Source organism: Ruminococcus sp. 5_1_39BFAA (assembly GCF_964240875.1).
Taxonomy (GTDB): Bacteria; Bacillota; Clostridia; order Lachnospirales; family Lachnospiraceae; genus Blautia_A.
The window spans coordinates 1-115,343 of record NZ_CAXSVO010000009.1; the positions used below are offsets into that span (position 1 = coordinate 1).

The 115,343-nt window shown below is 42.5% G+C and carries 109 protein-coding genes and 2 pseudogenes (1 of these 111 running past the window's edge); 79 read left to right on the forward strand and 32 right to left on the reverse strand.

The features are described 5' to 3' along the window. Positions 1-101 precede the first annotated feature (101 nt). From ACESZH_RS11175 to ACESZH_RS11220, 10 genes are all read left to right on the forward strand, one after another. Positions 102-1,193 (forward strand): DUF5688 family protein, encoded by a 1,092-nt coding sequence (locus ACESZH_RS11175; RefSeq protein WP_287715577.1) that lies wholly within the window; start codon positions 102-104, stop codon positions 1,191-1,193. Positions 1,194-1,375: 182 nt separating this feature from the next. Continuing rightward, positions 1,376-2,017: a JAB domain-containing protein gene (locus tag ACESZH_RS11180; protein WP_373215593.1), complete on the forward strand. Its 642-nt coding sequence runs from the start codon at positions 1,376-1,378 to the stop codon at positions 2,015-2,017. An 897-nt stretch (positions 2,018-2,914) separates the two neighbouring features. Beyond that, positions 2,915-3,259 (forward strand): TnpV protein, encoded by a 345-nt coding sequence (locus ACESZH_RS11185; RefSeq protein WP_373215594.1) that lies wholly within the window; start codon positions 2,915-2,917, stop codon positions 3,257-3,259. Between the two features lie 608 nt (positions 3,260-3,867). Continuing rightward, positions 3,868-9,726: a DEAD/DEAH box helicase family protein gene (locus ACESZH_RS11190; RefSeq protein ID WP_373215705.1), complete on the forward strand. Its 5,859-nt coding sequence runs from the start codon at positions 3,868-3,870 to the stop codon at positions 9,724-9,726. A 262-nt stretch (positions 9,727-9,988) separates the two neighbouring features. Then, positions 9,989-10,717 (forward strand): MerR family transcriptional regulator, encoded by a 729-nt coding sequence (locus tag ACESZH_RS11195; RefSeq protein WP_165852778.1) that lies wholly within the window; start codon positions 9,989-9,991, stop codon positions 10,715-10,717. After that, complete coding sequence (locus ACESZH_RS11200; RefSeq protein WP_118500665.1) at positions 10,717-11,604, forward strand: CPBP family intramembrane glutamic endopeptidase; 888 nt, start codon at positions 10,717-10,719, stop codon at positions 11,602-11,604. The genes ACESZH_RS11195 and ACESZH_RS11200 overlap by 1 nt, the downstream gene beginning before the upstream one ends. A 100-nt stretch (positions 11,605-11,704) precedes the next feature. Further along, on the forward strand, positions 11,705-12,028 hold the full coding sequence (locus ACESZH_RS11205) for a cupin domain-containing protein (RefSeq protein ID WP_009247294.1): 324 nt from the start codon (positions 11,705-11,707) through the stop codon (positions 12,026-12,028). A 125-nt stretch (positions 12,029-12,153) separates the two neighbouring features. Continuing rightward, positions 12,154-12,909, forward strand: coding sequence for an alpha/beta fold hydrolase (locus ACESZH_RS11210; RefSeq protein ID WP_373215595.1), 756 nt, complete (start codon positions 12,154-12,156; stop codon positions 12,907-12,909). A gap of 144 nt (positions 12,910-13,053) precedes the next feature. Continuing rightward, positions 13,054-13,818, forward strand: a complete 765-nt coding sequence (gene srtB / locus ACESZH_RS11215; protein WP_373215596.1) for a class B sortase — start codon at positions 13,054-13,056, stop codon at positions 13,816-13,818. A 13-nt stretch (positions 13,819-13,831) separates the two neighbouring features. Beyond that, positions 13,832-16,921 (forward strand): YodL domain-containing protein, encoded by a 3,090-nt coding sequence (locus ACESZH_RS11220; RefSeq protein WP_373215597.1) that lies wholly within the window; start codon positions 13,832-13,834, stop codon positions 16,919-16,921. A 112-nt stretch (positions 16,922-17,033) separates the two neighbouring features. On the opposite strand, the gene ACESZH_RS11225 is transcribed toward ACESZH_RS11220, so the two are convergent. Beyond that, positions 17,034-17,447 (reverse strand): carboxymuconolactone decarboxylase family protein, encoded by a 414-nt coding sequence (locus ACESZH_RS11225; RefSeq protein WP_373215598.1) that lies wholly within the window; start codon positions 17,445-17,447, stop codon positions 17,034-17,036. 86 nt (positions 17,448-17,533) lie between these two features. Between ACESZH_RS11225 and ACESZH_RS11230 the strand changes: the two genes are divergently transcribed. From ACESZH_RS11230 to ACESZH_RS11250, 5 genes and pseudogenes are all read left to right on the forward strand, one after another. Then, the gene (locus ACESZH_RS11230) at positions 17,534-17,905 is read left to right on the forward strand and encodes a MerR family transcriptional regulator (protein WP_373215599.1); all 372 of its coding nucleotides are present in this window, start codon (positions 17,534-17,536) and stop codon (positions 17,903-17,905) included. Positions 17,906-18,022: 117 nt separating this feature from the next. Then, positions 18,023-18,865 (forward strand): ACT domain-containing protein, encoded by an 843-nt coding sequence (locus tag ACESZH_RS11235; RefSeq protein WP_373215600.1) that lies wholly within the window; start codon positions 18,023-18,025, stop codon positions 18,863-18,865. A gap of 17 nt (positions 18,866-18,882) precedes the next feature. After that, a pseudogene (locus ACESZH_RS11240) lies at positions 18,883-19,197 on the forward strand (flavodoxin). A gap of 110 nt (positions 19,198-19,307) precedes the next feature. Further along, positions 19,308-19,787 (forward strand): flavodoxin, encoded by a 480-nt coding sequence (locus ACESZH_RS11245; protein ID WP_373215601.1) that lies wholly within the window; start codon positions 19,308-19,310, stop codon positions 19,785-19,787. 126 nt (positions 19,788-19,913) lie between these two features. Beyond that, on the forward strand, positions 19,914-20,333 hold the full coding sequence (locus ACESZH_RS11250) for a hypothetical protein (RefSeq protein WP_373215602.1): 420 nt from the start codon (positions 19,914-19,916) through the stop codon (positions 20,331-20,333). A 48-nt stretch (positions 20,334-20,381) separates the two neighbouring features. Here ACESZH_RS11250 and ACESZH_RS11255 read toward each other — a convergent pair whose 3' ends face one another. The 15 genes from ACESZH_RS11255 to ACESZH_RS11325 form a co-directional block, all read right to left on the reverse strand. Then, positions 20,382-20,804, reverse strand: a complete 423-nt coding sequence (locus ACESZH_RS11255; protein WP_158371557.1) for a DUF2000 domain-containing protein — start codon at positions 20,802-20,804, stop codon at positions 20,382-20,384. Position 20,805: 1 nt separating this feature from the next. Beyond that, the gene (locus ACESZH_RS11260; RefSeq protein WP_158371555.1) at positions 20,806-21,690 is read right to left on the reverse strand and encodes a MerR family transcriptional regulator; all 885 of its coding nucleotides are present in this window, start codon (positions 21,688-21,690) and stop codon (positions 20,806-20,808) included. A gap of 499 nt (positions 21,691-22,189) precedes the next feature. Next, on the reverse strand, positions 22,190-23,866 hold the full coding sequence (locus tag ACESZH_RS11265) for a recombinase family protein (RefSeq protein WP_373215603.1): 1,677 nt from the start codon (positions 23,864-23,866) through the stop codon (positions 22,190-22,192). Between the two features lie 104 nt (positions 23,867-23,970). Continuing rightward, on the reverse strand, positions 23,971-24,234 hold the full coding sequence (locus ACESZH_RS11270; RefSeq protein ID WP_373215604.1) for a transposon-encoded TnpW family protein: 264 nt from the start codon (positions 24,232-24,234) through the stop codon (positions 23,971-23,973). Beyond that, the gene (locus ACESZH_RS11275; protein ID WP_373215605.1) at positions 24,231-25,595 is read right to left on the reverse strand and encodes a relaxase/mobilization nuclease domain-containing protein; all 1,365 of its coding nucleotides are present in this window, start codon (positions 25,593-25,595) and stop codon (positions 24,231-24,233) included. Before ACESZH_RS11275 ends, ACESZH_RS11270 begins: the two co-directional genes overlap by 4 nt. Position 25,596: 1 nt before the next feature. Next, the gene (locus ACESZH_RS11280) at positions 25,597-25,953 is read right to left on the reverse strand and encodes a hypothetical protein (protein ID WP_373215606.1); all 357 of its coding nucleotides are present in this window, start codon (positions 25,951-25,953) and stop codon (positions 25,597-25,599) included. Positions 25,954-26,594: 641 nt separating this feature from the next. Beyond that, complete coding sequence (locus tag ACESZH_RS11285; protein ID WP_373215607.1) at positions 26,595-27,020, reverse strand: RNA polymerase sigma factor; 426 nt, start codon at positions 27,018-27,020, stop codon at positions 26,595-26,597. Between the two features lie 482 nt (positions 27,021-27,502). Then, positions 27,503-27,700 (reverse strand): cysteine-rich KTR domain-containing protein, encoded by a 198-nt coding sequence (locus ACESZH_RS11290; RefSeq protein WP_373215608.1) that lies wholly within the window; start codon positions 27,698-27,700, stop codon positions 27,503-27,505. Continuing rightward, the gene (locus ACESZH_RS11295) at positions 27,697-28,587 is read right to left on the reverse strand and encodes a radical SAM protein (RefSeq protein ID WP_373215609.1); all 891 of its coding nucleotides are present in this window, start codon (positions 28,585-28,587) and stop codon (positions 27,697-27,699) included. The genes ACESZH_RS11290 and ACESZH_RS11295 overlap by 4 nt, the downstream gene beginning before the upstream one ends. Before the next feature lie 18 nt (positions 28,588-28,605). After that, entirely contained in the window at positions 28,606-29,142 is a 537-nt protein-coding gene (locus ACESZH_RS11300; RefSeq protein WP_373215610.1) for a ClbS/DfsB family four-helix bundle protein, read from the reverse strand. A gap of 134 nt (positions 29,143-29,276) precedes the next feature. Further along, positions 29,277-29,801: a GyrI-like domain-containing protein gene (locus ACESZH_RS11305; RefSeq protein WP_373215611.1), complete on the reverse strand. Its 525-nt coding sequence runs from the start codon at positions 29,799-29,801 to the stop codon at positions 29,277-29,279. Between the two features lie 68 nt (positions 29,802-29,869). After that, a complete protein-coding gene (locus ACESZH_RS11310) occupies positions 29,870-30,766 on the reverse strand; it encodes a helix-turn-helix transcriptional regulator (protein ID WP_373215612.1) in 897 nt (298 codons plus the stop codon). A 244-nt stretch (positions 30,767-31,010) separates the two neighbouring features. Next, entirely contained in the window at positions 31,011-31,385 is a 375-nt protein-coding gene (locus ACESZH_RS11315) for a TnpV protein (protein WP_373215613.1), read from the reverse strand. A gap of 259 nt (positions 31,386-31,644) precedes the next feature. Continuing rightward, entirely contained in the window at positions 31,645-33,012 is a 1,368-nt protein-coding gene (locus tag ACESZH_RS11320; RefSeq protein WP_373215614.1) for a relaxase/mobilization nuclease domain-containing protein, read from the reverse strand. After that, the gene (locus ACESZH_RS11325) at positions 32,979-33,302 is read right to left on the reverse strand and encodes a MobC family plasmid mobilization relaxosome protein (RefSeq protein ID WP_132093031.1); all 324 of its coding nucleotides are present in this window, start codon (positions 33,300-33,302) and stop codon (positions 32,979-32,981) included. Before ACESZH_RS11325 ends, ACESZH_RS11320 begins: the two co-directional genes overlap by 34 nt. 257 nt (positions 33,303-33,559) lie before the next feature. Here ACESZH_RS11325 and ACESZH_RS11330 point away from each other — a divergent pair, with 257 nt between their 5' ends. Further along, complete coding sequence (locus tag ACESZH_RS11330; RefSeq protein WP_373215615.1) at positions 33,560-33,937, forward strand: MmcQ/YjbR family DNA-binding protein; 378 nt, start codon at positions 33,560-33,562, stop codon at positions 33,935-33,937. Between the two features lie 14 nt (positions 33,938-33,951). Further along, complete coding sequence (locus ACESZH_RS11335; protein ID WP_373215616.1) at positions 33,952-36,771, forward strand: DNA methyltransferase; 2,820 nt, start codon at positions 33,952-33,954, stop codon at positions 36,769-36,771. Between the two features lie 29 nt (positions 36,772-36,800). Here the strand turns inward: ACESZH_RS11335 and ACESZH_RS11340 are convergent, their stop codons facing one another. Together ACESZH_RS11340 and ACESZH_RS11345 are read right to left on the reverse strand one after the other, a co-directional pair. Further along, on the reverse strand, positions 36,801-37,031 hold the full coding sequence (locus ACESZH_RS11340) for a helix-turn-helix transcriptional regulator (protein ID WP_373215617.1): 231 nt from the start codon (positions 37,029-37,031) through the stop codon (positions 36,801-36,803). 67 nt (positions 37,032-37,098) lie between these two features. Next, positions 37,099-37,839, reverse strand: a complete 741-nt coding sequence (locus ACESZH_RS11345; RefSeq protein ID WP_373215618.1) for a S24 family peptidase — start codon at positions 37,837-37,839, stop codon at positions 37,099-37,101. 192 nt (positions 37,840-38,031) lie between these two features. On the opposite strand from ACESZH_RS11345, the gene dinB reads away from it, so the two are divergent. The 8 genes from dinB (at position 38,032) to ACESZH_RS11385 (ending at position 42,202) form a co-directional block, all read left to right on the forward strand. Further along, complete coding sequence (gene dinB / locus ACESZH_RS11350; protein ID WP_231303702.1) at positions 38,032-39,279, forward strand: DNA polymerase IV; 1,248 nt, start codon at positions 38,032-38,034, stop codon at positions 39,277-39,279. A gap of 14 nt (positions 39,280-39,293) precedes the next feature. Beyond that, positions 39,294-39,506: a LexA family transcriptional regulator gene (locus ACESZH_RS11355; RefSeq protein WP_132094161.1), complete on the forward strand. Its 213-nt coding sequence runs from the start codon at positions 39,294-39,296 to the stop codon at positions 39,504-39,506. A gap of 13 nt (positions 39,507-39,519) precedes the next feature. Further along, on the forward strand, positions 39,520-39,759 hold the full coding sequence (locus tag ACESZH_RS11360) for a hypothetical protein (RefSeq protein ID WP_002584942.1): 240 nt from the start codon (positions 39,520-39,522) through the stop codon (positions 39,757-39,759). 230 nt (positions 39,760-39,989) lie between these two features. Next, the gene (locus ACESZH_RS11365) at positions 39,990-40,562 is read left to right on the forward strand and encodes a hypothetical protein (protein WP_373215619.1); all 573 of its coding nucleotides are present in this window, start codon (positions 39,990-39,992) and stop codon (positions 40,560-40,562) included. Between the two features lie 9 nt (positions 40,563-40,571). Continuing rightward, complete coding sequence (locus ACESZH_RS11370) at positions 40,572-40,937, forward strand: hypothetical protein (RefSeq protein ID WP_373215620.1); 366 nt, start codon at positions 40,572-40,574, stop codon at positions 40,935-40,937. A gap of 161 nt (positions 40,938-41,098) precedes the next feature. After that, positions 41,099-41,413 (forward strand): helix-turn-helix domain-containing protein, encoded by a 315-nt coding sequence (locus tag ACESZH_RS11375; protein WP_002584939.1) that lies wholly within the window; start codon positions 41,099-41,101, stop codon positions 41,411-41,413. Positions 41,414-41,555: 142 nt separating this feature from the next. Further along, positions 41,556-41,774, forward strand: a complete 219-nt coding sequence (locus ACESZH_RS11380; RefSeq protein WP_227976556.1) for a sporulation initiation factor Spo0A C-terminal domain-containing protein — start codon at positions 41,556-41,558, stop codon at positions 41,772-41,774. Positions 41,775-41,782: 8 nt separating this feature from the next. Beyond that, positions 41,783-42,202 carry a hypothetical protein gene (locus ACESZH_RS11385; RefSeq protein ID WP_373215621.1) on the forward strand — a complete coding sequence of 140 codons (420 nt, stop codon included), beginning with the start codon at positions 41,783-41,785 and terminating at the stop codon, positions 42,200-42,202. Positions 42,203-42,474: 272 nt separating this feature from the next. On the opposite strand, the gene ACESZH_RS11390 is transcribed toward ACESZH_RS11385, so the two are convergent. The 8 genes from ACESZH_RS11390 to ACESZH_RS11425 all read right to left on the reverse strand — a co-directional run bounded on the left by ACESZH_RS11390 (position 42,475) and on the right by ACESZH_RS11425 (position 51,613). Next, positions 42,475-43,362 (reverse strand): IS3 family transposase, encoded by an 888-nt coding sequence (locus tag ACESZH_RS11390; protein WP_373215622.1) that lies wholly within the window; start codon positions 43,360-43,362, stop codon positions 42,475-42,477. Between the two features lie 32 nt (positions 43,363-43,394). Further along, positions 43,395-43,688 carry a transposase gene (locus ACESZH_RS11395; RefSeq protein WP_109215129.1) on the reverse strand — a complete coding sequence of 98 codons (294 nt, stop codon included), beginning with the start codon at positions 43,686-43,688 and terminating at the stop codon, positions 43,395-43,397. 68 nt (positions 43,689-43,756) lie between these two features. Further along, a complete protein-coding gene (mobT, locus tag ACESZH_RS11400; RefSeq protein WP_373215623.1) occupies positions 43,757-45,058 on the reverse strand; it encodes a MobT family relaxase in 1,302 nt (433 codons plus the stop codon). Between the two features lie 183 nt (positions 45,059-45,241). Continuing rightward, positions 45,242-46,636 (reverse strand): FtsK/SpoIIIE domain-containing protein, encoded by a 1,395-nt coding sequence (locus tag ACESZH_RS11405; RefSeq protein WP_003062524.1) that lies wholly within the window; start codon positions 46,634-46,636, stop codon positions 45,242-45,244. 208 nt (positions 46,637-46,844) lie between these two features. Further along, complete coding sequence (locus ACESZH_RS11410; protein WP_003061262.1) at positions 46,845-47,432, reverse strand: helix-turn-helix domain-containing protein; 588 nt, start codon at positions 47,430-47,432, stop codon at positions 46,845-46,847. 168 nt (positions 47,433-47,600) lie between these two features. Then, entirely contained in the window at positions 47,601-47,984 is a 384-nt protein-coding gene (locus ACESZH_RS11415) for a YdcP family protein (protein ID WP_373215624.1), read from the reverse strand. A gap of 15 nt (positions 47,985-47,999) precedes the next feature. Next, positions 48,000-48,326: a YdcP family protein gene (locus ACESZH_RS11420; protein WP_042741781.1), complete on the reverse strand. Its 327-nt coding sequence runs from the start codon at positions 48,324-48,326 to the stop codon at positions 48,000-48,002. 236 nt (positions 48,327-48,562) lie between these two features. Next, positions 48,563-51,613 carry an SrtB-anchored collagen-binding adhesin gene (locus tag ACESZH_RS11425; RefSeq protein WP_373215625.1) on the reverse strand — a complete coding sequence of 1,017 codons (3,051 nt, stop codon included), beginning with the start codon at positions 51,611-51,613 and terminating at the stop codon, positions 48,563-48,565. A gap of 644 nt (positions 51,614-52,257) precedes the next feature. Here ACESZH_RS11425 and ACESZH_RS11430 point away from each other — a divergent pair. The 9 genes from ACESZH_RS11430 to ACESZH_RS11470 all read left to right on the forward strand — a co-directional run bounded on the left by ACESZH_RS11430 (position 52,258) and on the right by ACESZH_RS11470 (position 61,342). Then, the gene (locus ACESZH_RS11430) at positions 52,258-52,731 is read left to right on the forward strand and encodes a sigma-70 family RNA polymerase sigma factor (RefSeq protein WP_373215626.1); all 474 of its coding nucleotides are present in this window, start codon (positions 52,258-52,260) and stop codon (positions 52,729-52,731) included. A 548-nt stretch (positions 52,732-53,279) separates the two neighbouring features. Further along, complete coding sequence (locus ACESZH_RS11435; RefSeq protein WP_115625158.1) at positions 53,280-53,663, forward strand: type II toxin-antitoxin system PemK/MazF family toxin; 384 nt, start codon at positions 53,280-53,282, stop codon at positions 53,661-53,663. Next, on the forward strand, positions 53,644-53,892 hold the full coding sequence (locus tag ACESZH_RS11440) for a DUF6870 family protein (RefSeq protein ID WP_004452776.1): 249 nt from the start codon (positions 53,644-53,646) through the stop codon (positions 53,890-53,892). Before ACESZH_RS11435 ends, ACESZH_RS11440 begins: the two co-directional genes overlap by 20 nt. A gap of 108 nt (positions 53,893-54,000) precedes the next feature. Further along, positions 54,001-55,692: a recombinase family protein gene (locus ACESZH_RS11445; RefSeq protein WP_373215627.1), complete on the forward strand. Its 1,692-nt coding sequence runs from the start codon at positions 54,001-54,003 to the stop codon at positions 55,690-55,692. Position 55,693: 1 nt separating this feature from the next. Beyond that, positions 55,694-57,385, forward strand: coding sequence for a recombinase family protein (locus ACESZH_RS11450; RefSeq protein WP_373215628.1), 1,692 nt, complete (start codon positions 55,694-55,696; stop codon positions 57,383-57,385). Continuing rightward, the gene (locus ACESZH_RS11455; RefSeq protein ID WP_373215629.1) at positions 57,382-58,959 is read left to right on the forward strand and encodes a recombinase family protein; all 1,578 of its coding nucleotides are present in this window, start codon (positions 57,382-57,384) and stop codon (positions 58,957-58,959) included. The genes ACESZH_RS11450 and ACESZH_RS11455 overlap by 4 nt, the downstream gene beginning before the upstream one ends. 169 nt (positions 58,960-59,128) lie before the next feature. After that, positions 59,129-59,323 (forward strand): integrase, encoded by a 195-nt coding sequence (locus ACESZH_RS11460; protein ID WP_373215630.1) that lies wholly within the window; start codon positions 59,129-59,131, stop codon positions 59,321-59,323. Positions 59,324-59,674: 351 nt separating this feature from the next. Further along, on the forward strand, positions 59,675-60,151 hold the full coding sequence (locus ACESZH_RS11465; protein ID WP_373215631.1) for a low molecular weight protein-tyrosine-phosphatase: 477 nt from the start codon (positions 59,675-59,677) through the stop codon (positions 60,149-60,151). Positions 60,152-60,415: 264 nt separating this feature from the next. Then, a complete protein-coding gene (locus ACESZH_RS11470) occupies positions 60,416-61,342 on the forward strand; it encodes a DUF5688 family protein (protein ID WP_373215632.1) in 927 nt (308 codons plus the stop codon). 76 nt (positions 61,343-61,418) lie between these two features. On the opposite strand, the gene ACESZH_RS11475 is transcribed toward ACESZH_RS11470, so the two are convergent. The 3 genes from ACESZH_RS11475 to ACESZH_RS11485 form a co-directional block, all read right to left on the reverse strand. Continuing rightward, complete coding sequence (locus ACESZH_RS11475; RefSeq protein ID WP_373215633.1) at positions 61,419-62,213, reverse strand: ABC transporter ATP-binding protein; 795 nt, start codon at positions 62,211-62,213, stop codon at positions 61,419-61,421. Beyond that, complete coding sequence (locus tag ACESZH_RS11480; protein WP_373215634.1) at positions 62,206-63,132, reverse strand: ABC transporter permease; 927 nt, start codon at positions 63,130-63,132, stop codon at positions 62,206-62,208. The genes ACESZH_RS11475 and ACESZH_RS11480 overlap by 8 nt, the downstream gene beginning before the upstream one ends. A 143-nt stretch (positions 63,133-63,275) precedes the next feature. Continuing rightward, on the reverse strand, positions 63,276-64,319 hold the full coding sequence (locus ACESZH_RS11485) for an ABC transporter substrate-binding protein (protein WP_373215635.1): 1,044 nt from the start codon (positions 64,317-64,319) through the stop codon (positions 63,276-63,278). A 481-nt stretch (positions 64,320-64,800) separates the two neighbouring features. Between ACESZH_RS11485 and ACESZH_RS11490 the strand changes: the two genes are divergently transcribed. The 20 genes from ACESZH_RS11490 to ACESZH_RS11585 all read left to right on the forward strand — a co-directional run bounded on the left by ACESZH_RS11490 (position 64,801) and on the right by ACESZH_RS11585 (position 85,332). Further along, complete coding sequence (locus ACESZH_RS11490; RefSeq protein ID WP_118444076.1) at positions 64,801-65,889, forward strand: hypothetical protein; 1,089 nt, start codon at positions 64,801-64,803, stop codon at positions 65,887-65,889. A gap of 302 nt (positions 65,890-66,191) precedes the next feature. After that, entirely contained in the window at positions 66,192-66,902 is a 711-nt protein-coding gene (locus ACESZH_RS11495) for a hypothetical protein (protein ID WP_244052969.1), read from the forward strand. A gap of 82 nt (positions 66,903-66,984) precedes the next feature. Then, positions 66,985-70,410 (forward strand): VaFE repeat-containing surface-anchored protein, encoded by a 3,426-nt coding sequence (locus ACESZH_RS11500; protein ID WP_118444078.1) that lies wholly within the window; start codon positions 66,985-66,987, stop codon positions 70,408-70,410. After that, the gene (locus tag ACESZH_RS11505) at positions 70,407-71,474 is read left to right on the forward strand and encodes a DNA cytosine methyltransferase (protein ID WP_118444079.1); all 1,068 of its coding nucleotides are present in this window, start codon (positions 70,407-70,409) and stop codon (positions 71,472-71,474) included. The genes ACESZH_RS11500 and ACESZH_RS11505 overlap by 4 nt, the downstream gene beginning before the upstream one ends. A 247-nt stretch (positions 71,475-71,721) precedes the next feature. Further along, the gene (locus ACESZH_RS11510; protein ID WP_118444080.1) at positions 71,722-72,036 is read left to right on the forward strand and encodes a YdcP family protein; all 315 of its coding nucleotides are present in this window, start codon (positions 71,722-71,724) and stop codon (positions 72,034-72,036) included. Between the two features lie 15 nt (positions 72,037-72,051). Next, positions 72,052-72,417, forward strand: coding sequence for a YdcP family protein (locus ACESZH_RS11515; protein ID WP_118444081.1), 366 nt, complete (start codon positions 72,052-72,054; stop codon positions 72,415-72,417). A 73-nt stretch (positions 72,418-72,490) separates the two neighbouring features. Then, positions 72,491-73,282 carry a TIR domain-containing protein gene (locus ACESZH_RS11520; protein WP_182440433.1) on the forward strand — a complete coding sequence of 264 codons (792 nt, stop codon included), beginning with the start codon at positions 72,491-72,493 and terminating at the stop codon, positions 73,280-73,282. A gap of 76 nt (positions 73,283-73,358) precedes the next feature. Continuing rightward, on the forward strand, positions 73,359-74,762 hold the full coding sequence (locus ACESZH_RS11525) for an ATP-binding protein (RefSeq protein WP_118444082.1): 1,404 nt from the start codon (positions 73,359-73,361) through the stop codon (positions 74,760-74,762). 171 nt (positions 74,763-74,933) lie between these two features. Continuing rightward, a complete protein-coding gene (mobT, locus tag ACESZH_RS11530; RefSeq protein WP_373215707.1) occupies positions 74,934-76,148 on the forward strand; it encodes a MobT family relaxase in 1,215 nt (404 codons plus the stop codon). Positions 76,149-76,152: 4 nt separating this feature from the next. Then, positions 76,153-76,284 carry a DUF3789 domain-containing protein gene (locus ACESZH_RS11535; protein ID WP_118444084.1) on the forward strand — a complete coding sequence of 44 codons (132 nt, stop codon included), beginning with the start codon at positions 76,153-76,155 and terminating at the stop codon, positions 76,282-76,284. Next, a complete protein-coding gene (locus tag ACESZH_RS11540) occupies positions 76,284-76,505 on the forward strand; it encodes a hypothetical protein (RefSeq protein WP_005363222.1) in 222 nt (73 codons plus the stop codon). Before ACESZH_RS11535 ends, ACESZH_RS11540 begins: the two co-directional genes overlap by 1 nt. Positions 76,506-76,575: 70 nt before the next feature. After that, a complete protein-coding gene (locus ACESZH_RS11545; RefSeq protein ID WP_118444085.1) occupies positions 76,576-77,034 on the forward strand; it encodes a hypothetical protein in 459 nt (152 codons plus the stop codon). A 65-nt stretch (positions 77,035-77,099) separates the two neighbouring features. After that, entirely contained in the window at positions 77,100-77,345 is a 246-nt protein-coding gene (locus ACESZH_RS11550) for a hypothetical protein (protein ID WP_373215636.1), read from the forward strand. Further along, entirely contained in the window at positions 77,327-77,821 is a 495-nt protein-coding gene (locus ACESZH_RS11555) for an antirestriction protein ArdA (RefSeq protein ID WP_373215708.1), read from the forward strand. Before ACESZH_RS11550 ends, ACESZH_RS11555 begins: the two co-directional genes overlap by 19 nt. Positions 77,822-77,835: 14 nt before the next feature. Beyond that, the gene (locus ACESZH_RS11560; protein WP_373215709.1) at positions 77,836-78,333 is read left to right on the forward strand and encodes an antirestriction protein ArdA; all 498 of its coding nucleotides are present in this window, start codon (positions 77,836-77,838) and stop codon (positions 78,331-78,333) included. A gap of 109 nt (positions 78,334-78,442) precedes the next feature. Continuing rightward, positions 78,443-78,832, forward strand: a complete 390-nt coding sequence (locus ACESZH_RS11565) for a conjugal transfer protein (RefSeq protein ID WP_373215637.1) — start codon at positions 78,443-78,445, stop codon at positions 78,830-78,832. Beyond that, positions 78,819-81,269: an ATP-binding protein gene (locus ACESZH_RS11570; RefSeq protein ID WP_373215638.1), complete on the forward strand. Its 2,451-nt coding sequence runs from the start codon at positions 78,819-78,821 to the stop codon at positions 81,267-81,269. Before ACESZH_RS11565 ends, ACESZH_RS11570 begins: the two co-directional genes overlap by 14 nt. A 41-nt stretch (positions 81,270-81,310) precedes the next feature. After that, positions 81,311-83,410 carry a CD3337/EF1877 family mobilome membrane protein gene (locus tag ACESZH_RS11575; protein ID WP_373215710.1) on the forward strand — a complete coding sequence of 700 codons (2,100 nt, stop codon included), beginning with the start codon at positions 81,311-81,313 and terminating at the stop codon, positions 83,408-83,410. Continuing rightward, positions 83,407-84,411: a lysozyme family protein gene (locus ACESZH_RS11580; RefSeq protein ID WP_373215639.1), complete on the forward strand. Its 1,005-nt coding sequence runs from the start codon at positions 83,407-83,409 to the stop codon at positions 84,409-84,411. Before ACESZH_RS11575 ends, ACESZH_RS11580 begins: the two co-directional genes overlap by 4 nt. 15 nt (positions 84,412-84,426) lie before the next feature. After that, positions 84,427-85,332, forward strand: coding sequence for a conjugal transfer protein (locus ACESZH_RS11585; RefSeq protein WP_373215640.1), 906 nt, complete (start codon positions 84,427-84,429; stop codon positions 85,330-85,332). A gap of 59 nt (positions 85,333-85,391) precedes the next feature. On the opposite strand, the gene ACESZH_RS11590 is transcribed toward ACESZH_RS11585, so the two are convergent. Beyond that, positions 85,392-85,745 (reverse strand): helix-turn-helix domain-containing protein, encoded by a 354-nt coding sequence (locus ACESZH_RS11590; protein WP_373215641.1) that lies wholly within the window; start codon positions 85,743-85,745, stop codon positions 85,392-85,394. 159 nt (positions 85,746-85,904) lie between these two features. On the opposite strand from ACESZH_RS11590, the gene ACESZH_RS11595 reads away from it, so the two are divergent. The 12 genes and pseudogenes from ACESZH_RS11595 to ACESZH_RS11650 all read left to right on the forward strand — a co-directional run bounded on the left by ACESZH_RS11595 (position 85,905) and on the right by ACESZH_RS11650 (position 96,211). Next, on the forward strand, positions 85,905-86,093 hold the full coding sequence (locus ACESZH_RS11595; protein WP_373215642.1) for a helix-turn-helix domain-containing protein: 189 nt from the start codon (positions 85,905-85,907) through the stop codon (positions 86,091-86,093). After that, positions 86,086-86,784, forward strand: coding sequence for a response regulator transcription factor (locus ACESZH_RS11600; RefSeq protein WP_373215643.1), 699 nt, complete (start codon positions 86,086-86,088; stop codon positions 86,782-86,784). The genes ACESZH_RS11595 and ACESZH_RS11600 overlap by 8 nt, the downstream gene beginning before the upstream one ends. Continuing rightward, positions 86,781-88,010 (forward strand): sensor histidine kinase, encoded by a 1,230-nt coding sequence (locus tag ACESZH_RS11605; RefSeq protein WP_373215644.1) that lies wholly within the window; start codon positions 86,781-86,783, stop codon positions 88,008-88,010. Before ACESZH_RS11600 ends, ACESZH_RS11605 begins: the two co-directional genes overlap by 4 nt. Before the next feature lie 63 nt (positions 88,011-88,073). Next, a complete protein-coding gene (locus ACESZH_RS11610) occupies positions 88,074-88,769 on the forward strand; it encodes an ABC transporter ATP-binding protein (protein WP_018596005.1) in 696 nt (231 codons plus the stop codon). Next, complete coding sequence (locus tag ACESZH_RS11615) at positions 88,753-91,095, forward strand: ABC transporter permease (RefSeq protein WP_373215645.1); 2,343 nt, start codon at positions 88,753-88,755, stop codon at positions 91,093-91,095. The genes ACESZH_RS11610 and ACESZH_RS11615 overlap by 17 nt, the downstream gene beginning before the upstream one ends. Before the next feature lie 607 nt (positions 91,096-91,702). After that, entirely contained in the window at positions 91,703-92,119 is a 417-nt protein-coding gene (locus tag ACESZH_RS11620; protein WP_373215646.1) for an RNA polymerase sigma factor, read from the forward strand. A gap of 1 nt (position 92,120) precedes the next feature. Beyond that, complete coding sequence (locus ACESZH_RS11625) at positions 92,121-92,357, forward strand: helix-turn-helix domain-containing protein (protein ID WP_373215647.1); 237 nt, start codon at positions 92,121-92,123, stop codon at positions 92,355-92,357. A gap of 444 nt (positions 92,358-92,801) precedes the next feature. Continuing rightward, entirely contained in the window at positions 92,802-92,924 is a 123-nt protein-coding gene (locus ACESZH_RS11630) for a hypothetical protein (protein ID WP_279222293.1), read from the forward strand. 95 nt (positions 92,925-93,019) lie between these two features. Beyond that, positions 93,020-94,648, forward strand: a complete 1,629-nt coding sequence (locus tag ACESZH_RS11635) for a recombinase family protein (protein WP_373215648.1) — start codon at positions 93,020-93,022, stop codon at positions 94,646-94,648. Positions 94,649-94,727: 79 nt separating this feature from the next. Next, positions 94,728-95,192, forward strand: a pseudogene (locus ACESZH_RS11640) (N-acetylmuramoyl-L-alanine amidase); the annotation flags it as partial. Positions 95,193-95,252: 60 nt separating this feature from the next. Further along, positions 95,253-95,456 (forward strand): SPOR domain-containing protein, encoded by a 204-nt coding sequence (locus tag ACESZH_RS11645; RefSeq protein WP_373215711.1) that lies wholly within the window; start codon positions 95,253-95,255, stop codon positions 95,454-95,456. 152 nt (positions 95,457-95,608) lie between these two features. Then, positions 95,609-96,211: a YdcF family protein gene (locus tag ACESZH_RS11650; protein WP_373215649.1), complete on the forward strand. Its 603-nt coding sequence runs from the start codon at positions 95,609-95,611 to the stop codon at positions 96,209-96,211. Positions 96,212-96,343: 132 nt separating this feature from the next. Here the strand turns inward: ACESZH_RS11650 and ACESZH_RS11655 are convergent, their stop codons facing one another. Then, the gene (locus tag ACESZH_RS11655; RefSeq protein ID WP_373215651.1) at positions 96,344-97,630 is read right to left on the reverse strand and encodes an HlyC/CorC family transporter; all 1,287 of its coding nucleotides are present in this window, start codon (positions 97,628-97,630) and stop codon (positions 96,344-96,346) included. Between the two features lie 362 nt (positions 97,631-97,992). Between ACESZH_RS11655 and ACESZH_RS11660 the strand changes: the two genes are divergently transcribed. The 13 genes from ACESZH_RS11660 to aspS all read left to right on the forward strand — a co-directional run bounded on the left by ACESZH_RS11660 (position 97,993) and on the right by aspS (position 115,150). Beyond that, complete coding sequence (locus ACESZH_RS11660; RefSeq protein WP_373215652.1) at positions 97,993-99,774, forward strand: hypothetical protein; 1,782 nt, start codon at positions 97,993-97,995, stop codon at positions 99,772-99,774. A gap of 77 nt (positions 99,775-99,851) precedes the next feature. After that, the gene (locus ACESZH_RS11665) at positions 99,852-100,202 is read left to right on the forward strand and encodes a TIGR04086 family membrane protein (protein WP_373215653.1); all 351 of its coding nucleotides are present in this window, start codon (positions 99,852-99,854) and stop codon (positions 100,200-100,202) included. Positions 100,203-100,278: 76 nt separating this feature from the next. Further along, positions 100,279-100,419, forward strand: coding sequence for a six-cysteine ranthipeptide SCIFF (gene scfA, locus ACESZH_RS11670; protein ID WP_015524633.1), 141 nt, complete (start codon positions 100,279-100,281; stop codon positions 100,417-100,419). A gap of 132 nt (positions 100,420-100,551) precedes the next feature. After that, positions 100,552-101,913 (forward strand): thioether cross-link-forming SCIFF peptide maturase, encoded by a 1,362-nt coding sequence (gene scfB / locus ACESZH_RS11675; RefSeq protein ID WP_373215713.1) that lies wholly within the window; start codon positions 100,552-100,554, stop codon positions 101,911-101,913. A gap of 45 nt (positions 101,914-101,958) precedes the next feature. Continuing rightward, the gene (secD, locus tag ACESZH_RS11680) at positions 101,959-104,376 is read left to right on the forward strand and encodes a protein translocase subunit SecD (protein WP_373215654.1); all 2,418 of its coding nucleotides are present in this window, start codon (positions 101,959-101,961) and stop codon (positions 104,374-104,376) included. Positions 104,377-104,505: 129 nt separating this feature from the next. Continuing rightward, positions 104,506-106,221, forward strand: coding sequence for a single-stranded-DNA-specific exonuclease RecJ (recJ, locus tag ACESZH_RS11685; protein ID WP_373215655.1), 1,716 nt, complete (start codon positions 104,506-104,508; stop codon positions 106,219-106,221). Between the two features lie 155 nt (positions 106,222-106,376). After that, complete coding sequence (locus ACESZH_RS11690; protein ID WP_373215656.1) at positions 106,377-106,901, forward strand: adenine phosphoribosyltransferase; 525 nt, start codon at positions 106,377-106,379, stop codon at positions 106,899-106,901. A gap of 95 nt (positions 106,902-106,996) precedes the next feature. Then, positions 106,997-109,285 (forward strand): bifunctional (p)ppGpp synthetase/guanosine-3',5'-bis(diphosphate) 3'-pyrophosphohydrolase, encoded by a 2,289-nt coding sequence (locus ACESZH_RS11695; RefSeq protein WP_373215714.1) that lies wholly within the window; start codon positions 106,997-106,999, stop codon positions 109,283-109,285. Between the two features lie 22 nt (positions 109,286-109,307). After that, complete coding sequence (locus ACESZH_RS11700) at positions 109,308-109,937, forward strand: MBL fold metallo-hydrolase (RefSeq protein WP_373215657.1); 630 nt, start codon at positions 109,308-109,310, stop codon at positions 109,935-109,937. After that, on the forward strand, positions 109,930-111,483 hold the full coding sequence (gene hemZ, locus ACESZH_RS11705; protein ID WP_373215658.1) for a coproporphyrinogen dehydrogenase HemZ: 1,554 nt from the start codon (positions 109,930-109,932) through the stop codon (positions 111,481-111,483). The genes ACESZH_RS11700 and hemZ overlap by 8 nt, the downstream gene beginning before the upstream one ends. A 16-nt stretch (positions 111,484-111,499) precedes the next feature. Continuing rightward, positions 111,500-112,066 carry an HD-GYP domain-containing protein gene (locus tag ACESZH_RS11710; protein ID WP_373215659.1) on the forward strand — a complete coding sequence of 189 codons (567 nt, stop codon included), beginning with the start codon at positions 111,500-111,502 and terminating at the stop codon, positions 112,064-112,066. 13 nt (positions 112,067-112,079) lie between these two features. After that, positions 112,080-113,336: a histidine--tRNA ligase gene (gene hisS, locus ACESZH_RS11715; RefSeq protein WP_373215660.1), complete on the forward strand. Its 1,257-nt coding sequence runs from the start codon at positions 112,080-112,082 to the stop codon at positions 113,334-113,336. Between the two features lie 17 nt (positions 113,337-113,353). Further along, positions 113,354-115,150: an aspartate--tRNA ligase gene (aspS, locus tag ACESZH_RS11720; protein ID WP_373215661.1), complete on the forward strand. Its 1,797-nt coding sequence runs from the start codon at positions 113,354-113,356 to the stop codon at positions 115,148-115,150. A gap of 157 nt (positions 115,151-115,307) precedes the next feature. On the opposite strand, the gene ACESZH_RS11725 is transcribed toward aspS, so the two are convergent. Further along, a protein-coding gene (locus ACESZH_RS11725) for a hypothetical protein (RefSeq protein WP_373215663.1) crosses the window boundary here: on the reverse strand, positions 115,308-115,343 show its final stretch. It continues 1,080 nt past the right edge of the window; the window shows 36 of its 1,116 coding nt (coding positions 1,081-1,116); its start codon lies off the right edge, out of view; its stop codon occupies positions 115,308-115,310.

The following is a 115,343-nucleotide window of genomic DNA, read 5'->3' on the forward strand; positions in this document are numbered from 1 at the left end:
GAAAAAAATGGGGGGATTTTTGAAATGAGCAAAGAAAAAAGCCCTGAAAATCAAGGTTTAAAACTCCGAGAAAATATATGATCAGAAGGGGGTAATTGTGTATGATGAACAGAAAAGATTTTTTTGAATATGTAAAAGACAATCTGAAGGAGTATCTTCCGGAAAAATATGCGGATGCCAATATCCATCTGCAGGAAGTAGTAAAGAAGAACGGGCTGACACTGACGGCGGTGATCATTCCTGAAAAAGACAGCAATATTACACCGAATGTATATCTGGATTCCTTTTACCAGGAATACCGGAATGGGAAAAATCCGGATGCCTGTGTGGGGGATGTGGCAGACCTCTGGATTGAGCAAATGGATACGGATCTGAACGTTGATGTGAATGGCATGATGGATTACGGGAGTGTCAGGGATAAGCTGCAGATCAGGATGTGTGACCCGGAAAAGAACAGGGAATGGCTGGAAGATAAAGCTGTGACTATGCATGGGGATTTTGCAGCTTATTATACAGTCAACCTGTCGGAAAATGAAGATGGCATTGCTTCTGTTTCCGTGACCAAAGCACTTTTAGAGGCGTGGAAGATTGATGTCCAGACTCTCCATCAGGATGCAATGGCAGCGGATAAAAATCGAGGACCGGTGTTGTATTCCATGGAAGAGATGATTGAGAGCATGATTTATGGAGGAGAACCGCCGGAGAACCTATTTGAATGGGAAAAGGATGTGGATTCCTTCGCACAGCCGATGTTTTGTATGACAAATGAAGGGAAAATGAATGGAGCATCCCTGATCCTGCATGAGGATATCCGCAAACAGATTGGGGAGTTTATGAAGGGTGATTTTTATATCTTGCCTTCCTCCATCCATGAAATACTTCTTTTACCGGATAATGGGGACTTTGATGTGAAAGCCCTGAATGCCATGGTAAAAGAAGTCAATGCAACACAGGTGTCACTGGAGGAGCAGCTTTCGGATAAAGTGCAGTTTTGTGATGGCAGAACAGCCGTCATGGAAAATGCGGAGAAACGGGAGGCACGTCTGGAAAAAGAAAAAGCGGCTGCGGCAGAAAAGCCGGCAGAGAAAACAGGGATTCATGGAAAGCTGGAAAAGGCGAAGGAAGAAATGAAATCGGAAGATATCCTGGGAAAACCCAAGGGTAAAACGAGAGATACGGCTATGGTAATGTAGGTAAATATTTTAGGGCGGGAACTGCAGCTGTGGTTCCCGCTTTTGGAAGAAGGAGAATATGAGAAACAAAACGACTGAGGGAAAAAGAAAAGAGTTATCCGGACATATCCGGAAATGGCTGGAGTCACAAAAGGGCCAGGAGTTTATTCTTCAAATCCCCTTAAAGAGAGGTGCATCAGAAAGTGAAAAGAAAATACGGAATTGATCAGGTAACGGTTCGACTTGTGAAAGAAGCACCGATCCTGAGTGAGGAAGAGATCTCTACACCGGAAGATGCGATCCGGGTATTGGGAGATGCCTTTAAAGACTATGACCGGGAGGTGGTAGGAGTGGTCCATCTGCGGAGTGATAATGTTCCCATCAACATGTCCATCATCAGTATGGGGACACTGAACCAGTCACTGGTGCATCCGAGGGAAGTATTAAAGGCGGCGTTCTTGTCGAATGCAGCTTCTATCCTTCTGTTTCATAACCATCCAAGTGGCAGCCTGAAACCATCGAAGGATGACATTGCACTCACGGGAAGAATGCAGCAGCTTTGTATGCTGGCTGGTATCCCTGTGATTGACCATGTGATTCTTGGAAATGACCAGTCCTATTTTTCTTTCCGGGGAAAAAAGATTCTTCCTATGGAGCAGATTCAAAACTCTGTGGATTTGAATGATATCAATCTGAAAGTGGCAGAAAAGGAAGCAGAGAATTACGGATATGAGAAACCACATAAAAAATCAATCAAGGAATCCTTAGAGGAAAACCGGAAAAAGATCACATCCGGTCAGAAAACATCCGGTGTGAAGAAAAAACGGGAAACGACGATAGAATGAGAGGAGGATGAATGGGTATGGCAAATAAATTATATGCCATGGAACAGCTTACGGAAGAAGTCGCAAAGGACATCGCAGCAAAGCCGGAAGAGTGGATGCGTTTTCTGGATACCGCATCCCGGTTATATAAATACACCTTTGATGAACAGCTCCTGATCTTTGCCCAGAGACCGGAAGCAACGGCCGTGGCATCCATGGAGGTATGGAATAAGCGGATGTATCGATGGATCAAAAAAGGCTCGAAAGGGATTGCCCTGATTGATTATACATCCGGCCCGAAAAACCGCCTGCGGTATGTGTTTGACATTTCGGATACTTATAAGGTGCGGAATCTGGGGAAAGACCCGGCTTTGTGGGTGCTGCCACAGGAAGACTGTTCCTTTGCGGCAGATTATCTGCAGAGAGCGTATGGATTGGACGAAGGAGATGGCGGGCTTGCCGGAACACTTCATCAGGCAGCACAGGAAAGTGTGCGGGAGTGGCTTCCGGATGCGTTTGATGAACTGAAACAGGACGTGCAGGGGACATTTCTGGAAGAACTGGATGAGCAGAACCAGGAAGTGGAGTTCCGGGACCTTATGACGGACAGTGTATGGTATGTACTTTTAAAGCGGTGCGGGATGGATACGGAAGCGTACCTGTCTGCGGACAGCCTGCGGCACATCACGGATTTTAATGACCTCCGTGTGCTTGGACACCTTGGCACAGCGGTTAATGAGATCTGCCGACCGATTCTGATGCAGCTTGGACGGTATGTCCTTATGGATCTGGAAAATGACAGGAAAACGGTTGCAAAAGAATCGGAAGTGGTCTATAATGAATTTAACACGTTAATTCGTGAAAGTGAAGAAATTACACCAGAACCAGAGATAGAAGAAAACAAGGAGGAAACAGAGCATGAGAGAGATCACTTACAGCAGGAACGGGGATTATCTGATCCCGGATATCAAACTGGAGGAGACCAGGGGGAACATCGGGAAATACGGGATGATGCGGAAGGAATATCTGAGAAACCACAAGAAAGCCAGATTCAGCATACTGGCTCTGCAGAACAGGCTGGACAGCCATCTGATGGAAGTGGACAGCGAAGCCAGACAGAGAGTGGAAGACCTGACCATGCAGCTTCTGGAGAAAGACCCGGCACCGGAGAAATCAGCCGACTGCATGGCATGGACCCGTCACATGAACCGGATCCGGGCGCAGGCAGAGGAACTGGTGGTTCAGGAGATTATATACAATTAAGCCTGTTTCCCACAGAGGAAGAACAGTTTGGAGAGATCAGGAAAGCGGCAGCTGCACTCACACAGCCAGCCGCTTTTTTTGTTTCGGATGAGATCGTGGATGATGTGCTTCGTACCGGAAGCGGTCGGAAGAATACGTTATTCCACATCACTGCAAAGCTTGTGGAAGGAATTGACCATGAGGAACTGCGGAGCTTTTTGATCCAGGAATATGGTACCGGCGGGAAAGGATTTGAGTTTTCCGGACAGAAATTCAGTATCTGGTATGACGGGGACGGGATGCGATTCCGACGTGGGGAATCCGCAAGACGAGGTTATGACCGTATGCTTACGTGGGAAGAAGCGGCAAACCGCATTCAGGATATGTATGATGCGGGGACTTATGTCTCCAACGTGATTATGCTAAATTCCATTAAAGTGGAATGTGACGAACTTTCCAGCCAGCTGGCACTCCATTTCCGGGATACCGGGGCTATCAGGGGAATATACAGCCATACAGAAACGACCGAAAGGTTCCGTGCAGGCCTGGATGACCGGGAGCAGACAAGGGAGTATTACCAGATGCTTGTGGAACTGGAACGGGATATGGAACGTCATCTGGAAAACTATATGAGGTACCAGATCCGGAATAATCCGATATATAAGCAGAGGGTCTATGACCTTGGAAGGACGCTCGATTGGAGTCGGCAGGAAGAAACCGTAACACCGCCGGAAATGGCTTTTATTACGCAGGATGAGATTGACTCTGTTTTACGGAGGGGTGGAAATGTAGCTGGCGGAAGGAACCGTATCTATGAATTTTTCATGGAACACCACGATGAAAAAGAAGCAGCTGACTTTTTAAAACATGAGTACGGAGACGGAGGATGTACGCCGGGCATCCAGGGAAGCGATCTTTCCGATGAGTGGCATGACGCAAAAGGAATCCGTTTGAGCAAAGGGCAGATATCCAACCCGAGCCTGAGAACACTTATCAAGTGGAAACAGGCAGCTTCCAGGACAAGACAGCTGATCCGGATGGATGATTTTCTGTCACCGGAAGAACTGGAAAAGTATGAAGAACGGCAGGAAGCTCAGCGTCTTGCTGATATGGAAGAAGTAAAGCAGTCACTGGAAACGGAGGAGGTTCCTGAAGAGATTGAGGAAGTTCATGAAGAAGTTCATACGGAAGAAAATGTGGAAGATAAGCCGGAGGAAAGCGGGCAGCCATTAAGGGCAGAAGATGTGCAGAACCTGGTTTTAGTAAACCGCCAGTATTCCTCTGTGAGCAGGACAACGGAGTATGACTTTACCTGTGAAATACGTGGGGAGCAGGATATCCTGCATTATACGGTGGAATACCACGATGACGGGGAAGGGTTTACTATCCATACGGAAAAAGATGATATCTGGGAGCGGATGTCCGAACCGGAACTGGAGCGGCTGGAGATGGTACTGGAACGGGAAGCCCTTTATTTTCAGTACCATGAGGATATTGAAAATGCATCGAACCTGGAAGAACTCCAGGAAGTCAGCTACAGTATCATGGAAAATGAATCCATCTATTTCCGGCAAATATCGGAACGTGTCTGGAATGAGTATGGGGAAAGGGAACGTGCATTATCTGCGGAGATACGGGCAGTCAATTTTCATATCACGGATAACCAGCTGGGCTATGGAACGGCAAAAGAAAAATTCAGAGCCAATGTGATGGCAATCCGGGTTCTGAAAAAATGTGAAAGCGAGAACCGTTATGCATCACCAGAGGAGCAGGAAATCCTGTCAAACTATGTTGGCTGGGGAGGCTTGCCGGATGCCTTTGATGAAAGCAAAGCTTCCTGGAGTGATGAATATCAGGAGCTGAAAGATCTGCTTACCAGGGAAGAATATGCGGCGGCAAGGGAATCCACGTTGAATGCCCATTATACACAACCTGTTATCATCGAGAGTATGTACCGGGTGATTCAGAATCTGGGATTTGAAAAGGGAAACATCCTGGAACCATCCATGGGTGTAGGAAACTTTTTTGGAATGCTTCCGGACAAGTTACAGCAGTCCCGGCTTTATGGAGTGGAACTGGACAGCATCAGCGGAAGGATCGCAAAACTGCTTTATCCGAACGCTGATATCCAGATCAAAGGATTTGAAAAGACCGATTATCCCAATGACTTCTTTGATGTGGCAATCGGAAATGTCCCTTTTGGTTCCTATAAAGTGAATGACCGGCAGTATGACAAGTATAATTTTATGATCCACGACTATTTCCTTGCAAAGACCATTGACCAGTTACGACCGGGTGGCGTGGCTGCCCTTATTACAACCAAGGGAACCATGGATAAAGCATCGCCGGAGGTAAGGAAGTATCTTGCAGAGAGGGCAGAACTTCTCGGTGCGATCCGTCTTCCGAACAATGCCTTTAAGGCGAATGCGGGAACCGAAGTCAGTGCAGACATTCTATTTTTCCAGAAGAGGGAGAGCATTTCTATGGAAGAGCCGGAATGGGTTGCTCTTGGAGAGGATGGGAATGGGATTACCATAAACCAGTATTTTATTACCCACCCGGAAATGGTGCTTGGAACGATGGCAGAGGTATCCGGACCATATGGCATGGAGACTGCCTGCCTTCCTCTGGAAGGTGCAGACCTGGCGGAACAGCTGGAAGATGCCGCAGCGAAAATCCATGGAACTATGGTTCCGGCAGTAACGGCAGAAACAGAACTGGATGAGATCATGGAGAGCATTCCTGCGGATCCGGCTGTCCGGAACTACAGCTTTACTGTGGTGGATGACCAGATCTACTACCGGGTAAATTCCCTGATGAATCCGGTGAAGCTGCCGGCAGCCACGGCGGAACGTGTGAAAGGTATGGTTGAGATCCGTGAGGTAGTCCGGGACTTGATCGCCCTGCAGATGGAGGAAAATGCAACAAATGAGGCGATACAGGAGCTTCAGGTCAAACTGAATCAGGTCTATGATGCCTATACGGAAAAATACGGGGTCATCGGAAGCAATGCAAACAAACGGGCATTCTCCGATGATTCTTCTTATTGTCTGCTCTGTTCGTTGGAGGATCTTAATGAAGACGGTACGTTGAAACGGAAAGCGGATATGTTCACCAAGCGGACGATTAAGAAAGCAGTGGCTGTGACCAGTGTGGAAACTGCGGCGGAAGCCCTGACGATTTCCCTGAATGAAAAAGCAAGGGTTGACCTTCCTTATATGGCAGGACTGACAGGTAAGCCGGAAGAGAAAGTTGCAGAAGAACTGACAGGAGTAATCTTTCGGGATCCGATCAATGGACAGTGGGAGACTGCGGATGAATACCTCTCCGGTAATGTCCGGGAGAAGCTGAAAACGGCAAAGATCTTTTCAGAAAACCATCCGGAATTTACCAGCAATGTACATGCTTTGGAACAGGTACAGCCGGTAGACCTGGATGCGTCAGAGATTGAAGTCCGTATTGGAGCCACATGGATCGCCCCGGAAATATACCGGGATTTTATGGAAGAACTATTTGATACTCCGGGTTATCTGGTTGGAAGGGTAATTGATATCCGGTATTCGGAAGCTAGCGGTGCATGGAATATCAGCGGTAAAAATGCGGACAGTGACCGAAATGTGCTGACCACGGCAACGTATGGCACCAGCCGGATCAATGCCTATAAGATTTTGGAAGAAACTCTGAATTTAAAAGATGTACGGATCTATGACACAAAGATTGATGCAGAGGGAAATGAAATCCGTGTGTTGAATAAAAAAGAAACGATGCTGGCAACCCAGAAGCAGGATGCAATCAAGGAAGCGTTTAAGGACTGGATTTTCAGAGATCAGGAACGGAGGGAAAAGCTGTGCCGGATTTATAATGACCGTTTTAATTCCATCCGTCCCAGGGAATACGATGGAAGCCATCTGACCTTTCCGGGAATGAATCCGGAAATAGAGCTTCGTCCGCACCAGAAAAATGCCGTTGCCCATCAGCTTTATGGGGATAATGTCCTGCTTGCCCATGTCGTGGGAAGCGGAAAGACCTATGAGATGGTAGCTACAGCTATGGAGAGCAAACGTCTTGGTATTGCCCAGAAAAGCCTTTTTGTAGTTCCCAACCACCTGACGGAGCAGTGGGGCGCAGAGTTTCTACAGCTTTATCCGGGAGCCAATATCCTTGTGGCAACGAAAAAAGATTTTGAACCGGCAAACCGTAAAAAGTTCTGTGCCAGAATCGCAATGGGCAGCTATGACGCAGTGATCATCGGGCATTCCCAGTTTGAGAGGATCCCCTTATCGGAAGAACGCCAGAAAAAGATCATAGAAGAGCAGATCGAAGAACTGGAAGCAGGAATTCAGCAGGCAAAGCTGGAAAGTGATGGCAGCCGTTTTACGGTAAAACAGTTGGAAAAGACCAAAAAGAGTCTCAGGAGGCGTCTGGAAAAGCTGGAGAACAAAGAGAAAAAGGATGATGTGGTAACGTTTGAAGAACTGGGGGTAGACCGTCTGTATGTGGATGAAGCTCATTATTACAAAAATGCATTCCTTTACACAAAAATGAGGAATGTGGCAGGCATTGCCCAGAATGAAGCACAGAAATCGGCAGATATGTTCAACAAATGCCAGTATCTGGATGAGATCACCGGTGGGAAAGGCATTACATTTGCAACGGGCACACCGGTCAGCAACAGCATGACGGAACTTTATACCATGCAGCGTTACCTGCAGTATGGAAAACTGAACCGGATGGGGCTGGGACATTTTGATTCCTGGGCATCCACCTTTGGTGAAGTTGTGACAAGTATCGAACTGGCTCCTGAGGGTACCGGATACCGGGCAAAATCCAGATTTGCCAGATTTTACAATATCCCGGAACTGATGAGCATGTTCAAAGAGATTGCTGACATTAAGACGGCAGACCAGCTGGAACTTCCTGTGCCGGAAGCGGAATATGAAACGGTGGTGTTAAAACCAACTGAACATCAGAAAGAGATCGTGGAGAGCCTTGGAGAACGTGCAGAAGTAATCCGGGACGGCGGTGTGGATTCCTCTGTTGACAATATGCTGAAAGTGACAAATGATGGAAGGAAGCTGGCACTGGATCAGCGTCTTGTGAATCCGTTGCTCCCGGATGATGGGGACAGTAAAATCTGTGCCTGTGTGGAGAAGAGCTTTGCTATCTGGAAAGAGACGGCATCAAAACGGTCAGCCCAGCTCATTTTTTGCGACCTCAGCACACCGAAAGGGGATGGAACCTTTAATGTTTATGACGATTTGAAAAAGAAACTCATGGCAAAAGGAGTGCCGGAAGCGGAGATTGCTTTTATTCATGATGCCAATACGGAAGTGAAGAAAACGGAGCTGTTCAGTAAAGTAAAATCCGGACAGGTTCGTTTTTTATTGGGTTCTACCGCTAAAATGGGCGCCGGGACCAACGTGCAGGACCGTCTGATTGCACTGCATCATCTGGACGTGGGATGGAAGCCTTCTGATCTGGAACAAAGGGAAGGACGTATTATCCGTCAGGGCAATAGGAACAAGAAAGTGCATATCTATCGGTATGTGACGGAAGGAACCTTCGACAGTTTCATGTGGCAGCTGATCGAAAGCAAGCAGAAATTCATTTCCCAGATCATGACCAGCAAATCACCGGTACGAAGCTGCGAGGATGTGGACGATACGGCATTGTCTTATGCGGAAGTAAAAGCCCTGGCAACAGGGAATCCGGCAATCAAGGAAAAAATGGCACTGGATGTGGAAGTATCAAAGCTGAAGCTGCTGAAAGCGAATTTTGTGAGCAACCATTATCGGCTGGAAGATGATATTGCAAAGAATTTCCCACAGCAGATAGCAGTACTTAAGGAAAGCATCGAAAGATACAAAGCGGATCTGGTGCAGTATCAGGCAAATAAGATCACGGATCCGGAGAAATTTGCGATGGAAGTCGGCGGCACAGTCTTTTATGAGAAAAAGGAAGCGGGAGCAGCCCTTCTTGCTGTCTGCCAGTCCATGAAACAGGCGGATGCCATGATTAGTGTCGGACAGTATCAGGGATTTTCCATCCGCTTAAAGTTTGATTCCTGGAATAAGGAATTTATCCTTTCTTTGAAAAATGAAAATGTATATCGTGTCAGCCTTGGTTCCGATGAAAACGGGAATATCATCAGGATCAATAACGCATTAGAGGCAATCCCGCAAAAGCTGGCAGAAGCAGAGCGTAAGCTGGAGACGGTGCAGGGACAGCTGAAAAATGCGATGGAAGAGGTGAAAAAACCGTTCCCGAAAGAGGAAGAACTGAACCAGAAACTGGAGAGTCTGTCAGAACTGAATGCATTGCTGAACATGGATGAAAAGGAAACTGTGATGGAAGAGGAAGAAGAGCAGGATGAGGAGAAAGAGGAACATCAGTCTCTTCATGACAGAATTACTGCCATCAAGCAGAACAGCCAGAGACAGGAGGGAAAAGAGCCTGCAATGAGAACATCAGAAGCGTGTATCGGATAGTCTTTCGGATATACAACAGGAGAAAAATGTTGTAGAATAGGGGCATAGGGTTATGCCCCTTTAAATGAACAAATCGTTGTTTGGCGATTTGGTAAATCCCGATAAATTAATTTTATAGAGAACAGAAACTTTGAATTTCTCTCACTGTCTGGTTGATATGAGAAATTAATTATTTGCGTAAAAAATAAAAAAAAACGTAGCGTGATATATTGCTTGTTACGCTGCGTTATATACTAATATGGGCCTTGAAAGGAGGCAGGATATGTCATTATATACAACAGGAGAACTTGCAAAGAAGTGTAATGTTTCAGTAAGAACCATTCAATACTATGATGAAAGAGGTATTCTTGTGCCAACGGATTTGACAGAGGGAGGACGAAGACTGTTCTCTGAAAAGGATGTTGCTACATTGGAAACAATATGCTTTTTGAGAGACTTAGATATCTCTATTAAAGATATTGCTGAAATATTGGAATCTGATGAGTCTAAAAAAGTAATTGAACTTTTGCTTGATGAACTGAATAAAAACCTTCAGGCAGATATTAAGAAAAAAACAGAGCAATTAGAAAAAATAAAAAATATAAGAAATTTTTTGACTTCTTTCAAGGATGGCTCACAAAAAACAATTCATGACATATCGTCAATTATGGAGGAAAAAGAAAAGCGAAAGAAAATGTACAAAAAAATGCTGATCGTAGGAATTCCTGTAGAAATCACAGGAATTGTAACTTTTGTTATTGGTATATTACAAGGAATTTGGATACCATTTTTTGTAACTACGGCAGTGTATACTATTTGTGCTGTCTTTTTAGCAAACTATTGGTACAAACGGATAGAGTATATTTGTCCGGAATGCCATACCAGATTTCAACCAAGGAAAATGGAAACTCTGTTGGCAAATCATAATCCAAAGATGAGAAAGTTAACTTGTCCTAGTTGTAGGAGGAAAATTTGGAGTTTGGAAGTATATAGAAAAGAGGTGGATGCATAATGGAAACAATTAATTTGAGTAAGAAACAATTTGTGATATACATGGCAGTCGCATTTGGACTAGCTTGGATTTTAGAAATGATAGCAAGTGTTTTTAGTAATAATGGAAATCAGATAGTGTTTACTGTTATAGTGATGATTACCATGTTTATGCCGTTCCTTGGTGTACTGGTAGCCAGAATCCCGCTAAAAGGTATGGGATGGGTACCACATTTAAAAGGGAAACTTCGTTATGTATTCTTTGCCCTTTGGATGCCGGCGTTATTAAGTATCCTTGGAGGGGTCTTGTTTTTTGTGATTTTCCCGGATACATTTGACTCTGAATTTATGACGTTAAGAGGTCTTTTAGAGGAAGCGGGAGCGTTGGAACAGTTCGAGGCACAGGGTATCACGATACCAATGTATCTGCTGATTACGTCTGTTCAAGCTGTGACAATTGCACCATTTCTGAATATGTTTGTCGCATTAGGCGAAGAGGTTGGTTGGCGAGGTGCACTGTATCCGTATTTGAAGAAAAAGTTTGGTGACACCAAAGGCCGTATTGTGGGTGGTGCAATCTGGGGTGCTTGGCACTGGCCGATCATGATTTTTGCCGGTTATGAGTATGGAAAAGAATATATCGGCGCACCGGTACTTGGGCCAATCGTATTCTGTATCTCTACTATTATGATGGGTATTTTACTTGATTATGTATATGAAAAGACAGAAACCATTTGGTTGCCATCCCTTATGCATGGTGCTATCAATGCATTTACCATCTTTGCATATCTGGTAAAACCTGAATATTCCAATATGGCAATTCTAGGTCCAGCATATATTGGTATTATCAGTATGATTCCAATGATTATTGTAGCAGTCATCATTTGCGTAAAGACGAAAAGGAATTGAGTATTAAAGAGATATTCAATCTCACCCACAAATTTCAGTCTTGTGGAGAGATTGAAAGTAACAGAAGATTTGAATTTTTAGGATTAAGGAGAGAGAAAAGATGTATAAGAATGTTGAAAAGCAAACAAAAATAGAATTGAAAGACTTAGTATCATATCAGGAAGGACAAGTTGTAAGTAAAACGCTTGTTCAAAATGATTATGTTAGCATGACGATTTTTTCATTTGATAAGGGCGAAGAAATATCTACACACGCTGCCGGTGGAGATGCAATGGTAACTGTTTTGGAAGGTAAAGGAAGATTTACTGTGGCAGATGAAGTGTTCTATCTTGAGAAAGGTGAAACCTTAATTATGCCAAAGGATATTCCACATGCTGTATACGGCGAGGAAAAGTTTAAAATGCAATTAGTAGTATCATATTAGGTATGAGTTCATGGTGCTAGACACTCTAAAGGGAAATTTGTTAAAGTAAACTATGTATTAGCAGATAAGGTAAAAGATGATTGATAAGAATACTAGAAATTTGAAGTTGATGGAGGAATTTCAATATGAAAATACTTGAATTTGGTGATACAAGCAAAAGAAAGATTATTCTTATTCACGGATTTCAGTGCCCTTGGCAGGTGTGGAATAAGTATATAGATTATTATAAAAATAAGTTTCACATTATTGTGCCTATTATGTCAGGACATAACCCTGAGTTTAAGGAAGATTTTATTTCGTTTTCATCAGATGCAAAGGAAATCGAGGATTATATGCTTTCACGCTACGGAAAAGAGATATATGCTGTGTATGGAATGTCAATGGGTGGAGTGTTGACTGCAACGCTATGGCAGAATAATAGATTATCGATTGATAAAGTGATTTTTGATGGGTCGCCTTTAGTATCTTATAATAGATTCATGAAAGGGTTTATGAAGAAATTCTACATTGATATTACTCATAAATCACAGCGGCGAGATAAGAAAACAGTAGAACAGGCTACGAAAGTAATTATTTCAGAAGATAATCTTGAATGTTTTTTGGAGGTACTTGATAATATATCAGATGTAACTATTGAAAACAGTATAGATGGCATTGCTGATTTTAAATTGAGTCAGAATATAAATACTCCTAATACGGTGGTATATTTCTTTCATGGAACAGCTCTCAATGAGATGCTTGCAAAGAAATCCGCTAAATATGTTAGGAAGTATTATCCGACTACGGTAGTAAAATGTTTCAAAGGTAAGTTTCATTGCGAGAATGCTTTATTTAATCCAGAGATTATGATTGCTGAATTGGATAAGGTCTTTAATGAATAGAGTGAAAAATTTCAGTTTTTAGAGCTGAATCAACATTTAATGACGATGGAACTAAAAGTAAATAAATTCAATTATGTTTTATAACCGATATTCGCCGGCAGTGAAATACCTGCCGGTTTTTTTATGCCCGGAAGGATGTGCTATGTGAAGAGAAAAGAGAAAGTAATGTTGATTGTGTTTCTGGTTGTTTCGGTGATATGCGGGAAATTCCTCTTGGATTACTGGCAGGATTCTTATGACAACAGACAGAATTACCGGCAGGTGGAGGAGATAGCGTTTCCGGAAAAGGATACAGAGGATGATGGGACAGAAGCAAATGCAGATAATCCGTTGACAGAGATAGATGACTTTGATTATCAGGCTTTGCTGGATGAAAATGCAGACTGTATCGGGTGGCTGAAGATTGATGCTACCGATATCAGTTATCCGGTCGTGCAGGGAAAAGATAATGAGTTTTATCTCCACCACGATTTTCAAAAGAACTATGCTATCTGTGGAACACTGATGTTGGATTGCCGGAATGATGTTGATGCCAGGCAGGAACATTTGATTATTTATGGTCATCAAATGAAAGATGGCAGTATGTTCAAGCAATTAAATGGGTATAAAAAAGAAGAGTTTTACCGTGAGTATAAGGAAATCACGCTATATCTGGAAAACCAGAAATACCAGTATGAAGTGGCTGCTGTGTATGTGACGAATGTGGCACAAAGCGGCGGTTATTATGATTATTTACACAAAGAAACACGAAAACAGCAGATGGATTATTTACAGAAAATGGCAGCTTATCAGCTTTATCCGACGGGAGTTACCGTCAGGGAAGAAGATGAGCTGCTTTCTTTATCTACCTGTGAATATTCCAGCACCAACGGCAGGCTGATTGTCCTTGCAAGAAGAATTGGACAGTAGGAGGAGAATGAATATGGCAATGAACAGGAATATGACAATGGCAGAAAAAGAAGTCCGGGATTATGCCCAGAGACAGATGGAACGGGCAGAACAGCGGGAAAACATTTTATTTACAGAGGAACAGAAAGAACAGGTCCTGGAATATGCGGCTATGACTGGAGATGATTATGATATCAGAAAAATGGTCAGAGATCTTGCAACCGCTTTACGTTCCTCGAATGAAAAGAAGGTGGATGAAATCTTGTGGAATGCCAGAGAGGAAATTGACGGATTCCCAGACCGTTCCGTGGGTATGGCAGAGCTAAAAGGATATGGCTATACCGCAAATGATATGTTTCCGATTCGTCAGGATATGGCACTTGAACTGCATCGTATCGGGGAAAAGGTGTACTGCCTGCAGTCCGATGGCACTCATGGGGACTATGCCAGCAGGGAGATGATATTGGAACATGAAGGTCTCTATGGAATTGAAAAAGATGCGTGGCAGCGTATGCAGGAGCAGGAGGACGAAATAGATTTTGAGGAAGCTGGATTGTATCAGCCCCCAATGACAGATATTGAAAGAGATGAAGCATTAAGGATGTTCGATGCGGGGGAGGCAGTATTTCTGGTTACCACTTACCCAAGACCGATTGCGGTGCGGGAACGGATGGAGATTGAGAGAGGACCGGAGTATTACCAGATGGAGATAGAGGATGTGGAACGGATCAGATCATTGGAGAAACGGATGCAGGAGTATCCACAGATAACGTCACTGAAAGAGGCAAACCTTCTTCTGGGGACAGAAAACAGATATGGAATATACCAGATCATAGACGGCAGTCCCGGCAGAGAATATGAATTCATGGATCTGAATTTCATTGAAAGACATGGATATCAGGTGAAAAAAGAGGATTATGAGTTAATCTATTCAGATAAAATGCTTTATGGCGATACATTGGATTCCCTGTATGAGAAGTTCAATATTGCTCATCCGGAAGATTATACCGGGCATTCTTTATCGGTCAGTGATATTGTAGTCCTCAATGAAAATGGGAATGTAAAATCCTATTTTGTAGACAGTATCAGTTTCCGTGAATTGCCGGATTTCCTGCAATTAGAGCCGGAACTGAACCAGGAAGAATTGGCTTACCGAATCGGGGATCAATTCTTTGCTATTCAGGTAGCAACGGAAGGGTATGATTATTCTTTTTATGATAAGGAATATAAACTCGTGGACGGAGGCATTTTGGATAATCCGGATATTTCTATGAGAGAGGCTGTCCAGGATATTTTAGAGGATGAAGGACTGGATCAGTTAGAACGGATACCGGTAGATTATGATGAACTGCATGAAAAAGCGAAAGAAGTAGAGGCAGAGATCCTTCAGGAAGCAAGAAGCCAGAGAAAGCGGGTTCCGGTTATTTCGGATCATAGGGATTCGGAAGCTGGATTAAATGGAATGAGCCGATCAGAAATCGAAGAAACTGTATGGGCGATTGCACAGGCAGAGATTATGGAAAATGATCTGGATGCCAGGATACAGGCTGTGCGTGTGTACGGAAGCCGTACAAGGGATGGGTTATATAATGAGGAATCCGATGTGGATGTGGTAATTGCTTATGAGGGGACTGCCCGTGAGGACGATTTGTTTTCCGTATTGAATGAAGCAGGGTATAAGGTCGGAAATATGAGAGTAGATATGAACCCAATCAGACCGGATAAGACTGGAACGTTAGAAGATTTTCTTGAAAAATCCGAACGGTATCTGGATGAAAAAACGGAGCAGATAAAAGCCCTAGGGGAGTACAAGCCATTGGCAAAAGTAGAAGAGTTGGAGGAGGCAAACTACAATATGATCGATAACATCCTGAACAATATGCCTCCGAAGAAAGAGCCGTATCTGGAATACTATGCTGCAGAATGTGATGAATACCATAGTCTTGGCAAAATATATAAGAGTACCAATCTGGATGAGATACTTGCAAAATACCGGGATATCATTGATGACCCTACGTTGAGCTATTATGGAAACGGCATGGGCATTATTTACCGTGACCCGAATGATACTTTTTATGATGAAGCTGAGGTATCTTTGGTCAGCCGGAAATCTATCCGGGGAGACAGTCTGGATGATGTGGCATTTCTGGCAGCACTTCCAATGGTACATGAAGCACTGGAAAAGATTGTAGAGGCATTTCCGGATTTTCGATATTATCCTCCAAAAGAATTGAATGTCCATTATTATCCGGAGAAGATGACTGCGGATGAACTGGCTGCAGCACTGGATCGATTAGCGGAAGACTTTGACCATTATGATTATCATGACAACTTTAGCCCGGAGGAAGATATGGTGGAAACTGTCGCATTGGAATTAAGATGCGGCTATGCCCATAAGTACATTCCGTTTTTGAAAGATATTATAGATGAGGAATGCGAAGAGTCTCCACGGGCAGAAGAACTTCTGGAGAAACTGAAAGCCTATCAGCCTGAGATACCGGAGACAGCAGTACCGGTTGTTCGTATCAATTTCTGTGAGGATAAGGAAATGGACATTTCCGGGTATCAGAAGCTGGGAAGCCTGGATGAAATAACAGCCAAAATGGATGCAGATATGGCTTCAAAAGTTGATCCAAGTACAGGAATGCCGGAGAAAACAGTTCAGATGTATTTTACGATTTACTATCCGGATCATAACCAGATGCAGGAATTAAAAGGGAAAATCAATATCGGAGATGGAAACGGTGGCATTGTTAGTCAGTTGAAGAGCCAGAATGAGATGAAGCTGCATGATGAAAGCTGGATGAATTACCAGAAGGCAAAGGGAGAAGAATCCTTTCAGGCATATATGGCAGATCTTACAGATATGCAGGAGCATGTTCTGCCATATTTGCAGAGTTTCTGCAGCTTGGAAGAAAGAGCACCAGAGAGATCGGTAGAACCGACTGCGGTATCACAATCAGAAATGGAAGCAGGGAAGACAATAACATCTCTTGGGAATGAAAAGTCGAAAACTGTGGAATCGGCGAGAAAGTCTATTCATGAACGATTGAAAATCAATAAGGAGATCATTGCCAAACAGCAGGGAAAAGATAGCAAAGAGAAAGGGGTTGAGCTTGCGTAGATAATTACATCCAAATGGAAAACAGTAGCAAAATGAATAACACAAAAATCCTGAAGCTAGCCGTAAGACATATGGTTTGCTTCAGGATTTTACACTACCCTGTAATGTGCCATTACCTCAAGTATTGTTGAGAATACAATTTGTCTAATAGATATGCCCTTTCTGCAAATATTTTCTTTGCGGTATAAATGGCATTTAAAACTTTGGGAAAACCGGTGTAAGGAATACACTGGATAAATGTCTCGATGATTTTTTCGGGAGAAAGTCCAACATTAAGGGAGCCATTGATATGTACTTCTAGCTGTGGTTCACAACCTCCTGTAGTCAGTAAACTTGTAATTGTTATCATTTCACGTTCCTGCATATTAAGTTCAGGCCGTGTATAGACATCTCCGAAAGCAAATTCTATAATGTATTTTCCTACATCAGGGGCAATATCTTGTAACGATTGTATGACATTTTCACCTCCGATACCATCAATTTCTTTAAGCTTCTCAGCCCCCAGTTCAAAACGTGTGTTGCTCATTGCATTTACCTCCTGTAAGTTTTATAATTTGAGCATATGACTTAAACCATAGTTTAAGTCAAGAACAATTTGAGGTGATTTTAAAAATGTTAATTGGCGAGATTTCTGAAAAAACGAACCTGCCTGAAAGCACGTTACGGTATTATGAGAAAAAAGGATTAATCAAAGTAGCAAGAGACAGTGGTGGCAGGCGTGAATATGAGGAGAATGATATTGAATGGATAAAGTTTATCCGACGACTAAAAGAGACAGGTATGCATCTCAGAGATATTCAGAAATATTCTGAACTGCGGTACTGTGGAAAAAGTACAATACCGGAGCGGATGAAAATATTGGAAGTACATAGAAAGTATGTGTTAGAACAGCAACAGAAATGGAATGAGTATTTACAGAATCTGGACGATAAAATTGAGTTTTACAGACAAGCCATAAATGATCAGCCAGAAGGCAACGATTGATTTTTATATTTCTGACACGAAAACAGCAGTGTATGCAATATTGTCCGGAGTTTGATATAATTTTTCTGGATATGTATGAAATGAGTGAAAAGCAGAATATTGATTGGAGAATATCAGATGGCAAATAAAAGGAAATTGAATAAAGAAGAACGAAAACGCCGCCGCCTTCAAAAAGGTAAACAGTGGCTGCTTACCTATCAGGGCACACCGAAGCACATGGTAAAACATTACAGGGAAAGGTTTCATGTGGATTCTATGACAGCAGTAAAGGATTTACAGGAACTGGGCGTTAATTATACGCAGGAACAATTGGATAATATAAAACGTGCAGAAGAAGAACGATTAAAACAAAAGCGATTACAGAAAGAAAAAAAGAAACGTGAAAAGTATGAAACTATATATGAGGATTGTGATGATCGTTTTGCATTTATTGCCGGGTATACGTCTGGAGGAGCACCTTATGGTACTACCTGGGAAGAAATGGGAATTGATCCGGAACTCCCGTTTGAAGAAAAGGTTGAGCGTCTGGCTGAGGGCAATTATTCTTTAACAGAAGAGGATGAAACTAACTGGGATGATGAGATGCCGGAAATGCTGGTCCTTCCGGGTTTATTTAGTGTCTGCCAGGTGGAGGATTATTCTCAGGTTAATCTGGATGCGGAATATTGTTTTATAGGGAAAACCGATGAGGAAAAATCTCTGGTATGTCATACAGGGGATGTACCGGATAATACGATACAGCAGAGTGACGGCTGGAGAGCGTTTCGCATACAGGGAGTATTGGATTTTTCTCTGATTGGTATTTTAGCAGAAATATCAGGAGCATTGGCCAGACATGAGGTTGGACTATTTGCAATTTCTACATTTAATACGGATTATATTTTGGTAAAAGATAAAGATTACAAACGTGCTATAAAGGCATTAACTTCAGAAGCATATCGGATTATTGAAGCAGAGTGAAAAGGAAAGTAGTACAAATGAGTAAAAAACTGGCAGCATATTTTTCAGCAACAGGTATAACTGCAAGAGTGGCAGAAAATTTGGCAGATTCCGTCGGAGCGGATTTTTTTGCTATTATACCTGCAACAGGTTACACAAAAGAAGACTTGGATTGGATGGACAAAAGTTCCAGAAGCAGCGTGGAAATAAGGAATGAAAGCTGCTGACCGGAGATTGCTTATAAAAGAGATAATATGTCGGAGTATGATATGATTTTTGTAGGATTCCCAATTTGGCTTGCGTACCATAAATTGATACAATGCACCCTTGGCTGTCAGAGGGTGCATTTTTAACGATTACCCATACTCAAAAAACGATAGGGTGCATTTGCCTCGGATTTATGGTATTCTATGGTAAAACACAGCGATAAAATATGATTTTCAGGAAAGGCGAGGTATTGATTATGAGCAAGGTATTAGTAACGTATTTCAGTGCCAGCGGCGTAACAGCGAAACTGGCAGAACGGCTTGCAAAGGCTATCGGGGCAGATTTATATGAGATTCAGCCAGAGGTTCCATACACTGATGCTGATCTGGACTGGATGAATAAAAAGAGCCGCAGCAGTGTGGAAATGAATGATAAGTCATTCCGACCGGCTGTTGCAAACAAAGTAGAGAACATGGAGCAGTATTCCGTGATTTTCACAGCCTTCCCTATCTGGTGGTACGTTGCCCCGACTATTGTGAACACGTTTCTGGAGCAGTATGATTTGTCCGGAAAGACGATTATTCCTTTGGCAACTTCGGGCAGCAGTGGTATGGGGAACACAAACAAGGAGCTGGCGGTTTCCTGTCCGGGAGCAGAATTAAAGGAAGGAAAGAGATTCCCTGCGAATGCAAGTGCGGAAGAACTGAAAGCATGGGCAGAAGGGTTTGGGATTTAAAGAAAAGACCGATAAACTTATCAATATAGACCCATAAAGTTATCTTTCAGGACAACGAATAATAAGAAATCTATGGTAACATCCTACCCATAGTGGTAAATTATTCTACAGGAAAGGGTGCGAAGCATGGAAAATGAAGTATATGAAAAAGATTATAGAGAGGAATTCCGGGAGCGAAGCGATAGGTCAGAAGGGAAGGATTTTCTGGATACATTAATGGAGGTTGGATTCTTTCAGAAGTATCAGGAAGAAATGAATAAAATCCCAAAGCGTGTGGTTCCCAAAGAAAAAGCGGATTATGAATACCTGCTTGGCGAGTGTGATGCTTACGTCCGGCAGTTTGGTGGAAGAATCCGTGGCGAGGTGGATTACCAGAAATGGCAGGCAACCATTGATCTGTACTTGGAACATTTTGAGTTCTGTGACAGGGAGGCATTGACACTGCTGAAGGGGATTGCAGAGCGGGCGGAGAATGTGACGTTCTCGATGAAAGATGGATTGCTTCGGATGTCGGTGTTTATTGGATATTTTGATGAAGTGTATTAAAAAAAGCTGCTGATACATGAGAAAAGTTTCATGTATCAGCAGCTTTTTTTATCGCAGTAAAGGTATACTGCCTGTGAGCTCATTGACCTTTTTCTTAGGACCGCAGATATCAAGACCAGAGTATTGCAGGGTGCTTTCTGGTACGTTCCCCATCTTAGAAATAAATTCATCATAGGTTTTACAGCCCTGTGCCAGATCGGAAAAATCAACTACGGTCAAATCCTGAAAGTCGGGTTGATAGAGCTTCTCACGGATTGCTTTGATGATTTCCGGTGAACCTTTCAAAATTGGCACGGGGAACTCAATGATGCCGAGATGCTCGTTTCCACTCTGGTCTGTGACATTTGCACCGACCACCTCCGGCATCTCTTTTCCCAGGGTGATTCCCATGATAGCCGCTGTATTTGCGATAATACCAAGCGGCAGATTCTCGTCAATGATCATGACGCATTTTTCATTCTGTAAATCCATTTCAGATTTCCTCTTTGTTTTCACTTTTATGCAAATAATAGCGAAAAGATTTTACAATATAATCACAACTGCCTGTCCCGTATTTGGTGTCGGTTACTGTTTTTAGATAATCATTGGAATAGAGTTCGATAATCATTTTGCAATAGCTGTCCTCTGTACCAATTAATTGAGCTGTTGAGGAATTTCCATAAGCATGAGCAATAATATCTTTCACTAGATTCTGTACGTTGTCCGTAGCAACATTTTCCCCTTTATGGCGGGCTAATTCAAGGAATCTGTCCTCTGCTCTCATTTCTTCTGGTATTTGTGCATACCAGTTTTCCATGATATCAGAGAAATGTTCTAAGTTATGCTTCATGGCTTCCGTATATTTTTCTATACTTCCAAATTGTTTAATAGCAAGTTTCGCTACCTCGGATTCATCATCTTTGATTTTCTGAATGAACATATCAAAATTTTCAACACTTCCCCAGTGCTTGATAACTTCCTCTGTCTGATTGGACTTAAAATCCTCCAAAGTATGGATATAATCGGATAAATCAAATTCTTTAAAACTCATACATTGCTCTCCTTTCTCTAAGCGGCTAAGAAGCTGTATGAGCCTGTCTGTCCGATTGCGCTTTAGGAGAAGCAACTCTTTTTGCTTTTTGAAAGCGGCAATCCTGTCGAAGTCGGGTTTTTCAATAATTTCCCGAATATCCTTTAGTTTAAAGTCTAATTCCCTGAAAAACAGGATTTGCTGCAGCTTTTGCAATGCTTCATCATCATATAAGCGATAGCCGGACTGTGTTAGTTCACTTGGTTTTAACAGTCCGATTTCATCATAGTATTGCAGCGTGCGTATACTAATACCTGTTAATTCTGCGACTTGGCTTATGGTTCTCATACTTACCAGCTCCTTTGATTTGTGGAGAAGCAAGATAGAGATTGCCGGCATGTATCTATTCTGCTTCCATGAGAATAGAATACAGTATCACGTTACGTTGGAGTCAATAGTTTTTTGCTATTTTTGTTCTTGCTATTTTTCTGTATATATTTTTACTGCTTTATTTGTGTAATAAAACGGAAAATGCGGTTGTACCTTTTCGCAAAAGAGTTACGCAAGATTATGATTTCATACAGCAGGTAAAGCAAAATACCATTAAAGAACTTTGTTGCTCATATTTGAGCAAGATGTTTGCCTTGGGATTTAGCAAATCCGAAGCTATTGAACAGTTACAAAATTACTGCGATAAGCTAAGTTGTCATCAATAAAGAACTATTAATAGAAAGGCATAAGCCCACCAAATAAAAAAAACGGTGCTTGGGTGGTATTCCGTAAGGATGTTTTCTCTTCAAAGACTAAAATATAATGATGTGATTATGTAGACAGTGTAGCCTTGGGGCTACGCTGTTTTGACTTTCTGATTGGTTGTCCTGTCCTGCATATGCTCTTGGAACAGTTCTTCCATTTCTTCTGGCGACGGCTCTCTGACAATGCCAACTCCGCTGTAGTAAATTTCTAAATTCTGGTGGCGTTTGCCGTCAATATATTCTGGCTTGGACACAACAATCTTTTCGATAAATTCGTGTACGGTTTCTGGCGTTAATTCCGTAAGCTGCGTGATGCATTTTACCCTGTCAATAAACCGCTGAAGGCTGTCGCTTTTGTCTGTTTCTGTTTCAAGGTACTGCTCCATGTTGGGGATGGCGGATTTTATCTGCCGCTGTTCTTCCTCAAACGCCATTGACATGGTGGCGAACCGTTCATCAGAAATCTTCCCATTGACATTATCCTCATAGATTTTCTGGATAAAGCGGTCAATCTCAACTGCACGTTTTTTTGCTTTTGAAAGCTCCTTCAACTTTTGGGCAAGTTCCTTTTTCTTCTCATCTCCGAAAGCTGCCATCTGTTTTCTGACAAAGTCTTTTTCAAAACTCTGCACATACCAGAATACCCGCTGCATACTTTCCAATACAACCTCCGCCACGACTTTTTCACGGATATAGTGGGCAGAACACACATCTGAGTTCCTGCGGTAACTGGAACAGAAGAAGTAGGCGTGTTCCAGTTTGTAGTTGTTTTTTGCGCTGTAATACAGTTTTTCCCCGCAGTCTGCACAGTAAAGCAGACCAGAAAACATACTGACAATCCCGCTCCTTGTCGGTCTGCGGCGGTGTTCCCGAAGCTCCTGCACAAGCAGGAAGGTTTCTTCGTCAATGATGGCAGGGTGGGTGTCCTTAAATATCTGCCATTCCTCCTGCGGGCGTTCCAGACGTTTCTTATGCTTGAAGGATTTTCTGGCTGTTCGGAAATTGACGGTGTCCCCGATATATTCCTGCCGTGAGAGGATGTTCCCCACGCTGTCGGCTGACCAGTGGTACGGTATGGCGGGCGGTCTGCGGTATGCTTTCCCAATGCTGTTCCAATATTCCGTAGGGGTCATCACTTTGTCTGCCCTCAGTTTTTTTGCTATCTGCGCTGGCCCAAGCCCCTCTACGCACATATCAAAAATCCGCCGCACAATCTCAGCCGCAGGCTCGTCAATAAGCCATTCTGTGGGATTGTCTGGATTTTTTCTGTATCCGAAAGGCAGGTTGAATGTTAAAGGCTTGCCTGACATTCCCCTGTTTCGGAACACATTCCGCACTTTCTGGCTTGTGTTCTTGGCGTGCCATTCATTGAATAAGTCCTGCATCGGGACGAGGTCGCTGATGCCTTTTGCTGTGTCGATATTGTCCATGATGGCAATATACCGCACGTCCAGACGCTCAAAATCTTCTTCCAGTAACTGCCCGACAACAAGGCGGTTGCGCCCAAGCCTTGAGTGGTCTTTGACGATAATCGTCCCGATTTTCCCCTGCTCGGCTAAGTCCATCATCTCCATAAAAGAGGGTCTTGTGAACGTAACTCCCGAAAATCCGTCGTCTACAAAGAAGCGGGGATTGCGGAAACCGTTCTCTTTTGCATATTTTTCCAGTATGGACTGCTGGTTTTTGATGCTGCCCGAAAGCCCGTCCTGCTCATCGTCACGGCTTAAACGGCAGTATAAAGCTGTTATTTTTTCTGGCTGATTGCTCATATTTCTCCTTTCCACAGCCAGACATGATATGAATTGTAGGTGTCATTATCATACCATATCTGGCAGAATACTTCAACGCTTTAAAGCCTTAATTCAAATGCCGTTTATAGTTTTAGGAGAATGCGCTCGGCTTTTTCCTGAATGCTCTCAGAAGCGGCGGCGTTAAAATGGGCATTGACTGTATAAACTGTGCTGTCTATCTCTTTCTGGAAATTGAGTGGATAGGGATATTGTGACCTGCGAAACCATGCCAACCGTTCTTCTTTTGTCATGGATGCAAGGCAGTCCGTAATCCCATCAATCATCTGGCGGATGGCAGTTTCTTCTGAAAATTCTTCTTTTTCCGTGCCGCTAAAAGGCTCATTCATCGAAATGATTCCTCCCTCCTGCGGTCTGCCCTGCCTGCTCTGGCGTTTGTATTTAACCGCTGGTTTTCAATCGTGTCGTGGATTTGGTCTAAGCAGTTGTCGATATGGGCAGAGCGTTTCTCAATCCCGTCTGCATATTTCAGCCGCTTCCTAAGCTCCGTTATCTGCTCCGTCACGCCCTGCTTTTCGGCTCGGAGTGATTCTTTTTCGGCTGGTGTGGCACGGCGTACCTTGTTCCGCAAATGCTGTCGGTAGTCAATCAGTTTATTCATTTCGGTCTGGTTTTTCTCCCTGTCGGCGTGCAAGTCGGAGAGGGTGGAAATGTTATGCTTCGACATATACCGTACCTGTGCGGTAATCTCGTCCAGTTTCCGAAGCTCCTCTTTCATCAGCGGGCTTGTCGGCTTGTAGTCCGTGCCTTTGGGGAATATCCCCAACTGATAGCACCAATAGTAATATAACGCTAAAATTCCCGTGGTTTTCTGATGCGGTTTCCATGCGTTTTTATACTGCTCCGGCATATGCGAGGAGTAGGAAATCCTTGCTTTGTAGTTCCCATATCGGGAAGCCCCTCCTAAACATGACCGTATGAAATCGGGTGTCAGCCGCTCGTCAAGGGTGTCTAGCCTTGTGAAATGCTTATACTGCGCCAGTTTCATCTTCCAATGGCTGCCCGAAAAATCAATTTCATATCCCTTGTCGGCAAGGTATTTTATCATGTGCTGTAAATCCCTGCTCCCGTTGATTGCCTCCCTTAAATCCTCACGATAGACGTTGTAGCGTGTCGGCTTTCCGCTTTTTTCGTCCAGATACAGCGGTCTTGACGGGGCTTTCTTCGGGTTTTCAATTACCGACAAACCGCACTCTCGGCATAAGCGGTCAGACACTTCCCTCAACCTTTTCTGTTCTGATTTTGAGTAATTATATTTCTGTCCGTCTATGAAAGAAACAGAGTTGAAACAGAAATGGTTGTGTAAATGCCCTTTGTCAAGATGTGTGGCAACGATTATCTGGTACTTGCCGCCCCACATTTCCTTTGCCAATTTCAGTCCGATTTCGTGGCATTGTTCGGGCGTTACCTCGTCTGGCTTGAAACTCTGGTAGCCGTGCCATGCGATATACCCGCCTGTCTTTTGGTACTGTTTCTTTGTCAAAATCATCTGTTGTAAGGCGGTTTCTTTCAGACAGTTGACAGCGGAAACATACCCGCCCTCATTTGTTTTTGACGGATTTTTCACATAGGAGAACACGTCGAAAAAGTCCTGCATTTCTTGATTCTGCACGGTCTTTTCTGGGTTTTCTATATAGTCAATCACGTCTTTTATGCTCCCTTTGACATGCCATAGGCTTGTTACCGCCATATCAGACAGCCCCCTGTTCCGCTAATTCTTCTATGCTGAGCCGTTGTGGGAGAATTGTTTTCTGCTGCAATTCTAAGATAAAATCTTCAATATCCTTACAGATTTCGGCGGCGGTTGGATAGTATGGAACACACTTTTTGAAAGCATCATGCACTTCATAGAGCTTGTTTAACAGTTCCCAAAACTCGGTTTTAGGCTTGGGTTGCGGGGCATTTCCCTTGCATAACTGGCGCATAAATTCGGCGGCAGACAGACCGCAAGCAGCAGCGCACTGCTTTAATTTTTCATGTTCTTCCTTATTCAATCGGACAGTAATCAGAACATTCCGCTTGTTTTTTTCTGATTTTTCTCTGCTCATCTTTCTTAATCCTCCAGTCTTAAATTTCTTTCTTCGGGGTATTCAGGGGCTGTCCCCTGGGTAAGTTACGCCCACTTATTTTGTGTGGGCGGGATTGTGGCTGACACAATCCGATGCTCGCTATCTCTGTGGACAATGCCGCAGGAGCATTTTTCTGTGCAGCCGACTTTCTTCCATACCTGTCTTACTCGCCGAAAAAAAAATCCTATGTCCTTTCCACCTCCGTTCTGGATTCGTTTTCTCTTGACTTTTGGATAAATGAAAAAGCCGCTACACTGCACCACGAATGACAGGAGTATTTTCTCCTGCTCGGATTCGCAATGCTATGTAACGGCTTTGGGATTCAAAACCATGCTGCCATACACCAACCGAAAAGGGACAGCATACATTCGGCGGCGGTCAGCCTTGTCCATTAACTGACAGTTTATTCTTCCATCTATGTGATATTTAATTTTCAATCTTTCAATTAATTCCCTTACGAGTATTTCAGAATACCATAGCGGCTGTACCCATGTCAAGATTTTGGGCAAATTTTTTAGTATTCCCTGTGGACAGGGGTTTTATTCATTAAATTTTAAATTGGATGGGAGAACTTTATCCCCCATCCAATAGCCCGCCGAAAAACCGTCTATCTTAGATGATTATAAAATCTTCCGCAGCTTTTTCCGCAGATGGTCTAGCCTTGCATAGATAGCACCCGTTGTCAATCCCACGAGCGGGGCGATTTCCTTTGTGGAATAACCCTGCAATTTCAGCAGGATGATTTGCAGGGTACGCCTGTCCACCGTAAGCAATGCCCGATATAGAGTTTCGTCCTCAATCTCATCCAGTAAATCAGAAACAGTCTTTAGCTCGGTATTCTGTTCCCTGTCTGCCATCCCCTCAAGGTATTCGCCGAAGTCGCTTGTCCAATGGTAAAACCGTCTGTTAGAATTAAAGTCCGCCCTGTCGTCTGTGCGAATTTGCTCAATGGTGGTTTCATCAACTCCATGCTCCCGCAATATTTTTTCCTCGGCTTCTTTCCAGATAAGCCATTTCCTGTTCTCCCGTCCGTTGTTGTATGCCATTCTTTTTTCCTCCAATCTGAATTTTTGAAACGTATTAATCCAGATTGAAAAGGTGGCGAACGGCAGCCAACAGCGGAAACAGCCCTGCGGCATAATCTGATAAAAAACGACAAAAGAAAAACCGCAAAGGTACTGTGACCTCTACGGTTATAAGAAATATATATTCTGTTAAGCGGAGATTCTACTTCTGGCTTCATGGTGAGAAGCAGCGTTGCATAGGCAGGGGCTTTTTTAACTGGCTTCCTGCCAATCTCCGATATGCTATGTATGGATAAATTCTGCGTTCTATGAGCAGATAGATAACTGCCCGAAAAAAGGACATAAAAAAATCCCTCCAAACTTCAAAACGAAGCCCAGAGGGAAATGAGGGCATGGGAACGCAGCCTGCCGAACTTCGTTTTTTTATTCGGCGGGCTTGCCCTCTCTGTTCTGTATAAAAGAATAGAGCTGACAAACTGTGAGGATTATATCAACTCACTTGTTCATCGGCTCTGCGTCTGTGCGTCTGGCTCTTTGATGAGTGTTACTTCAAATCTGCTTACTTCAACCAATGTTTCCTGCTTGCATTTCGGACAATATAGTGGATAGTTGATTAAAATCGTATCTTCCCTAATTCTGCTACAGGTCTTGTTACCACAAACAGGACATCGTATCCATTCTGTTCCATAAATAGCACTCATATTTTATCCACTTCCCAATCCCAAATACTTAATTGCCTACTGTCGTTCTTTTCTTCAAAGAAATGCAAATAGTTAAATATTTGCTCGTTGTCATGCACAATTCCATTTTTTTCGCATTTTCGATGAAAAAGCCGCATTAAATTTTTGCTATTACCGCTTTCTATCATATACTGATTTCCGTATGTACGGATATATTTTTCTTTCAATTCTGGAAACAATCGGTCTAACTGTTCATAGAAATACTCTCGATTTCCATCTCGGAGAGTTAGCCCCATTCCAAAGCAAATAACGCCATAAACCTTTGCCTCGATACACATATCCAAAATACCTGAAATATTATCTTCAGTATCGTTAATAAAAGGCAAAATTGGTGTCAGCCATACAACTGTCGGTATTCCCACATTCCTTAACTTTTTCAATACTTCAAAACGTTCCCTTGTCGTACTTACATTCGGCTCAATTTTTTGGCACAAATCTTCGTTGTAAGTAGTTAAAGTCATTTGTACAACGCACTTGGTTTTTTCATTTATTTTCTGTAAAAGATCTATATCTCTCAAAATGCGGTTTGATTTTGTAATGACCGTAAATCCAAAACCGTACTCACATATTAAGTGTAGAGCCTTTCTGACATTCCCTATTTCCATTTCAAGCGGAATATAGGGGTCTGTCATGGAGCCTGTACCTATCATGCACTTTTTACGCTTATGAATAAGAGCATATTCCAACAAGGCAATCGCATTTTCCTTGACTTCAATATCCTCAAAAGCGTGTTCCATGTGATAGCATTTGCTTCTGGAGTCACAATAAATGCACCCGTGCGAGCAGCCTCGATATAAATTCATTCCATTTTTAGCAGATAATATCCCTTTTGCTTTCACGAAGTGCATCGTATATCCTCCCTCCATTTAAGCACAATTTTTCCTATGTGCTTTCAGTTTTTTCATTGCCCAATCGTAATGACTTGCTGTGACGCTGACAAAATAAGAACCCAAAGTACTTCCGCCTACCCATTTATAAACGCCTTTAGAAAACAATTCCTCGTTTGAAAAAGTTTTCGCCAGTTCAATTACTTCGTTGTGAGATTTCTGAAACATACTCTTTGCGTCCTCTAATGATGTAGACTGATGTTTTTTCCAAAATTCCACATTCATATTTCCATAGGTTTTCCAATTATACGGCTCTGGAAGAAACGTTTTATTATTCCCGTTCTGATTGGAATGTACCCAGTTTAACAAAAGCTGATGCCATTCATAGAGATGGATGAAAATATCACGAAGATTTTTATCTCTTTTCCAGTGAGCTTCTTTCTTTTTTTCATCCTCCGAAAAATCAAAAGACGTTGATAATTCTTTTTCCGTTAATCCAGAAACAAGAATGTTTAACTTTTCATAATTAGCTGCTGCGGCTGTTAGTAAATCTGTTTTTGTTGTTGGTCTGCCCATATTTATTTTCCTTTCGTTTTTACAATACTATGTTGCTATTTCTCCGTATCTGTAACTTTATATCTCAAGATAGTTTTTAAATTGGTTTTATCTGTACGGTTAGCATTATTCAAATATATTTCACGGTGTTCTTTTCACATACGCTTATATCCGTGTTCCATACAATATCCGTCCATAATCTCAAATGACGCAGGCTCATCATCAAACGCTCCTTTATGCAATATTTGAATGCACCTGCCATCGCAGATTGTTTCAAAAGAAATATCGGTTAGATACGGAATATTTTTTCTCACCTTTACTGTCTCTAACGCATTATCAAACATTTTTCTGGAAATAAAATCTGGTTGTCGTATCATGATGCGGTACTGCAATTCTTCTTTTACCAAATATTCTTTTTCAGAAGCCATACTCCATATTCCCTCTAAAGGATATACGGTATAATCTGTTATTTCGTTGCTTTTTGGAGCAAACGCTTTATATGCCATCTTAATTTTATAAGCTACCGAAAACAGGGCGGCAACCTTATCTGAAAAGATTTCATCATTAGGATTTCCTCTGCCAGAAAGAATGATATATTTTTGAGTGGGAATATCAAGCACACAAGGTTTTGCTTTTACACCATATATTTCTTTCTCATGCTTTTTCCATTCATGTTTCATTTTCAGCCCTCACTTTCTCAAATAGAATTTACAGGCAAATTATATCACGCTTATACTGACACCCTATGTCAAGTTTTATATTTTTCATAGATTTTCTGTGCCTGTTCTGCCACGATGTCTTTCAGATATGCAGGCTCTATAATATCTACCTGCGTTCCAAATGACAATAAATACCCTATGAGCCATTCATCTTCTGGCATTTGGGCGGATACGATTAAATCCCCATTTTCTTTTTTGTTTACCATCGTTTTGTCAAACTCATCGTAAACACGGTATGACATATTTTTCGGGAAACGCAGTACAATTGTGTTGTAGGATTGCTCCAATGTATTATCTAATTCTGGAAAGGGGCTTTTGCAAAAAATTTCCGTGAGAACTTCAAAATCTATGATACGGGTCAGCTTAAAAATACGATAATCCTGTTTTTCCGTACAAAATGCTTTTAAGTACCATGACATAGACTTATATGACATTTTTAGCGGTCTAACAATTCTTTCGCTAATTGTTCCGTAGGAATTTGCATAAGTTATTTTTACACACTTTTGATAAATTATCGCTGATTTTAGCAATTCAAATTTCTCATTGTCAGTTCCCTTGTTGCCCCATCTGGAAAAATCTACTTCAAGCCAGTTTTCCGAACTAATACGAAAGATTGCAGAAAGCTTTTGCAATGTTTGATTGATGCCAATATTGTTAGTAAGATTGACACTTTGCAGGGCTGTTAGAATTTCCTGCTTTTCTTCTTCAGACAGCACTGTTTTATCTAAAACAAAATCACTCATTAAATGAATGCCGCCGTTTCGCCCGGCTTCTGCATAAACAGGAATACCTGCACCACTCAAAGCATCAATATCTCTGTAAATTGTCCTTACAGATACTTCAAATTTTTCTGCTAATTCTGGAGCAGTAGCCTGTCCTTTATCAAGTAAATGATACACAATCTTAAATAATCTGCTTTCCTGCATTGCCAACTCCTCCTTTGATAATAGAATACCACCAAAATCCTGACACTGTATGTCATCATTTATTATAATCATTTCTTTACTCGTTATCAACTGACTAAACATAAATGAATTTTATTCTGCTTAAAGCAGGGATAATAAGTAACGCTTTTCTTTACTGTATTCCTATATTTCTGATACTTTTCAAAAAATAGAGAGCAGGGTGTTAAATCCCTGCCCTCCAATTTTAACGCTTTATGCGTTACACCTATGCGTATATGATTTCCCTATCCACAATCTCCCTTGCACAAGCCTTTATGTTGCCTAGCCGTCCTGTCCATTCTAAGGCGTTTTCTTCCTTTAGGCGTTCCGTTATGCCCTGTGCCTGTTTCATGCCCTCTATGAGCCTTTCAAAGCGTTCCTGTGTTTGCCTGTCGATGTCAGCAAGGTAGGCGTTAAGCCTGCCGCTTGTGAGAAGATTGATGTATGTAACCTTGCGGTACTGCTTCAGATAGTCCAAATGCCGCTGTCCCCATATGCCCATCGCCTGTTCTTCCTCGGCGAGTACAGTTACGCACGGTATTAGATAATCTCTTTGCTGTTCATATTCGCCGCCTAATCTCTCAAAGATTGATTTTGCCATTTTGCAATTCCTCCGTATGATTTGAATTTACCTACAATTCAATCATTCTGGCTGATTACAAAGTCTTTGAATTTAACATCCTTATGGAATGCCACCTTTTGGTGGGCGGCTTTGTCACGCCCATATAAAATTCCAACTGCCCTCTAAACCCGTTTTGAGTTTGGAGGGATTTTTGCTTGAAATTGATGAAGAGTAAAAAATGAGCTAGGGTCAGTGATGCATAGTGTAATTGACCTTAGCTCATTACATATGGAGATTATTATAAATCATGTTCCTTTTGTCGGCGTTCAGTGATATCTTTGAAATGTGCGTCATTGGATAACAAGGTGTTGAAATTGGCAGTTATGGTATTTATCGTTGAGCGCCTTTTTTCTAAATCTTGCTTTTCCTTGACAGCAGAGGAATGTTCATTTCTTAGATTATCAATTTTTTTCTGTAGCCTCTCCGGGGAAGGTAATTTTGTAATGCCCAGCTCCTGTAATTGTTGTTTTAAGGTATCATGCAGTTTGTATTCTGCCTGGTGTATGGATTTATATTTCTGAGGATCCGGTGCTGTTTTTGCATCTTCTACTATTTTCCTGCAGGTACGGTAGGACGAACAGTGTTTCTGAATAAGTTCCTGATGGGATATTTCGGAGCTGATTTCAGAAATTCGTTGTTCCGTAGCAATAATAGAATTATTAATATCTGCAATATGCTGTTGGAAGTCCTCGTAATTCAGCAAATTGTTTTCGGATAAATAGTTGAAGGTTCGGGCTGCTTCTTTGAGATTATTGAGTTGTGCCCACCGTTCAAATCCGGCACGATTGCCTGTACTTACATAAGATGAGATATTGATAAAAAGCTGTACTTCTCTGGGGACGTTACGTGGAGATTTTGTTTTATGCCGGTTTTTCTCAAGGCGGAGTAATACACTTTCTTCTGTGTAATAGCTACCCAGAGATTTCATATTTGTAAAGTTTTTTTGCTCCGGTGCCCGGAAAGCCAGGTTCTTTCCCTGACGGATCTCATATCCGGCAAGCTTCATTTTTTGAAGAAACTCATCATAGTTGATGGATGACCAGATTGCTTTATCTACAGCGACTTTTAATTTTGCTTTCCAGCTGTTTCCACGATGATATTCCATATTTTCTTTATAAGATTTCCCTTTTTCGCCGGTTGGCATACTGGTGACAAGACCGTTTTCCTGACAAATACGGTTGCTGATCCGGCAGATTTTATGATAGCTGCGTTTGTTGGAGACATATTTATGATGGTCAACAAAGCTGGTAGCATTAAAAATGATATGGTTATGAATATGGTCCTGGTCAACGTGGGTGCTGATGACATATTCATATTTCCCTTTTAGTACTTCGTCAGCAAATTCTTTGCCGAGCTTATGTGCAGTTTCAGCGTCAACCTCTCCAGGCTTGAAAGATTGAATTAAATGAAATGCCAGATTGCTGCCTTTGTCCATCACATTCTTTTTACCTTCTTCTCTGGTGAAAGCAAATTCCAGATCAGCAGATTCTGGGGAACAGGCGAAACTGGAAATCAGTAATTTCTCTTCGGTTTTGTCCGGATTCATAATATAGTCCAGTGCTTTTTTGTCAGTTACTTTAATGGGGAAGATTTTAATATACGCCATATCTCGCTTACCATCCTTTTCAATTCTTCCATTTCTTCCGGGTACAAATCACCAGTGGTGTTTACCTTTTTTGCAATCTGATTGATGTTTACACCGATTTTGTGCATCTCTTCGTACACCTGCTTGATCGGGGCTGTGTCGGTGTTGATGATATAGCCGTCGATAGCCATTTTCCTAAGATAGGCTCCCATATTTCTGGTCTTTGAGAGAATCATCTTTTGGCGGATCAGCTTCTTTTCCTCTGGAGTAACACAAAATAAGATTTGGATGTTTCTTTTTCTGTTTGACATGTCTAGTTTCTCCTTCTGTACGTAATTCGGTTTTGGGGTGCTTCGGGGGTTTCAATTTAGGGCAGGGTTCCCTAAATTGCCATTTTTGCGGAAGTGTATATACACTTCCTGTCCTTGCTGTTCTACCCTCTAATAGATAAATTCAGGTGAAATAGAGAATTGCAAAAGAATTTGAGAAACTGAACAGGTAGTGCAGCTCATGAAAATGTGGTATGATTATTGTCAAGATACGAGAACATCCAGAGGTGAAAAAAAGAGTGGATAGAGAAGAAATCTTTGAATATGTGAAGAAACAGTATGGAACAATACCTGAATACTTGTGGAGCAGTTCTCCGGATAGTGCAGTGCTTCGCCATCATAATGGAAAATGGTATGCGGTGATCATGAATGTTGAGAGATCCAAACTTGGATTGGATGGAGATGATACCGTGGAAATTATAGATGTTAAATGTGATCCGGAAATGACAGGAATGATTATCCAGACCTATGGTTTTCTGCCGGGCTATCACATGAATAAGCAGCATTGGATTACGATTTTGCTGGATGGAACAGTAGGAGAATCGAAAATATTGGATTTTCTGGATATGAGTTACGATTTGATAGATGGTAGTATTGGGAAATTGGAAAAAAAATAACGGAGGTTGCTGTAATGACAGATACACAACAAAGAGAAGCTGCCCGTCAGTTTGTAAATAGATGGATAGGAAAAGGAAAAGAAGACGAGGATGGTCGCTCCTATTGGATTGACCTTTTGACAAATGTTTTGGGAATGGACAACATTACAGAACGTTTGAATTTTGAAAAAAAGGTAGTGATTGATGGAAATACAAAACGTATTGATGTGTATATTCCGGAAACCAGAGTAATCATCGAACAAAAAAGCCTTGGTAAGGCGTTGGATCAGAAAATCCGTAATTCGGGAGAAATCGACCTTACTCCATTTGAACAGGCAGACAGATATAACAGTAAGCTGACTTTTGATGAAAGAGCCAGATGGATTGTTACATCCAATTTTGCGGAAATCTGGATTTATGATATGAACCAGAAACAACCAGAACCGACCAAGATTGCGCTGGATGAATTGCAGAGCAAATATCCGCTTTTGGATTTTCTTGTAAAAAAAGAGGTCAAGACAATCTCTCATGAAATGGAGGTTTCTATTAAAGCCGGAGACATTGTAGGTCTGATTTATGATGCGTTTTTGAAGCAGTACCGGATTCCGGATATCAGAGAGAAGGATGAAACAGCAGAGCAGAGTGAAAAAAGAGAGCATAAGTTGAAAAGTTTGAATGCTCTTTGTGTACGGATTGTTTTCTGCCTTTATGCCGAGGATGCGGGTATTTTTGGAAAGAGAAATATGTTCCATGATTATCTGGAAGCATATGAAGTAAAAGATTGCCGACGAGCATTGATAGAATTATTTAAGACTCTGGATACTCCGGTAGCGGAACGAGATGAGTATCTTGAGGAAGATCTTGCTCAGTTCCCGTATGTAAACGGAGGACTGTTTGCAGATGAGACGATTGAGATACCACCTTTCACAGAAGAGATTAAGCAGCTTCTCCTTACAAAAGCTTCGGAAGATTTTAACTGGAGAGACATTTCACCTACCATTTTTGGGGCAGTGTTTGAATCTACATTGAATCCGGAAACCCGACGTTCTGGAGGAATGCACTATACGTCTATTGAAAATATTCATAAAGTAATTGATCCGCTTTTCCTGGATGACTTGCAAAATGAATTCCAGGAGATTCAGCAGATACAAGTGAAACGTACGAAAGATAAAAAACTGGAAGAGTTTCAGAATAAATTAGCGTCTCTCACATTTCTTGATCCTGCTTGTGGTTCAGGAAATTTCCTTACAGAAACTTATCTTTCTCTTCGTAGGTTGGAGAATGAAGTAATAAAGGAGAAAGTCAACGGACAGATGACATTGGGAGAAGTGAATAATCCCATTAAGGTTTCAATCCAACAATTTTATGGGATAGAGATCAATGATTTTGCGGTTACAGTTGCAAAGACTGCATTATGGATAGCAGAATCTCAGATGTTAGAGGAAACAAAAAGCATTGTGTATGGCTTTTATGATGATTTTCTCCCACTGAAAACGTATGTAAATATTACAGAAGGCGATGCATTAATAATTGACTGGAATGAGGTAATTGCATCAGAGAAGTTGTCTTATATTATGGGAAATCCGCCGTTTGTTGGAGCAAGATGGATGAACAAGGCGCAAAAGAAAGATATGGAAATTGTTTTTCATGGTATCAAAGATTTTGGTAATCTGGATTTTGTAACTGCGTGGTATAAAAAAGCAAGTGATTATATTTTAAATACAAAGATATTGGTATCTTTTGTATCGACAAATACAATTACACAAGGAGAACAGCCAGCTATTTTTTGGAAACCATTGTTTGATATGGGAATATGTATAAACTATGCGTATAGAACTTTTCGCTGGGATAGCGAAGCTAGCTTAAAGGCCCATGTTCATTGTGTGATCGTCGGTTTTAGCCATGCAAAATGTAATAAAGATAAAATTATTTTTGATACAAACGGGGAGGCAAGAATTGTAGAAAATATCAATGCATATTTAATTGACGCAGATGATATTTTCGTGGCGAGCAGAAAACATCCGATATGCAAAGTACCAGAAATAGGAATTGGAAACAAACCTATAGATGGTGGATATTACTTGTTTGATAAAGATGAAATGGAAGAATTTATTAGAAAGGAACCAAAGTCAAAACAGTATTTCCGCCCATGGTACGGGGCTAGAGAGTTTATTAACCAACAGCCGAGGTATTGTCTGTATTTGGGAGATTGTGCTCCAAATGAATTAAGAAGTATGCCAGAATGCATGAAACGTGTTAATGCTGTAAGGGAGTATAGATTTCAAAGTTCGAGTGCAGGAACGCGAAAAATTGCTGACACACCAACTAAATTTCATGTTTCAAATTTTCCTAAAGGGAATTATATAGTTATTCCACAAGTTTCTTCAGAAAGAAGAAGATATATACCAATGGGATACATGGATGAAAGTGTTTTGTGTAGTGATAAAGTTAGAATTATGTTGGACGGTACGTTATATCATTTTGGTGTACTTGAATCAAATGTGCATATGGCGTGGATGAGGGCGATTTGTGGAAGATTGAAAAGTGATTATAGTTACACAGTTAATCATGTATATAATAATTTTCCTTGGCCTGCACCAACAGAGCAACAGATACAAAAGATTGAACAGACAGCCCAAGAAATTTTGAATGTAAGAGCATTATTTCCAGAAAGCAATCTGGCAGATTTATATGATCCATTGACAATGCCTCCAGAACTTCGCAGAGCTCATACCGCAAATGATAGGGCGGTTATGGCTGCATATGGATTCAGTATAAAAATGACAGAAGCAGATTGTGTGGCAGAATTGATGAAATTGTATCAGAAGTTGGTTGAGAAAAATGATAGAAAATAATTAGCCAGATAAAAAATAAAAACCGGGGATTACTCCTCGGTTTTTTGCTGGACGGAAGATCCGTCGTCTAATTTAAATATTTCTTCCACGCTCATATTCAGATAATGGGCAAGTCGGATTGCCATTTCCAATGAGGGGTTTCGTTCCCCACGTTCAATTCTGCCGATGGTGCGGCTGCAGGAGCCGGTTGCTTCTGCCAGGTCTTCTTGAATAAGATTTCGCTCTATACGAATATCTTTCAGAATGTTGCTGATTGCCATCCAATCACTTCCTTTAACTTTATTATTGTTTCAACAGCCGGTTTGAATGGCACGGACTGTATTACGATTATTGAAAACCGGGGATGTCGGAAGCATCACACTTGCCGACAACTTTGCCAAATATTTTAAAAGAGTCCGATTCCTGAATTGCGATAGGTTTATATTTTTTATTCAGGGAGATCAGGAATAATCCGTCCGGTTCATCATGGAGCTTTTTAATATAAGCATCTCCATTGAGATAGAAGATACCAATTTCTCCATTGCAAATACTGTCTTTTTGCTGGATCCATGCAATTTCTCCGTTGTGGTATTCCGGTTCCATACTGTCTCCGGATATCCGGACTCCGAAGTCTGCATTGTCCGGGGCAAGATCGCCAACTTCATAAGATTCTTTTGGCGCATCTGTCAGGAAATTACCGGTACCTGCAGAAACAGCATCTCCGAAGATGTCCATAAATATTTCTTTTTTGCGGAAAGGAATAATGTTTGCAACTACTGGTTCAAACAAGCCGGATGCTTTTAGTATTTTTGCGTAGTCTTTTATCTTATCTTTTCCTTCCTGATTCAGACCGTCCATTACACTGTATGGATTTTTTCCGAAATAAGCATCATAAATATCTTCAATATCCAATAATTTACAGAGAGTCAGAAAAACATGCAGTCCTGGTTCTCGTGCATCCGTCTCCCATTTGGAGATTGCCTTCGCTGTAACGTCAATGCCCTGCTGCGAAAGTAATTCTGCAAGTTCTGGCTGCGAAAGCCCTTTCTTTTTTCTGTTTTCTGCAATAATCCTGCCAATAGAACGCATATATTCGCCTCATTTCTATGAAATTCCGTTAGATTCTTATAGATGCATTATACAGCACAAATACAATAAAATCAAGAGAAATCTCCAAAGTGTAGATAATACAACCAAAATGTCAGTTGACTATCTCCACAATGTCGGCTTATACTAACCATGCAAGGAATGATAAGAAAGCCGGACGGAGGTGAGAACAGGATGGGTGACAGGACAATTTTACATAGTGATATGAATTGTTTTTATGCCAGCGTAGAAATGCTGCATCATCCGGAACTAGAGGGAAAGCCACTTGCTGTAGGCGGCGATCCGGAAGCAAGACATGGTATTGTGTTGACGGCAAATTATATTGCGAAGAAATGCGGGGTAAAAACAGGAATGGCACTTTGGCAGGCAAAACAGGCTTGTCCGGAAATCATTTTTGTGCCGCCGAGGATGGATCTGTATTTGAGATTCTCCAGTATGGCGAGAGAAATCTATTCAGAGTATACGGACAAAATTGAGCCGTATGGAATAGATGAAGGATGGCTGGATGTGACAGAAAGCAGCATCATCAAAGGTGATGGAATGAAGATCGCCCAGGAAATCAGTGACCGGATTAAGTACGAACTTGGTATTACCGTGAGTATTGGTATTTCCTGGAACAAGATATTCGCAAAACTTGGCTCTGATTATAAAAAGCCGGATGCCATCACACAGTTTCATCGTGGCAATTACAAAGAAATCGTCTGGGGGCTTCCAGTGTCAGATTTACTGTATGTTGGCAGGCAGACAAACAAGAAATTGCAAAAACTGGGGATCCATACCATTGGTCAGCTGGCACAGACAGATGAAAAGCTGCTGGACAGTCATTTTGGAAAAATTGGTCTGGTGTTATGGGCATTTGCAAATGGATATGACTCGGATCCGGTTTGTACGGAAGGATATGAAGCTCCGGTCAAGTCGATTGGAAACAGTACAACGACACCGAGAGACCTGGAAACAGATTTGGATGTGTGGATTATTCTGATGGCATTATCGGAAAGCGTATCTGCCAGATTACGGAAACATGGTTTCAAATGTAATGTGGTGGAAATATCAATCCGGGACAACGGGCTGAACAGCATCACAAGGCAGATGCATATCAGCCAGCCAACGAATATTACGGATGAAATTGTAAAAGCAGCATTTGAATTATTTAAGAAACATTACAGATGGGAGCATCCGATACGGAGCCTTGGCGTGAGGGGGTCTGATCTGGTAATGGAAGATATTCCGGTTCAGCTTGATCTATTTGATAATCAGGAGAAACGGGAAAAATTAGAAAGGCTGGATCGGGCTGTGGATGAGATCAGACGACGGTTTGGATATTTCAGCATACAGCGGGCAGCAATGTACCAGGATAAAGTCTTATCCCACTTGGACGCCGGTACACATACGGTCCATCCTCACAGTTATTTTCATGGATAATGGGAGGGATAGATTTGAAACAGACATTAACCAGAAAACAGGAAGAAAGCTATCAGTGCATTGTAAGATTTACCGAGGAGCATGGATTTCCGCCAACGGTCAGGGAACTGGGGGCATTACTGGGAGTTGCTTCAACATCAACAGTATTTTCCAGAATCAGGCAGTTAGAGAAAAGTGGATATATCCGGAGAGTTCCGGCATCTCCAAGAGCAATCGAAATCCTGTGATGGAGGTGGCGGTGTGAATAAGGTATATGTTGATGTGGTAGCAGAGTTCAGTAAGGAAGGCTGCCTGATTCCAATCTTATTTGTTTGGGAAGACGGCAGAAAATACAAGATTGATAAAGTGCTTAAGATTGAACGATGTGCCAGCAGAAAAGCAGGCGGTGTTGGTACGATGTACACCTGTATGGTACAGGGAAAGGAAAGCCATTTGTTTTTTGAAGTGGACAAATGGTTCATGGAAAGGAAGATTTCATAATTAAAAAGAAGAATATTAACCGGCGGAGATAGTCACTTTCCCTTTATATCCCGTTGGTTTTACATAAGGATCCGTATTCTGATCAGCCGGTGTTCCCCACAAATACCATTTGGAATATGGATCCTGCAAAGAGTAATTTAGATTGCTTTCCATCAAAATCATGGGGAAGGCGGACTGGTCTGCAAGACCTACCAGTTAGTGTGATTGTTGATAAGGAGAAATAAAGATTTATGACAGACAGAGATTATGCAATTAAATCAATGAAAGAGATTACGTTCCAGATGGCAACCCATGCACAGGATTATCTGGAAGTAAGCATGGACAGGCATTATGAAGACATAAAGGCATTGATGGTGAATTACCAGAAACTGATTTTGGAAAATAAGATGGTACTGGAAGAACTGGAAATGGAATGCCAGGAGAAGATCAATGAGGATATGGCATATGCGTTGAGTTATCTTGATATTTACGGGAAACAGCTGAATGTGACAAAACTGAAACACGAGATGAATAATCTGATGGTCATATATGGGTTGTCGGATATGGTTTACCGGGGTATAACGTTGGTAAAATATTATGCTCCGGATGGAGTAACGCTCAGCGAGATTATCCATTCCTGTTTTTGCAGCCATTACAATAAAACAGATGTGGAAGTCCAGCAGGAACTTGGCATTGGAAGGACTTCTTTTTATAAAATGAAGAAACAGGCATTGCGGTATCTTGGCTTCTACTTTTACGAGATCGTAGTGCCGCAGGCAAAAAACAAAAGATTCAAACCCTCCTTGGGTGTGGAAGAAGAGTAGGTGAGTGAGATGAGATACGAAAATTCAATGGTAAAGATTGCCGACGATATTATCCGGGATCAGCAGGCAGAGAGGAAAGTTCAGAATAAAAAACAGAAATGGCATGATGAGTATGCTACCTTGAAATTTTTTCGGTACATATGCAGAAATGTTGGAAACCTTCATGAAGGAGAAATCCAGCGTTTGGTATGGAAACTGAAACAGTCTGATAAGAAAGCAGTCGAAAAGCATTTAAAAGGCTATGCGTGGGAATTTGATTATGAGAAAATGTTTTCTACATTGATGCAGAATCCTGTTTGTCAGAAAGTATGCCAGAAAAATAAATATACAAGCTGGATGCATCTGATCAGCCGATACTGTACAGAAGATTGTTAGGAAATAAGATACCTTCTTGCATCTATCAATGAATTATTTTATGGAATAAACCCTGCATTAGTTCTATAGAACGATAACTTGTTTTACAGCTTCTGTATATCGGAACAGGCGGTAGTTATACTAACTTTAGACCGAAAAATAGTTCTAAAGGAGGTGCTGCGATGGATCTGAAAGCTGTAGGACAGAGAATTAAGATGGCAAGGGAAGCAAAAGGTCTGACACAGGAAGATTTGGCTGCCATGGTGGAACTGAGTCCGACACATGTAAGTGTGATTGAGCGGGGATTGAAAGCCGCAAAACTGGATACGTTTGTTGCGATAGCCAACGCTCTGGAAGTTTCTGCAGATTCACTTCTGATAGATGTTGTGGCACATTCTGTAACTGGTGTGACGAATGAATTATCAGAAATGATCGGGAAACTTCCAAAAGAAGAGCAGAAGAAAATCATCAAAGCGGTCAGGGCATTAACAGAATAGTTTTTATGAGGAGGGGCGGAAGCCCTTCTTTTTTTGCGGTTTTTGTCACAATTTGTCAAACGAATGGGGATTCTGTTTTGTTTTTATCTGTGCTATAGTAGTTCTAAAGAACTAATACTAATTCAAAAAGAGGAGATATAAAATGCACAGAAAAACTATTTTTGAGAAGGTTGCTGAAAAATTCCATACCACTCCGGAAGAGGTATATGCGGAAATCCAGAGAGCAATTGATGCCGGATATGATAACACGGATCCAGAGGTACAGGCAGAATGGCGCAAAGTTAAAATAAAAGGGGATAGACCAACACCGGAGGAAGTAATTAACTATGCAGTAGGTACTTTATCAGCAGAACAGAGGTGATTATTAAATTGAAGAGGAAAAAGTATGCGTTAATATGTCTGTTATTGGCAGCAGCCTTTGTTTCGGGTTGTGCGCAGAAACATAAAGAAGGAGAGCCGGATGTCATTAGCAGTATGAAAATGAATCAGGATGAAACACTTACTGTTGTTGCAAACAGAAAACAGATTAAAGATAAAGAGGATTTTGCAAAACTCCTTGTCAAAAAATGCAAGGAGAATTCTTTTCAGTCTGTTAGATTCTCTACAGATTATGGGTATGCCACCAGCCTGAATCTTAGAGTATATCTCTGGGAAGATGAGATAGAAGGGCAGGAGCCGGTAATGGTGGTGGAATATAAGCCTGTTGAATGGGGAATGGACTATGATATTGTCCATGATCCGGAAAAGTTCCAGATGTATGTGGATGGAGAGCTGATGGAAAATCCTTAGATTTTTCTGATAAAGACTGCACAAAACAGCTTGCCACCCTTACGACTGATGAAAACGGAAATACAGATGTCGTAGAGGTAAAGGCTGACACAGTCTATATCAAGGAATTATCCGCACTAATCAAGACACCAAAGAAAAGCACCAGAGAAAAGAGGATAGGAAACAGACTGCCAATGATAGCGATATGTTTCAGTTTCATTTTTTCTTCTTGGTCCTATGTCAAGAAAAAGTACAAATTAAATGTAACCAATTTTCTCTGTTCTGAGCGAAGTTTAACTTGCTATTTTTACTGCATTCTCCTCGATGTTTTCAAGATATTGTTCCTCATATTCATTTGGAGACAAATATCCACAATGACTGTGAATGCGTACGGTATTATAAAATGTTTCGATGTATTCAAAAATCAATTTATGTGCATGTGCATAATTAAAGATTTTAAACCGGTTGATCCATTCTCTCTTCAAAAGTGCATGGAAAGATTCGATACAGGCGTTATCCCATGGATATGCTTTCTTTGAATAACTGTGAATCATACCTATGGTTGCTTTTTGAAATGCTTCCGATACGTACTGACATCCTCTGTCGCAGTGGAAGATCAACGGTTTTTCAACATTTCTGACACGTTTTGCTTTTTCAACACATTCCACTACGTGGGATGCCTCCAGCGTCTCACTCAACACCCAGGAAATGATTTTTCTTGAATACAGATCCATCACACTGGTAAGATACACAAATCCTTCAAATGTCCAAATATAAGTGATATCTGAACACCAGACAGCATCTGGATGAGCAGGATTGAATTCCTCGTTGAGAATATTTTTGAGTTTCTGGCTGAAATCAGAGTCTATGGTTGTCTGGATATATGGTTTCACCCAATGGGCTTTGATTCCCATTTGACGCATATAGTTTCCAACTGTTTTTTCGGAAACATATTCCCTGGATTTTCGCAATTCTGCAGTAATTTTAGGAGCACCGTAGTTTTGATGGGATTCCTCGTAGATCTTTTGAATTTTTTCTTTTAAAACTGCACGGCGAACAGACGTGTCCGAAGGAACCCGTTTCTTCCATGCATTGTAACCCGAACGTGAAACGCCTAATTTTTTCAGTATTCCGCTGACAGAAACCTGACGTTTCACGGGCAGGGATTTGATTTCTTTCACGTACTCAGAAGTAGCTGTGTAAAGAGCTTTTGTCAGTTTCCCAGAATACTGATTGCTTTTTTTAACACTTCAAGGGCATCCTTCGTATCTCGTAATTCACGCTGCAATCTGGCAATCTCTTTCGCTTCCTCACTTGCATAATTTCCAGAACCACGGGTAGGAACCTCTCCTTTATGTTCCTTTGCTGCTTTCATCCAGTTTTTCAGTGCAGATTCGCTGACTCCAAGATTCTCCGCAGCCTTGCGAAGTGGCAGTTCCGGATGATCTAAGCGATACTGTACCGCATCCTCTTTAAACTGTTGGGAATATTTTGTACCTTTTGCCATAACCATTCTCCTCCTTGATCTATGACTATCATATACTATTTATTGAAAATGGTCATGTTTATTTTGTACTATTTATATTCTAACACCATCTGTCCTTTCTTCGTTACAAGGTTACGAGTTTTCTCTGTGGTCTGCTGAACCTTTGTCCTGCGGTCTTTGGTGTAATTCTGGCGTGTTTCCTGCGATACCACTTTTTCTACATTCTGCCTATGTACTGGCTGTGCCGACTGGGTCGCTTTCTTATCAGAAGCACCAGAAGATAACGGACGCTCTTTGATAACAGTTCCTTTATCAATCTTTTTCAGCATTTTTAAGGTCGGTGCTACCTGCCTTTGTACCCAACGCAATGTGCGGTCTAAAGTATAAGGCTCTGGCTTTGTCGTCAGCTTCAAGCTCTGTCTGTTATCGCCGATAAACCAAGCCCAGCGGTCATTGAGCTTCCAGTCATTTTTTCGCTTGTCTGGTTCTTCATCAACAAACCGCACATACTGGTTGATAATAGAAAAGGCAGTCTGCTCTGCGTCATAATACGTCAGCAAATCTCGTACTGCATAGTAAGCACGTTCATTGCGAAGCCGTATCTCAAAACGGTTGATAATGTCAGCTTCTTCCAGAGGTGTCCCTAACTTGACGTACTGCTCATAGTCCTTTTCATAGATACAGAAATACACATCTGATTTCAGCGAACCAAGATAAAGGGTGCGTCCCATATATTCTCTGTCGTCCTCTCTGTGCTTGATAAGCTCGCCCGACTGATAAAACTTATAGCTTCTGGACTTTCCGATATATTCCCGTTTCCTGCATTTTTCCGCAAGCTCTGGAATATCCAAAATTCCCGTATGGTCGTTGATAGCAAGGTCGATACGCTTCATCACGCCACCGTCTATGAGTGCGTCCATGAGAAAGTCATACCAGCTTCTTTGCTGTGCCAGCAGGTAACCTTCAAACTGTCGGCAACCACGCCCCTTTAACTCTAAAAGGACACCTTTTTCTTCGTCAGCCGACGTATAGATAAAGATGTCCCCTAATGAATAATGCTCCGTATAACTGTAATGTCCGTAATCTTCATGGAGCATATAGTTGATATTCAGTTTTAATATATCTTTGATGATGTGCTGTATATCAAGCGTGGGAAAACGAATTTTCACATAATCAAACAGCATGGTAAGTGGTGCTTCTGGATTGAACCTTACCAGTTCTTTATGCAGAGTTTCCAGAAGTTCTTTTGACGGCTTCATTTTTCCGCTTTCTATCTTGTTGAGATATTCCCTTGTGATACCAGAAGCCACCGCCAGTCTGCCTTGTGAGATACCGTAAGCAATCCGTTTCTCCCGTAATTCTTTTATCCATTGTTCTTCATTCAGAACCATACCCCCAATCTGTCAAGTGTGAAGTTTTTTAAGACGACTTCACAGCCGATTTTTGCTAGGAAACCATGCCAGAAGCCTTATGTTTCCTATGTTTTTTGTCTATTGTCTATTTGCAAACGTACCCCTCTGTTAGATACCGAGGGGTTTTACCTGCTGGCGTGGCTGACGCCACACCAGCAACGGCTAGTCCGTGCCGTCGCCTTTCGCTTCGCACGTCGCCGTCCCGTCCTGCCTTGCTTGTGCAAGAGAGCTGATAGTCTGTAAAAAATCATGTCCTTTTGGGACTAAAGGCGTGTAAAACTCACTTATGACGCTTGTTCCCACATCACAATAGCCACGCCCCTTGATACGCTTCTGAAAAAACTGTTTTTTCACATCTGAACCGAACAGCATACCGTAACCTAATTCGCTGATACGCCCAAGTCCCACACGGAAATTGAAGTTATCTCTGATACCATCTGAAAAATACTTTGCGTCTGGACGCTGGCAGGCAACAATAAGGAAATAACCTGCTTGTCGCCCTAACATAACGATTTTCTTTAACTGGCTAAGTAAGCTCACGCTTTCTTTTGTCCCCAGCATTTCAAAAAACGCTACATATTCATCAAAGATAAGAAAGCAGGGTGGAAGTCCCAGATAGGCGTAGTTTTCGCCCGTCTTATAGTTCGGGTGTTGCTTCATTTCCTCACTTCGCCGTACCATGCCCTCATAAAAGGCATTGACGCAATCAATCATTTCTTCTTTGGTGTGATAGACATTAGGCATGACTGTTCCCAAGTCTGCAAGGTCGCTGTTCTTTGGGTCTAAGATATAAAGGACAGCGTTGGTATGCAGTAAGGCTTCAATGAGCGTCAGCAGAAAATAAGTTTTACCGCCACCAGTCCCACCAGCAATCAAAGCGTGAGGGAGTGCGTCATATTCCCACACAAGATTTTTCATCAGCCTAAGACAGCCGTTTTCTGCCCATACTTCATCAATGGTAATGCGGTTTGCTATCATGTCATAAAGCAGGGTGTATTCAATATAGCCGTCATGTAAGGTCTTGTCGGTCAGCTCGCAATACAAGCCACTTTCCAATTTATCCTCTAACCGTAAAAGCTGGTCTTGATATTTTCCTAACGTGATTTCACAGCGGATATGGAGCAATCCCTTTTCCATTTGATAATAAATCTTTGGAAACCAGACGATTTTTTCCCTTGATCTGCTTTGCAGGTCAGTAAAAAAACCGCTGTCTTGTACGGTATCGGCTTCATACCACTTATTTTCCAGTATCATTCGTGCCAGCTTTTGACGGTGCAATAGCTTCTTGAAACTGTCGTAACAGAAGCGGTAATACAGAAAAGCGACCAATGCACAAACACCAGTCGCTATCAGCACAGTTATGAAGTTGTAAGGGGAAAGCGTCAAGCCGTTTTCTAACAAGCTGAAATGTTCCCAGTCGGTACGCATGAGCTGTTTGATGTTCAGTAGCAGAAGAACCGCCATGAATACAAACAGAAGCGTCCCTATGGAAAAGTGGTAGACAAGGTGCTTGTCGCTGGCTCTGATACGGTGTCCTTTGTTCCAAATCATACGCATAAATCAATCCTTTCTAGGTATGAAAAAAGCAGTCAATCCTAAGACTAACTGCTTAATCAACAATAAAGTGTAAATTTTATTGTTTCTTTTCTTCTTTTTTATCTTTTTTATTTTTTCTATCCCACCAAGTACCTGCTAATGAACAACTTCCGCCCATAACTATAAAGCCAATCATAATAAGCCAAAATTCCATGATTTCTCCTCCCTTTTAATTTGTTAAATGCTGGCAAATAAAAATTACAACAAAACATATAATAAGTGCGATTACACCTGCAATGAATGCAAATATGATTTTTTGATAATTTCTTTTTCCTATTTCTTGTTGTGTTTCATCATGCGTTAATTGCTTTCCGTCAATAAATGCCAAAATTTCTTTATAGGTTTGAATGTCATGGCTCTTTTTGAATTTTTCAATCTTACTTGCCGTATAGAGCGTTATTGCAAACAAGCATAACCAAATAATAATTCCTATATTTCCCTTAATACTAAATAAAGGATAGGCACTTATGGCTACGACTATCAATTCAATTAGGAAAACTACACTTATCACATTAAACTTTTTAATAGTTGCTTTTTCTACAATCTCCCTCATCTCCTTTATATCTTCTTTTATAAAATTATCTAAAGACACATTGAAGATATTAGATAAAGTAATTAAACTTTTAACATCTGGACAACTTTTATTTGTTTCCCAGTTAGAAATTGTTTGTCTTGAAACAAATATTTTAAGAGCCAGTTCTTCTTGAGAAATTTTTTGTTGTTCCCTAAATTTTTTGATTTGTAATCCAATATCCATCTTGAATCTTCTCCTTTATTGTATATGAATATAGCTATTTTGTCTGTCAAAAGCCTTTGACATTGCCATTTTCCCTTGTCAAAATAGTTTTACATGGCTTAAAACAGAACTTTTCAACTAATTATATCGGTTCTATATATAAGTTACAAGAAAAATATGGGCTCACATTTATTTTTTCATCTGTCCTTGCGGTACATGGTTCTGTGGATTGCCTGCGTTCTGATTGCCTTTATTCTTCAACACAATATCCTCTGCCTTTACATACCAGTCCACATCTGCACCCGTATAGGTTTTTCGTGATAGCGTATCTGCTACTGGATTGACAAGCTCCACAACTGCATTGTACGGAAATTCCCTTACTGGTACTTCTGGCGGTACAGACACGGGGATAATTCCACCATGCAAACTGCACTTCAAATCATAGATACGCTTTTTAAGCTGGGTACTCGGTGTCCCGTCCTCATTCTGCAAGAACACATCACGCACCGCTGTAAATTTTAATTCTCCAAATGTTTTCTCTTTGTCAATAACAAATCCGTTTGATAATCTCATAATGTTTCCACTCCTTTACTTTTCTTCAACTGCTACAATATCATCAGCAAGCAACACATAATCGGTATGTCCCATATCCCCGATTGCGTAACCTCTGCCGTATAACTTCGGATTGACAAGTTTTACTTTCTGCTCATACTTGAAATGCTTTTCGCCAGCCTGCACGGGAATTTCTACCACAACATTTTCCCCTCTCTGTACATCTGAATAAAGGTTGTAGCTTCTTCTTGCGAAAAATCTGCGGTTATCTTTATCTCTCTCAAAAACATGGTCGCTTTCGCCTGCAAATTCAAGAGTTCCAAAAGACTGTGCCATATCTGGCACGACATATTTCATTTCCATAATGTTTTACCTCGTTTCTTTCTATATTTGATAAGTTTTTTGATTGTGATTTCTTATTCTGGCGGTTAGGGAAGTACCAGCAATCCCACAGATAGTAAAGGGTAAAATAAATGCTTACGCACCCTTGACTATCCGTGTTCTTGCAGGTTGTTGGCAGACAAGCCAGAATAAGCGTAAGTCTGCCGACACGGTATCGGCGGAGAGCGTGATTTTTCTTTTCTCATATCGTTACCGCCTTATGATTTCTTCGTTTGACGGCGTTTGTAGAAGAAGATACCTGCCAGTCCAGCACCAGAAGTTAGTAATAATGCAAGCAGTCCGTAAAGGTTCGTGTTATCGCCCGTTTTTGGACTGTCTGTTTTATGCGGTGTATTTGGTGTCTGTGGCGTTTCGGGTTTCTCTGGTTCTTCTGGGACTTCGGGTTTTTCCTTAAAGGTAATTGTCTGTCCCTCGTCCTCAATGTCCTTATGCTCGGTAACTTTCTTCGGCTCGTCTGGATTGCTCAAATCGTACAATTCTTCAAAGGTTACAAGCTGTTTACCGTCAAGAGAAGTAGCGTCAAAGGTAAAGGCAACTTCCACTTTCATAGTTTCGCTGTCTGCGGTAAAGGTGTAATCACTTTCCGCACGTTTTCCATTGATAAGAAGCTCTGCATTTTCTTCTTTCAACATCTGCCAGCCTACAAGTTTGTACTGTGTGCCGACTTCTAAGCCCTCTAAAGTTACGGTATCAATGATTGTTACCTCTTTTCCAGCTTCAAGCTCTTTGTTGCCGTCCTTATCGGTAGCAGTCGTATGAATTTTGATGATACGCTCTGTGATAAGTACCGTCTGTCCGTCGTCCTCAATGTCTTTATGTTCCGCAACTTTCACGGGTTCGTCTGGATTGCTTAAATCATACAATTCTTCAAAGGTTACAAGATTTTTACCGCCAAGCTCGGACGCATTGAATGTATAAGCAATTTCCACTTTCATAGCTTCATCATCAGCAATAAAGGTATAGTCATTTTCTACACGCTTTCCGTCAATGACAAGTTCAGCGTTTTCTTCCTTTAACATCTGCCAGCCTTTGAGCTGATATTTTGTGCCTTTTGTAAGTCCGTCTAATTTGACGGTATCAACGATTGTTACCTCTTTTCCAGCAAGGATTGTCTTTTCGCCGTCCTTGCTGGTCGCTGTGGTATGGATAGAGATTTCTTTTTCGTATTCATCAGTCAAAGTACCTAAATCAATCACAAGGTTATTTCTTGATACCACGATTTCAAATGGTGGGATAAGTTCAAAACCTTTGTTGCTGTCAGAGCGTAATTCCTCAATGATATAGGTATCATAAGGCAATGCACCTTTGCTGTCGTCTGGTTCAGAAGTTCCAAACCATACACCGTCCTCGCTGGTCTTTCCTGCGTTGGTATTGTGCTTATGAGAAGCCCAGTCAGCAGAAGTGGAGAACTGCCCGTTATCATCAGTTACCACGACATGACTTTCTCCCGTCGTCTTGCTTGTGATCCTAAAGGGAACATCAGCAAGACGCTTGTGTGTGCCTGCACCGATTTTCACGCCCTCAATATCGCCACGCTTAATCTGATTATAGATAGAATGGGCTTCGTAAGTTAAGTCCACAATTTTTCCGTTTTCTGTGATTGCAAAGTCAATCGGTTTTGCACCGTCTGTCAAATATCCGTTTGGAGCTTCACTCTCAACGATACGGAATTTTCCATAAGGTAAAAGGTCAGCGGAAGTAGAAGCGACACCCTCAATGTCTGTATGGATTGTTTTTACCACTTCATTTTTCTTGTATAGCTTGCCCTCAACCAATACCGCATTATCATTTAAGGAAATGATGTCAAAGGCAGTATCTTTCAAAGTAGCACTTCCTTGTGGCTTTGTATCGCCCGTTTCTAAATCTCGTTTCTGAATTTTGACACCGCCACGGATAACCTTGTCTGATACGGAAAACTGGTTACTTCCAGTAAGTACGGCAAGGTCGCCGTCCTCTGTAATTTGTGTAAGGTATAAGCCCTTAATCTGTTCGGACTTATCGCCAGCCTGCATATATGCACCGTCCAGCAAGTAACCGTTTGGAGCTTTTGTTTCTTCTACGGTTAGTGTTCCAAGTGGAAGAACTGCCTTGCCGTCCTGCATATAGAAACTGTCGCCAGATACTTTGTATGTGTCCGCTAATTTTGTAACATAATGGATTGTACCGTCGCTGTCTGTTTCGGCGATTGTCTTTGTAACCCATGTTCTTGTAGCTTCGGCAGGGAGATTGTCTTTATTGTAGAAGCCAGTATAATACTTCCATGTAAATTCCGCACCTGCTAAAGAAGCGTTCCCCTGCGGATTGTCTTTCTGTGTTTCCATATCAATCTTGAAGAGTTCAATCAAAGTGTCTGTTACTTTCGGTATATCAGATACATTCAAGGTCGCTGTTTTTCCAGCTTCAACCTTTAAGGAATATATATTTGTATCAACCTTATATCCTGCCGGTGCGGATAATTCCTTGATATAGACTGTGTCAGCCTTTACCTCTACGACATCTGTATTTCCGTTTTCATCAGTCGTAAGGGTGGCAAGCTGTTTCGTGCAGTCCTTATCAGCAAAGACACCGTATGTCGCACCAGCGATAGAGTAATTCCCGTTACCGTCTGTAATGCTGGTATTACTGGAAGTCTTTTGAAGTTTCGCATTTCCAACATTGAGTTTCGCCCAGAATTGTCCCAATTCCTGCCCCTCGCCAGAGTAGATATAACCGCCACATTCATAGCGTCCTTTATTCTCTTTGACAAAGGCTTTTGCACCAGCGAAAACTTCGTCCTGCGTTGCCTTTGGAATTTCATCATAAGAAGCTCGCACGTTATCGCATTGCCAGCCAAGATGTACGCTTAATCTCTGCCAGACAACAAGCTGTCTTAAAAGGTAGGCGTGGTTTTTGCTTATTCCGTTGTGGCTGTCTGTGTACTGTTTTACATATTCGATAGATAAGGCAACGTCGCTTATCTGGTCGGCACTCATACGGGTGCTTGCGTCAGCTCTGGTCTTGTAGCCATTCTTAAAGTCTGTGTTAATGTCGATACAGTAAGCGTCCTCGCCCTCAACGGTCAAATGTCCCTCATTAAAGGTAGAACCAATCGAACCGTCATTCATTACTTTTTCAACGATACCGACACGCTCTTTTGACTCCGTCCAGTATTGCTTACTTTCTGCATGAACGGGTGTAGTCGGCAAAGCAGTAACGACAGTTGCAAGAGCTAAGAAGCCCGTACACAATCGTTTTAACATCTTTTTCATAAATCTAATGCTCCTTTCATTTTTGGTAATAAAATAACCGTCCATAATGAACGGCTGAAAATAGAAAAGGAACGTCATTTTAGGCGTTCCATAGTCTATGAGTTATTCAATTTTTCTTGTTTCAATACTGATGTGCTGTACCATATCTTTGCATATCTAGGAAAACTTGCGTATCAAGGCTCATTCAATGGTAGTAAATAAGTAGTAAATTGATGTGTTTGTTTCCTTGAAAATGCTGATAGATACTGTGTTTTAGCGGATAATCAGATTTTTATTGTGTTTTTCTGATAAAAAATGGATGAACTGTTAGGGGGAAAAGAGTAAGTGAACATTTCCCTTGAAAATGTGTACAATCCAATGAGAATAATGAACTTTTAAGCCCCGTAAACGGACACTTTCTGAACTTTGCTCTGATACAATGGTTATGCTGATGAAAGAAGGCATAGAAAACTGAATTAAATTTGAGAGACGGAAGCCTCAGTAGTTAAAAAAGACTACTGGGGCTTTTTTTCGTGCCTGAATTTTTCAGCCAATACCTGCAGGTTTTACCTGGCAGTAGTTGGTGGAGCAGGCATGAACCAGATCAGAGGACCGCCTTCTGAATTTGAAACTAACAAACAAATTTCAAATTCAGGAGGACGGATATGTATATTGAACATCCATATAAATACGACGGGAAATACTACGCAAATGTAGATGGAAAGATGATTGAAATCACAAAGGAAGTGGCTTATGCCATGAATAATTTTTACCGAAGCAGCCAGCCAAGGAAGATCGAAATTAAGAATGAAAAAGGTGAGGTTGTTGAACGGAAACTGCGGGAAATCCCTTACAGCGAGACAAATGGACAGGATTATGAATTCTCTATCGAGGATTTTCCGGACTATAGCTGTGATGTGGAAGACAGCGTGATCAGCAGTGTGGAGAGACGAGATATCCATAAGGTAATTAATCAGCTGGATGCAGAAGAACGGATGATTATTTATGGCATTTATTTTGAGAATAAAACGCAGGTACAGCTGGCAAAGATTATGGGAGTGTCCCGGCAGGTTCTGGCGTACAAGCTGAATGCAATTTTAAACAAGATGCGGAGAATGTATCAGGAAAATATTTTTTGAAAAATCAGCAGATTTTTTTTGCATCCAGGTAAGTCAGTTGAATTTAGTAATTAGAGAGAGTTTTAAGAACTCCTCAAAAGTACATTGACAGCTGAATATCCAGTAGTAACTGACGTGACATCTTATGCAGGGAGCACAAGGAAACTGCCGCCACGACTCTGATGAATATCGGACGAGCGAATAAGCACTGACCGAAAATCAACTGGCAGGTTGATGATGCGACGATCTGTATAGGGTGCGATACACTTGCGGACTGTGAAAAGTCTGTAACCGGCAAACCTATGAACTGTCGGAGCCTGCGTGCGTGAGCATTTGGGTTGTGATCTGGCGAATGCAGTCAGATAGGTTATTATTCCCTACCTGCGAAAGCAGGATAAACGATTCGGGGTATCGAGGATAAATAGAATCGAGCGAGCACTGTTTAATAATCGAAAATTGGCTATAGAGGTTATGCGGCAGAGCGTTCAATTTGAATGACTCTGCCGTATTCCTGTGGAGCTAATAATGGATGCTTTACGATTAAATGTCAGGATGGGAGGAACAAATAAATGAAAATTGAAAGAGGCGATATCCTTATGGTTAATTTGGGACAGGTTCCGGGTACTTCCCTTCAGAGTGGAATCCGTCCGGTAGTGGTTGTCAGCAATAACAAAGCGAATACATACAGTCCGGTGGTAACGGTAGTGCCGTTTACTTCAAGGGTGTACAAAAAACGGTATCTTCCGACCCATGTGTTTATTAACTGTTATGAAATGGTTGGCTTGAAACGGCATGGGCTGGTACTGGCGGAACAGATCACAAGTATTGATGTTCAGAGTATCATCCAAAAATGTGGTCATGTCAGCTCTGATGCAATGCGGAGGATTACGAGAGCGGTGGAGATTCAGACAGGAGTATATGAGGAGGGGGATTATGACAGCAGAAGAATATAGAAAGTATCTGGAACAGGATTTTTGTGATGTAAATATTGATGAAATGACAGATTTACTGACAATAAAAGCAGACAGGAATAAAAGCCTGAAGGAACGGCGGGAATCATATCTGAATAAGGTAGGAAATCCGTATCTTGTCCGGATCGGGAATATGAAGGTCAAAGTAAGGTTTGCCAATAACGGGATATCTTTGGAGCAGGCATTTGAAAATATGCTTCTGAGTGTCTGAAAAAGTACTGGAAAGTTTGGGGTGGCTGTGTTAAAATGTCTGTAAGGACAAATTATGCAGCCCCCTTTTATTACATGGGTTTTTTGACGTAATAAGAGGAGGTAAGATATGTATCAGAATTTCAATAAAATCTATCGTGCCGCCATCTATGTCAGATTATCCAAAGAAGATGGCGATCTTTCCAGTTCTGCAAAAATGGAAAGTAACAGCATTTCTAACCAGAAGGCTCTGATTCTGGATTTCCTGAAAGACAAAAAAGATATAGAAGTTGTTTCCGTCCGGGTTGACGATGGCTACTCAGGCTCTAATTTTGAGCGCCCTGCATTCCAGGCTATGCTGGAAGATATCAGGCGTGGGATTGTTGATTGCGTAGTGGTGAAGGATTTATCTCGGTTTGGGCGGGAATACATTGATTCCGGGAAGTACATTGAACGTTTATTCCCGGCTCTTGGTGTGCGCTTTATTGCCATAAATGACAATTATGACAGCCTTCAGGGAAAGAATCAGGCCGATGAAATTATTATCCCATTCAAAAACTTAATCAACGATGCTTATTGCCGTGACATTTCCATTAAGATCAGAAGTAACCTTGAAATTAAGAGGAAAAAGGGAGAATGTGTGACACCTTTTGTGGCATTCGGGTATCAGAAAGTTAAGGCAGACAAGCATAAGCTGGAGATTGATCCGGTTGCAGGCAGTGTAGTACAGGACATCTTTAAGATGAAACTGCAGGGAATGAGCCAGGATGCGATTGCCAACCGCCTGAATGAACTGGGTGTGCTTTCCCCATTTGAATATAAGATCAGCAGCGGCAGTCATTATGAGACCGGGTTCCGACAGAAAGAGCAGGCTCTTTGGAGTTCTGTTACGGTACGCAGAATACTGGAAAATGAGGTTTACATTGGAAACCTTGTGCAGGGGAAACGTACGACACCGAACCATAAAGTGAAGCAGTCCTACGTAAAGCCGGAAGATGATTGGATTCGTATTGAAAAGAACCATGAGCCGCTGGTAAGTGAAAGGGATTTTGAGATCGTCCAGCGGCTTTTGGGGATGGATACCCGTACTTCTCCTGACCAGAAGCAGGTGTATCTGCTGTCCGGCATTGCTGTATGTGCGGATTGCGGGGCACCGATGACGAGAAAGGTCTCAACAGTTGGTGGAAAGAAATATGCCTATTATTTATGTTCCACAAATAAAGAAACGAAACGCTGCTCCAGTCACAGAATCCCGGAAAAAGATCTGGAAAACGTGGTATTGGTAATGCTGAAACAGCATATCCAGAACATCATGCATTTGAAAAGGGTGTTGGAGTTTATCGGGACTGTACCATTTCAGGAAATCAATGTGAAAAAACTCCAGGACAGGCTGGAAAAGAAAAAAATGGAGACAGAACGCTGTAAGGAACTCCGCATGATGCTTTATTCCGATATGAAAGAGGGCATCGTATCAAAAGAAGATTATGTAGAACTTCATGCAGCATATGGAAAAAGGCTTAGGAATGCAGAAGAGAGTATCCGGGCAATCCAGAAAGAAATGGATAACATACTGGAAAAAGCAGATGCTTCTAACACATGGCTGGATTATTTTGTGAAATATCAGGATATTGAAGTGCTGACCAGGACAGTAATCGTGGAATTGATTCGGGAAATCAGAGTCCATGACAAAAAGAATATTGAGATCGTCTTTGACTTTGATGACTGTTATCAGGCATTGCTGACACAGCTTCCGGCTATGGGAGTGGAGGTTGCAACAGATCCGGATAACAATCTGCAGGTCAAGATAAAGGAGGTTGTATAAAATGGCACGAAAAAGCAGGAAAAGCATTCCTGAAACGGTCAGCAGTGCAGCCGTTCAGGAAGAGATCAAAAGACCGTTCCGGGCAGGGTTATATGCAAGGATTTCTATGGAAACAGAGGAAACGATAGAGAGGGGGACGATAGAAACCCAGGTGGAACTGATGAAAAACTATGTGGCTGATACAGAGGATATTTCGGTTGCAGAAGTTTATAAGGATTCTGATTATTCCGGTACAAATTTTGATCGTCCTGGATTTACGCAGATGATGGAAGATATCAAGCATGGGAAAATCAACTGCGTGATTGTAAAGGATTTGTCCAGGCTTGGCAGGAATTATGTAGAAACAAGCAATTATATTGAGCGTGTATTCCCGTTCTTTCATGTACGGTTCCTGGCAGTGACGGATGATTTTGATTCTTTCCGTGAGGGAGTAGATCTGACTGTTCCCTTAAAGAATATTATCAATGAGTTCTATTCCAAAGACCTTGCAAAAAAGAGCAGCAGTGCAAAAAAAGCCCTATGGAGAGAAGGAAAATTTACCGGTGCCTGGGAACCCTATGGATATAGGAAATCAGAACAGGACAGGCACCAGCTGGTAGTTGATGAGGAAGCTGCCGGACATTTACGGGCAATTTTTTCTATGTATATGGATGGCTACAGCTACAGTGATATTGCAAAAAAACTGAACGCAGATGGCATCTTATCCCCAACTTTGCAAAGGGAATATTACAGATCCGGGGAAAAGCCGTCCCCAGAGTCCAAACCGTGGAATAATTACGAAGTAAAACGTGTGCTTCAGGATGTACATTGTACCGGCGATTCCGTATATGGAAAATATCAGCAGAGCGTTTTTCAGGGAAACAAGCAGAGGAACCGACCGGAGAGTGAGTGGATCTATGCAGAGAATACCCACGAAGGGATTATAGATAAAGAGCTGTTCCGCCAGGTACAGGAAAAAATCCGGGAAATTACGGAAGAATATAAAAAGAGGCATCAGCTGAATAATGGAGCCATCCGGAGCCAGAATTTTTATACCGGCAAGATCAGGTGTGGAGGATGTGGCAACCGCATGATCCTGTCCAGGGAAAAGTCCGGGACATTTTATTATATCTGCGGTGCCAATGCAAACCATAAATCAGGAGGAGACCAGTGCAAGGGGCACAGGGTCAAAAAAGAATACGTGGATGAAGATGTCCTTCGTCTGATCCAGTCACATATGAAAAACGTATTGGATACAGAAAAAATGATCCGGGAAATGAACTCCGCTTCCAGAAACCAGACGCAATATTTGCTTTTGGACAAGGAAGTAGGGAAACTTCGGCGGGAACTGAGCCGGATCAGTAAGCGTAAATCTGATTTATATGAGGATTATTCGGAACGCCTGATTACAGAAGAAGAGTACATGCAGTTTTCCCGTATCTATTCCAATGAAATAGAAAACATCAAGAGCCGTCTGGATGCAGTATTGACGGCGCAGGTACGGTATTCCAAAGATTATCATATCGAAGAAGGATGGGGGAAAGTGATACATACTTATATGTCTAAGCGGAAGCTGACAAAAGAAATGGTGGATGCCTTTGTGGATTCCATTATTATCCATGGTAAGTATGATTATGAGATCAAACTGGTATATGATGACCAGTTCGCTGAATTGCAAAAGATAATGAAAGAGAAGGAGGCACAGTCAAGATGACAGAAAATAGGAAAACAGCTGTCTATATCCGTTTATCTATGGAAGATGGGAATGTGGATGGCAGAACCAAACTGGAAAGTGATAGTGTGACTTCTCAGAGAATCCTGTTGAAATCGTTTGTGATCGATCAGCTTGGTGTGGATGAGTCGGATATCCTTGAATATGTGGATGACGGTGTCAGCGGCACCCACTTCAAACGCAATGGTTTTCAACAGCTGCAGGAGGATATGAAAAGCGGACAGATCGGCTGTGTAGTTGTGAAAGATTTTTCCAGGTTTGGCAGGGACTATCTGGAAGTGGGATTTTATATTGAATATATTTTCCCGCTTCTTCAGATCCGGTTTATTTCCATTAATGACAGTTATGACAGTGAAGCCAGCTCTGGAATGACCGGCGGTATGAATGTGGCTTTGAAGAATCTGGTTTATAACATGTATAGCCTGGATTTGTCGAAAAAAATTTCATCCGCAATGCATACCAGAATGAAAAACGGTACAAGGCTTCCGGTAAATGCCAGATATGGTTATAGAAAGGGCAAAGATGGAAGGTTGGAAATTGATCCGGATGCGGCTAAAGTGGTGAAGATGATCTTCCAGATGGCTGCAGAAGGTATGAGCTTTGCAGAGATCACAAGGGAACTGAACAAACAGGAAATTGCCACCTGTGATGAGCAGAAAATGTCAAGAGGAGAGCAGGTTCAGTTCCGACGGTTTGATACCATCATGAAAAAACGCTGGAATCCAACCACAGTATCTGCAATCATACGGGATGAGATTTATATTGGAACCCGGATATGGGGTAAAACACGCTGCAGTATGCACACCGGTCATAAGGCGGTTCTTAATGACGAGTCTGACTGGATCAGGCTGGAAAACCACCATGATCCGATTGTTGACAGGGAACTGTTTGAAAAAGCGAACAGACTGCATCCGAAAAAATCCAGAGGTGTTGCAGAAACAAGAACCAATTATACGCTGGCAAGACGCAAGAAACAGCCAGCACTGATGCTGTGTGCACACTGTGGTCATTGTCTGGTAAGAGAAACGGAGCATCTGCTGAAATGCTCGGATGGGCGTACCAGCGGTGATCATGTCTGTCGAAGCCTAGTGGTCAGACGTGAGCCAATGGAAAAGCATATCCTGGAGCTTGTTCATCTGTTTGCAGCTTCCATGCTGGAAAACCGGAAAGTTGTTGAATCAAAGAACCAGAGCAAAGGTATGGAGACGAATGTTGCAGAATTGTTGAAACAGAGCCGCCAGTTGTCTTCTGAAAAAATGAGACTTTATGATGGGTACAAAGATGGTTGTATTGATCGGGAACTGTACAAGCAGAAAGCAGAAAAGATAGGCAGACAGCTGGAAGAAATCAGACGAAAGATAGCAGAGTCTGAACGTGATGCCAAGATGCTTGAGCAGGACAATACTGCGAAGGAAATGAAACTGGAAGAATTTCTGAACATGGAGAAATTCGATACAGAGAAGTTACGGGAGATCATCAAGGTTATCCGGGTGCATAGCCAGGAGGAAATCGAAATTGAATGGAATTTTGATGATGTATTTTTAGGGCAGAGATAAAATGTTCTGGACAAGAGCGATTTTTTGGAAGATAATAAAAGTGCTGGGGTACCTGATTGGAATGGTCAGGTACTATCCGGCAAGAAAAAAGAAATTTTTTTTTGTCCCATACTTGACACGTCCACATGTATGCAGACACACATACTGCTCTAATATGGCGAAGTCCGGAATGAATCCAAAGGTACTTCAGTATTTGATGGGCCATTCGGATATCAGTGTCACTCTTAATACCTATACACATCTTAAGCTGGATGATGCGAGAGAAGAAGTGGAGAAGCTTGCCAAGAAGCAGGCAGAAGCTGAAAATGAATTTCGGCAGTTAGGTATGAAGGAGGACAAGGTAAAATTCAAGAAGATGGGGTAAATGGTCTAATTTAGACCATTTCGTAAAATGGCTAGAAAGTCAGTAAACTCAAGGCTTTGAAGATGGTCGTGGTCTAAAACAGATTGAAAAAGAGTAAAATTTTTAGACCAAATTATTTCGGGAAATCAAAGATTTCAGACATAGGGGAGCGGCAAATGTCGGCTGGTCTAAATTTGAAATCTGAGACCATTTTAGACCATATTTTAGACCATTTGAAGGAAGAAACATGCCGAGATAAGCCAAAATAAGCCGAGAAATGGGAAAAATCTTGATAGACTGAAAAAGTGCGCAAATGCTTGAAAAATAAGGAAAAACCGAGATAATCAGAGATAAAAAAGGAGTTAAAAATAGATGATTAGAGTGTTATTTGTTTGCCACGGCAACATCTGCCGCTCCCCCATGGCGGAATTCATAATGAAAGATATGGTCGAAAAAAGAGGGCTTGCCAGCGAATTCTATATCGCTTCTGCGGCTACCAGTACGGAGGAAATATGGAACGGAGTGGGAAATCCGGTGTATCCGCCGGCCAGGGAGGAGCTGGCGAAGCATGGGATTTCCTGCAAAGGGAAAAGAGCCATTCAGATAAAGAAAAGCGATTATAACAATTATGACTATATTCTTGGTATGGATCAGTGGAATATGAGAAATATGATGAGAATTCTGCGCAGCGATCCGGAGGGGAAGGTGAAGCTGCTGTTGGATTATTCAGATGAGCCGCGTGATATTGCAGATCCCTGGTACACGGGGGATTTTGCCCTGACATATTCTGACATTGTGGAAGGGTGCGAGGCATTTCTGAGATATTTGGAGCAGGAGGGGAAAATCTGAGCGCGGAGTGAGCGTTATACCCGAAATTCAAAATAATTAAAGTCAATATCGAAATCATGTCGAAATATGTCGATGAAAAATTCTTTACAAATAGCAGGTAGTCTTTTATACTGAGACTACAGCAACTCACAGGGGAGGCTGACTCCCCTTCTTTTTTACTTACCTATAGAACACTGAAAATTATACTGTATATCAGAACATCAGTGTGAATCTGGGCATATCGCCCGTATTTCAAGCAATCTACGTGAAGAAAGGAAACAAGGAATGAAAAAAGAATACAGGACATTTGTAGAGAAACTGCGTCAAAGCCTTCTTGATACCCTGGACATGGAGGAGGAAAAGATTTTTTTCAATGAAGGAGGAACGGGTCTTGCGTGTACGGGCGACAGATTGTTCATCGAGTGCGATGTGCATGAAGGAACCAGAGAGGTTTGCGGCATTTACGCAGAGGAACTTTATGAGAAATACAAAAGCGGGACATCCATAGAGCAAATCACGAAGGATGTGATCAGTGAACTTGATAAAGCGAAAAAAGGAAAGTTTTTTGAGAAGACGAGGAATCTGATACATTATGAAAAGATTAAGGGAGATCTGTTTATCAGACTGATCAACCGCGACAGGCATAGAAAAGAGCTGAAGAAGGCAGTCTACAGAACGTTGGGAGATATTGCGATGGTGCTTTATCTGAAAATCGGAGAAGTGGACAACTGCATCACCAGTATGAAAATACGCCAGGAATACGTGGAAATGTGGGGTCTGGACAAAGACAAAGTGTTTGAGGCAGCACTTATAAATACGCTTAAAATATCACCGCCGCGAATTTATTACTGGGAAAAACTGATTTATGATTCTGATTATCAGGGAGAAGATTTTATGGAAGGGGATGGCGATTTTGCACTGCGCCGTGATGCGGTAGGAAATTGTCTCAGTACGACCAGAAGGACCAATGGTGCCGTGGCAGCATTCCTTCCAGGTGTTGCGGAAAAATTAGCCGGACTGATCGGACAGGATTTCTATCTGGTGTTTACCAGCATACATGAGGTGATGATACATAATGTGGATTTTGCAGAACCGGAGAGGCTGGAAGATATTCTTCAACAGACCATTGAGGAAGCAACTCCGGAAGAGGACTATCTTACCTCAAGCATTTACAGGTACTGTAAAGACACAGGAAGATTTATTTGTGTGTAAAGGTTTTTGGGGCGGTCTTGTATAATAAAAACCGCCTGCGTTTGATCAGTATCAAACGCAGGCGGCAGTGCTTGCCTTATCCGAGAATTGCAGAATCGTTTGAGAACTCTTCACCGCTGGCCTGTTCGAATTTATCCAGCAGGTTCTTTACGGTGAGTTTCTTCTTTTCTTCTCCCTGGATATCCAGAATGATTTTTCCGTCCATCATCATAACAAGGCGGTTGCCGTGTGCAATGGCATCCTTCATGTTATGGGTGATCATCAGAGTGGTAAGATGGTCACGGTTTACGATCATATCTGTGATTTCCAGTACCTTTGCTGCGGTTTTGGGGTCAAGGGCAGCGGTGTGCTCGTCCAGAAGAAGCAGCTTAGGCTTTTTCAGAGTAGCCATAAGCAGTGTCAAAGCCTGCCTCTGACCACCGGAGAGAAGTCCCACTTTAGAGGTGAGGCGGTTTTCCAGTCCCAGGCCAAGAACCTTCAGGAGTTCTTTGTACTCCTCGCGTTCCTGGCGAGTAATGCCTCTTCTAAGAAATCTTGTCTGTCCGCGGCGTTTGGCAAGTGCCAGGTTCTCTTCAATGCCCATGGTTGCAGCAGTTCCTGTCATGGGATCCTGAAATACTCTGCCAAGGTAGACAGCGCGTTTGTACTCGGAAAGCTTGGTGACATCTGCACCGTCAATGATGATCTGGCCTTCATCCACAGGCCATACACCGGCGACTGCATTCAGCATGGTAGATTTACCGGCTCCGTTGCCGCCGATCACAGTAACGAAATCTCCTTCGTTCAGCTTCAGGGAAAGACCGTTCAGAGCGACTTTTTCGTTAATGGTACCGGGATTAAAGGTCTTATAAATGTTTTTGATTTCAAGCATTGTTGTTTCCTCCACGTTTTACCGGTTTTGTAAAGTATTTTCCCTTCCAGTAAGGAACTGCCAGGAAAATAGCGACTACAAGTGCAGAAAGCATCTTCAGAAGGTCTGTATCAATACCTAACCAGATGACAGTCTGCAGAACCAGATAGTATAAAATGGAGCCGAAGGCTACACCCAAAAGACGAAGGGCAAAATTGCGGAAAATACGTCCGAAAATCGCTTCGCCGATAATAACAGCGGCAAGGCCGATAACAATGGCACCTCGGCCCATGTTTACGTCGGCAAATCCCTGGTACTGGGCAAGTAATGCACTGGAAAGTGCAACCAGTCCATTAGAGATCATAAGGCCGAGAACCTTGCAGAAATCTGTGTTGATTCCCTGAGCGCGTGACATATTAGGATTGCATCCGGTAGAGCGAAGGGAACATCCAAGCTCCGTCCCAAAAAACCAGTACAGGATAGCAATTACTACCATGATAAAAATGGCAACGATCAGAATGGTATTCTGGGTGATCGGTACATTTTTTATGCGGCGCAGGGAAACCAGAATATCATATTTGTCAACGTTAATAGCCTGATTTGCTTTTCCCATGATCTTCAGGTTTACGGAATAGAGAGAAAGCTGCGTCAGGATTCCTGCGAGAATTGCCGGGATTCCCATGAAGGTATGAAAAATTCCCGTTGCCAGTCCGGCCAGCATTCCGGCTAAGGTGGCTGCCAGAAGAGAAACCCATGCGTTATGACCGTTCATCATCATCATAATGAATACGGCTCCGCCTGTGCACATGGTTCCGTCTACGGTCAGATCGGCAATGTCAAGGACGCGGAAGGTCAGATACACACCGATCGCCATGATTCCCCAGATAAGCCCTTGGGCAGCAGCTCCGGGAAGTGCTTGAACTAAATTCATGATTTGCATTTGTAGTATTCCTCCTGCATACGGATGCAAACAGAAATTCAGCCCTGGCGGTCTTTCCGTTTGCAAATGTTTTTAACGCGAACAGCGAGAGAGGAGTATCCTTTCCCGCTGTTCGCTAAAATATATAAAATTGTTTATAAAGATTATTCCGCTTCTTCTTCTGCTTCTTCAGCTGCTTCGTCCTCAGCTGGCTCTTCTTCGGATTCCTCAGCTGCCTCGTCCTCAGTTGGAATTACTACATAGTCGTCCGGAATTTCGATGCCAAGCTCTGCGCAGATATCAGCATTGTACTCTTTTGTGAAGTTCGGAGCATACTCAACAGGCATAGTGGAGATATCCTCACCATCCTTCAGGATACGTACTGCCATCTCGCCGGTAGCTTTTCCAAGATCATAGTAGCTGATAGAAAGTGTAGCAACACCGCATCCTGTACAGATACCTTCCTCACCTGCGATTACCGGAACCTGTGCCGGAAGGCAGATGTTGTTGATGATCTCTGTATTTGCAGCAGCAGTATTATCGGTCGGAACATAAATTACATCGCTTTCGGAAGCTGCTGTAGTTACAACGGAAGAAAGATCGTTGGAATCAGAGAATGCGTAATATTCGCAGGTGTATCCAAGTTCTTCCAGAGCAGCTTTAACGGTATCTACCTGATACTGTGAGTTTGCCTCAGCGGAGCAGTATAAAAGACCTACATTTTTTGCATCCGGGAAAAGCTCATGCAGCATAGCTGCCTGCTGATCCAGAGGTGCAAGATCGGAAGTACCGGAAATATTTCCACCTACAGTACCGTCAAAATCGCTGATCTCAAGAGCAACACCGTACTCTGTTACAGCGGTACCGAGAATCGGGATTTCGTTTGTTCCGGCTGCTGCAGCCTGAAGAGATGGAGTGGCATTTGCAAGGATCAGGTCAACATTGCTGGAAACAAAGCTGTTGATGATTGTGGAACAGGTGTTGGAATCGCCCTGTGCATTCTGCTCGTCAAATGTAACGGCATCGCCGAATTCCTCTGTTAAGGCATCCTTAAATCCCTGTGTTGCAGCGTCCAGCGCATCATGCTGTACGAGCTGGCAGATACCAATGGTGTAAGTTCCTTCCTCAGCGCTTACGGTTGTTACGGAGCCAATCATTCCAACTGTAAGAACACCGGCAAGTGTTGCTGCTAAAACCTGTTTTTTCATTTTATTATCCTCCTCAATATTGTTTACATATGGAAAATACATATATGTATTTTTCTGACTTTGAAAGTATAACGCTTTAAAGCCGCAAAGTCAAGAAGGCAGGCCGATTATTTTGAAAAAAACCTTCTATTATGCCGCTACACATTTTGGATTTTCCGGCATATTCTGATATAGAAGCGCAGGAAAGGATTTATCAGTATGCCTTATTCAATTATGCTGGATGCCGGGCATGGGGGAACACAGTTGCGCAAGTAAGGCTGATAACGATATTACTTAAAGAAAGGCAACTGTTGTACCTATCAAAATTAAATATGTGTGAGAGGACAAGCCTTTCAGTTTATAGACGTTCAGAAATGAGCGTCTATTTATACTGCTAAGTCATATTTAGAAATAGATAAAAACTAAAAAATACTAATAGATTTTTGGAATTAAATAACGTATAATCAAATCAAAGAAGTATATTATAGAAAAGAGGGGTTACATGCTACAAGAAAATTATTTAGAATACCTCGAAAAAACAATAGAATTGTATCCAGATAAGTTGAAACGTTACTTAGTAAAGCGATTTATCCAAAAAGGCATTGCAACTAAGGAAGTGGATACTTCTGGGCAGCTTTGTTTAGATGGAATGGATATGGTTGATATCTCGGAAAAAGCGTTGACTGAGCAATTGGTGACATGTATACGTCAAAGCAAAAGAGCTTGTTTTTTTATTGAAAAGTGGGAGTTTATAAAAGATTATAAATACTCTGTACTTTTTACATGTGATGATTTTGCAAAGATTTTAGAGAGGGTAAAAAAAATATCCCCTTTAAACGAATGTTATGAAAATGAATACCTTTATACTTCTTTTGGAGAACCGGTTGCATATAGTTCAGAGGGATACAATTTTTTGAAATTCAATTTAGCTTTTGCAGCAGTTCATCCATTAACACAGGAGGAATTTTTAACAAAATATCCTTTTTTGGTAGTCTTTCATGAAGAGGGCGAGCTTATAGAATTTCGGTTCGATGTTTTAAAAAGAGTGTTTCTATCGGACAGAAAAGAACAAACTATTTATGCGGATTTGATTGCAGAAATGGTAGAATATCTTAAAGTACATTTTGAGTGTAATTTGAATCCATTAGATTTGGATTTCATGGTCAATGTGTGTAAACATGATAACAACGTAAAATTGATTGCTCAATATATGAAACTTCCGAGTGGTGGCAATGCTCAGTTAGAAGTTGGAAATAATCAAGAATATGTTTTACCATTTCTTGGGGAATTAAGGTCCTTATTGAGTGACAATCAAGCAGAATTGGAAAAGGTTCCGGATTTTAGAGAAGCCTTAGAACAATTCATGTTTGAAATGGAAGAAATGTCAGACTACCCGTGGATTGAATTATTGTGGGAGAATGAAATTAAAACAAGAAGTATTCGTGTAAAATTTGTTTTTAATTACATGAATAATGAATATTGCTTAATACAGCATTATTACAGTAATGTGCTGATCGGAATGGAGCGGATGAATTATGTTATCAAATACGTTGTCAATCATAGAAATGACGATACAATACAAATTGAATAACAATGTAAATATCACCGCATTAGTTGACTTTTTTAAGAACTATAAGATAAATATGTGGATTTATCCCGGTGTATTGAAGAGAAAATTTTCTTTATCCTTACCAGAAATCTATGATTTTTTGTCTGCTTTAGAGGAGCAGGGCGTTTTACAAAGTTATTATGAATTGTATTGTAGTAATTGTCAAAAGTCTATGGGTACAGTGCGTTTGTTTAATGAGTTGCCAGAGACTTTTGAATGCGAATTGTGTCATGGGGAACTTTCTACATTAGAAAATTCTTTTATAATCTATAAGGTGATGCGAGATGATTAATAAATCTGATATGGAGATATCTAAGGCACTAAATGTATTGGAGAATATATCTGATGAATTGCGTTATGAGAGAATTTGCCAACTTAATGATTTACAAAAAAAAACATATGCTCAGTTGCTTGATGATTTTAAGAAACTGCATAGTGTAAAAGGACAATCGGATACTGTATCTGCAAATTTACATAATTTAAAAGGAGAAGCATTAGAAAAACTGGTTTCATATTTATTAACTATATCTGGCAATATTTTTTATGTAGACAGAAACCTACGGACGTCGACAAATGAAATTGATCAACTTGTTTCGTTGACGCCAAAGGGGAAAATTCTACTAAGTTATCATTTGGTTAATTCTAAATTGGAATGTTTTTTAGGAGAATGTAAAAACTATGATAAATCGGTAAGTGTTACATACATAGGAAAATTTTGCAGTCTGTTACTTACTAATAATGTAAAAATTGGAATATTATTTTCGTATCATGGAGTAAGTGGAACAGGTTGGAGTAATGGATCGGGACTTATTAAGAAATTCTATCTTCATAAAGAGAAACTTGAAGATAAATATTGCATTATTGATTTTTCTATCAAAGATTTTGAATCAATTCTTGAAGGAAAAAATATGCTTCAAATTATTGAAGAACAGTTAAAGTCATTGCAATTTGATACGGACTATTCGCGATATCTTTCAAAACATCCTGCCGAGTAATCAAAAGTTAATATAGTTATTTATAGACGTTCAGAAATGAGCGTCTATTTTTTTACCCAAAATGAAAGGAGAATCAAGAAATATGAATAAGATTATGAAACGATTGCTTACGGGTTTCCTTACCCTTGCAACTGTATTTACTACTTTACCTGTCAAACAAGTTCATGCTGCGGATTCCGTCTACACCACTACGGACGGTAAAGCAGGAACAATCGTCAAGATTGATAATGGCGGTTCAGAGGTTTCCAGTTTTGAAGAAAGTATAATGAACGCTGACGGGCAGATTGCCTATTGTGTAGATATTAACACTGACTTTAAATCGGGATATAAAAATCGTGTTGACGCTAAAGACAGAATGAGTAGCGACCAAATATCAGATGTAGCTTTGAATCTGGAATATGTCAAACAGTATTCCAAAACTCACAGTCTTTCCAGCAAACAGGCTTATCTATTGGAACAATGTGTTGTCTGGCGAAGATTAAGCGTTCATTTAGGTTGGGGTTACAACAATGTACGAGCCGCCTATGATGAAATATCAGAGAAAATCCAGTCAGAAGTCTATGAGAATGCAAAGGCCTTCGCTAAAGAAAACAAAGACCGTTACGATTGCGGCGGTTATATCTATACTGGTGAGGGGCAGGATTTAGGTCAGTTCTGGGCGAAGCTGGCTGTCGGGAATGGCAAAATTCAGAAATCTTCCAGTAATACCACAGTTACAAACGGGAATGACTGCTATTCTCTCTCTGGTGCGACTTATGGTATCTATTCTGATAAAGGCTGCACGAAATCTGTTGCCACACTTACGACAGATAGTAACGGAAATACTGATACTGTGGAATTAAGAGCTGCGACATACTATGTAAAAGAGACGAAAGCTCCAAAGGGATTCCAGTTAGATAAGAACGTCTATACCCTTACGGTTAAGGCTGGTGAAACTTCCACATTGAAAGTGAGCGATACACCAAAGGTCACAGACACTTTGGTTGAGCTTTTCAAGATTGATATGGAAACAGGAAAAGCTACTGCACAGGGTAACGCTTCTTTGGAGGGTGCAGAGTTTGTCTGGAAGTATTATGACGGATATTATACAAAAGGTAATCTTCCATCAGAACCAACACGCACATGGACGACAAAGACAATCGCTGAAAAGGACAGCAACAAAGAAGTCCATTATATTACACGTTTAGCCGATTCCTATAAGATATCGGGTGACAGCTTCTATACACAAAACGGTACAATCTGCTTGCCACTTGGTACTATCACAGTAGAAGAAAAGACTGCCCCAAACGGTTACTTATTGGAGGGTGCTTATATGCAGGCGGCAGGAAATTCTGAACAGATTAAAGGTGTCTATGTGACACAGATTACAGAAGATGGTGAGCTTGCAGCGTTAAGCGGCAGCAACCAGTATTCCGTATCGGACAAGGTGATTCGTGGCGGTGTCAAAATCCAGAAACGTGACCTTGAAACCAAAGATACGAAAGCACAGGGCGGTGCGACTTTAAAAGATACTGCCTTTACAATCATTTCCTTAAATGATAATGCTGTCTTGGTAAATGGAAAGCTATACAACAAAAATGAGGTCGTCAAGACAATCCATACAGGTGTTGACGGTATCGCTGCAACTGACGCTGATACACTTCCTTACGGTCACTATAAAATTTCAGAATCCAAAAATCCGACAGGATATTTGACAACTGGTGCGGTTGACCGTGAGTTTGACATTGTGAATGACGGTGAAATCGTGGATTTAACAGATGAAGCACATTCCATCTACAACCAGATTATCCGTGGGGATATTGAGGGTGTGAAAATTGGTGACGGTACTCACAAGCGACTTGCGAATGTTCCCTTTAGAATCACAAGCAAGACGACTGGTGAGAGCCATATCATTGTTACGGACGCAAACGGTCAATTCTCCACTTCTTCTGACTGGGTATCTCATAAACAAAATACCAATGCTGACAAAACCAGTGAGGACGGTATCTGGTTCGGTACTTCCACACCAGACGACAGCAAAGGTGCTTTGCTCTATGATACTTATGAGATTGAAGAATTACACTGTGATTCCAATAAGGGAATGACGTTGATTCCAGCGTTTGATGTGGTAGTTTCAAGAAATAAGGTAGTCATTGACTTGGGTACTTTGACAGATGATTATGAGCCGGAAATCACTATCCATACTACCGCTGCCGATAAAGTGACAGGTGAAAAATCAATCGTTGCTGGTAAAAACGTAACTATCGTTGATACGGTCACTTTAGATGGTTTGAAGAAAGGCACAAAATATCAGTTAAAAGGCTGGCAGATGGTGAAGTCTAAAAATGCACAGCTTCTTGTAGATGGTAAGCCTGTAGAAAGTGATTACACATTCACTGCGAAAAAATCAGAAATGGAAGTTGAGGTTTCCTATACATTCAATGCTTCTGCTCTTGGCGGCAAAGACCTTGTGACATTCGAGGAATTGTATGATTTATCCAATCCAGACGAGCCTATCAAAGTGGCAGAACACAAGGACATTGAGGACGAGGGGCAGACCGTGACTATCGAGGAACGAGTGATTACGATTCATACCAACGCTGCCGACAAAGCCACAGGTGAAAAGATGATTGTTGCTGGTAAGGAGGTAACTGTCATTGATACGGTCACTTTAGATGGCTTGGAAAAAGGTACAACCTATCAGCTCAAAGGCTGGCAGATGGTGAAATCTGAAAATGCACAGCTTCTTGTAGATGGTAAGCCTGTAGAAAGTGACTATACCTTTACTGCGAAAGATTCCAGTATGGAAGTCCAGATTGAATTTACATTCAATGCCAGCGAGCTTGCAGGAAAAGACCTTGTGACATTTGAAGAATTATATGATTTATCTAATCCAGACGAACCTACAAAGGTAGCGGAACATAAGGGCATAGAGGACGAGGGGCAAACGGTGACGATTACGGAACGTATCATCACTATGCACACAACCTCCACAGACAAGGTAACAGGTGAAAAGATGATTGAAGCAGACAACAAAGTAACGATTGTCGATACGGTCACTTTAGATGGTCTTGAAAAAGGCGTGAAATATACCCTTAAAGGTTGGGAAATGGTGAAGTCTGAAAATGCAGAACTTCTGGTGAATGGTAAACGTGTAGAAAATGACCTTACTTTCACCGCTACGGACTGTCAGATGGAAGTTCAGATTGAATTTACGTTCAATGCTTCGGAACTTGGCGGCAAAGAGCTTGTGACGTTTGAAGAATTGTATGATACGTCCAATCCAGACGAGCCTATCAAAGTGGCTGAACATAAGAACATCAAGGACGAGGGGCAGACGGTAACTATCAAAGAGAAGCCAGAATCCCCTACGACACCAGAAGAACCTGGCACACCAACAAAGACAAGCGATTCACCAAAAACAGGCGACAATACGCCATTTGTCGCATTATTCGCCATGATGGGAATTTCCGCTGCCGGTCTTATCTTTGCCAGATATAAGAGATTCCGAAGAAAAGGAAACAGATAATGAGCCTGGCACTTGGGAGCCTGTTTGACGGAATCGGCGTATTCCCTCTTGCGGCCTCCCGTCACGGGATTACCCCTGTATGGGCCAGTGAGATTGAAAAGGTACCAATTTCCATTACAAAAAGGCATTTCCCCGATATGCTCCACTTGGGGGATATTACGAAGCTGAAAGGCTCTGAAATCCCTCCGGTGCATATCATCACATTCGGCTCACCCTGCCAGAATCTTTCTACAATCGGATTCCGTGAGGGTCTGGCAGGGAATAAATCGGGGCTTTTCTATCATGCAATCAGAATCATAAAAGAAATGAGGTGTGCGACCAATGGCATATTTCCAGTTATCGCTGTTTGGGAAAACGTCGCAGGAGCGTTTTCATCAAATCACAGGCTGGACTTTAAATCCGTGCTGGAATCATTCACAGATTCCGAGATTCCAATGCCTGCTTCTGGAAGATGGGCAAAATGCGGAATGGTTAGAGGGCGTTTCGCTGACGTCTGCTGGCGCCTCTTGGACGCCCAGTATTGGGGAGAACCCACCCTCGTACAGAGAAGAAAGCGCGTCTTTGTCGTGGCAGATTTTGGAGGACAGCGTGCCGCAGAAATATTACTTAAATCCCGTCAACTGCACCCACTTCCTGATACTGGCAGAGAGGGCGGGCTATCCTCCGCCGGAGCCGGTGGAATATCTTCTGCTGAAACAGGGAGGGGAATACCCGTCTTATGTCCCTTTGAGGAAAGACGAATGCGAAGCTGTGCAAAATCGGGGGATATACCCGGATTCCTACGAAGCTTCGGACGGGCAGATGACCCTTTTCCCACTCTTTTAGCTGGTGCGGTCAATATTTTTTCGTTCTGGTATGAGGGAAAAGAAAAAGACGGAGTTATCCGCTATCTAACACCACTTGAATGCGAACGTCTGATGGGGCTTCCCGACAACTGGACGAAGTATGACTATCTCGGAAAACAGACAAGCGACAATGCAAGGTGTACTGCGCTTGGAAACGCAATCGCCTTACCCTGTGCGGAGTATATCATAGCAGGAATCAAAGAAGTATTGGAGGGATAAAGTTTGAGGAACTACCACAACAAAGAACCGCCGGAAACAGATTTATTTTAGGAAAATCAGCATACCGCTGATATTTTATCTAACTTCTGCCTGACTATGGTTTATCTTTCTGAATGGGGATTGTCAAGGGTGCTTTCGGCACAACGCCTGCCCTTTACTATCCACAGGCAGACAGATATTATCCTGTTGGCAGAATGGACTATATAACAAATCAATCAAAATCAAAAAGAAAAGAGGTAAACAATTTATGGAATTAAGATATGTTATCCCGAACATGGAAAAGACATTCGGGAATTTAGAGTTTGCAGGTGAAAATAAGGTGGAACAGCGTAGGATCAACGGACGTATGACGGTCGTTTCCCGTAGCTTCAACCTTTATTCGGACGTACAGAAGGCAGATGATATTATCGTGGTGCTGCCTGCTTCTGCTGGTGAGAAGAACTTTGAATCAGAGGAAAAAGTTAAACTTATCAATCCCAAAATCACCGCAGAGGGTTACAAAATCGGTACCAGAGGATTCACAAACTATATCCTGTCAGCAGACGATATGGTGAAAGCGTAAAGGAGGTAGAATTTTATGAGATTAGCAAATGGAATCATTATTGACAAGGAAAAGACTTTCGGGGTATTGAAATTCTCTGCTTTAAGACGAGAGGTACATATCCAGAATGAGGACGGTACGGTTTCTGAAGAAATCAAAGAGCGTACCTACGATTTGAAGTGTAAGGAGCAAGGACGCATGATACAGGTGAGTATTCCGGCTTCTGTTCCATTAAAGGAATTTGATTATAACGCAGAGGTGGAGCTTATCAATCCTGTGGCTGATACAGTGGCAACCGCTACCTTTCAAGGTGCAGACGTTGACTGGTATATCAAGGCAGATGATATTGTTTTGAAGAGTAAATTAACTACTTTAAACAGTTCTCAAAGCAAAAATAAGTAATTTTAAGTGTTCTCATATGATGTTACATAGGGTATAATTATTCTACAAATCAAAAGAAAAGAGGTAATTATGTATGATTAATTATAGTATTCTTAAAATAAAGCTCTTAAGTATTATTGAAAGTATTGATGATTATACCTCTGAACCAATCGTATCTATACCTTGCAAGACCTTAAAAAATAATTTGGAAAATGATACCATGACTATTGATATTTTAGAATACTGCTGTAATATTATTGAGGATTGGTATAAGGATAATTTATCACATATTTGTAGCAATCAATATGTGATAAGCCCTGAAAACCATAAAAAGAATACGCAAACCATTAAAGAGATTAATGAGGATATTCAAGCCAATCGTGAAGAATATGAAAAATATTTGTCCAATCCTTCAATTAGTCAAGCTAATCCAGCAATCAGCGGTGATAAAATATTTATTGTTCATGGACATGATAATGGCTTAAAAAATGAAGTTGCACGATTTTTAGAAAAATTAAAACTAACACCTATAATACTTCATGAGCAGGCTAGTGAGGGTGAAACAATTATTGAAAAAATTGAGCGATATTCAAATGTTGGTTTCGGTATAGTATTGTATACTCCGTGTGACAAAGGAGGATTAGCTAACGATGGAGCGGAATTAAAGTATAGAGCACGTCAAAATGTTGTCTTTGAGCATGGGTATCTTATAGGAAAGTTACAAAGAAAAAATGTTTGTGCTCTTGTAAAAAATGATGTTGAAAAACCAAACGATATTTCAGGTGTGGTATATGTTTCCTATGATGAAAGTGGTGCTTGGAAGATCGAAATTGCTAAGGAACTGAAAGCGGCTGGTTATAACATTGATTTTAATAAACTGTTTTAAACTTAATGAAATAATGTGTATGTAAGCAGTAAATCTATATGGTTTGCTGCTTTTTTCATGGAAAGGAGAATTTTATATGCCACAACTCAATAAACGTGGGAATCATATCAGAGCCAGTGATAAATCACTGGTTTTTCGTTTCTTGTCTGGCTCGCTGCTCCTGCTGTTCCTTACAGTGGTTATGCTGCTGAACCTAAAGACAATCATTACTACTGATTGGAAATCAACCTCACTGTTTCAAGATGGCAACGTCCATTTTTCGGTCACGCCATATATGATAGTTACTGTCATAGTTTCAGTTTTGGTCTGTGTGATTGTTGCTCTTTTATATCGGCATTTCCAGTATGACAAAGTAAAACAGCTCTTTCACCGTCAAAAGCTGGCACGCATGATACTTGAAAATGGCTGGTATGAATCGGAAACGACACAGGACAGCGGATTTTTCAAGGATTTACCAGCGTCCGGCAAGAAAGAGAAAATCACCTACTTTCCTAAACTGTATTACCGTATGGATAATGGACTATTATATATTCGTACAGAAATCACACTGGGAAAATATCAAGACCAGCTCCTACATTTGGAAAAGAAGCTGGAAACAGGTTTGTACTGTGAGCTGGTGTCAAAAGAGCTACATGATTCTTTTGTGGAGTATGTGTTGCTTTATGATACGGTTGCAAATCGTATTACCATTGACGAAGTACAGGCGGAGAACGGAAAGCTGCGTTTGATGAAAAATGTCTGGTGGGAGTATGACAAGCTCCCCCATATGCTGATTGCTGGCGGCACTGGCGGTGGTAAAACTTACTTTATTCTTACTGTTATTGAAGCTCTGCTCCGTTGCAATGCCATCATGTATGTGTTAGACCCTAAAAATGCTGACCTTGCAGATTTATCTGTCGTCATGCCAGAAGTTTACTACAAAAAGGACGATATAACCGCCTGTATTGACAGGTTCTATGATGGTATGATGGCAAGAAGTGAAGCTATGAAACTCATGGATAACTACAAGACAGGTGAAAACTACGCCTATTTAGGACTATCGCCCCACTTCCTTATCTTTGATGAATATGTTGCATTTATGGAAATGTTGACGACAAAAGAAAACGCTGCTGTTTTGAATAAGCTCAAACAGATAGTCATGCTCGGACGACAGGCAGGTTACTTTCTTATCCTTGCCTGTCAGCGACCGGACGCAAAATATCTCGGTGACGGAATCCGTGACCAGTTCAATTTCCGTGTGGCATTGGGGCGTATGTCGGAGCTTGGTTACAGTATGATGTTCGGTGAAGTAGACAAGGACTTTTTTCTGAAACAGATCAAAGGACGTGGCTACGTTGATACAGGAAACAGTGTCATATCCGAATTTTACACTCCCCTTGTACCAAAAGGACACGATTTTCTAAAAGAGATAGGGAGACTTACACAAAACAGGCAGGACGGACAGGCGGCGTGCGAAGCGAAAGACGCAGGTACGGACTAGCCTGTGCTGGTGCGGTTCGCCGCGCCAGCTTATCGCCCCCGTTATCTAACAGGGGGGCACAAATTATCTGGAAACAATCAATCACATATCAAAAAGTCCTTGAAAACAGAGGACTTTTCAAACATTCGAGGGAGTGTGACAAAATCGGTAACTGTCACATTCCTTTTTCGATTGGAGGGATTGAAACTGAATGATACCGACTGGATAAATAAACTCAAAGAAAAACGGACGCAGTACGGCGTTTCCCAGAATCGTCTTGCGGTCATGGCTGGTGTCAGCCGAGAGTATGTCAGCAGGATTGAATCTGGAAAAGTAGCCTTGACAGAAGAAATCAAGTGGAAATTCACGGACGCTCTGGAAAAAATGAATCCAGAGAATCCGTTGGAAATGGTATTCGATTACGTCAGAATCCGATTCCCCACACAGGACGTTCGGCACGTTGTTGAGGATATTCTACAACTCAAACTGGACGTAATGATACATGAGGACTACGGATTCTACTCCTATGCGGAACATTATGTGCTTGGTGATGTGTTCGTGCTGACATCACCCGATAAGGAAAAAGGTACATTGCTGGAGCTGAAAGGCAAAGGCTGCCGGCAGATGGAAAGCTATCTGCTGGCACAGCATAGGAGCTGGTATGACTTTCTCATGGACGCTCTGGTGGAGGGAGGTGTAATGAAACGTTTTGACCTTGCCATCAACGATATAGCAGGAATCTTGAACATTCCGGAGCTGACAGAGAAATGCAACCATGAAGAATGTATTTCCGTATTCCGCAGCTTCAAGAGTTACCGCAGCGGTGAGTTGGTGAGAAGCAATGAACAGGATAAATACGGAATGGGAAATACGCTTTATATTGGTTCTCTCAAATCGGAGGTTTATTTCTGTATCTACGAAAAGGACTATGAACAGTATGTGAAATATGATATTCCGATTGAAGATACGAAAATCAAGAACCGTTTTGAAATTCGGCTTAAAAATGAGCGAGCCTATTATGCGGTGCGTGACCTGCTGACCTACCATGACGCAGAGCGTACCGCTTTTGACATCATTAACCGTTATATGCGGTTCGCTGACAAGGAGGTGGAGAAACGACGCAGCGAATGGAAAACCAATGAAAAATGGGCGTACTTTATCGGTTCTGACCGTGGGCGTTTGAAACTGACGACCAAACCAGAGCCTTATACGCTCACACGGACACTAAACTGGATAAGCAGGCAGGTTGCTCCTACATGGAAAGTCTTGCAGCAGATAGACAATACCAATGGTACGACCTATCTCAAAGACATTTTAGACCATGCGAAGCTCACGGAGCGTCACAAAAAACTGATTGAACAACAGACGACTTCCACAGAAAAAATCATTATAGAAACGGAGGAATGACAACATGAAACATATTTTATTTGACTTCTTCCTGTTCTCACTGGGGGCAGGTTTTGGAGTAGTTACTATGTGTCTTATGCAGACTGCAAAAGTTGCAGACAGAGAAATTGAAATGATGGAAAGGAGAAAGAAATAATGAATTTCGGACAGAACTTATACAACTGGTTTTTATCTAACGCACAAAGCCTTGTATTGATGGCGATTGCGGTTATCGGCGTGTATCTCGGATTCAAACGTGAATTTTCCAAACTTATCGGTTTTTTGGTAATCGCCTTAATCGCTGTTGGTTTGGTATTCAATGCTGCTGGCGTAAAAGACGTGCTGTTACAGTTATTTAACAAGATTATTGGTGCGTAATATATTGTTATCCCTCCTAGAGTTTTGATATACTAGATAAAAGTCAATCTAAATTTGGAGGGATAATCTCATGCTTCAATACGCTATAAAGAAAAGTTTTGAAGAAATGCAATCAGTAATCAAACTTGCTGAAACTGATTTAAACAATGATGATTTGAAAAAAGAAGTCAATTACAGAGTTGGTACATTTTTACACTGGCTATTAGATTATTATGAGTGGTTAGAAAAGACCTGTGAAAAAAAGTTGGACAAAAACGATATTTCTTTTTTTAGCGGATTAAGATATGCCAACAATAAATTAAAACATGACCCTAACGTAATACAAATCTATGAACGTACAGGAGGTTTTTCTTTTCCAATTACATTTCCGCTATCTATTGAAAAAATTGAATTTAAATGGGGAAAGATTGATGTAGAAAAAAATCCAAAATACCAAAATCAATATAATAATTACATTACATATATTGATGGGAAAGAAATCATCATTGTATCGCAAAACGCATTGAAACGACTGGATGATTATAAGTAGAACATATGAACAGCAGCTAGATAGTTGCTGTTTTTGTTTGCAGAAAATAAAGATTGGAGGACAACATGAAAACAGATATATTTGAGGATATGAAAGAACGTGTCGGCTGTGACAACATTTCCGATTTGCCTTACCGCAAACGTGCAGTGTGGGAAATCATCAAGCAGCACTCACCACTGGATTATCCAAAAGAACAGTTAGAAAAGTTTTCCCATTATGTATTTGGCGTAGATTATGCTGTTATAATGGGCATACTGGAAATGAAGAAAGGAAGTGATACGCCTTGCAGGAAATGCGAATCTACCTTTTAAACAATACAAAACCTTATCATGACGAGGACGACGGTTACTCTGGTGACTGGTTCAACTGCCCTGTGGACTTTGAGGAAGTCAAAGAAAAGCTCGGCGTGGAACATGAAGAACAGATTGAGATTGCAGACTATGAGCTGCCTTTTGACTTACACAGTGATACGCCACTTTGGGAAATCAACGCTAACTGCCGCATGGTGCTTGAATTGGAGGGCACACCCATTGGTAATGAAATGAAAGCCATTCAGCAGAAATGGTTTTCCAGTTTTGATGAATTTATCGACCATAAGGACGAGATACGCTATTATGATGTGGGTGACGGTGCAGCACTGGCAGAATACCTTATCTGTGAGGAAAATATTTTCGGTGAAATTCCTCACGAACTGCAAAAACACATTGACTATCATTCTTATGGAAATGAACTAGAAATGGACGATAGATATTTATTCACCACAAGCGGTGTATTCCGCTATCAGTAAAGGGGTGATGTAGTATCGAAGAAATGCAGGTTTATATTGCGAATCTCGGTAAATACAATGAGGGTGAGCTTGTGGGTGCGTGGTTCACGCCACCCATTGATTATGACGAGATGGCAGAACGTATCGGCTTGAATGACGAATACGAGGAGTATGCAATCCATGATTATGAGCTGCCCTTTGAGATTGACGAGTACACACCTATTGAGGAAGTCAACCGCCTTTGTGAAATGGTGGAGGATTTACCAGAGGATATACAGGACGAATTATCAGAACTTCTCTGCTGTTTCAGCAGCATAGAGGAATTATGCGAACACGCAGACGATATTATCCATTATCCCGATTGTGATGATATGACAGACGTTGCCTATTACTTCATAGATGAATGTCAAAGTCTGGGTGAGATACCAGACAGAATCCGTAATTACATAGACTATGAAGCATACGGGCGAGACCTTGATTTAGAGGGGCGTTTTGTCGTCACCAAACATGGCGTGTTTGAATGTCCGTATTAACAACTGAATATTTACTATCAGCCAGTGAAATGACACTGGTTATTTTTTTGCAGCAGTCTTGAAACATAGGCTGCTGTTTCCATTTTAGAACAGAAAGGAACTGTGAAAATTGAAGAAAATCAAAAGCTATACAAGCATTTGGAGCGTGGAGAAAGTTATTTATGCAATCAATGACTTTCAGCTCCCATTTCCTGTCACGTTCAGCCAGATGGCTTGGTTTGTCCTGTCGCTGTTCGTGGTGATTCTCTTTGGGGAGCTGCCGCCACTTTCCATGATTGACGGTGCTTTTCTCAAATACTTTGGAATTCCTGTAGCGTTCACTTGGTTTGTATCGCAAAAGACCTTTGACGGAAAGAAACCATTTGGATTTTTAAAATCCTGTATCTCGTTTTTGCTCCGTCCAAAAGTAACCTATGCAGGAAAAGCTGTCAAACTGAAAAATCAGAAATTCAATGCAAGCGTGACCGCAGTTAGGAGTGTGATGTATGTTCTCGATTAAATATATTGAAAACAATCTGGTGTTCAACCATGACGGTGAGTGTTTTGCCTACTATGAGCTGACACCATACAATTATTCGTTTTTGTCACCAGAGGAAAAGTACATGGTGCATGATAACTTCCGTCAGCTTATCGCCCAGAACCGTGACGGAAAAATCCATGCCCTACAGATTGCCACAGAGGACAGCTTGCGTGCGGTACAGGAGCGTTCCAAAAAGGGAATCACAGGCAGGTTAAAAGAGATTGCCTGTAAAAAGGTAGATGAGCAGACCGAAGCGTTGGTTGAAATGATTGGGGAAAATCAGATTGACTACCGCTTTTTCCTTGGTTTCAAGTTGCTGGTGAATGAGGAAGAAATCAATCTGAAAGCCATGCGAAAATCAGCAGCTATGACCTTTGCAGATTTTATCTATGAAGTCAACCACAAGCTGATGGGCGACTTTGTTTCCATGAGCAATGATGAAATCAACCGATATATGAAGATGGAAAAACTCTTGGAAAACAAAATCTCACGCCGCTTTCAGTTCCGCAGGCTGGATAAAAACGACTTCGGGTATCTCCTGGAACATATCTACGGGAATACGGGTGTTGCTTACAGTGACTATTCCTATGAGCTGCCAGTAAAGAAATTGAAGCGTGAAACGCTGGTAAAACGATATGACCTTATCCGGCCTACACGCTGTCAGATTATCGAAAATCAGCGATACCTAAAGATTGAGCGTGAAGATCAGACAACGTATGTTGCCTACTTCACGATTAACAATATCGTGGGTGAACTGGATTTTCCATCTTCGGAAATCTTCTACTACCAACAGCAGCAATTCACGTTCCCCGTTTCCACTTCTATGAATGTGGAGATTGTAACGAACAAGAAAGCCTTAACCACAGTCCGTAACAAGAAAAAGGAATTGAAAGACTTGGATAACCATGCGTGGGAATCCAACAACGAAACGGGAAGTAACGTCATGGACGCTCTGGATTCGGTCAATGAGCTGGAAACAAATTTAGATCAGTCCAAAGAATCCATGTATAAGCTCTCTTACGTTATCCGTGTGGCTGCGGATTCTTTGGACGAGCTGAAACGCCGCTGTGATGAAGTCAAAGACTTCTACGACGATTTGAATGTGAAGCTGGTACGACCATTCGGGGATATGCTAGGACTTCATGGTGAATTTATCCCATCAAGCAAGCGTTACATCAATGATTATATCCAGTATGTTACCAGTGACTTTCTCGCTGGACTTGGGTTTGGTGCAACACAGCAGCTTGGGGAAACGGACGGTATCTATATCGGTTACAACCTTGACACAGGGAAGAACGTCTATCTGAAACCTAGCCTTGCGGCACAGGGTGTAAAAGGTTCGGTCACCAATGCTCTTGCGGCAGCGTTTTTAGGTTCGCTCGGCGGTGGGAAGTCATTCTGCAACAACCTTATCATCTATTATGCGGTGCTGTTTGGAGGAAAAGCGGTCATTGTAGACCCAAAATCAGAGCGTGGCAACTGGCAGGAAACCTTACCCGACATAGCGAATGAAATTAAAATTGTCAATCTTACCAGTGAGGATAAGAACAAAGGACTTCTTGACCCGTATGTGATTATGAAGCGTACAAAGGACGCTGAAAGTCTGGCAATCGACATACTTACATTCCTTACGGGTATTTCTTCCCGTGATGGTGAGAAATTCCCTGTATTAAGGCGTGCAATCCGTTCCGTTACCCAGAGCAGGCAGCGTGGCTTGTTGCGTGTCATTGATGAACTCCGCAAAGACGGCTCTCCTGTGGCAGAAAATATCGCAGACCATATCGAAAGCATGACCGATTATGACTTTGCACACCTCTTGTTCTCGGACGGTGATGTGGAGCAATCCATCAGTTTAGACAGACAGCTCAACATCATACAGGTGGCAGACCTTGTGCTGCCGGATAAGGACACGAAGTTTGAAGAATACACCACAATGGAATTATTGTCAGTGGCTATGCTGATTGTCATTAGTACCTTTGCCCTTGATTTTATCCATTCTGACCGCAGCATTTTCAAGATGGTGGACTTGGACGAAGCATGGACGTTCCTACAGGTGGCACAGGGAAAAGCACTGTCTAACAAGCTGATTCGTGCTGGACGTTCCATGAACGCCGCTGTCTACTTCGTTACGCAAAACTCTGGTGATGTGGACGATGAAAAGATGAAGAACAATATCGGCTTAAAGTTTGCGTTCCGTTCTACAGACATAAAGGAAATCAAGAATACCCTTGAATTTTTCGGTGTGGATAAGGAGGACGAGGGCAACCAGAAAAGGCTTAGGGATTTGGAAAACGGGCAATGCCTGTTGCAAGATTTGTACGGGCGTGTGGGCGTTATCCAGATTCACCCTGTATTCGCTGATTTGTTCCATGCCTTTGATACCAGACCGCCAGTACAGACAGAGGAAATGAGGTGAAGCCTATGCGTAAGAAAAAGATAGTCCACTATCTGCTTATCATGCTTGCGGTGATTCTCGGTGTGCTGGTGTTTCTGGCAATCACGGGTACGGTAGCTCATGCGGCTGGACTGGTTGATAATACCGTGAGCGACGCTAACGCCTATTCAAAATATCCCCTAGAGAATTACCAGCTTGATTTTTACGTTGACAGCTCTTGGGATTGGCTACCGTGGAACTGGCTGGACGGTATCGGAAAAAGTATTCAGTATGGCTTGTATGCTATCACAAACTTTGTCTGGACGGTGAGCCTTTATATCTCAAATGCGACAGGCTATGTGGTACAGGAAGCCTACAAGCTGGACTTTATCTCTGATACCGCAAGCTCAATCGGGAAGAACATTCAGACATTAGCTGGCGTTACTTCCGGCGGCTTTTCCAGTGAGGGATTTTATGTGGGATTCCTGCTTATTCTCATTCTGGTAATGGGTATCTATGTAGCTTACACAGGACTTATCAAGAGGGAAACCACAAAAGCGGTTCATGCGGTAGTCAATTTTCTTGTGGTATTTATCCTGTCAGCATCCTTTATTGCCTATGCCCCAAACTATATCAGCAAAATCAACGACTTTTCATCAGATATAAGCAGCTCTGCTTTGTCACTCGGTACAAAGATCGTGCTGCCCGATTCCAACAGTAAGGGAAAAGACAGTGTGGATTTAATTCGTGACAGTCTGTTTTCCATACAAGTGAAACAACCGTGGCTGCTCTTACAGTACGGGGAATCGGATATAGAAACGCTTGGTTCTGACCGTGTGGAAAGCCTGTTATCGGCAAGTCCAGATACAGACGATAGAGAGGACGTTGTGATTGATGAAATTGAGGACAAGGATAATGCGAATTTAAGTGTTACAAAGACCATGAGCCGATTGGGTACAGTCGTATTCCTGTTTATTTTCAATATCGGTATTTCGATTTTTGTATTCCTGCTCACAGGCATGATGATATTTTCACAGGTGCTGTTTATCATTTACGCTATGTTTTTGCCTGTCAGCTTTATTTTGTCTATGATTCCGACTTATGAGGGCATGGCGAAAAAAGCACTTACAAAACTGTTCAATACGATTATGCTTCGTGCCGGCATTACGCTGATTATCACCACAGCTTTCAGCATATCCACTATGTTTTATTCTATTTCTGCTGGTTATCCGTTCTTTATGGTTGCCTTTTTGCAGATAGTGACGTTTGCTGGTATTTACATGAAGCTGGGAGATTTAATGTCTATGTTCAGCTTACAGGCAAACGATACACAGCAGGTTGGCAGACGTATCATGCGTAGACCTTATATGTTTCTAAGCCGCAGAGCCAGACGCTTAGAGCGTAAAATCGGAAGAACGGTTGCGGCTGGTGCTGCTGGCGGTGTTGCTGGTGCAGCGGCTGCTTCTGCTTCAACGAAAAAAGCAGACAATACAAAATCGTCAAGCGGAAGTCATACCAGACCAAACCATAATACGTCCACTCCTTACAGTGGAGGTAGCAGTAAGCCGCCAGCTTTATCCGATAACATGAGTCAGAAGAAAGATTCGTCAAAATCAGAAGTACATAATAGCTTATCCAGCCAGACACAGGAAATGCAATCTACTTCAAAACGTGGAATCGTGGATAAAAAATCGGTATCGAAGCAGCCGCAATCAGAGAAACAGAATCCGCAGCGTCCGATTGTGGATAAGGCACAGGACAAGCAGGAATCAAAGGATAAGGAGCGACAGGCCGCCGGATCAGCGACAAAGAGAGCTGCCCCGGTGCATGAGCGACCAGCGACAACGCCTGTTCCTGTAAAATCGGATTCACAGGCGGTAGCTTCAAAGCCAGAGCAGAATGTTAAGGAGCGTCCTGTCACGGTGACAAAGGAGCAGCCACAGTCAAGCAAGACTAAAGAGCCTGTAACAAAATCACAGGAGAATGTGAGAACACAGGTTATCAGAGAATCCCGTCCGGCAGATAAACAGGCTTCATCAGCAGTAAGTAAACATTCGCAAGCTGCTACAGATGGTTCACGACAGACTGTGCAGAGAAAGTCGCAGACAAAAACAGTTCAGAAAAAGACCACAAATCAATCTTCTGTGAAGAAATCTACCAGTAAGAAAGGCGGCAAGAAATGAAGTTAAGACATTTCGCTGTGTTCGGTGGGATTTTCACAGTGATTATCTGTCTGCTCCTGTTTTTGTTTATCGTGACCGCAGATGATGAAGAAAGCGGCTCTTCCAGTCTTGATTTTTCTGGACTGAACCTGTCACAAGAAGTCTTGAAACATCAGCCTGCGGTAGAAAAGTATGCAAAGGAATACGGAATCTCTGACTATGTGAACTATCTGCTTGCGATTATGCAGGTGGAATCCGGTGGCACTGGCACGACAGACGTTATGCAAGCCAGTGAATCACTTGGTTTGCCGCTTAATTCCTTGTCTACGGAGGATTCCATCAAACAGGGGTGTAAATACTTCTCGGAGCTTTTGAAATCCGCAGAAGCGAAAGGCTGTGACATCAACACGGTGGTACAGTCCTATAACTATGGCGGCGGCTTCATTGATTACGTTTCCGGTCATGGGAGAAAGTACACTTTTGAGCTGGCGGTCAGCTTCGCAAAGGACAAGTCCGGCGGCGTAACGGTTACATACAATAATGAGATTGCCATAAAAGAAAATGGCGGCTGGCGTTACAAGTACGGGAATATGTTCTATGTAAAATTAGTCAGTCAGTATTTGGCTGTGCCTAGTTTCAGTGACGCAACCGCACAGGCAATCTTCAATGAAGCGTTGAAGTATCAAGGCTGGAAATATGTCTATGGCGGCAGCAATCCAAACACTTCTTTTGATTGTTCTGGTCTTACGTCTTGGTGCTATGCGAAAGCTGGTATCAGCTTACCTCGTACCGCACAGGCACAGTATGACGCTACGCAGCACATACCGCTGTCACAGGCAAAGGCTGGTGACTTGGTATTCTTCCACTCGACCTATAATGCTGGAACATACGTCACTCATGTAGGAATCTATGCAGGAAACAACAGAATGTATCATGCTGGCGACCCTATCGGATATGCAGATTTAACAAGCTCGTACTGGCAGCAACACTTGATTGGTGCCGGACGGGTGAAAACCAAATAAGAAAGGAATGGTGCTATGCTATTTAAGAAAAAGGATAAGGAATCGAAACCAAAGAAAGAGAAAAAAGTGCCTGTGATGAAAGTCGGCACGCATAAGAAAACCGTGATTGCCTTATGGCTGGTGCTGATTGCCAGTGTCAGCTTTGGGGTGTATAAGAATTTCACCGCCATTGATATGCACACGGTATATGAGAAAGAAGTCATTGAACAACGTATTGTTGATACCAACAAGATAGAGAACTTTGTAAAAGCCTTTGCGAAGTCCTATTATTCTTGGAGCAACACGCAGGAATCCATTGAGAAAAGAACCGCAGCCATTAACCAGTACCTTACAAAGAGCTTGCAGGATTTGAATGTCGATACGGTACGACAGGATATACCTACAAGCTCTACGGTGACGGACGTTAAGATTTGGGAGGTTGAAGCGGCTGGAACGGACGACTTTACCGTTGTCTACTCGGTAGATCAAACGGTAACAGAGGGAGAAACTTCTATCGGTTACACTTCCGCTTACATGGTAGTGGTTCATGTAGATGATAACGAAAACATGGTGATTACACAGAATCCGACCATCAGCAGCATACCGACAAAATCCGGCTATGAACCAAAAGCAAAGGAATCAGATGGAACGGTGGACGCTGCCACTACGGAAGAAGTGACAGAGTTCTTGGAAACATTCTTCAAGCTGTACCCTACTGCAACAGAAAAAGAGCTTGCCTACTATGTATCGGGGAATGTGCTGGAACCTGTCAACTGTGATTATGTGTTCTCGGAGCTGGTAAATCCAATCTTTATACAAGACGGTGAACAAGTGAATGTATCGGTATCAGTGAAGTATCTCGACCAGAGGACAAAGGCAACGCAGATTTCACAGTTTGATTTGACGCTGGAAAAAGATAGTAACTGGAAGATTGTAAAATAATATGATAAAAGGCTTGTACCTCATACATAGTATGATTTGCAAGCCTTTTGTATGCCATATTAACTGTGATTTTTTTCGACTTCGATAATCTCCTTTGCAGTTGCAGTCACAATCTGTATACCCGTATCGCTCATATCATCAAGAAGCGCGTCAAGCTGCCGCCGCTGTGTATTCTTTTCCGGCGGCGTATCTAAAAGGAACTGGTCTACGGATATATGATAGCGCAACATAAGTTCAAAGAAAATCTGTAAACTTGGGTGTTGCCCGTTGTTCTCAATATTTGCAAGGTAGCGTGGGGAAATATACATTTCATCGCTTACTTTCTTGCGGCTTTCCTTGCGCTCTTTCCGCGCTGCTTTTATCGCTTCCCCAAAAGCCTTGAAGTCGTATTTTTTTACTGGTCTTTTTGCCATATTCATTCACCCGATTACATTTTACTGTTCCTCTTTCTTTTTGGATATGTCTATACAATTCCTATTGCAAACCTAAATAGTGCCTATTTCTATACTTGCTATTATTCGCTGTACCGTATATAATTATACTGATAATTTTGAAGAAAGGACGAATGACTTATGGAATATATGTCTTGTGCAGAAGCAGCGGGCAAATGGGGCATTTCAGAAAGACGGGTGCAGAAACTTTGTGAGGGGAACCGCATATCGGGTGTTTCAAAATTTGGAAGTATGTGGCTGATACCAAAGAACGCGAAAAAGCCGATTGACGGCAGAACGAAAAAGGGAAAGGAGCTGCGCCATGAATAATTTATTACTTCTGGAAGATGATATAAGCTTAATAGATGGATTACAATACTCTCTTAATAAAAATGGTTTTCATGTTGATATTGCCCGAACCGTTGAGGAAGCAAGAAAGCGTTTGGTTGAAATAGAAAAGTATGATTTGCTCATTCTCGATGTTACATTACCAGACGGAACAGGATTTGAAGTTTGTGAAAAAGTCCGAAAACACAATACACAAATACCAATTATCTTCTTAACTGCTTCTGATGAAGAAGTTAATATAATTCGAGGATTAGATTGCGGTGGAGATGATTATGTCACAAAGCCGTTTAAGTTAGGAGAATTATGTTCCCGTATACGCGCATTACTACGCCGCGCAGGAGTATCAACACAAGATAAAGCAAATGTATTAGAATGTGGGGACATTTCCATTGACCTCTTAGGAAGCCGCGTCCTATTAAATGGTAAATTATTAGAGCTGACAAATGTAGAATATCGTTTACTTTGTCTGTTAGTACGAAATGCTAACCACATTATTTCAAGAGATATTATTTTAAATGACTTATGGGACGGAACAGGGAATTTTGTTGACGATAATACTTTGTCCGTTTATGTTCGTCGGCTTCGTGAAAAAATTGAGAGGGACGCTTCACATCCACAGCACCTAATAACTGTCCGGGGATTTGGCTATCAGTGGAAAGAGGTGGAGCTATGAGCATTTTCCGCGACAAACAAATAAAGTGGTTTTGCTTTTTTATCGTTATATATGCTGCTCTGATTTTCGGTACTGCTATATGGTTTTCTCAAAATCAAATAGCTGCTGCAAAATCTATGTATCTGGAACATGACAGTGCCATTGTATCTTCACTGTTAGAGCAAGGCGTTTCAGAAGAAGTGATTGCAAATGCTATTTCTGCCACAGAAGCAAATAACGCAGGAATAAAATTGTTAAGTGATTTTGGAATTGGTAAAAATACAATGGGAACTTTGCTTCCACATTTTTCACGGTTTCAATATCATTCTTTGAGTATGTCGCTGTTTGTCTGTATTTTCTTAATAGTGCTTTTGTTTATAGGGGTTATTTCTTTCCTTTTGGTAAGAAATCAGCTATACCGACAAGCGGGTAACATTATAAATAACTATATTAACAATGATTATTCCTGCCATTTGCCGCAGCATAGTGAGGGTGCAATCTTCCAGTTGTTCGCTTCTATTGAACAGCTTGCTACTATGCTGCAATCAAAAAATGAAACGGAACACAAAGCAAAGGAATTTTTGAAAACCACAATTTCAGATATTTCACATCAATTAAAGACCCCTTTAGCGGCTTTAATGATGTATCAGGAAATTATAGAAAATGAACCGGATAACATTGATACTGTTATGGAATTTTCCCGCAAAATCGGAACAGCATTAAAACGTATGGAGCAGCTTATTCAATCTATGCTAAAAATCACACGTTTAGATACAGGAAATATTATTTTTGAAAAGGAAAGTTGTTTTGTAAAGGAAGTAGTTGAAAATGCAATTAACGAACTCACAACAAGGGCAATACAGGAAAATAAGCAGATTATCATAGAGGGCGAACCAACAGTACAGATGATTTGTGATATAGACTGGACCAGTGAAGCGATTGGAAATCTGGTAAAAAACGCCTTAGACCATACTGAACCGGGAGGAATCATACGCATTACTTGGGAAAACACGCCTACTATGTTACGACTTTTTGTATCTGATGATGGCAGCGGTATTGCACCAGAAGATATACATCACATTTTCAAACGATTTTATCGTAGCAAACATTCCCTTGATACACAGGGAATTGGATTAGGGCTACCTCTTGTTAAATCTATCATAGAGGGGCAAGGAGGGATTGTTTCTGTACAAAGCATTTTACATGAGGGAACGATTTTTTCACTTTCTTTCCTTACGAAATCGTAAGGTTAAATTCATCAGATTGTAAGCTGCTGTTGCTATTATTTGAAGAAAGGAGGTTATCGCTTTATGGAAATTTTAAGAGTGGAAAACTTATCAAAAACTTATGGAAAAGGTGAAGCAAAAGTAGACGCCTTAAAGAATGTATCATTTTCTCTTGAAAAAGGAGAATTTGCTGCTGTTGTCGGAGAATCCGGTTCTGGAAAAAGCACCTTGCTAAACTGCATTGGGGCTTTAGATACGCCTACTTCCGGCACAATTTTCATTGACGGGCAAAACCTGTTTTCTATGAAAGAAGAAAAAAGGACAATTTTCAGACGGCGCAATATAGGATTTATTTTTCAATCTTTTCAGCTTGTGCCGGAACTAAATGTAGAACAGAACATCATGTTTCCGCTTCTGCTTGATTATCGTAAACCAGACCCGGAAAAAGTTAATGAAATTCTTGTTCTGCTTGGATTGGCAGAGCGTCGCAATCATTTACCGAGCCAGTTATCCGGGGGACAGCAACAAAGGGTAGCGATTGGGAGAGCATTGATTACACAACCAAAACTTATATTAGCTGATGAACCGACCGGAAATCTTGACAGCAAAAATAGCCATGATGTTATGGATATGCTTATCAGTGCTTCCAGACGCTTTCAGCAAACAATTTTGATGATTACACATAATAACAATCTGACAGCTTCGGTTGACAGGGTTTTCCGCGTTAGTGACGGTATTCTAACAGATTTGGGAGGAACAGCAAATGAAACATTATCTTAAACTCGTTCCTATATCTGCAAAAATTCATCACAAACAAAGTAAAATGACCCGTATCTGCATTACTCTTGCGGTACTTTTAGTTGCGGTTATGTTCGGGCTTGCAGATATGTACTTACAAGGGGTTACGCAACATCAAATGCAAGAAAGCGGAAATTGGCATTATAAATTTCATTCTATTGATACACAAACGGCCGCTTTCATTTCAGCGCGACCAGAAACGGTAGCTTTCGGGTGGTATGATACGATTACTGCTGAAGCCGGATATTCAGTAAAAGGACACTCTGTTTCAATCAGCGCACAAGACAAAAATGTTTTTGAGGATATATTTCTAAACAAGATCACAGAGGGGGAATATCCAGACGCACCAAATGAAATAGCCGTATCTTCTTTACTAAAAGATACAGCTTCAGTTTCTTTGAATGAAACGGTTAGCTTATCCAAAACAGACGGAAGTACAACAGACTATTTGATAGTTGGGTTTTTAGATGATACCAGAACATCACGTTTAGTTGCCGGGGAAACGCCGATTATTGTTATGACACCGGAGGGTTTTTCAACTCTTACCGGTTCTGCCGCTGACGAAAGCTACATTGTTCAATTTTCACGCTTATGTAATATACCTGATGCAATCGCAAGTATTAAAGAAAGCAATAACCTATCTGACGAACAGATAACAGGAAATGTGCCGCTTTTAAGCATACAGGGACAGATAGCAGGAAAAACAGGCTTGAACCAGATTTATCAAGTTGCCTTTATTCTTTCTCTTATTGTTATGCTAACTTGTATTCTGATGATTTCAAGTAGTCTTAACAGTAATGTTGCGAAAAGGACAGAATTTTTCGGTATGCTTCGTTGTCTGGGAGCAACAAAAAAGCAGATAATGCGTTTTGTACGATTAGAGGGATTGTATTGGTGCAAAACTGCTATTCCTATGGGGATTATATTATCTATATTGATTGTTTGGATTTTGTCGGCTGCTATGAGAATAATAAACCCACAATGGTTTTCGTCCATGCCGCTTTTTGGTATAAGTTGGATAAGCATAATTGCAAGTATTCTATTAGGACTGATAACTGTTTTACTAGCTGCCCGTTCTCCTGCAAAGAAAGCAGCGAAAGTTTCTCCCCTTACGGCCATATCGGGAAATGCGGAACAAACGGTTTTATTTCGGAAGGCTGCAAATACAAAGACTTTTAAAATTGAAACTGCACTGGGTATTCATCATGCGAAAGCAAAGAAAAGAAATTATATTTTAATGACAGGTGCATTTGCTGTCTGCATTACATTATTCCTTACATTCAGTACGCTTGTTGATTTTATGAAAAATGCTTTTGTACCTCCAGCATATACGCCGGAATTATCCATAGCAAGTGAAACGAATACTTGCTCGATTGATAGTGAACAGTTAGAACAGATTAAGCGAAATGGTGCTGTCAAACGAGCATACGGGCGTATGTTTGCTTATAATGTTCCGGCAGAGAGTAACGGAAAATACTATAATATAAACCTTATTTCCTATGAGGAAAATCAATTTAGGTGGGCGGCGGACTCTTTAATATCCGGCTCCATAGATACAGTTATTCAACAAGAAAACCAAATATTATTTGTACAAACTGAAAATGCTGATATGCAAATTGGCGACAATATAACTCTATCTATCAACAATACGGAACAAATAGTTACTGTTGCAGGAATTTTATCTGACAGTCCTTTATCCCGCATAGAGGGAACGGAAACTTTTTTCTGTTCAGAGGAAACTTTTACTGCGTTGACCGGAGAAACAGGATATACCATTATAGATATTCAGTTTGAGAACAATGCTTCCAGTGCAGATGTAGACGCGATCGTAAGCCTGTTTCCTAATGGTGGCGTGATTTTTTTAGACAGCCTTTCAAACGTTCAACAGCAAAGAAATCTGTACCATACTTTCGCTGTCCTTGTTTACGGCTTTCTGTCTATTATTGTTGCGATTACAATTTTTCATATTATGAATACAATCAATATGGGAGTTGCAGCAAAAATGAAAGAATATGGAGGTATGAGGGCTATTGGAATGAGTGACCGACAGCTTGTAAAAATGATAATTGCAGAAGCGGGCACTTATGCAATAAGCGGAGTAATATGGGGGTGCATGATAGGGATTCCTATGCACTGGGTTATTTATGTAAGTCTGATTACAAATATTTGGGGAACTGTCTGGAACTTTCCAGTTATTCCTCTTGCATTGATAGTTGTCATTGTTTTATTTACCTCCCTCTTAGCAGTACGAGGACCAGCAAAACAATTACAAAATATGTCTATCGTAGATAATATTAGTGTCCAGTAAGACATTTTTAGCGGGAGGCTCTAAATGCTTCCCGCTTTTTCTGACCTTACAAATCCGTAAGCAAAAATTCATCTTAAAGTAAGCTGACATTGATAAAATTAAAAAACAAAGAAAATAATTCAAAATCTGCCGGACGACGGTAAAAGAAAAAAAGCCGTCGCAGAGCAGACGTATTTTCACGCGCCATTTCTAAATTCCGGCGGCTTTGATTTTCAGAGCCGCCGCTTCTTTTTGCCTATCAGCAGTTTACGACGACCCTAATACTATATAAATGGCGGCTAATGGAGGTAGCCGCTATGATATATAGAGCATATCGACAAAGTACGACATATTTCAGTTTGTCAAAAAAAATTCGACCACTACCAGATATATTTCTGCCCTTGAATATGAACTCTTAAATCAATCAAATACTTTTTATAATTCATATGCGCCTGTTTGGAGATTTCAAATAGGTGCATTTTGCATTTTAGGAAATCTTTCAAAAGTTTTTGAAGATTTTTTCCTAAAAGCGCAACAAATAGCTGCTGCGTGGGTAGCTACTGTGCGGAAAGGGGGAGTGAGGGAAAACAGCCCTCACCTACTCTCACGCAGAAAGGAGGTGAAAATTATGAAGTCATCTTCTTTCCAACAGGCTATTCAAGCACAATTTGATTGCCTTACAAAGAAAGTCATTAAAAGAGCAGCAATGAAGTATAACCGCGATATTTCAAGACACTTGAAGCACGAAGTTCCATTCTCTGAAATTTCAGATTTGGAATTGAACAAAGCAGGCGTTTATGACAAATATTCTAGCGATTATACAGTGTTCAATGTTCTTGGCATGGAAGTACAAGTATCTGACGACCAGTTAAGTAAAGCGCTCAAATGTTTACCAGAGAGAAAACGCAATATCATTTTGTTGTCATACTTTATGGATATGTCTGACGCAGAAATCGGAGAGCTTATGAACGTGGTACGCACCACTGTTTACCGTCACAGGACAAGTACTCTGGAAGAATTACGAAAAATGATGGAGGAAGAATAGCATGGGTGGAGACCAAAAACATATACCATTTGCTGTGATTGTGGCGGCTACCAATGGTGTTGAAACCGCAATACAGGAAATCTTGAATTTCTATGATGGGTACATATCAAAGTTGAGCTTACGCAAATTGTATGACGAATACGGTAACGTCTACATGGTGGTGGATTCCGAATTGAAAGGCAGAATACAGGAGGCGGTCATGGATATGATTGCAAACTTTGAGATTGTCGTAATCTAATTATTCTGATGGGCGGGGCATTTCCCCTTTCCTCTGCTCCGCTTGTTAATCTATGAAAGTCCATTACCTAAGTAGTGGATTTTCATAGACTGGCAAATACAGTCAAGTGTTCTTTGACAACTGAATACAATAATCAGATACGTTTGATATACAGCGAGCCGACAGACTGGAACGCCATGACCCATGAAAGGAGGGAAAACAGGCGAGCGACCACGCCAGTGATCTGTGAACAACTGTTGGAAAGGTTGTTGCCATGACCTGTATATCAGAATAATGATACACCCGTATGACACGGTTTGCCCATCAGAATGGGAAAGGTGAAAGTCCTGTGGAGCTTGCCAGAGCCATTTGATTATTGAGAAAAAGGAAAGCAGACAGGTATATTGGATAAGCCTGTTTGCGTATGTTGAGAATAGATAGCCAAAACAAGGAGGGCGATAAAGTTTGGAAAAGAAAGAACCAATCCGATATACAGTGGAAAGAGAGTTTTTATCAAAGTTTACCGCAGAGGAATTGCTTATCCGTATCATCAAATCTCACCTTAATAATAAGGCTCAAAACGGGTAGTCTGGTATGAGAAATCCACAGAAAGCGGCTGTTTTTTATGGTAAAGCGTGGTATAATCTTATTATAGATAGGGCAACAGTTGAATGGGTGGATATATGAAACTTCAAAAAGTATTGGACTTGTTCAATGTTGCAATTTATATCAGATTATCAAGAGAAGATGGTGATAAGGAAGAAAGCGATAGCGTAGGAAATCAGAGAAAACTTTTAGCAGAGTATATTGCAAAAAAAGAAGATTTTATCTTGTATGACGTGTACGTTGATGATGGTTATTCGGGAACGAATTTCAACCGACCTAGTTTCCAGAGAATGATTGCGGATATTGAAGATGGAAAAGTTAATTGTGTTGTTGTAAAGGATTTATCAAGATTCGGGCGTGATTACATTGATACCGGAAGATACTTGGAGCGATATTTTCCAGAAATGGGAGTCCGTTTCATATCGGTAACAGACGGTATTGACAGTATGAAGCAGGCATATGATATGCTTCTCCCAATCAAGAATATTTTCAATGAACAGTATGCAAGAGATATTTCCAAAAAGATACAGGCAACAGTAAAGTCAAAACAAAAAGCCGGTGAGTTTATTGGAGCATTTACAAGCTATGGCTACAAAAAATCTCCTGTGGATAAAAATAAGCTGGTGATTGATGATTATGCGGCTGATGTTGTCCGCAGAATCTTTTCCTTATATATACAGGGGTATGGGAAACAGAAAATTGCTAAGCTGCTGAACGCAGAGGGTGTTCTTTGTCCGGCAGAATATAAAAAGGTCAATGGTGAGAATTACAAAAACTGTAACCGTCTGGAGAGTACAACGTACTGGTCGTATTCCACAATCAACAGTATTCTCCACAGAGAAATGTATGTGGGGAACATGGTACAGGGAACAAAGCATCAGCGCATGCGAAGCAAGCAGAAGAAAATGCCAAAAGAAGAATGGATTGTCGTTGAAAATACCCATGAGCCGATTATAGATAAAGCAACATGGGAAAAAGCTCAATCTCTTTTACAGAAAAGGACAAGAGAACTGGATTTGGAAACGAATAAAAATATCTTTGCTGGTTTTGTGAAATGTGGCGACTGTGGCAGGGCAATGGCAAAAAATATGTGGCGTCGTGCAGATGGAAGTAAAACATATAGTCTTTATTGTGGAACATATAAGAGAAACGGGAAACAGTATTGTACGCCCCACACACTTCCTATGGTGGTTTTGGAAGATATTGTGCTAGGTGATTTAAAAGCAATCGTTGACAACGTAGACAACTTAAAAGAGCTGGTACAATCGCAGAGCTTCACAGCTTCAAAAGTCAAAAGGATTGCAGATACGGAACTTAGCAAAATCAAAGCAGAGTTGGAACGTGTGAAAAAGCTAAAAAAATCCGTATATGAAGATTACAGAGAAGAACTGATTTCCAAAGAAGAATTTCTTTCTTACCGAGAGGATTATCTAAAAAAAGAAGAACTTTACTCCAAACAGATTGAAGCACTGGAAGAAAAGAAGAATGACAATGTGACAGAAGATGTTTTTGAAACGCCTTGGCTTAAAAGGCTTTTGGAATTAAAAGACATTGAAGCACTGGACAGAGATATTGTGGTGGAAATGATAAGTGAAATAAAAGTCTACGAAAACCGCAAAATCAAAATTACTTATAACTTCGGAAATGAACTGGAACATTTATTTTCTAGCGTTTACAGTGTAGAATCGGAGGAAAAGGTTATCTAATCTCACACATTTCTAAATCCCCTAATCAGTCTGGGGGAAATACATATAGCATTTGCGCAATTAACACCCTGCACACGGAGGGTCTGACCCTGGAGCCGTATACATGGGCAGGCGTGAAAAGGATGACAATCTATCGCTGACTCTTGCTGTGGGAAAAATCCTTGAGAATAATGGAGTTGACGTTTTATATACAAGGACAACTGACGATTATCTCACACCATTTGAACGGGCACGGCTGGCAAATGAGGCGGGAGTGGATTATTTTATTTCCTTCCACCGAAACAGCAGCTCTGAAGCGAACCAGTACAAGGGCGTTGAGGTCCTTGTTTATGATAAAAGCGGGATTAAATACGAGATGGCGCAGAACATTGTGGGGGCGTTGGGAGAACTGGGATTTCGGGAGATTGGTGTAAAAGAAAGACCGGGACTTGTGGTTCTCCGCCGTACAAGGATGCCGGCTCTATTGATTGAGACCGGGTTTATCAACTCTGATGAGGATAATCTTATCTATGATGAAAAGCAAACGGAGATTGCGCAGGCTATTGCAGATGCCATCCTGGGAACGCTGAACGAGGAAACAATTGAGAGTCCTCTTTATTACCGGGTGCAGGTTGGCGCATACAGGAACCGGGAAAACGCGGACAGAATGTTGTACCAGTTACTGGATAAAGGATACCCGGCATTTTTGATTCATGACGGTGAACTGTATAAGGCCCAGGTGGGCGCTTTTCAGCAGATTGGAAATGCGATAAATATGGAACAGAGGTTGAGAAATGACGGATACAGTACTGTGATCGTGACAAGATAGGGAAATTGGATGCGCAAACCGTAAACCGGGCGGTGAAAGTGACCGCCCGGGAGAAAGAACACTGGGAGAAATCTTTTCTGGAATATAGAAGAGCGATATGCTATACTGTTTCAGAAAAGATATACAAAAGTTCCAGAAAGAGCAGGTAGTATATGAAGTACAGTGGTTTTTTAAATCAGATAGAGAATTTTATTTTTACAGAAGGAAAGCCCCAAAAATCGGACATTATCTTTGTACCGGGAAACGGATTTCCGGAAATGGCAGAGAGAGCAGCGGAATTGTATCGGGAAGGGTATGCACCCTATATTCTGCCAAGCGGAAGATACAGTATCACGCAGGGAAGATTTTCAGGAGTATTGTCCCAAAAAGAGGCCTATAATGGTGAATATGCTACGGAATGGGAGTTTCTGAAAGAGGTGCTTTTAAGAAACGGTGTGTCGGAACAGGCGATCTTAAGGGAAGACCAGGCAACGTTTACCTATGAAAATGCGATTTTTTCCAGGCAGGTTACGGACAAGGCAGGAATCTGTGTGGAAAAAGCCGTACTTTGCTGCAAAACCTACCATGCAAGGCGGTCACTTATGTATTACCAGCTTTTGTATCCGGAAACGGAATTTATAGTATGCCCTGCCTGTCCGGACGGCATTACAAGAAACAATTGGAGAGAAACGGAAGCTGGCGTGGAAGCTGTTACAGGAGAAGTATCCAGGATCATAAAACAGTTTTCTCTAATGCTGGATTATAAAGAATCGTAAAGGCGGATATAAAAATCCAGCGAATCTTCACACAGAACAAAATGAAATGCTTTCCTATGACATAAAAAAGTACCGATGTCCTTTAAAATGGACGAACGGTACTTTTTCTTATTGTTTGAATTTACTGTCCGGTTATTCGGCTGTCTCGCTTTGGTCATCTTCCTTTTCAGGAAGCCAGATATGAACAAGACTGATCCTGTTTTTGTCAAGCTCATCAACCACAAGACGGATACCGTTTTCAAGAGTAACGGATTGTCCTTGGGTAGGAAGGCTGTCAAGCTGCTCAATGATATAGCCGCCTATCGAATCGTAATCTTCGGATTCCAACTCTGTACTAAGAGCTTCATTAATATCATCAAGCTTGGCGGAGCCAAGAGCTGTATATTCACGGCCAGGCTGGATCTCCTTTAAATCCTCCTCCTCGTCTTCATCGTATTCATCCCGGATTTCTCCTACGATTTCTTCCAGAAGGTTTTCAAGAGTTACAAGTCCGGCTGTGGAACCGTACTCATCCAGTACAATGGCAAGGTTTACGGAAGCTTTGCGCATCTCCATCATCAGGTCAGCAGTTCCTTTGTATTCGTAAGTAAAATATGGCTCTCTTAGGATCTCACGGATGGAGAATGGCTTATTTGAAGGATAAAGGAGCAGATCCTTGACATTTATGATACCAATAACATTATCTGTATTATCCTCATATACGGGAAAGCGTGTGTGCATATCCTCTTTGAAGATATCCATCAGCTCTTCATAAGTGGCATTTACATCCACAAATGTCATGTCAATTCTGGGAATCATCACGTCCTTTGCGGCAGAATCACCGAAATCAAATACGTTATAGATCATCTGCTGTTCCTCACGCTCAATGACACCGTCTTCCTGGCTTGCATTTACCAGAGTACGGAGTTCATGTTCTGTCATGGCGTTGGGTTTGGCATTTGGGTCTACCCGAAGAAGAAACATAATGCCATTTCCAAGCTTTCCCACTATATAGACAACGGGTGTCAGAACGATCATGAGAAAATAAATCGGCTTTGCGTAAGCCAGAGCAAATTTTTCGGCCTTCAGAGTTGCCAGGGTCTTAGGAGTGATCTCTCCGAAGAGGAGGACTACCAGAGTCAGGCAGCCGGTGGCAAGACCTACATACAGGTTTCCGAAAAGCTTGATGGTCAGGGTAGTTACAAGTGAAGAAACTGCCATGTTTACAATGTTGTTGCCTATCAATACGGTGCTCAGCATTTTTGCGGAATTGGAAATTACCTTTTCCAGGATCACGGCGCGTTTGTCACCCTGCTCCACCAGGGCCTGAATACGTATTCGGTTTACGGTTGTCATAGATGTCTCTGCGGATGAAAAGAAGGCGGACAGCAGCAACAAAATCAGTATTGCAGCCGCCTGTATAGGGACACTTGAATCCAAAATATAGTTCACTCCTTTTTGTTTGTGGTTGTAGCTGCCTAAGGTCAGAAGAAGGATGAAATTCTGTGAAACCTTTGAACAGATACATATGTTATTATGTGATTAGAGTAGAATATACATGATTTCCTATAAAAAAGCAAGAGAAATCATCGTGTCGAAAAAAAGTATAATTTGGGGGTGTCGAAAAAAGAAGAACTGTGATATAATATTTTTGACGAAAAATAAAATAATTTGTTACAGAATATTTACAAAAGGATAAAAATTTGATATAGTAACAATATGTTGTGCCAAGAAGCCGACATATTGCAGACATAGATACAATTGTTAGTGTGAATTGATAGTTCAACAGAGGTGTGAAGAAGATGAAAAAGAATACTAAAGCTACATGCAGAAAAAGCGTTACTTTTTTGGCTGCTGCCGCTATGACGGCAGCTTTACTTAGTGGTCAGGCATATCCGACAATAGCCATGGGCCAGACACAGACTGTAGAAAAGGGCACCCTGATTCCTGATAATGTAACCATTGATGAACCAACATCTCTTTCTAATATAGACTTACCAAAGAGCGATTACGGAACACTTTCCTGGGCAGACAGTTCTTATGTGCCGGACAGCCGTGTACAGTCCTGCAAGGTAGAATTTAAACCAAACGGTTCCGTGGATCTGTCCGGTTATTCCGGGTGGGATGCGGAAAAAGGCGTTCTGACAGGCTATGTTACAGTTGTGGTAAGCAGCATTGCGGGCAGCGATGAGGATTATAAAGAAGATTACTATGACAGTGAAGAAAACGGCGAAGAGGGAACGGAGGCTTCTTCTGATATTTCCGGGTCAGATGATGCCGGACAGACAGCAGATGGAGAGTATACGGAAGCATCCGGAGAAGCAGCGGCAACACCCGGAGCTGAAGTGACTGAAGCCCCGGAGGAAGCGACTGTAACACCTGGAGTTGAAGTGAGTGGAACTCCGGAGGGAGTAACTGTAACACCTGGAGCTGAGGTGACCGAAGCCCCGGAGGGAGTGACCGTAACACCCGGAGCTGAAGTGACTGAAGTTCCGGAGGAAGTGACCGTAACACCCGGAGCTGAAGTGACTACAGTACCGGAAGAGGTGACGGCAACACCTGGAGCTGAAGTAACTGCGGAACCGGCTGATGACACGCTTCCTGCTGATAGCCAGGAGCCTGCTACGGATGAAACGCAGGAGCCTTCTGTAGCGACACCCGAAGTAACCGCGGCACCGGAAGAAAATAACAATAACATTTTTGACAACCCGGCGGATTTTGCAGCGCAGGATACACGCCCTTCCACGGCAGAAGAGAATTTAAGCCCGGAGGAAGAGATGGAGCGCGCCCGCCAGAATCATAGCTGTGACGGTATTTTTGTTTCAGGCATAGAGCTCCCATGGTACGTGCAGTTCCGTGTTTCCAGCGGAGAAAGCTACGAGTTTAAAAATGAAGCAGATGCCATGATCTTCCAGTCCTATGAGTTTGAGCTTTGGGATCTGAGAAATAATACGGAATACGAAATTCCGGATGGAGAATACATAAGTGTTACAGTTCCGGTTAAGGAAGGCTATTCATACACTATTGAGCATATTTTAGATAACGGGGCTACTGAGACGATCGTTCCAAGTGTGAATGGAGGAACCATGGTATTCAGCACACACTCTTTCAGCCCATTCGGAATCGCAGGCAGCAAACCGCTGGTGGGCGGTGATATTGCCCAGGACGGCTATTCGGGACAGATAACCGCTTCTCCAACGCCAACTGTTCAGGCAACTGCCACGATGAAGCCTGTTCAGACTCCTACAGGCAGTGCCGGCAATATAACCAATACAAATACTGCCGGAAGCGCAGGAACCAATACCGGCACCAGCAGCAATAATACCACCGGTTCTGCAAGCGGCGGAGCAACAAAGGAAGGGACTGTTCGGAACATTTACGGTGACCAGTCCGGTCAGACAGATACCAATAGTTCCCAGAACACAAATACCAGCAATACCCAGAATACAAACACGAACGGAAGCAGCACTGTGAACACCGTGAGGACAGGCGATGATACCGTGATCCTTCCATTTGTGATCCTTGTGGCAGCAGCTGTTGTTGTCATTGTGATCGCGGCAGCGGTTAAGAAGAAAAGAAGTTAAAAAGAAATCAGGAAGAGAATTTTATAATCATAGGATTTTCAGCCCTCCCATATATTGCATATGGGAGGGCTGTTTTTATGAGAGTAAAGGCTGTTTTAAAATCATTACTATTTGCTTATGGAATTACAGGACTGTTCCTGCTTCTTCTTGCGTTTCTTCTCTTTCAATTTGATCTGGGAGAGGGGCCTGTGGCGGCGGGGATCATTGCCGTGTATGTTCTGTCCTGCCTTTTGGGAGGCTTTATGGCGGGAAAAATCCTGCGCAAAGATAAGTATCTGTGGGGCATTCTGGTCGGCTTATTCTATTATCTGCTTCTTGTGACCGTGTCTTTTGCAGTGCAGGGAAAGTGGGATATGACGGTTTCACACGCAGTTACTACCTTCTTTATGTGCCTGGGCGGAGGAGCTTTGGGAGGAATGCTGTCATGATACAAAAAAATGCTTTAAAAATAAAAAGTTTTATGCTATACTAGGCGAAGACGAAACTACATAAGGAGGATATACAATGGAGCATATCAAAACATTAAATACAAAGAACCTGCAGAATACGGTTAAAAAGGGTGGCTGCGGTGAATGTCAGACTTCCTGCCAGTCCGCATGCAAAACTTCCTGTACAGTAGGAAACCAGAGCTGCGAGCATAAATAATAAAAGCAGCGCTGATGAGATTAGGTAAGCAGCGGGGTAAAATCCGCTGCTTATTCATGTAAGAGGGAAATTCGCAGAATTACCGCTGCATGAACCAAAGACACAAAAGGAAAGGATTTCGGTAATATGAGTCTGATTCACCGTTATCAGAGCAATGGCTATAACATTGTGCTGGACATTAACAGCGGATGCATCCATGTGGTGGATGAGGTGACCTACGAGGTGCTTCCTTTGCTGGAGGAAGGACTGGACGGGCAGGCCATTGCGGAAAAACTGGGAAATCGCTTTAAAAAAGAAGAGATTGAAACCTCGATCCGGGAATGTGAAAAGCTAAAAGAAGAAGGAATGCTTTTCACAAAAGATATTTATGAAAACGCTATTGGAGAATTTATAGAGAACAGACAGACTGTGGTAAAAGCGCTGTGCCTGCATATCGCCCATGACTGCAATCTTGCCTGCCGCTATTGTTTTGCAGAAGAAGGGGAATACCACGGGAGAAGGGCACTGATGTCCTTTGAGGTGGGAAAGAAAGCCCTGGATTTCCTCATTGCCAATTCCGGCTCCAGACGAAATCTGGAAGTGGATTTTTTCGGCGGTGAGCCGCTTATGAACTGGCAGGTCGTGAAGGATCTTGTGGAGTACGGGAGAGAGCAGGAAAAGCTTCATAATAAAAAATTCCGTTTTACTCTCACCACCAACGGCGTCCTTTTAAACGACGAGGTGATGGAATTCTGTAATCGTGAAATGAGCAACGTGGTCTTAAGTGTGGATGGACGAAAGGAAGTCCATGATTATATGCGGCCCTTCCGTAAGGGAGCAGGGAGCTATGATCTGATCATGCCCAAGTTTCAGAAATTCGCAGAGTCACGTAATCAGGATAAATACTATGTGAGAGGAACCTTTACCCATCATAACCTGGATTTTGCACAGGATGTACTGCACCTTGCAGACCTGGGATTTAAGCAGATATCCGTGGAGCCTGTGGTGGCGGCTCCAGAGGAAGATTATGCGATCCGCGAGGAGGATATTCCCCGCATCCTGGAAGAATATGATTTTCTCGCAAAAGAGATGATCGCCAGGGAAAAGGCGGGAAAAGGATTTAACTTTTTCCATTTTATGATCGACCTGACAGGAGGCCCCTGTGTTTATAAGAGACTTTCCGGCTGCGGAAGCGGTACGGAATATCTGGCAGTAACTCCCTGGGGTGATTTATATCCCTGTCATCAGTTTGTGGGAGAGGAAGAGTATCTGATGGGAAATGTGGATGAGGGAATCACAAAGCCTTCCATCCAGACCTCATTCGGAAGCTGCAATGTATATACAAAGCCTGCCTGCAAGGAATGCTTTGCGAGATTCTACTGCAGCGGAGGATGTGCGGCAAATGCCTATCATTTCCAGAAGGATATCAATGGAAACTATGAAATCGGATGCGAGCTCCAGAGGAAGCGTGTGGAGTGCGCTATCATGATAAAAGCCGCATTGGCGTGTGACTAAAAGACACGCCGGCGGATCATTAATTTTTAAGAAGGGACAGGAACAATGAAAAAATCAAGAGGAATCGTAGTGATGATTCTTACAGTGATCCTCACTGCTTTTTTCTGCTTTACTTCAGCCGTAGGCATCGGACCTACCGGAAGCGGAGCTGCAAAGCACATTAACACCGGACTGGATTTGGCAGGCGGTGTCAGCATTACGTATCAGTCAAAAGAAAGTAACCCAAGCAGCGAAGATATGTCAGATACGATCTACAAGCTGCAGAAGCGTGTTGAGCAGTATAGCACCGAGGCGCAGGTTTATCAGGAAGGCTCTGACCGTATCAACGTTGAGATTCCTGGTGTAACGGACGCGAATGCTATTCTGGAGGAACTTGGAAAGCCTGGTTCCCTGTGCTTTATCGTACAGCAGGACGAGGACGGCAATGTGAACTTCCAGTCAGATGCAAACAGTGAAACCGGATATTCCCTGGCAAGAAGCATGGATGAGATCCGGGAGGCTGGTTCCGTTGTTCTGGAAGGAACGGATGTTGCGGATGCATCAGGCGGTGCGATCCAGGATCAGAATACAAGCGCAAGGGAATACGTGGTTGAGCTGACCCTGACAGACGCGGGTAAAGAGAAATTTGCCGAGGCAACAAAGGCAAATGTCGGCAAGCAGATCGCCATCATCTATGACAACGGCGTTTTAAGCGCTCCGGTAGTCAATGAGGCTATCACAGGCGGAAAAGCCCAGATCAGCGGTCAGAAAAGCGTGGAGGAAGCGCAGGAGCTTGCTTCCTATATCCGTATCGGTTCCCTGAGCCTGGAACTGGAAGAGCTTCGTTCCAGCGTTGTTGCAGCACAGCTTGGCGAGGAAGCTATCACCACCAGTGTGAAGGCAGCAGCTATCGGTCTTGTGATCGTAATTCTGTTTATGATCATTGTGTACCGGGTACCTGGCGTTGTTGCAGCGATCGCGCTTATTTTCTATACGGCAGCTATGCTGATCACATTAAATGCTTTCGACATTACCCTTACGCTTCCGGGTATTGCAGGTATTATCCTGGGCATTGGTATGGCAGTGGATGCAAACGTTATTATTTATGCCCGTATCCGTGAGGAGATAGGAGCAGGAGTCTCTGTCAGAAATTCTATTAAAGCAGGATTTTCCAAAGCCTTTTCCGCGATCTTTGACGGTAATATCACCACCCTGATCGCCGCTTTCGTGCTGATGTGGCTTGGCTCCGGTTCTGTTAAGGGCTTCGCATATACGCTGGCATTGGGCATTGTGGTTTCCATGTTTACGGCGCTGGTTGTTTCCAGACTGGTTATGAATGCCCTGTATGCAGTTGGTGTCCGCGATGCAAAATATTACGGAAGCACCAGTGAAAAGAAACCGATCAATTTTGTTGGAAAGAGAAAAACCTTCTTCATTATTTCTATCGTACTGATCCTGTGCGGCCCTGTTGCCATGATGATCCATCAGGGAACAGACGGAAAGGCACTGAACTACAGCCTGGAGTTTTCAGGCGGTACAGCTACCAATGTTACCTTTAACGAAGAAATGGATATCAAGCAGATTGATTCCGAGGTAACGCCGCTGGTAGAAGAGGTAACAGGAGATAAAAATGTTCAGCCTACCAAGGTTGTTGGAACAAACCAGGTTATCATTAAGACACGTTCTCTGAATCTGGAAGAGCGTGAGGCTCTTAACAAAGCACTTGTAGATGAATTCGGAGTTGACGACAGCCTGATCCAGGCAGAGAGCATCTCTTCCACCATCAGCAGTGAGATGAGAAAAGATGCAGTGGTAGCTGTGATCGTGGCAACGATCTTTATGCTGCTTTACATTTGGTTCCGTTTCAAAGATATCCGTTTTGCAAGCAGTGCGGTTCTGGCTCTGCTCCACGATGTTCTGGTAGTCCTGACCTTCTATGCGGTTTCCAGAATCTCCGTTGGAAATACCTTTATCGCGTGTATGCTGACCATTGTTGGTTACTCCATCAACGCAACTATCGTTATCTTTGACCGTATCCGTGAAAACCTTCACGGAAGCAAACGGATCGATGAACTTGAGGAAATCGTAAACAACAGTATTACACAGACCCTTACCAGAAGTATCTATACTTCCTTTACCACCTTTGTCATGGTAGCTGTTCTTTACATCATGGGTGTTTCTTCCATCCGTGAGTTTGCAGCACCTCTGATGGTTGGTATCATCTGCGGCGCATATTCTTCTGTTTGCATCACAGGCGCCCTGTGGTTTGTAATGAAAAAGAAATTCACAGGAAACGCACAGCCGGTGAAAGCGGTAGAAACTGCTTCTGCACCTGCAAAGAAAGTTGCTGCTCCTAAGAAAGCCGGAGTACAGAGCAATGCGGTGAAAGGAACAGATGAGTCTAAGAAGAAAAACCGGAAGAGAGTTCAGGAGCGTCTTGCTGCACAGGAGGCAGCACAGAAATCCGGAGCTGAGGACAAATAGAAAAGCTCATAAATGAATTTCCCGGGATAGGAGAGAAACCTGTCCCGGGTTGCTTTTTTTCCTGCAAGGAGATGAGAGGTTCCGTTGGAAAATCTTATGTCCTTAGAGGAAAAAAACAGGAGTGAATTTATGGAAAAATGGGTAGTTGCAGCAAAAAAGGCGGACTTTAACGCCATAGGTGCGGAATTCGGAATTGACCCGGTGATCGCAAGGCTTATCAGGAACCGGGAGGTGACAGGCAGTGAAAGCATCCGGGAATATCTCCATGGAAGCATTCGGGATATTCCATCCCCGTGGCTGTTAAAGGATATGAGAAAAGCAGTGGAAATCCTGAAAGCAAAAATTGAAAGCCAGGCAAGGATCCGGATCATCGGAGACTATGATATTGACGGCGTCACGTCAACCTTTATTTTGCTGAAGGGCCTGCGCCGTGTCGGCGCAAATACAGATACATATATTCCGGACCGGGTATCGGATGGTTACGGCATTCACAGGCATCTTATTGATCAGGCTGAACGGGATGGAATCGATACGATCGTGACCTGTGATAACGGCATTGCAGCCGCAGACGAGATAGCTTTTGCAAAGGAAAAGGGAATGACGGTGGTGGTGACGGATCATCATGAGATCCCCTACGAGGAAACGGAAAATGGCAGAGCGCTTAAGCTTCCTCAGGCAGATGCAATCATCAATCCAAAGCAGCCGGATTGTACGTATCCCAATAAAAGCCTGTGCGGTGCTGTGGTGGCTATGAAGCTTGTTTTTGCACTCTATGAGGCTTATGGGATTCCGGAACAGGAAAGGGAGGAGTTCCTGGAGCTGGCTGCCATCGCCACGGTAGGGGATGTGATGGACCTGCAGGGAGAGAACAGAATTCTGGTAAAAGAGGGGCTGAAGCGCCTGCCGGATACAAGAAATAAAGGTCTTCGGGCGCTGATTCGGGAAACAGGACTTGAAGGCGGAAGGATTACGGCGTATCACATTGGCTTTGTCCTGGGCCCCTGTATCAATGCAAGCGGAAGACTTGATACCGCGGCACGTTCTCTGAAGCTTCTTCAGGCGGAAACAGAGGATGAAGCGGCGCGCCTTGCGGGGGATTTAAAGGGGTTAAATGACAGTCGGAAGGCTCTGACGGAAAAGGGAAAGGAAGAGGCGATCCGGCTTGTGGAAAGTACGGAACTGAAAAATGACAGGGTGTTGGTGGTTTATTTGCCGGATTGTCACGAAAGCCTGGCAGGTATTATTGCTGGACGTATTAGGGAAAAATATCACAGACCGTCATTTGTACTCACAAAGGGGGAAACGGCTGTAAAGGGAAGCGGACGTTCCATTGAAGCCTATTCCATGTATGATGAGCTTGTAAAGTGCGGTGAGCTGATGGAGCAGTTTGGGGGACATCCCATGGCGGCCGGCCTTTCCATCAAAGAAGAAAATGTAGAGATCTTCCGGAAAAAGCTTAATGAGAACTGCACCCTGACTCCGGAGGATCTGATTCCGAAGATCGTGATCGATGTACCCATGCCGGTATCCTATATTACAAAAAGACTGGTTGAGCAGATTTCGCTTCTGGAACCCTTTGGAAAAGGAAATACAAAGCCCTTGTTTGCCCAGAAGGGACTGAAGGTTTTAAACAGCCGGATTTTTGGCAAAAATCGAAATGTAGCGAAACTGCAGCTTATGGACGACAGCGGAACGGTAATGAACGGGATCTATTTTGGTGAGGCGGAGGAGTTTTTGCGTTTTGCATTGGGAAAAGAGCGGATATCCGTGACCTATTATCCTGAGATCAACCGCTATCAGGGACGGGAAAGCCTGCAGATCATAATCCAGAATTACTGCGCATAGTGACTTTCCGTGTCGGTTTTTGGATTGATTCTGGACTTAAAGCGTGTTATACTAAAAGATATTTACAATAGCAAAATCAGTAGAAATACGAATAGGAGGGCGGGGAGAGGCTGCCGCATCATATACAGGCAGCAGAGAGACCCCAGGAGGAAGTTATGAAAAGATTAGAAGAGTATGTAAGAAGTATTCCGGATTTTCCGGAGCCGGGTATTATTTTCAGGGATGTAACCAGCATTCTTCAGGATGCAGATGGACTGCAGCTTGCCATTGATTCCATTCAGGAGTGTCTGAAGGACGTGGATGTGGATATCATTATGGGAACAGAATCCCGTGGTTTTATCTTCGGAGTGCCAGTGGCATATAATCTGCACAAGCCCTTTATTCCGATCCGTAAAAAAGGCAAGCTTCCCTGTGAAACCATTTCACAGAGCTATGAACTGGAATACGGTCAGGCTACCATCGAAATTCATAAGGATTCTATTCAGCCGGGACAGAAGGTTGCTATCATCGATGACCTGATCGCTACAGGAGGAACTGTGGAGGCTGCTGCAAAGCTGGTGGAAAGGCTTGGCGGAGAAGTGGTAAAGATTGTATTTCTTATGGAGCTGGCAGGATTAAATGGCCGCGAAAAACTGAAAGGCTATGACGTGGATTCTGTAATCTGCTACGAGGGTAAGTAAAATACCCACGCTAATGCACTACCTAAAATTTGTTCAACAGGCAGGTGAAAGTAATGACGGAAATAATTTCAGGTACGGGAAATGGAGATACTACCATGCAGGTGGAGCAGGCAAAGCTGGATTCCGTAAAAAGAGCGGATGCAGCCGTGAAGTCCATGAGTGATTTTACCAGCCCTGAAGAATTATATCAGGAATTGATAGCCAGTGTAAAAAAATATCATCCGTCCACAGACATTTCCATGATCCAAAAGGCATACGAGGTAGCAAGTGAGGCTCACAAGGATCAGAAGAGAAAGTCCGGAGAGCCGTATATCATCCATCCTCTCTGTGTCTCCATTATTCTGGCGGATCTGGAGCTGGATAAGGAGACCATCGTAGCGGGACTTCTTCATGATGCGGTGGAGGATACCTGGATGACCTACGAGGAAGTGGAAAAGGAATTCGGCTCTGAGGTTGCCCTGCTGGTGGATGGGGTGACGAAGATCGGACAGCTCTCCTACTCTCAGGATAAGGTGGAAGTACAGGCAGAGAGTCTCCGTAAAATGTTCCTGGCTATGGCGAAGGACATCCGTGTAATTCTGATCAAGCTTGCCGACCGTCTTCACAATATGCGTACGCTCCAGTACATGACTCCAAAGAAACAGCAGGAAAAGGCAAAAGAGACGATGGATATTTATGCGCCCATTGCCCAGCGCCTCGGTATTTCCAAGATCAAGGTGGAGCTGGATGACCTTTCCCTGAAATATCTGAAGCCGGAGGTCTATTATGACCTGGTGGAGAAGGTAGCACTGAGAAAGAGTGTCCGCGAGGAATTTGTGGGAAATATCGTGAAGCAGGTCAAGCAGCACATGGATGATGCCAATATCCGGGCACAGGTTGACGGACGTGTGAAGCACTTCTTCAGCATATATAAAAAGATGGTTAATCAGAATAAAACCATTGACCAGATCTATGACCTTTTTGCTGTTCGTATTCTGGTAGACTCAGTAAAGGATTGTTATGCAGCCCTTGGCGTGATCCATGAAATGTATAAGCCAATTCCCGGCAGATTCAAGGATTATATCGCAATGCCGAAGCCGAATATGTACCAGTCTCTGCATACCACTCTGATCGGTCCCAACGGACAGCCTTTTGAGATACAGATCCGGACTTTTGAGATGCACAAGACTGCGGAGTACGGTATTGCTGCCCACTGGAAATACAAGGAATCCTCTGACGGCAAGAAACCGGTAGGAAAGAGCGAAGAGGAAAAGCTGAACTGGCTGCGTCAGATTCTGGAGTGGCAGAGAGACATGTCTGACAACAGAGAATTTATGAGTCTTCTGAAAAACGACCTGGATCTTTTTGCAGACAGCGTATACTGTTTTACTCCTCAGGGCGATGTAAAAACACTGCCGAATGGTTCAACACCCATTGACTTTGCATACTGCGTGCACAGTGCCGTGGGAAATAAGATGGTGGGCGCAAGGGTCAACGGAAAGCTGGTACCCATCGAATATCAGATCCAAAACGGCGACAGGATTGAGATCATCACCTCCCAGAACTCCCAGGGACCGAGCCGTGACTGGCTGAAGGTGGTAAAGAGCACCCAGGCAAAGAATAAGATCAACCAGTGGTTTAAAAAGGAATTAAAAGAAGATAACATCCTGAAGGGCAAGGAGATGCTGACACAGTATGCCAAGGCCAAGGGATTCAAGATCAGTAATTATACAAAGACTCAGTATCTGGATGCAGTGCTGAGAAAATACGGCTTCCGTGACTGGGATTCCGTGCTGGCAGCCATCGGACATGGCGGACTGAAGGAAGGCCAGGTTTTCAACAAGCTTGTGGAAGCCTATGACAAGGAACATAAGAAAAATATAACGGATGAGGATGTATTGGAGGCTGCCCAGGAAACGCAGGATAAGCTTCATGTGGCAAAGAGCAAGAGCGGCATTGTGGTAAAAGGCATCCATGATGTTGCCGTGCGTTTTTCAAAATGCTGCAATCCGATTCCGGGAGATGAGATCGTCGGATTTGTTACAAGAGGCAGGGGAATTACCATCCACAGGACAGACTGTGTGAATGTGATGAACATGTCGGATCTTGACAGAAGCCGTTTGATCGAAGCGGAATGGCAGAGACCGGACACCAAGGTTTCCGAGAAATATATGGCGGAAATCAATGTATATGCAAACAATCGTACAGGACTTCTGGTAGACCTGTCCAAAATCTTCACGGAGCGCAAAATCGACCTCCGCAGCATCAACAGCCGTACAAGTAAGCAGGAGAAGGCGACTATTTCTCTAAGCTTTAATGTTGGCAGTAAAGAAGAGCTAAACACTCTCATTGAGAAGATACGCCAGGTGGAAAGCATTATCGACGTGGAGCGTACCACGGGCTGACAGACTGCAGGAAAGGATTTATATGGGAAAATTACAGTTGCAGCAATTGACATTAGGACCTGTTTTTACCAATTGCTATTTTGTGATGAACAATGATACAAAGGAGCTTCTTATCGTGGACCCTGCCGATGCACCAGAGAGGATCATCCATAAGGTAAGCGTGATGGGTGCCAGACCGGTGGGAATCTTACTTACACATGGTCACTTTGATCATATTATGGCAGCAGAGGAGATCAAAAAAGAATACGGAATTAAGATTTATGCCTGTCGGAAGGAAGAGGAGATGCTCCGTGAGCCTTCCCTGAACATGACGGGAACCTATGGACGTGCCTGTTCGATCATGCCGGATGTATCTCTTGAGGATCTTGAGGTATTTGAAGCCGCGGGATTTTCCATTCAGATGCTCCATACACCTGGACACACACCGGGAAGCTGTTGTTATTATATCAAAGATGAAGGCGTATTGTTCAGCGGTGATACACTGTTTTATGGTTCTGTGGGACGGACGGATTTCCCGGGCGGCAGTACGGCAGCCATAGTCGGCAGCCTGCACAAGCTGGTGGATAATCTGCCGGAGGAAACGGAGGTTTATCCGGGGCATGACGCCTCCACCACCATTGGATACGAAAAGAGGTATAATCCATTTGTGTAAGATAGGCATCCTGTTGCTTGACAGGGATTTTGAACATGATGTATATGAATTGATCAAGGCGTTTTATCCGGAAGGAGAGTTCCATACGATGTATGAGAAGGATGAAGAGGAGTATGACCTCTTCTTCCAGGTAGAACGGAATGATGACAGCTATCTCATAAGCTTTAAAAGCGAGGAGCGCACAGGCAAGGCAAGTGCAGAGGTGATAAAAGGGCAGTCCCGGCAAGATGAAAAGGATGCCCTTCTTTCTTGCTGCGCGCCGGAAGAGGAATCCTGCCGGGAAGCGGACGGGAGCCGGGAGGCGGCACACGAGCTGAGAAAGGCGAATAAGGATAACCTGAAATTTGCCCTTTACCATGTGCTGACTAAGCTTACAGGAAAAACGCTGCCCTGGGGAAATCTGACAGGAATCCGTCCTGCCAAGCTTGCCATGGGAATGATCGAGTCCGGGATGAAAAATACGGAGATCGCCCAGGAGATGCGGCAGCGGTATTTGGTTAGCCCTGAAAAAACAGCTCTTGCAATCGCCATTGCCAACCGGGAACGTGAGATTCTAAAGGAAATTGATTACGAAAACGGGTACAGCTTATACGTAGGAATTCCCTTTTGTCCCAGTATCTGCCTGTACTGCTCTTTCAGCTCCTATCCATTGAAGCAGTGGCAAAGCAGGGTGGATCAGTATCTGGATGCGCTTTGCAGAGAGATCCAGGCTGTAGCGGGAATGATGAAGGGGAGAAAGCTGGATACCATCTATATCGGTGGCGGAACTCCCACTACTCTTGAGCCGGAGCAGCTTAGGCGTCTTCTGGATGCAATCGGAGTTTCTTTTGGATTTGACGGCCTTCAGGAATTTACCATTGAAGCGGGACGGCCGGACAGCATTACCAGGGATAAGCTTCTGGCTATCCGTGATTTTCCTGTAACCAGGATTTCCGTGAACCCTCAGACCATGAATCAGGAGACTCTGGAAATCATCGGCAGGCGTCATACGGTGGAGCAGACCAAGGAAGCTTTTTATCTGGCACGGGAACTTGACTATAACAATATTAACATGGATTTGATCGTTGGTCTGCCCGGTGAGGACATTTCTATGGTGAAAAACACATTGGAGCAGGTGAGGACGCTTGATCCGGACAGTCTGACCGTACATTCACTTGCCGTGAAGAGGGCAGCACGTCTGAATATGTTCCGGGATAAATACCAGGAAATGACCTTTGAAAATAACCAGGAGATCATGGATCTGACAATGCGGACAGCCTATGAAATGGAAATGAGCCCTTATTATCTGTATCGTCAGAAGAATATGAAGGGAAATTTTGAAAATGTTGGTTACGCAAAGGTTGACAAAGCGGGAATTTACAATATACTGATTATGGAAGAAAAGCAGCCGATCATAGCACTTGGGGCAGGCGGCTCTTCCAAGCTGGTCTTTGACCACGGAAAAAGAATTGAGCGGGTGGAGAATGTGAAGGATGTGACCAGCTACATCACCCGTATCGATGAAATGATTGAAAGAAAACGGACAGGCATCGCTACCTGGCTGTAGGATGGGAGGGAAACCCTTGAGTACGGCACCAACGATAAAGGCAGGTACGCCGGACAGACTTCTGGAATTTGATCTATCAGCAGAATTAAAACATGGGATTGCAGTAAGCAATCTGGCTTATGCAGTTGCACAGGAGCTTGGGCTTCCTTATGAGCAGTGTTATGAGCTGGCAGAGGCAGGAATGCTCCATGACATAGGAAAACTGAAGCTGCGGAGCTACATTAACGGGCAGGAGCAGGATCCCATGGTCATTGAGGAGTTGAAATACGTGAGAATGCACTCTGCACTTGGCTATGAGGAATTAAAGGACCAGGGCTACTCGGATTTTATCCTGCAGAGTATTCTGTATCATCATGAGAATTATGACGGAAGCGGTTATCCTGAGAATAAAAGCGGGGACGACATCCCCATAGGAGCCAGAATCCTGCGTGTCTGCGATGTTTTCTGTGCATTAAGCTCAGACCGGCCTTACCGTAAGGCATTTGACAAAAAGACAGTCATGGAGTTGATGATTGACGAAGTAAAAAACTTTGATATGGAAGTATTTCTTGCATTTCAGAGAGTTGTTCATAAAGAACAGTAAGGAGGAGCACAAGATGGCTTTAAAGAAAAAGCCGGTAACCGGCATGAAAGATATTTTGCCAAAGGAAATGGAAATCCGAAATTATGTCACAAATATGATCCGCGAAACTTACGGGGCATTCGGATTTACATCCATAGAGACACCATGTGTGGAGCATATTGAGAACCTGTGCAGCAAGCAGGGCGGAGATAACGAAAAGCTGATCTTCAAGATTCTGAAGCGCGGTGAAAAATTAAAACTGGAGGAGGCTAAGGAAGAAGCGGATGTGGTAGATTCCGGTCTTCGCTATGATCTGACCGTACCTCTTTCCAGATACTATTCCAATAACGCAAACGATCTGCCTGCGCCCTTTAAGGCATTGCAGATGGGCTATGTATGGAGGGCGGACCGTCCTCAGAGAGGCCGTTTCCGCCAGTTTATGCAGTGTGACATTGATATTCTGGGAGAGCCTACCTACATGGCGGAGATTGAGCTGGTGCTTGCCACTACTACTCTTCTTGGAAAGCTTGATTTCCATAATTTCACCATCCGCATCAATGACCGGAAAATCTTAAAGGCCATGGCACAGTACAGCGGTTTTCCGGAGGAAAGCTTTGATACGGTATTCATCATCCTTGACAAGATGGATAAGATCGGTCTGGAGGGTGTTGCCCGTGAACTTGAAGAAGAGGGCTTTGGAAAGGATTCCATTGACACCTATCTGGGAATGTTCAAGGAGATCACAAGTGACATTGAGGGTGTCCGGTACTGCAGGGAGAAATTAAAAGACGTGCTGGATGAAAAGATTGCCCAGGATCTGGAAACCATTATTTCTACCGTTGAAGCAGTCAAGACTGCAGACTTTAAGATGGCATTTGATCCTACGCTGGTGCGTGGTATGTCCTATTATACAGGTCCGATCTTTGAGATTTCCATGGATGAGTTCGGCGGCAGCGTAGGCGGCGGCGGACGCTATGACGAGATGATCGGAAAGTTCACAGGCAGCAATACATCCGCCTGCGGCTTTTCCATTGGATTTGAGAGGATTGTTATGCTGCTTCTGGAACGGGGATATGAGATTCCTGCAAAGAACGGCAAAAAAGCATATCTTATTGAGAAAAACATGCCTGCAGACAAGCTTACTGAGATTTTCAGGCAGGCAAATGAGGAGAGAAAGGCTGGCACACAGGTCAATATCTCCATTATGAAGAAAAATAAAAAATTCCAGAAGGATCAGATGACAGCAGAGGGATATACAGAATTCGTGGAATTTTTCAGAGACAGAATGTAACGAGGAGGAGCATGATTATGGCTGAAAGTATGCAGGGACTGCACAGAACCTGCCGTTGTGCAGAAGTCACAAAAGAAATGATCGGCAGCGAAGTAACCTTGATGGGCTGGGTTCAGAAGGCAAGAGACAAAGGCGGGATCGTCTTTGTGGACCTTCGTGACCGAAGCGGCATTATGCAGTTGATTTTCGAGAATGGGACCATTGATGAGGAAGGCTTTGCAAAAGCAGGAAGGCTTAGAAGCGAGTTTGTTATCGCTGTAGTTGGTACGGTGGCGAAAAGAGGCGGCGCTGTCAATGAGAATCTGGCAACAGGAGAGATAGAGGTTCAGGTAAAATCCCTGAGAGTTCTTTCTGAATCCGATGTACCGCCCTTCCCGGTGGAAGAGAATAGCAAGACAAAGGATGAGGTTCGCTTAAAGTACCGTTATCTGGACTTAAGAAGACCCGACCTTCAGAAAAACATTATGCTGAAGAGCCAGGTTATGATGCTGACCAGAGCCTTTTTTGCAAAAGAGGGCTTCCTGGAAATCGAAACTCCTATGCTTGGAAAGAGCACGCCGGAGGGCGCAAGAGACTATCTGGTTCCTTCCCGTGTACATCCGGGCTGCTTCTATGGCCTGCCGCAATCACCACAGCTTTATAAGCAGCTTCTGATGTGCTCCGGATATGACAGGTATATCCAGATCGCCCGCTGCTTCCGTGACGAGGACCTCCGTGCTGACCGCCAGCCTGAGTTTACACAGATCGATATGGAGCTTTCCTTCGTAGATGTGGACGATGTGATCGATGTAAACGAAAGATTCCTGGCTTATCTGTTTAAAGAGGTTATGGATATTGATGTACAGCTTCCCATCCAGAGGATCACATGGCAGGAAGCAATGGACCGATTCGGGTCCGATAAGCCGGACATGAGATTCGGAATGGAGCTTCATGATGTCAGTGAGATCGTGAAGAACTGTGGATTTGCAGTCTTTACAGGAGCACTGGAAAACGGCGGAAGCGTCCGTGGAATCAATGCCCCGGGACAGGGCGGAATGCCGCGTAAAAAGATCGACAAGCTGGTTGAGTTTGCAAAGGGCTACGGAGCAAAAGGTCTGGCTTACATCGCCATTGCAGAGGATGGAACCAGAAAATCAAGCTTTGCAAAATTCATGACCGATGAGGAGATGGATGCTCTGGTTGCAGCCATGGACGGAAAGCCGGGAGACCTGCTTCTGTTCGCAGCGGATAAGAAAAAGCTTGTTTACGATGTCCTTGGCGCACTCCGTCTGGAACTGGCAAAACAGATGAATCTGTTAAATAAGGACGAATATCGTTTTGTATGGGTAACAGAATTCCCGCTTCTGGAGTGGAGCGAGGAGGAGAACCGCTTTACCGCTATGCACCATCCATTTACCATGCCCATGGAAGAGGACCTGCCTCTTCTTGACACCGATCCCGGTGCTGTCCGTGCAAAAGCCTACGACATCGTACTAAACGGAAACGAGATCGGAGGCGGAAGCGTCCGAATCCATCAGGACGACATCCAGGAAAGAATGTTCAAAGAGCTTGGCTTTACCCAGGAAGCAGCCCATGAACAGTTCGGCTTTCTTCTGGATGCCTTCAAATACGGTGTACCACCCCACGCAGGCCTGGCCTACGGCCTGGACCGCCTTGTCATGCTAATGGCAAAAGTAGACAGCATCCGCGACGTCATCGCTTTCCCGAAAGTAAAAGACGCCTCCTGCCTAATGACCCAGGCCCCCCAAGGTGTAAGCGAAGCCCAACTCCACGAACTAGGCCTGGCAATCCAACCCGAGGAACCTAATAAATAAAAATTATATATGTATACATGAAAAATCCCCGTCCAGTTTCAATCCCAAAACCCGGACAGGGATTTTTTTGTCACAAAGTCCCCGTCCGCAAAGCGGGGCCAAAGGGGGGAGCGCGAGGGGGCATTCGGCCTTTGCAACTCCGAGATTGCCCCCTCGCTCATTCTTCCACCGGCGAAGTCGCCAAATTCCCGAA

Coding starts and splice junctions, on each gene's coding strand:
- ACESZH_RS11205 (WP_009247294.1), top strand. CDS start 11,705: ATGTATAAGAATGTTGAAAAGCAAACAAAAATAGAATTGAAAGACTTA.
- ACESZH_RS11575 (WP_373215710.1), top strand. CDS start 81,311: ATGCTTGCGGTGATTCTCGGTGTGCTGGTGTTTCTGGCAATCACGGGT.
- ACESZH_RS11405 (WP_003062524.1), bottom strand. CDS start 46,636: ATGCGTATGATTTGGAACAAAGGACACCGTATCAGAGCCAGCGACAAG.
- ACESZH_RS11340 (WP_373215617.1), bottom strand. CDS start 37,031: ATGGCAATCAGCAACATTCTGAAAGATATTCGTATAGAGCGAAATCTT.
- ACESZH_RS11455 (WP_373215629.1), top strand. CDS start 57,382: ATGACAGAAAATAGGAAAACAGCTGTCTATATCCGTTTATCTATGGAA.
- hisS (WP_373215660.1), top strand. CDS start 112,080: ATGGCTTTAAAGAAAAAGCCGGTAACCGGCATGAAAGATATTTTGCCA.
- secD (WP_373215654.1), top strand. CDS start 101,959: ATGAAAAAATCAAGAGGAATCGTAGTGATGATTCTTACAGTGATCCTC.
- ACESZH_RS11520 (WP_182440433.1), top strand. CDS start 72,491: ATGATTAATTATAGTATTCTTAAAATAAAGCTCTTAAGTATTATTGAA.
- ACESZH_RS11370 (WP_373215620.1), top strand. CDS start 40,572: ATGAGATACGAAAATTCAATGGTAAAGATTGCCGACGATATTATCCGG.
- ACESZH_RS11235 (WP_373215600.1), top strand. CDS start 18,023: ATGGCAAATAAAAGGAAATTGAATAAAGAAGAACGAAAACGCCGCCGC.
- ACESZH_RS11190 (WP_373215705.1), top strand. CDS start 3,868: ATGAGGTACCAGATCCGGAATAATCCGATATATAAGCAGAGGGTCTAT.
- ACESZH_RS11570 (WP_373215638.1), top strand. CDS start 78,819: ATGTTCTCGATTAAATATATTGAAAACAATCTGGTGTTCAACCATGAC.
- ACESZH_RS11320 (WP_373215614.1), bottom strand. CDS start 33,012: ATGGCGTATATTAAAATCTTCCCCATTAAAGTAACTGACAAAAAAGCA.
- ACESZH_RS11475 (WP_373215633.1), bottom strand. CDS start 62,213: ATGCTTGAAATCAAAAACATTTATAAGACCTTTAATCCCGGTACCATT.
- ACESZH_RS11690 (WP_373215656.1), top strand. CDS start 106,377: ATGAAAAGATTAGAAGAGTATGTAAGAAGTATTCCGGATTTTCCGGAG.
- ACESZH_RS11480 (WP_373215634.1), bottom strand. CDS start 63,132: ATGCAAATCATGAATTTAGTTCAAGCACTTCCCGGAGCTGCTGCCCAA.
- ACESZH_RS11245 (WP_373215601.1), top strand. CDS start 19,308: ATGAGCAAGGTATTAGTAACGTATTTCAGTGCCAGCGGCGTAACAGCG.
- ACESZH_RS11445 (WP_373215627.1), top strand. CDS start 54,001: ATGTATCAGAATTTCAATAAAATCTATCGTGCCGCCATCTATGTCAGA.
- ACESZH_RS11270 (WP_373215604.1), bottom strand. CDS start 24,234: ATGAATGAGCCTTTTAGCGGCACGGAAAAAGAAGAATTTTCAGAAGAA.
- ACESZH_RS11200 (WP_118500665.1), top strand. CDS start 10,717: ATGGAAACAATTAATTTGAGTAAGAAACAATTTGTGATATACATGGCA.
- ACESZH_RS11460 (WP_373215630.1), top strand. CDS start 59,129: ATGAATCCAAAGGTACTTCAGTATTTGATGGGCCATTCGGATATCAGT.
- ACESZH_RS11625 (WP_373215647.1), top strand. CDS start 92,121: ATGGGTGGAGACCAAAAACATATACCATTTGCTGTGATTGTGGCGGCT.
- ACESZH_RS11665 (WP_373215653.1), top strand. CDS start 99,852: ATGAGAGTAAAGGCTGTTTTAAAATCATTACTATTTGCTTATGGAATT.
- ACESZH_RS11535 (WP_118444084.1), top strand. CDS start 76,153: ATGAAACATATTTTATTTGACTTCTTCCTGTTCTCACTGGGGGCAGGT.
- ACESZH_RS11490 (WP_118444076.1), top strand. CDS start 64,801: ATGCTACAAGAAAATTATTTAGAATACCTCGAAAAAACAATAGAATTG.
- ACESZH_RS11610 (WP_018596005.1), top strand. CDS start 88,074: ATGGAAATTTTAAGAGTGGAAAACTTATCAAAAACTTATGGAAAAGGT.
- ACESZH_RS11615 (WP_373215645.1), top strand. CDS start 88,753: ATGAAACATTATCTTAAACTCGTTCCTATATCTGCAAAAATTCATCAC.
- ACESZH_RS11395 (WP_109215129.1), bottom strand. CDS start 43,688: ATGGCAAAAGGTACAAAATATTCCCAACAGTTTAAAGAGGATGCGGTA.
- ACESZH_RS11335 (WP_373215616.1), top strand. CDS start 33,952: ATGACAGATACACAACAAAGAGAAGCTGCCCGTCAGTTTGTAAATAGA.
- scfA (WP_015524633.1), top strand. CDS start 100,279: ATGGAGCATATCAAAACATTAAATACAAAGAACCTGCAGAATACGGTT.
- ACESZH_RS11310 (WP_373215612.1), bottom strand. CDS start 30,766: ATGCAGGAAAGCAGATTATTTAAGATTGTGTATCATTTACTTGATAAA.
- ACESZH_RS11555 (WP_373215708.1), top strand. CDS start 77,327: ATGCGAATCTACCTTTTAAACAATACAAAACCTTATCATGACGAGGAC.
- ACESZH_RS11590 (WP_373215641.1), bottom strand. CDS start 85,745: ATGGCAAAAAGACCAGTAAAAAAATACGACTTCAAGGCTTTTGGGGAA.
- ACESZH_RS11260 (WP_158371555.1), bottom strand. CDS start 21,690: ATGAGAACCATAAGCCAAGTCGCAGAATTAACAGGTATTAGTATACGC.
- recJ (WP_373215655.1), top strand. CDS start 104,506: ATGGAAAAATGGGTAGTTGCAGCAAAAAAGGCGGACTTTAACGCCATA.
- ACESZH_RS11325 (WP_132093031.1), bottom strand. CDS start 33,302: ATGTCAAACAGAAAAAGAAACATCCAAATCTTATTTTGTGTTACTCCA.
- dinB (WP_231303702.1), top strand. CDS start 38,032: ATGGGTGACAGGACAATTTTACATAGTGATATGAATTGTTTTTATGCC.
- ACESZH_RS11440 (WP_004452776.1), top strand. CDS start 53,644: ATGACAGCAGAAGAATATAGAAAGTATCTGGAACAGGATTTTTGTGAT.
- ACESZH_RS11345 (WP_373215618.1), bottom strand. CDS start 37,839: ATGCGTTCTATTGGCAGGATTATTGCAGAAAACAGAAAAAAGAAAGGG.
- ACESZH_RS11375 (WP_002584939.1), top strand. CDS start 41,099: ATGGATCTGAAAGCTGTAGGACAGAGAATTAAGATGGCAAGGGAAGCA.
- ACESZH_RS11580 (WP_373215639.1), top strand. CDS start 83,407: ATGAAGTTAAGACATTTCGCTGTGTTCGGTGGGATTTTCACAGTGATT.
- ACESZH_RS11365 (WP_373215619.1), top strand. CDS start 39,990: ATGACAGACAGAGATTATGCAATTAAATCAATGAAAGAGATTACGTTC.
- ACESZH_RS11525 (WP_118444082.1), top strand. CDS start 73,359: ATGCCACAACTCAATAAACGTGGGAATCATATCAGAGCCAGTGATAAA.
- ACESZH_RS11485 (WP_373215635.1), bottom strand. CDS start 64,319: ATGAAAAAACAGGTTTTAGCAGCAACACTTGCCGGTGTTCTTACAGTT.
- ACESZH_RS11225 (WP_373215598.1), bottom strand. CDS start 17,447: ATGAGCAACACACGTTTTGAACTGGGGGCTGAGAAGCTTAAAGAAATT.
- ACESZH_RS11545 (WP_118444085.1), top strand. CDS start 76,576: ATGCTTCAATACGCTATAAAGAAAAGTTTTGAAGAAATGCAATCAGTA.
- ACESZH_RS11620 (WP_373215646.1), top strand. CDS start 91,703: ATGAAGTCATCTTCTTTCCAACAGGCTATTCAAGCACAATTTGATTGC.
- ACESZH_RS11695 (WP_373215714.1), top strand. CDS start 106,997: ATGCAGGTGGAGCAGGCAAAGCTGGATTCCGTAAAAAGAGCGGATGCA.
- ACESZH_RS11510 (WP_118444080.1), top strand. CDS start 71,722: ATGGAATTAAGATATGTTATCCCGAACATGGAAAAGACATTCGGGAAT.
- ACESZH_RS11185 (WP_373215594.1), top strand. CDS start 2,915: ATGAGAGAGATCACTTACAGCAGGAACGGGGATTATCTGATCCCGGAT.
- ACESZH_RS11420 (WP_042741781.1), bottom strand. CDS start 48,326: ATGGAAATGAAATATGTCGTGCCAGATATGGCACAGTCTTTTGGAACT.
- ACESZH_RS11175 (WP_287715577.1), top strand. CDS start 102: ATGATGAACAGAAAAGATTTTTTTGAATATGTAAAAGACAATCTGAAG.
- ACESZH_RS11305 (WP_373215611.1), bottom strand. CDS start 29,801: ATGAAACATGAATGGAAAAAGCATGAGAAAGAAATATATGGTGTAAAA.
- ACESZH_RS11550 (WP_373215636.1), top strand. CDS start 77,100: ATGAAAACAGATATATTTGAGGATATGAAAGAACGTGTCGGCTGTGAC.
- ACESZH_RS11595 (WP_373215642.1), top strand. CDS start 85,905: ATGGAATATATGTCTTGTGCAGAAGCAGCGGGCAAATGGGGCATTTCA.
- ACESZH_RS11600 (WP_373215643.1), top strand. CDS start 86,086: ATGAATAATTTATTACTTCTGGAAGATGATATAAGCTTAATAGATGGA.
- ACESZH_RS11275 (WP_373215605.1), bottom strand. CDS start 25,595: ATGGCGGTAACAAGCCTATGGCATGTCAAAGGGAGCATAAAAGACGTG.
- ACESZH_RS11300 (WP_373215610.1), bottom strand. CDS start 29,142: ATGGGCAGACCAACAACAAAAACAGATTTACTAACAGCCGCAGCAGCT.
- ACESZH_RS11450 (WP_373215628.1), top strand. CDS start 55,694: ATGGCACGAAAAAGCAGGAAAAGCATTCCTGAAACGGTCAGCAGTGCA.
- ACESZH_RS11430 (WP_373215626.1), top strand. CDS start 52,258: ATGTATATTGAACATCCATATAAATACGACGGGAAATACTACGCAAAT.
- ACESZH_RS11650 (WP_373215649.1), top strand. CDS start 95,609: ATGAAGTACAGTGGTTTTTTAAATCAGATAGAGAATTTTATTTTTACA.
- ACESZH_RS11280 (WP_373215606.1), bottom strand. CDS start 25,953: ATGAGCAGAGAAAAATCAGAAAAAAACAAGCGGAATGTTCTGATTACT.
- ACESZH_RS11255 (WP_158371557.1), bottom strand. CDS start 20,804: ATGGATTTACAGAATGAAAAATGCGTCATGATCATTGACGAGAATCTG.
- ACESZH_RS11220 (WP_373215597.1), top strand. CDS start 13,832: ATGGCAATGAACAGGAATATGACAATGGCAGAAAAAGAAGTCCGGGAT.
- mobT (WP_373215623.1), bottom strand. CDS start 45,058: ATGGTTCTGAATGAAGAACAATGGATAAAAGAATTACGGGAGAAACGG.
- aspS (WP_373215661.1), top strand. CDS start 113,354: ATGGCTGAAAGTATGCAGGGACTGCACAGAACCTGCCGTTGTGCAGAA.
- ACESZH_RS11265 (WP_373215603.1), bottom strand. CDS start 23,866: ATGAGCAATCAGCCAGAAAAAATAACAGCTTTATACTGCCGTTTAAGC.
- ACESZH_RS11495 (WP_244052969.1), top strand. CDS start 66,192: ATGATTAATAAATCTGATATGGAGATATCTAAGGCACTAAATGTATTG.
- ACESZH_RS11250 (WP_373215602.1), top strand. CDS start 19,914: ATGGAAAATGAAGTATATGAAAAAGATTATAGAGAGGAATTCCGGGAG.
- ACESZH_RS11410 (WP_003061262.1), bottom strand. CDS start 47,432: ATGGATATTGGATTACAAATCAAAAAATTTAGGGAACAACAAAAAATT.
- ACESZH_RS11540 (WP_005363222.1), top strand. CDS start 76,284: ATGAATTTCGGACAGAACTTATACAACTGGTTTTTATCTAACGCACAA.
- ACESZH_RS11195 (WP_165852778.1), top strand. CDS start 9,989: ATGTCATTATATACAACAGGAGAACTTGCAAAGAAGTGTAATGTTTCA.
- ACESZH_RS11465 (WP_373215631.1), top strand. CDS start 59,675: ATGATTAGAGTGTTATTTGTTTGCCACGGCAACATCTGCCGCTCCCCC.
- ACESZH_RS11295 (WP_373215609.1), bottom strand. CDS start 28,587: ATGCACTTCGTGAAAGCAAAAGGGATATTATCTGCTAAAAATGGAATG.
- ACESZH_RS11425 (WP_373215625.1), bottom strand. CDS start 51,613: ATGAAAAAGATGTTAAAACGATTGTGTACGGGCTTCTTAGCTCTTGCA.
- ACESZH_RS11585 (WP_373215640.1), top strand. CDS start 84,427: ATGCTATTTAAGAAAAAGGATAAGGAATCGAAACCAAAGAAAGAGAAA.
- ACESZH_RS11415 (WP_373215624.1), bottom strand. CDS start 47,984: ATGAGATTATCAAACGGATTTGTTATTGACAAAGAGAAAACATTTGGA.
- ACESZH_RS11515 (WP_118444081.1), top strand. CDS start 72,052: ATGAGATTAGCAAATGGAATCATTATTGACAAGGAAAAGACTTTCGGG.
- ACESZH_RS11315 (WP_373215613.1), bottom strand. CDS start 31,385: ATGGCAAAATCAATCTTTGAGAGATTAGGCGGCGAATATGAACAGCAA.
- ACESZH_RS11605 (WP_373215644.1), top strand. CDS start 86,781: ATGAGCATTTTCCGCGACAAACAAATAAAGTGGTTTTGCTTTTTTATC.
- ACESZH_RS11700 (WP_373215657.1), top strand. CDS start 109,308: ATGGGAAAATTACAGTTGCAGCAATTGACATTAGGACCTGTTTTTACC.
- ACESZH_RS11230 (WP_373215599.1), top strand. CDS start 17,534: ATGTTAATTGGCGAGATTTCTGAAAAAACGAACCTGCCTGAAAGCACG.
- ACESZH_RS11660 (WP_373215652.1), top strand. CDS start 97,993: ATGAAAAAGAATACTAAAGCTACATGCAGAAAAAGCGTTACTTTTTTG.
- ACESZH_RS11635 (WP_373215648.1), top strand. CDS start 93,020: ATGAAACTTCAAAAAGTATTGGACTTGTTCAATGTTGCAATTTATATC.
- ACESZH_RS11285 (WP_373215607.1), bottom strand. CDS start 27,020: ATGGCATACAACAACGGACGGGAGAACAGGAAATGGCTTATCTGGAAA.
- ACESZH_RS11435 (WP_115625158.1), top strand. CDS start 53,280: ATGAAAATTGAAAGAGGCGATATCCTTATGGTTAATTTGGGACAGGTT.
- ACESZH_RS11500 (WP_118444078.1), top strand. CDS start 66,985: ATGAATAAGATTATGAAACGATTGCTTACGGGTTTCCTTACCCTTGCA.
- ACESZH_RS11380 (WP_227976556.1), top strand. CDS start 41,556: ATGCACAGAAAAACTATTTTTGAGAAGGTTGCTGAAAAATTCCATACC.
- ACESZH_RS11470 (WP_373215632.1), top strand. CDS start 60,416: ATGAAAAAAGAATACAGGACATTTGTAGAGAAACTGCGTCAAAGCCTT.
- ACESZH_RS11290 (WP_373215608.1), bottom strand. CDS start 27,700: ATGAGTGCTATTTATGGAACAGAATGGATACGATGTCCTGTTTGTGGT.
- ACESZH_RS11210 (WP_373215595.1), top strand. CDS start 12,154: ATGAAAATACTTGAATTTGGTGATACAAGCAAAAGAAAGATTATTCTT.